102 protein-coding genes and 1 tRNA gene are annotated in these 101,008 nt (G+C 57.7%); 64 read left to right on the plus strand and 39 right to left on the minus strand.

What is annotated here, in order from left to right; translation table 11 throughout:
• Positions 1-78: 78 nt before the first annotated feature.
• The 9 genes from ACRZ96_RS18725 to ACRZ96_RS18765 all read right to left on the minus strand — a co-directional run bounded on the left by ACRZ96_RS18725 (position 79) and on the right by ACRZ96_RS18765 (position 6,238).
• Complete coding sequence (locus tag ACRZ96_RS18725) at positions 79-231, minus strand: hypothetical protein (RefSeq protein ID WP_480814919.1); 153 nt, start codon at positions 229-231, stop codon at positions 79-81.
• 116 nt (positions 232-347) lie between these two features.
• Positions 348-962, minus strand: coding sequence for a hypothetical protein (locus ACRZ96_RS18730; RefSeq protein ID WP_480814920.1), 615 nt, complete (start codon positions 960-962; stop codon positions 348-350).
• Entirely contained in the window at positions 923-1,309 is a 387-nt protein-coding gene (locus ACRZ96_RS18735; protein ID WP_480814921.1) for a hypothetical protein, read from the minus strand. The genes ACRZ96_RS18730 and ACRZ96_RS18735 overlap by 40 nt, the downstream gene beginning before the upstream one ends.
• A gap of 4 nt (positions 1,310-1,313) precedes the next feature.
• Positions 1,314-2,828, minus strand: coding sequence for a YfjI family protein (locus ACRZ96_RS18740; protein WP_480814922.1), 1,515 nt, complete (start codon positions 2,826-2,828; stop codon positions 1,314-1,316).
• Complete coding sequence (locus ACRZ96_RS18745; RefSeq protein ID WP_480814923.1) at positions 2,825-3,682, minus strand: DUF7146 domain-containing protein; 858 nt, start codon at positions 3,680-3,682, stop codon at positions 2,825-2,827. The genes ACRZ96_RS18740 and ACRZ96_RS18745 overlap by 4 nt, the downstream gene beginning before the upstream one ends.
• Positions 3,679-3,897, minus strand: a complete 219-nt coding sequence (locus ACRZ96_RS18750) for a hypothetical protein (protein ID WP_480814924.1) — start codon at positions 3,895-3,897, stop codon at positions 3,679-3,681. The genes ACRZ96_RS18745 and ACRZ96_RS18750 overlap by 4 nt, the downstream gene beginning before the upstream one ends.
• Positions 3,894-4,268: a hypothetical protein gene (locus ACRZ96_RS18755; protein WP_480814925.1), complete on the minus strand. Its 375-nt coding sequence runs from the start codon at positions 4,266-4,268 to the stop codon at positions 3,894-3,896. The genes ACRZ96_RS18750 and ACRZ96_RS18755 overlap by 4 nt, the downstream gene beginning before the upstream one ends.
• A gap of 119 nt (positions 4,269-4,387) precedes the next feature.
• Entirely contained in the window at positions 4,388-4,582 is a 195-nt protein-coding gene (locus tag ACRZ96_RS18760; RefSeq protein WP_480814926.1) for a hypothetical protein, read from the minus strand.
• A gap of 426 nt (positions 4,583-5,008) precedes the next feature.
• Complete coding sequence (locus ACRZ96_RS18765; protein WP_480814927.1) at positions 5,009-6,238, minus strand: tyrosine-type recombinase/integrase; 1,230 nt, start codon at positions 6,236-6,238, stop codon at positions 5,009-5,011.
• 554 nt (positions 6,239-6,792) lie between these two features.
• Here ACRZ96_RS18765 and ACRZ96_RS18770 point away from each other — a divergent pair.
• Positions 6,793-7,035 (plus strand): glycine zipper 2TM domain-containing protein, encoded by a 243-nt coding sequence (locus tag ACRZ96_RS18770; protein ID WP_480771616.1) that lies wholly within the window; start codon positions 6,793-6,795, stop codon positions 7,033-7,035.
• 272 nt (positions 7,036-7,307) lie between these two features.
• Here ACRZ96_RS18770 and ACRZ96_RS18775 read toward each other — a convergent pair whose 3' ends face one another.
• The 6 genes from ACRZ96_RS18775 to pepN form a co-directional block, all read right to left on the minus strand.
• A complete protein-coding gene (locus ACRZ96_RS18775; RefSeq protein WP_170424178.1) occupies positions 7,308-7,754 on the minus strand; it encodes a DUF4177 domain-containing protein in 447 nt (148 codons plus the stop codon).
• A 98-nt stretch (positions 7,755-7,852) separates the two neighbouring features.
• Positions 7,853-9,091 (minus strand): peptidase T, encoded by a 1,239-nt coding sequence (gene pepT, locus ACRZ96_RS18780; RefSeq protein WP_480771615.1) that lies wholly within the window; start codon positions 9,089-9,091, stop codon positions 7,853-7,855.
• Between the two features lie 153 nt (positions 9,092-9,244).
• On the minus strand, positions 9,245-10,756 hold the full coding sequence (gatB, locus tag ACRZ96_RS18785; RefSeq protein WP_170612191.1) for an Asp-tRNA(Asn)/Glu-tRNA(Gln) amidotransferase subunit GatB: 1,512 nt from the start codon (positions 10,754-10,756) through the stop codon (positions 9,245-9,247).
• Positions 10,757-10,833: 77 nt separating this feature from the next.
• On the minus strand, positions 10,834-12,093 hold the full coding sequence (locus ACRZ96_RS18790; protein ID WP_170404131.1) for a hypothetical protein: 1,260 nt from the start codon (positions 12,091-12,093) through the stop codon (positions 10,834-10,836).
• Between the two features lie 126 nt (positions 12,094-12,219).
• On the minus strand, positions 12,220-12,648 hold the full coding sequence (locus ACRZ96_RS18795) for a hypothetical protein (RefSeq protein WP_170397141.1): 429 nt from the start codon (positions 12,646-12,648) through the stop codon (positions 12,220-12,222).
• Entirely contained in the window at positions 12,645-15,200 is a 2,556-nt protein-coding gene (gene pepN, locus ACRZ96_RS18800) for an aminopeptidase N (RefSeq protein ID WP_480814928.1), read from the minus strand. Before pepN ends, ACRZ96_RS18795 begins: the two co-directional genes overlap by 4 nt.
• A gap of 204 nt (positions 15,201-15,404) precedes the next feature.
• Between pepN and ACRZ96_RS18805 the strand changes: the two genes are divergently transcribed.
• The 4 genes from ACRZ96_RS18805 to ACRZ96_RS18820 all read left to right on the plus strand — a co-directional run bounded on the left by ACRZ96_RS18805 (position 15,405) and on the right by ACRZ96_RS18820 (position 20,633).
• Complete coding sequence (locus ACRZ96_RS18805; protein ID WP_480705480.1) at positions 15,405-17,540, plus strand: malate synthase G; 2,136 nt, start codon at positions 15,405-15,407, stop codon at positions 17,538-17,540.
• An 81-nt stretch (positions 17,541-17,621) separates the two neighbouring features.
• The gene (locus ACRZ96_RS18810) at positions 17,622-18,047 is read left to right on the plus strand and encodes a heme-binding protein (RefSeq protein WP_170424166.1); all 426 of its coding nucleotides are present in this window, start codon (positions 17,622-17,624) and stop codon (positions 18,045-18,047) included.
• A 134-nt stretch (positions 18,048-18,181) separates the two neighbouring features.
• Complete coding sequence (locus tag ACRZ96_RS18815) at positions 18,182-18,961, plus strand: gamma-glutamyl-gamma-aminobutyrate hydrolase family protein (RefSeq protein ID WP_170397133.1); 780 nt, start codon at positions 18,182-18,184, stop codon at positions 18,959-18,961.
• Between the two features lie 403 nt (positions 18,962-19,364).
• Positions 19,365-20,633 carry an autotransporter outer membrane beta-barrel domain-containing protein gene (locus tag ACRZ96_RS18820; protein WP_480814929.1) on the plus strand — a complete coding sequence of 423 codons (1,269 nt, stop codon included), beginning with the start codon at positions 19,365-19,367 and terminating at the stop codon, positions 20,631-20,633.
• A gap of 51 nt (positions 20,634-20,684) precedes the next feature.
• Here the strand turns inward: ACRZ96_RS18820 and ACRZ96_RS18825 are convergent, their stop codons facing one another.
• Together ACRZ96_RS18825 and ACRZ96_RS18830 are read right to left on the minus strand one after the other, a co-directional pair.
• Entirely contained in the window at positions 20,685-22,925 is a 2,241-nt protein-coding gene (locus ACRZ96_RS18825) for a xanthine dehydrogenase family protein molybdopterin-binding subunit (protein ID WP_480814930.1), read from the minus strand.
• A 3-nt stretch (positions 22,926-22,928) separates the two neighbouring features.
• Positions 22,929-23,393, minus strand: coding sequence for a (2Fe-2S)-binding protein (locus tag ACRZ96_RS18830; protein ID WP_170585975.1), 465 nt, complete (start codon positions 23,391-23,393; stop codon positions 22,929-22,931).
• Between the two features lie 98 nt (positions 23,394-23,491).
• On the opposite strand from ACRZ96_RS18830, the gene ACRZ96_RS18835 reads away from it, so the two are divergent.
• Positions 23,492-24,070, plus strand: coding sequence for a TetR/AcrR family transcriptional regulator (locus ACRZ96_RS18835; protein ID WP_480814931.1), 579 nt, complete (start codon positions 23,492-23,494; stop codon positions 24,068-24,070).
• Here the strand turns inward: ACRZ96_RS18835 and kynU are convergent.
• Entirely contained in the window at positions 24,063-25,256 is a 1,194-nt protein-coding gene (gene kynU, locus ACRZ96_RS18840) for a kynureninase (protein WP_480814932.1), read from the minus strand. The two genes, ACRZ96_RS18835 and kynU, sit on opposite strands and share 8 nt — an antisense overlap.
• 196 nt (positions 25,257-25,452) lie before the next feature.
• On the opposite strand from kynU, the gene ACRZ96_RS18845 reads away from it, so the two are divergent.
• From ACRZ96_RS18845 to ACRZ96_RS18870, 6 genes are all read left to right on the plus strand, one after another.
• On the plus strand, positions 25,453-25,902 hold the full coding sequence (locus ACRZ96_RS18845; RefSeq protein WP_480705472.1) for a methyltransferase family protein: 450 nt from the start codon (positions 25,453-25,455) through the stop codon (positions 25,900-25,902).
• Positions 25,903-26,034: 132 nt separating this feature from the next.
• Positions 26,035-27,606, plus strand: a complete 1,572-nt coding sequence (locus ACRZ96_RS18850) for a Re/Si-specific NAD(P)(+) transhydrogenase subunit alpha (RefSeq protein ID WP_170424155.1) — start codon at positions 26,035-26,037, stop codon at positions 27,604-27,606.
• Between the two features lie 13 nt (positions 27,607-27,619).
• Positions 27,620-29,074, plus strand: a complete 1,455-nt coding sequence (locus ACRZ96_RS18855; RefSeq protein ID WP_170397117.1) for an NAD(P)(+) transhydrogenase (Re/Si-specific) subunit beta — start codon at positions 27,620-27,622, stop codon at positions 29,072-29,074.
• A gap of 159 nt (positions 29,075-29,233) precedes the next feature.
• Complete coding sequence (locus tag ACRZ96_RS18860; RefSeq protein ID WP_480771611.1) at positions 29,234-29,590, plus strand: VOC family protein; 357 nt, start codon at positions 29,234-29,236, stop codon at positions 29,588-29,590.
• Positions 29,591-29,697: 107 nt separating this feature from the next.
• Positions 29,698-30,975 carry a DUF3422 family protein gene (locus ACRZ96_RS18865; RefSeq protein WP_170404096.1) on the plus strand — a complete coding sequence of 426 codons (1,278 nt, stop codon included), beginning with the start codon at positions 29,698-29,700 and terminating at the stop codon, positions 30,973-30,975.
• 69 nt (positions 30,976-31,044) lie between these two features.
• The gene (locus ACRZ96_RS18870; RefSeq protein WP_170397111.1) at positions 31,045-32,181 is read left to right on the plus strand and encodes an MFS transporter; all 1,137 of its coding nucleotides are present in this window, start codon (positions 31,045-31,047) and stop codon (positions 32,179-32,181) included.
• A gap of 6 nt (positions 32,182-32,187) precedes the next feature.
• Here ACRZ96_RS18870 and ACRZ96_RS18875 read toward each other — a convergent pair whose 3' ends face one another.
• The 3 genes from ACRZ96_RS18875 to ACRZ96_RS18885 all read right to left on the minus strand — a co-directional run bounded on the left by ACRZ96_RS18875 (position 32,188) and on the right by ACRZ96_RS18885 (position 35,969).
• Positions 32,188-33,168 (minus strand): ABC transporter permease, encoded by a 981-nt coding sequence (locus tag ACRZ96_RS18875; RefSeq protein ID WP_170397109.1) that lies wholly within the window; start codon positions 33,166-33,168, stop codon positions 32,188-32,190.
• Positions 33,161-34,168, minus strand: a complete 1,008-nt coding sequence (locus ACRZ96_RS18880) for an ABC transporter permease (RefSeq protein ID WP_170397107.1) — start codon at positions 34,166-34,168, stop codon at positions 33,161-33,163. Before ACRZ96_RS18880 ends, ACRZ96_RS18875 begins: the two co-directional genes overlap by 8 nt.
• A gap of 94 nt (positions 34,169-34,262) precedes the next feature.
• Positions 34,263-35,969: a peptide ABC transporter substrate-binding protein gene (locus ACRZ96_RS18885; protein WP_170397105.1), complete on the minus strand. Its 1,707-nt coding sequence runs from the start codon at positions 35,967-35,969 to the stop codon at positions 34,263-34,265.
• Between the two features lie 285 nt (positions 35,970-36,254).
• Here ACRZ96_RS18885 and ACRZ96_RS18890 point away from each other — a divergent pair, with 285 nt between their 5' ends.
• Genes ACRZ96_RS18890 through ACRZ96_RS18910 form a run of 5 tightly spaced genes read left to right on the plus strand, consistent with a single transcriptional unit; the run spans position 36,255 to position 42,795 of the window.
• Positions 36,255-38,075 (plus strand): ABC transporter ATP-binding protein, encoded by a 1,821-nt coding sequence (locus ACRZ96_RS18890; RefSeq protein WP_170511247.1) that lies wholly within the window; start codon positions 36,255-36,257, stop codon positions 38,073-38,075.
• 5 nt (positions 38,076-38,080) lie between these two features.
• Positions 38,081-39,247 (plus strand): acetylornithine deacetylase, encoded by a 1,167-nt coding sequence (gene argE, locus ACRZ96_RS18895; protein ID WP_480771610.1) that lies wholly within the window; start codon positions 38,081-38,083, stop codon positions 39,245-39,247.
• A gap of 22 nt (positions 39,248-39,269) precedes the next feature.
• Positions 39,270-40,436, plus strand: a complete 1,167-nt coding sequence (locus ACRZ96_RS18900) for a M20 aminoacylase family protein (RefSeq protein WP_480771609.1) — start codon at positions 39,270-39,272, stop codon at positions 40,434-40,436.
• 14 nt (positions 40,437-40,450) lie between these two features.
• A complete protein-coding gene (locus ACRZ96_RS18905) occupies positions 40,451-41,614 on the plus strand; it encodes a M20 aminoacylase family protein (RefSeq protein ID WP_480771608.1) in 1,164 nt (387 codons plus the stop codon).
• A 17-nt stretch (positions 41,615-41,631) separates the two neighbouring features.
• The gene (locus tag ACRZ96_RS18910) at positions 41,632-42,795 is read left to right on the plus strand and encodes a M20 aminoacylase family protein (protein ID WP_480705461.1); all 1,164 of its coding nucleotides are present in this window, start codon (positions 41,632-41,634) and stop codon (positions 42,793-42,795) included.
• 73 nt (positions 42,796-42,868) lie between these two features.
• Here the strand turns inward: ACRZ96_RS18910 and ACRZ96_RS18915 are convergent, their stop codons facing one another.
• Positions 42,869-44,167 (minus strand): 3-deoxy-D-manno-octulosonic acid transferase, encoded by a 1,299-nt coding sequence (locus ACRZ96_RS18915; RefSeq protein WP_480814933.1) that lies wholly within the window; start codon positions 44,165-44,167, stop codon positions 42,869-42,871.
• Position 44,168: 1 nt separating this feature from the next.
• Complete coding sequence (gene moaA, locus ACRZ96_RS18920; RefSeq protein WP_170404063.1) at positions 44,169-45,176, minus strand: GTP 3',8-cyclase MoaA; 1,008 nt, start codon at positions 45,174-45,176, stop codon at positions 44,169-44,171.
• Between the two features lie 91 nt (positions 45,177-45,267).
• Between moaA and ACRZ96_RS18925 the strand changes: the two genes are divergently transcribed.
• The gene (locus ACRZ96_RS18925) at positions 45,268-45,681 is read left to right on the plus strand and encodes a hypothetical protein (RefSeq protein WP_170404060.1); all 414 of its coding nucleotides are present in this window, start codon (positions 45,268-45,270) and stop codon (positions 45,679-45,681) included.
• Here the strand turns inward: ACRZ96_RS18925 and ACRZ96_RS18930 are convergent.
• The 3 genes from ACRZ96_RS18930 to glmU are packed head-to-tail and all read right to left on the minus strand — an operon-like array spanning position 45,669 to position 49,538.
• A complete protein-coding gene (locus ACRZ96_RS18930) occupies positions 45,669-46,352 on the minus strand; it encodes a DNA alkylation repair protein (protein WP_480771606.1) in 684 nt (227 codons plus the stop codon). The genes ACRZ96_RS18925 and ACRZ96_RS18930 overlap by 13 nt on opposite strands.
• Before the next feature lie 6 nt (positions 46,353-46,358).
• Positions 46,359-48,182 carry a glutamine--fructose-6-phosphate transaminase (isomerizing) gene (gene glmS / locus ACRZ96_RS18935; protein ID WP_480705455.1) on the minus strand — a complete coding sequence of 608 codons (1,824 nt, stop codon included), beginning with the start codon at positions 48,180-48,182 and terminating at the stop codon, positions 46,359-46,361.
• 3 nt (positions 48,183-48,185) lie between these two features.
• Positions 48,186-49,538, minus strand: a complete 1,353-nt coding sequence (gene glmU, locus ACRZ96_RS18940; RefSeq protein ID WP_170564911.1) for a bifunctional UDP-N-acetylglucosamine diphosphorylase/glucosamine-1-phosphate N-acetyltransferase GlmU — start codon at positions 49,536-49,538, stop codon at positions 48,186-48,188.
• Between the two features lie 134 nt (positions 49,539-49,672).
• Here glmU and ACRZ96_RS18945 point away from each other — a divergent pair, with 134 nt between their 5' ends.
• From ACRZ96_RS18945 to ACRZ96_RS18955, 3 genes are all read left to right on the plus strand, one after another.
• On the plus strand, positions 49,673-50,344 hold the full coding sequence (locus ACRZ96_RS18945; RefSeq protein ID WP_170404048.1) for an HAD-IA family hydrolase: 672 nt from the start codon (positions 49,673-49,675) through the stop codon (positions 50,342-50,344).
• A gap of 39 nt (positions 50,345-50,383) precedes the next feature.
• Entirely contained in the window at positions 50,384-51,574 is a 1,191-nt protein-coding gene (locus ACRZ96_RS18950) for a DegT/DnrJ/EryC1/StrS family aminotransferase (protein ID WP_480814934.1), read from the plus strand.
• 163 nt (positions 51,575-51,737) lie between these two features.
• A complete protein-coding gene (locus tag ACRZ96_RS18955; protein ID WP_170424129.1) occupies positions 51,738-52,901 on the plus strand; it encodes an isovaleryl-CoA dehydrogenase in 1,164 nt (387 codons plus the stop codon).
• Between the two features lie 47 nt (positions 52,902-52,948).
• Here ACRZ96_RS18955 and ACRZ96_RS18960 read toward each other — a convergent pair whose 3' ends face one another.
• Positions 52,949-53,554 carry an OmpW/AlkL family protein gene (locus tag ACRZ96_RS18960; RefSeq protein ID WP_480763602.1) on the minus strand — a complete coding sequence of 202 codons (606 nt, stop codon included), beginning with the start codon at positions 53,552-53,554 and terminating at the stop codon, positions 52,949-52,951.
• A gap of 136 nt (positions 53,555-53,690) precedes the next feature.
• On the opposite strand from ACRZ96_RS18960, the gene ACRZ96_RS18965 reads away from it, so the two are divergent.
• The 33 genes from ACRZ96_RS18965 (at position 53,691) to ACRZ96_RS19125 (ending at position 82,576) form a co-directional block, all read left to right on the plus strand.
• A complete protein-coding gene (locus ACRZ96_RS18965; protein ID WP_480791093.1) occupies positions 53,691-55,217 on the plus strand; it encodes an AMP-binding protein in 1,527 nt (508 codons plus the stop codon).
• Positions 55,214-55,678: a lysozyme inhibitor LprI family protein gene (locus ACRZ96_RS18970; protein ID WP_480771603.1), complete on the plus strand. Its 465-nt coding sequence runs from the start codon at positions 55,214-55,216 to the stop codon at positions 55,676-55,678. The genes ACRZ96_RS18965 and ACRZ96_RS18970 overlap by 4 nt, the downstream gene beginning before the upstream one ends.
• Positions 55,675-57,282, plus strand: a complete 1,608-nt coding sequence (locus ACRZ96_RS18975) for a carboxyl transferase domain-containing protein (RefSeq protein ID WP_480771602.1) — start codon at positions 55,675-55,677, stop codon at positions 57,280-57,282. The genes ACRZ96_RS18970 and ACRZ96_RS18975 overlap by 4 nt, the downstream gene beginning before the upstream one ends.
• Position 57,283: 1 nt before the next feature.
• Positions 57,284-57,709 carry an ASCH domain-containing protein gene (locus ACRZ96_RS18980; protein WP_170663811.1) on the plus strand — a complete coding sequence of 142 codons (426 nt, stop codon included), beginning with the start codon at positions 57,284-57,286 and terminating at the stop codon, positions 57,707-57,709.
• 3 nt (positions 57,710-57,712) lie between these two features.
• Positions 57,713-59,644, plus strand: a complete 1,932-nt coding sequence (locus ACRZ96_RS18985; RefSeq protein WP_480771601.1) for an acetyl/propionyl/methylcrotonyl-CoA carboxylase subunit alpha — start codon at positions 57,713-57,715, stop codon at positions 59,642-59,644.
• A 79-nt stretch (positions 59,645-59,723) separates the two neighbouring features.
• Positions 59,724-60,578 (plus strand): hydroxymethylglutaryl-CoA lyase, encoded by an 855-nt coding sequence (locus tag ACRZ96_RS18990; protein ID WP_480771600.1) that lies wholly within the window; start codon positions 59,724-59,726, stop codon positions 60,576-60,578.
• Positions 60,579-60,581: 3 nt separating this feature from the next.
• Positions 60,582-61,364 carry a crotonase/enoyl-CoA hydratase family protein gene (locus tag ACRZ96_RS18995; RefSeq protein WP_170424115.1) on the plus strand — a complete coding sequence of 261 codons (783 nt, stop codon included), beginning with the start codon at positions 60,582-60,584 and terminating at the stop codon, positions 61,362-61,364.
• A 182-nt stretch (positions 61,365-61,546) separates the two neighbouring features.
• Complete coding sequence (locus ACRZ96_RS19000) at positions 61,547-61,912, plus strand: NADH-quinone oxidoreductase subunit A (RefSeq protein WP_010442778.1); 366 nt, start codon at positions 61,547-61,549, stop codon at positions 61,910-61,912.
• The gene (locus ACRZ96_RS19005; protein WP_010442777.1) at positions 61,903-62,436 is read left to right on the plus strand and encodes a NuoB/complex I 20 kDa subunit family protein; all 534 of its coding nucleotides are present in this window, start codon (positions 61,903-61,905) and stop codon (positions 62,434-62,436) included. Before ACRZ96_RS19000 ends, ACRZ96_RS19005 begins: the two co-directional genes overlap by 10 nt.
• 12 nt (positions 62,437-62,448) lie before the next feature.
• On the plus strand, positions 62,449-63,051 hold the full coding sequence (locus tag ACRZ96_RS19010; RefSeq protein ID WP_170424113.1) for an NADH-quinone oxidoreductase subunit C: 603 nt from the start codon (positions 62,449-62,451) through the stop codon (positions 63,049-63,051).
• A gap of 3 nt (positions 63,052-63,054) precedes the next feature.
• Positions 63,055-63,228, plus strand: coding sequence for a hypothetical protein (locus ACRZ96_RS19015; protein WP_170397057.1), 174 nt, complete (start codon positions 63,055-63,057; stop codon positions 63,226-63,228).
• Positions 63,228-63,353: a hypothetical protein gene (locus ACRZ96_RS19020; RefSeq protein ID WP_010442774.1), complete on the plus strand. Its 126-nt coding sequence runs from the start codon at positions 63,228-63,230 to the stop codon at positions 63,351-63,353. Before ACRZ96_RS19015 ends, ACRZ96_RS19020 begins: the two co-directional genes overlap by 1 nt.
• Complete coding sequence (locus ACRZ96_RS19025; protein WP_010442773.1) at positions 63,353-64,576, plus strand: NADH-quinone oxidoreductase subunit D; 1,224 nt, start codon at positions 63,353-63,355, stop codon at positions 64,574-64,576. The genes ACRZ96_RS19020 and ACRZ96_RS19025 overlap by 1 nt, the downstream gene beginning before the upstream one ends.
• Positions 64,576-65,676, plus strand: a complete 1,101-nt coding sequence (nuoE, locus tag ACRZ96_RS19030) for an NADH-quinone oxidoreductase subunit NuoE (RefSeq protein ID WP_480814935.1) — start codon at positions 64,576-64,578, stop codon at positions 65,674-65,676. Before ACRZ96_RS19025 ends, nuoE begins: the two co-directional genes overlap by 1 nt.
• Before the next feature lie 30 nt (positions 65,677-65,706).
• On the plus strand, positions 65,707-65,934 hold the full coding sequence (locus tag ACRZ96_RS19035; RefSeq protein ID WP_170404000.1) for a DUF5337 domain-containing protein: 228 nt from the start codon (positions 65,707-65,709) through the stop codon (positions 65,932-65,934).
• A 6-nt stretch (positions 65,935-65,940) separates the two neighbouring features.
• On the plus strand, positions 65,941-67,239 hold the full coding sequence (gene nuoF / locus ACRZ96_RS19040) for an NADH-quinone oxidoreductase subunit NuoF (protein WP_170403997.1): 1,299 nt from the start codon (positions 65,941-65,943) through the stop codon (positions 67,237-67,239).
• Positions 67,240-67,244: 5 nt separating this feature from the next.
• On the plus strand, positions 67,245-67,661 hold the full coding sequence (locus ACRZ96_RS19045) for an MAPEG family protein (protein ID WP_170397051.1): 417 nt from the start codon (positions 67,245-67,247) through the stop codon (positions 67,659-67,661).
• Positions 67,658-68,161, plus strand: a complete 504-nt coding sequence (locus tag ACRZ96_RS19050; protein ID WP_170403991.1) for a DUF3291 domain-containing protein — start codon at positions 67,658-67,660, stop codon at positions 68,159-68,161. Before ACRZ96_RS19045 ends, ACRZ96_RS19050 begins: the two co-directional genes overlap by 4 nt.
• A 79-nt stretch (positions 68,162-68,240) precedes the next feature.
• Positions 68,241-68,597: a hypothetical protein gene (locus ACRZ96_RS19055; RefSeq protein ID WP_255612030.1), complete on the plus strand. Its 357-nt coding sequence runs from the start codon at positions 68,241-68,243 to the stop codon at positions 68,595-68,597.
• A 98-nt stretch (positions 68,598-68,695) separates the two neighbouring features.
• A complete protein-coding gene (locus tag ACRZ96_RS19060; protein WP_255612031.1) occupies positions 68,696-69,100 on the plus strand; it encodes a DUF5333 domain-containing protein in 405 nt (134 codons plus the stop codon).
• 2 nt (positions 69,101-69,102) lie between these two features.
• Complete coding sequence (gene nuoG, locus ACRZ96_RS19065; RefSeq protein WP_480705437.1) at positions 69,103-71,124, plus strand: NADH-quinone oxidoreductase subunit NuoG; 2,022 nt, start codon at positions 69,103-69,105, stop codon at positions 71,122-71,124.
• The gene (locus ACRZ96_RS19070; protein WP_480705435.1) at positions 71,121-71,336 is read left to right on the plus strand and encodes a hypothetical protein; all 216 of its coding nucleotides are present in this window, start codon (positions 71,121-71,123) and stop codon (positions 71,334-71,336) included. The genes nuoG and ACRZ96_RS19070 overlap by 4 nt, the downstream gene beginning before the upstream one ends.
• Positions 71,329-72,366 carry an NADH-quinone oxidoreductase subunit NuoH gene (nuoH, locus tag ACRZ96_RS19075; RefSeq protein WP_039534288.1) on the plus strand — a complete coding sequence of 346 codons (1,038 nt, stop codon included), beginning with the start codon at positions 71,329-71,331 and terminating at the stop codon, positions 72,364-72,366. The genes ACRZ96_RS19070 and nuoH overlap by 8 nt, the downstream gene beginning before the upstream one ends.
• 1 nt (position 72,367) lies before the next feature.
• A complete protein-coding gene (gene nuoI / locus ACRZ96_RS19080) occupies positions 72,368-72,862 on the plus strand; it encodes an NADH-quinone oxidoreductase subunit NuoI (RefSeq protein ID WP_170397042.1) in 495 nt (164 codons plus the stop codon).
• Positions 72,859-73,269 carry a carboxymuconolactone decarboxylase family protein gene (locus ACRZ96_RS19085; protein ID WP_010442761.1) on the plus strand — a complete coding sequence of 137 codons (411 nt, stop codon included), beginning with the start codon at positions 72,859-72,861 and terminating at the stop codon, positions 73,267-73,269. Before nuoI ends, ACRZ96_RS19085 begins: the two co-directional genes overlap by 4 nt.
• Positions 73,266-73,868 carry an NADH-quinone oxidoreductase subunit J gene (locus ACRZ96_RS19090; RefSeq protein WP_170397038.1) on the plus strand — a complete coding sequence of 201 codons (603 nt, stop codon included), beginning with the start codon at positions 73,266-73,268 and terminating at the stop codon, positions 73,866-73,868. The genes ACRZ96_RS19085 and ACRZ96_RS19090 overlap by 4 nt, the downstream gene beginning before the upstream one ends.
• Positions 73,869-73,872: 4 nt before the next feature.
• Positions 73,873-74,178, plus strand: coding sequence for an NADH-quinone oxidoreductase subunit NuoK (gene nuoK, locus ACRZ96_RS19095; protein WP_005984024.1), 306 nt, complete (start codon positions 73,873-73,875; stop codon positions 74,176-74,178).
• Between the two features lie 6 nt (positions 74,179-74,184).
• Positions 74,185-76,314: an NADH-quinone oxidoreductase subunit L gene (nuoL, locus tag ACRZ96_RS19100; RefSeq protein WP_480814936.1), complete on the plus strand. Its 2,130-nt coding sequence runs from the start codon at positions 74,185-74,187 to the stop codon at positions 76,312-76,314.
• Positions 76,314-77,858 carry an NADH-quinone oxidoreductase subunit M gene (locus ACRZ96_RS19105; RefSeq protein ID WP_480814937.1) on the plus strand — a complete coding sequence of 515 codons (1,545 nt, stop codon included), beginning with the start codon at positions 76,314-76,316 and terminating at the stop codon, positions 77,856-77,858. Before nuoL ends, ACRZ96_RS19105 begins: the two co-directional genes overlap by 1 nt.
• Positions 77,859-77,873: 15 nt before the next feature.
• On the plus strand, positions 77,874-79,316 hold the full coding sequence (gene nuoN / locus ACRZ96_RS19110; RefSeq protein ID WP_480705430.1) for an NADH-quinone oxidoreductase subunit NuoN: 1,443 nt from the start codon (positions 77,874-77,876) through the stop codon (positions 79,314-79,316).
• A 54-nt stretch (positions 79,317-79,370) separates the two neighbouring features.
• Entirely contained in the window at positions 79,371-80,120 is a 750-nt protein-coding gene (locus ACRZ96_RS19115) for a biotin--[acetyl-CoA-carboxylase] ligase (RefSeq protein ID WP_170397030.1), read from the plus strand.
• A 12-nt stretch (positions 80,121-80,132) separates the two neighbouring features.
• A complete protein-coding gene (locus tag ACRZ96_RS19120) occupies positions 80,133-80,912 on the plus strand; it encodes a type III pantothenate kinase (protein ID WP_170397028.1) in 780 nt (259 codons plus the stop codon).
• Positions 80,909-82,576, plus strand: a complete 1,668-nt coding sequence (locus ACRZ96_RS19125; RefSeq protein ID WP_480705428.1) for a ribonuclease J — start codon at positions 80,909-80,911, stop codon at positions 82,574-82,576. The genes ACRZ96_RS19120 and ACRZ96_RS19125 overlap by 4 nt, the downstream gene beginning before the upstream one ends.
• On the opposite strand, the gene ACRZ96_RS19130 is transcribed toward ACRZ96_RS19125, so the two are convergent.
• A complete protein-coding gene (locus ACRZ96_RS19130; protein ID WP_480705426.1) occupies positions 82,573-83,274 on the minus strand; it encodes an NUDIX hydrolase in 702 nt (233 codons plus the stop codon). The two genes, ACRZ96_RS19125 and ACRZ96_RS19130, sit on opposite strands and share 4 nt — an antisense overlap.
• A complete protein-coding gene (locus ACRZ96_RS19135) occupies positions 83,271-83,669 on the minus strand; it encodes a DUF983 domain-containing protein (protein WP_480705424.1) in 399 nt (132 codons plus the stop codon). Before ACRZ96_RS19135 ends, ACRZ96_RS19130 begins: the two co-directional genes overlap by 4 nt.
• A 221-nt stretch (positions 83,670-83,890) precedes the next feature.
• On the opposite strand from ACRZ96_RS19135, the gene ACRZ96_RS19140 reads away from it, so the two are divergent.
• From ACRZ96_RS19140 to ACRZ96_RS19155, 4 genes are read left to right on the plus strand one after another with little or no spacing between them, the layout of a single operon-like run.
• Complete coding sequence (locus ACRZ96_RS19140) at positions 83,891-84,346, plus strand: EF-hand domain-containing protein (protein WP_170403961.1); 456 nt, start codon at positions 83,891-83,893, stop codon at positions 84,344-84,346.
• Between the two features lie 6 nt (positions 84,347-84,352).
• On the plus strand, positions 84,353-84,967 hold the full coding sequence (locus tag ACRZ96_RS19145) for an RNA polymerase sigma factor (protein WP_170403958.1): 615 nt from the start codon (positions 84,353-84,355) through the stop codon (positions 84,965-84,967).
• Complete coding sequence (locus ACRZ96_RS19150) at positions 84,960-85,304, plus strand: hypothetical protein (RefSeq protein ID WP_170397018.1); 345 nt, start codon at positions 84,960-84,962, stop codon at positions 85,302-85,304. The genes ACRZ96_RS19145 and ACRZ96_RS19150 overlap by 8 nt, the downstream gene beginning before the upstream one ends.
• Complete coding sequence (locus tag ACRZ96_RS19155) at positions 85,301-85,774, plus strand: periplasmic heavy metal sensor (protein WP_170397015.1); 474 nt, start codon at positions 85,301-85,303, stop codon at positions 85,772-85,774. Before ACRZ96_RS19150 ends, ACRZ96_RS19155 begins: the two co-directional genes overlap by 4 nt.
• 4 nt (positions 85,775-85,778) lie before the next feature.
• Here ACRZ96_RS19155 and ACRZ96_RS19160 read toward each other — a convergent pair whose 3' ends face one another.
• Complete coding sequence (locus ACRZ96_RS19160; protein WP_480705419.1) at positions 85,779-87,185, minus strand: diguanylate cyclase; 1,407 nt, start codon at positions 87,183-87,185, stop codon at positions 85,779-85,781.
• 83 nt (positions 87,186-87,268) lie between these two features.
• On the opposite strand from ACRZ96_RS19160, the gene ACRZ96_RS19165 reads away from it, so the two are divergent.
• The 5 genes from ACRZ96_RS19165 (at position 87,269) to ACRZ96_RS19185 (ending at position 91,647) form a co-directional block, all read left to right on the plus strand.
• Positions 87,269-87,553 (plus strand): DUF3572 domain-containing protein, encoded by a 285-nt coding sequence (locus ACRZ96_RS19165; RefSeq protein WP_170397013.1) that lies wholly within the window; start codon positions 87,269-87,271, stop codon positions 87,551-87,553.
• Between the two features lie 19 nt (positions 87,554-87,572).
• Positions 87,573-88,268, plus strand: a complete 696-nt coding sequence (locus ACRZ96_RS19170; RefSeq protein WP_480705417.1) for an HAD family hydrolase — start codon at positions 87,573-87,575, stop codon at positions 88,266-88,268.
• A gap of 113 nt (positions 88,269-88,381) precedes the next feature.
• Complete coding sequence (locus tag ACRZ96_RS19175; protein WP_170403942.1) at positions 88,382-89,941, plus strand: trimethylamine methyltransferase family protein; 1,560 nt, start codon at positions 88,382-88,384, stop codon at positions 89,939-89,941.
• 123 nt (positions 89,942-90,064) lie between these two features.
• Complete coding sequence (locus tag ACRZ96_RS19180) at positions 90,065-90,652, plus strand: heme NO-binding domain-containing protein (RefSeq protein ID WP_170403939.1); 588 nt, start codon at positions 90,065-90,067, stop codon at positions 90,650-90,652.
• A complete protein-coding gene (locus ACRZ96_RS19185; protein ID WP_170403937.1) occupies positions 90,649-91,647 on the plus strand; it encodes a GGDEF domain-containing protein in 999 nt (332 codons plus the stop codon). The genes ACRZ96_RS19180 and ACRZ96_RS19185 overlap by 4 nt, the downstream gene beginning before the upstream one ends.
• Positions 91,648-91,671: 24 nt before the next feature.
• On the opposite strand, the gene ACRZ96_RS19190 is transcribed toward ACRZ96_RS19185, so the two are convergent.
• The 8 genes from ACRZ96_RS19190 to ACRZ96_RS19225 form a co-directional block, all read right to left on the minus strand.
• On the minus strand, positions 91,672-92,358 hold the full coding sequence (locus ACRZ96_RS19190) for a CbiX/SirB N-terminal domain-containing protein (protein ID WP_480705413.1): 687 nt from the start codon (positions 92,356-92,358) through the stop codon (positions 91,672-91,674).
• Positions 92,359-92,430: 72 nt separating this feature from the next.
• The gene (locus tag ACRZ96_RS19195) at positions 92,431-93,363 is read right to left on the minus strand and encodes an AEC family transporter (RefSeq protein WP_170800016.1); all 933 of its coding nucleotides are present in this window, start codon (positions 93,361-93,363) and stop codon (positions 92,431-92,433) included.
• Between the two features lie 44 nt (positions 93,364-93,407).
• A complete protein-coding gene (locus ACRZ96_RS19200) occupies positions 93,408-94,205 on the minus strand; it encodes an MBL fold metallo-hydrolase (protein ID WP_480771597.1) in 798 nt (265 codons plus the stop codon).
• Positions 94,202-95,008, minus strand: coding sequence for a TatD family hydrolase (locus ACRZ96_RS19205; RefSeq protein ID WP_480705409.1), 807 nt, complete (start codon positions 95,006-95,008; stop codon positions 94,202-94,204). The genes ACRZ96_RS19200 and ACRZ96_RS19205 overlap by 4 nt, the downstream gene beginning before the upstream one ends.
• Complete coding sequence (locus tag ACRZ96_RS19210; protein ID WP_480814938.1) at positions 95,008-96,126, minus strand: DNA polymerase III subunit delta'; 1,119 nt, start codon at positions 96,124-96,126, stop codon at positions 95,008-95,010. Before ACRZ96_RS19210 ends, ACRZ96_RS19205 begins: the two co-directional genes overlap by 1 nt.
• A 1-nt stretch (position 96,127) precedes the next feature.
• A complete protein-coding gene (gene tmk / locus ACRZ96_RS19215) occupies positions 96,128-96,760 on the minus strand; it encodes a dTMP kinase (protein WP_170663793.1) in 633 nt (210 codons plus the stop codon).
• Entirely contained in the window at positions 96,757-97,923 is a 1,167-nt protein-coding gene (locus ACRZ96_RS19220) for a D-alanyl-D-alanine carboxypeptidase family protein (RefSeq protein ID WP_480771595.1), read from the minus strand. The genes tmk and ACRZ96_RS19220 overlap by 4 nt, the downstream gene beginning before the upstream one ends.
• Before the next feature lie 18 nt (positions 97,924-97,941).
• On the minus strand, positions 97,942-99,255 hold the full coding sequence (locus tag ACRZ96_RS19225; protein ID WP_480814939.1) for an SPOR domain-containing protein: 1,314 nt from the start codon (positions 99,253-99,255) through the stop codon (positions 97,942-97,944).
• 204 nt (positions 99,256-99,459) lie between these two features.
• On the opposite strand from ACRZ96_RS19225, the gene ACRZ96_RS19230 reads away from it, so the two are divergent.
• Positions 99,460-99,549: transfer RNA gene (locus ACRZ96_RS19230), tRNA-Ser, on the plus strand.
• 375 nt (positions 99,550-99,924) lie between these two features.
• Here ACRZ96_RS19230 and ACRZ96_RS19235 read toward each other — a convergent pair.
• A partial coding sequence (locus ACRZ96_RS19235) for a recombinase family protein (RefSeq protein ID WP_480814940.1) occupies positions 99,925-101,008 on the minus strand: 1,084 nt, incomplete at its 5' end.

The following is a 101,008-nucleotide window of genomic DNA, read 5'->3' on the forward strand; positions in this document are numbered from 1 at the left end:
GAATAATGATTGCGAATTTCTGCCAAGTGCTTCTGCGAAGTCGCCAACTTTCTGTGTGCACAAATCCCGTGCGTTCTATCAGCGTCCATCTTGCAGTCGATCCAGTTCACGAGCCAGACGCACATGCTCGTTGATGTTTTTCCTCATCTCCTGAGCCTCCCTGCTGCGAATACCGTGTTTGTAGGCCGGATTGGCCTTGCCAGGGCCATGACCGCCGCCGGCACCGTGCATTCGGCAAACTGACCAACCTGTCACCGCAGGGTTTTTGCATGGAAGTCCGGTGCGTTTTGACTTCACTGTGCATCGTGGAGCCGCATGTGCACTTTGCATGGGGTTGGTGTCAACTTTCACTTTTTACTCCCCCCGGTCTCAACGTTCCCGACAATAGCTTGACCACCGTCTTCCACATTCACATGTTGGACAGTCACCGTTTGCTTTCCGCCATTGCGATATTTGCGAAGCGCTTCCAACTGCGCCGCAAATGTTCGGGTCAACTTGTTGAAGCCCGTGTTATGAGCCTGGCATTGCTGAAGGTTTTCGCATGTCGCGAGCCACCGTGCCGACCGGATTGTAGCGACATGGGTTGCCGCCATCTGAACCGCTAGCATTCGTTCAAAGGCGTCACGGGGCTCCACATCTCGCACAATGGACAGCATGAACCCACGCTCGTCGTTAGCGTCACCGTTATCCCCGGCTTCGTTCCTGTTAAGCGCCTTTAGACAGTGTGAAAGAAGTGCTTCGGCCTGGATATTGTCATCTGTGCAGAAAATCTTTCGCAAACTATCTTCGCGAGACATTACAACTTCGTGCCCCTCTGATGCCGACCCTTTCATTTTGACTTCTGTTTCTCGCGCAACTTCGCCTTTTGAAATCTCATTTCTCATGTCCGATTTCTTTCCGTATTCGAGGTTGTCATCACTGCTCATTTCGTCTGCTCCCACTGCTGAGTTTTGCCATTCCACAGTCTGCCGTTCGGTCCGTGGCGCTCCCATTCCGTCAGGTTCCGCCAGTCGTCCAAGCTGACTACTTTGCCCGTCCAAGTGACCGGCCTGCCGCCACAACCCACTTTGCCGGGCACTAGGCCGCGTTCCGGGGGCTGTCGCTGGACAGGGTGGGGTAATTCAGGTGGCTCAACCTGCGCCACCCGATTTTCTGCAATTTCACCGGTTGGGGCTGCTAAATCCGCTAAAGTCGCTAAATGGGGCCGGGGTTCGGCGTCCTGTTTAGCGAGATTAGCAGCTTTAGCAGGGGTGGCCTGCTGATTTTGAATTTTTGCTGCTACAGCTCGAGCATCGAAAAAGAACGTCATTGGCTCACCCTCTCACTATTCCAAACGCTAGATTTCGGTTTGCACCATCAACCACGGTTCCGGCTTCGAGTTGATGCAGCCAACCGTGCTCCACCAGCACATTCAGAAGTTCTTTAGCCTTGCGTGTTTCGCGGAAAGAATTAGGACCATACTGAACAACATCACCGGGTAGGATTGTTTGAGATGAGCGGCCCATGGCGACTGCTCGCTCGGGCCAGCAGTCCAATATCCACCGTCGCAACTGTTCGGCTTGTTCGATCCGCTCTGTTATCGTTGCCGCCTCTGCCAGCCGCTTGGCTTCTCCCAGATAGAACTGCGCCAGTTGTATGGCGTCGGTCATGGCGTCAAGCGACACCTCGGCAGCCTCATGATTGTGCCACAGCGTCAGGACACCGGCGATCCGCGCCGCCTGTTCCGCCGACTTAGAGGCGAATGATTTGACGTGTTCAAAGTCACCACCACGACCCTGCGCAAGCTCTGTCGCGCTGTAGTATTCAAACAGCAGGTCTTTTGCCCCGCCTGACAGGTGTAGCGCCCTTGGCTTGAGTTCTTGTGGCTTATCCTCATCCAGCGGCTTAGGAAGCGTTAAGAGTTGATTCAGGCGTCCGGCCATTGCTATTTTTGCTGATCCCGCTAAATCCGCGTCGGGCCGGTTCAATCTCGCGCCGATATTGCTGGGCGGCTCAGTAATCAGGAACCTGGCTAAGAATCCCTGACCAGAAGCAATTGGATCTGATAGCAGCGGCCTTGCCGCGACCGGCTGAACCATAAGGTGCATTGCCAGCCTGCGCCCATAGAGGCTAACAGCGCCATCACCGGCACGAACCCTGTCAGGAGGTTCACCATCCCAAAGCTTTGATAACCCGGCGACGGTTTTCATGCGGTTGTCTGAGTTCATGGCATGGCCACCCAGAAACCCGCCGCCCTCGTCAGAAAACAGGCCCAGGCTGGGCTGCCCGACAAGGTAGAGCTTCACCAATCCCTCTATTGTTGGTTCTGACGCCGTAAGCTTCGGTGATAGTGGTTGAGCAGGTTCCGGCCCCATGGCCTTCAAATCCGCTTCGGCTGCTGCTGCCTTGTCTGGCTTTGATCCGCTGGCCTCTTTTAACAGCCTGTCGCGCTTGGCAGTCCAGAGCCTTTGGGCAAGTTGCCATTCGGCCATATCCTCTTTGTGTTGGGCCGTTTGGTCACGCTCGAATTCGCGCAAGCCATTCATGACCAGCTTATCGCATCCGCTCTTTCTCTCACCCGATTGTGCAACCGTCAGGCAATATAGAGAAGTTGGGGAATAACCAGCCAGAGTTTCAACATCTGCATGGGCCTGCACCGCCAGAGACGCCACTGACAGGGCCGATTGCGCGGCGATTGCCACTGGGGCCTGAGTTGCCTGTTGAACGGCCTTTACGGCCCCTGCGAGTGGCCCAAGGGCGCTAACTGGATAATCAGCACCACGGGGGATTTCCCGCAGCAATGGTAGGGGGCCTTCTGCCTTATACGGTATGGTTTGTGCTACGTTCATGTCACTGCTCCGTCTCTTAGGACGTCATTCCAATCCTGCCCGTCTGGTGCGGGCATCATCGATACTTTCCAGCCAAGGGCGTGTGCCCTAGATGCGAGGCTGTCGCCCGCTTCCCGTCCGGCTGGGTCTCCGTCTGTTGCGATAATCAACGCCCCCGGATTGTCCGGCAGGCGTAGTGCCTTCATTCCACTGGTGGACAGAGTGGCCCAAACCGTTGCAGGCTCGCTCAGCAAGCCAGACAGCAGCGATAAGCCGGTTTCGATGCCTTCGCACACCACAAGCGGCCCCTGCGCCTCTGACAGCACCACAGCGCCGCCACAGCATGGCGCGAGCATCATCTTTACTGACTTAGTGAGACGGTTGCCTTTCTTATCGAAGAACGTCCGGTGAATGCCGCCAGTTGTGACATCCGCCACCATTGCCATTGCCCACGACGTGGACGGGCTGTGGAAGATATCAGGTGCAAATCGCAGGGAAGCGGGAAGGGGGCAGGTGATACCCCGCCCCCGTAGATAAGCCTCGGCCTTGGTGCGCTCGATGGGCCGCGCTGCTTCCCAGATACCGCGCGCCTGCCGTAGCTTGTTTGCCTCGTATTCCTTGCGCTTCTGATCCGCTTCACGCTGTGCCGCCGGGTCGATCCGTGCCGAATTGGCTGGGACGTTCGCAGCGTCTGCGATTTCTCTGAACCCGCAGCCACCTTTGAAGCAGTACAGCAGCAGTTTGCCGCCAGATTCCGAGATTGACAGGGCTTGCTGATCCCGACGACGTTCGGGTTGGCAGACAGGACAGGGCGCAGAGCCCCGTCCATTGCGCCAGACACCGCCCAGATTGTATGTCAGGTCTGAACCGTTCATGATCCACCTCCGAAATGCTTCTGAAGGCGGGCCATGCCCTTCTGCGTTATCAGCGCCCGTGTGGCCATTTCCCGGCGTCCATCTGGGTAAACCAGCGTTACCGGCCTGATGGTCATCAGCCCCTCAGCGACGGCCTGGGGCGTGGCGGTGAAGTCAAAGCTTTCGCCGGATTCATCGCGGCCATGCTTATCAACGTTAATAAGAGGGCGGCTCATGACCGCACCTCGTTTCCGGTGATCCGCGTCACCTTGTCTTTGAGTACATACACGCCGTAGCGTTCACGCCCGGTTTTCGGGTCGTTACTGTACCACTCGGTCTCAATGTTGAGACCCTGTTCCTCACGCAACAACATGACGTAGTGCGACAACCGGCAGGGGCTGGCGCAGTACATGGGGTTGTCAATCAGCGCTTCGAAAATGCGCCGCTTGTTCTTGCTGACGAGGATGGTGCGCGGATCTGCGCCATCACTCTCGACAAGAAATGCAGCGATTGTGGTTTCGGATTTCAGGCTGTGCCAGCCCGTTACCCAGAGTGTGCCCGGTGATGGGCGTTCAGTCTTGAATTCTGTACCTGTAGTTACAGTCATTTGCTCTGACCTCGCTTGCGCGCGGGGAACGAACATTGTAGACTAAGGGCGTCGTAAGCCGTTACTGATATAACGAAATTGCCCGTGTCCAATGTTGAGCCCATTGGCGCGGGTTTTCATTAAACGGGCTGGGCTTCACCTGTGATAAGCGCATCAATTTGATACGTATCCAAGAATGTAGCGCGGCCAACTTTGTACTTCTTTAACAAGCCTGCGTTGGCTGCGCGGTCGAATGTTGACCGGCTCAGTCCGTACTCTTCAATTGCGCGAGTTTGGCGGATCAGGTTTTTAGGCTTTTCGGCAACTTCTGCCATGTGGATTTCTCCATATTGAGCAGAAGCCTCGGATAGAACATTACACATTTCTGGCGGATCATCCGTAGATGATATGCGGCCCAGCCGTTCGCTAGATGCGAAATATAACTGTTGCGTTTATCACGACAGGTTGCCATATAATGAGGCACACGAGAGGGAGAAACGAACTCAGCATCTTTGCTGAAAATGGCCTTGGCCCTATCTCCAATCGTATGCATTGTTATTCCGAAGCTCCTGCTTTGGGGTTGAAGCAGATGGGTCGCCAATATTGTGAGAAGTGGCGGCGACCCTCTGCGGTGAAGCCCTACGACGCATCGTGGCGTGTCAGGACCTGTCTACAACATACTGTGTGATTCTCCTTAGGGGAAGGGTGCGGCGCGCGGTTGTCCACAAAGAATTTCGTTGCTTGGGGATAATCGGACATTTCTATTGATTTGTTGATCCGTGGAATTGGATTATTTCTGCCTGTTTGCCAGTGACGTGCGCCGCCCAGCGTTCGGCCAGTAATAGACGCTCATCAAAGTAATCGGATCGCTGATAGGCGCGGGAAACGGCGGACCCGACCTTATGGCCAATCGCGGTTTCCTTGATTTCATAGTCTGTACTGGTTGCCTCGTCGGCCCATGTTCGGAAACTGGACCGAAACCCGTGGGGGCGGGCGGCTAGTTCCAGCCGCTCCATATGCCGGGACATGCTGGCGTCACTGATTACGCCCTTGCGGACGCCGGGGAACAGAAAACCATCGCGGGCGGTCTTTTCAGCCAGTTCAACAATTCGTATCGCTTCCGCCGATAAAGGCACCCGGAAATCGTCAGTCTTTCCGCGTGGCCCCTTCACCAGTTCTGCGGGCACTGTCCACACGAATCCGTCAATCTGGTCAGCCCGAGCAAAGCGGATCGGCTTCGACCGCAATCCGGTCAGGATCAGTAATTGCAGAGCGAGTTGAACCGTGCCGCCGCCCTCCAGGCTCTGATAGAATGCTGGAACGTCCCGCCAATCCATTGACGGGATATTCTCTGCCTTGTGGACCTGCTTACCCAGTAGTTCGCGCGCATCGTCTATCGCATGGCGGTCAATCTCGTATTTCTTAGCGCTGGCGTAGCTAAGGCAGGCTTTGAGGCGGGTTAGCGCCTTCCTGGCGACGTCGGTCTTGGTGTGCCATATCGGGCGCAGCGCGTCGGCTATGGCGGTGCCGGTGATATCTTCGACAGGCTTGTCGCCCAGCGCTGGCAGGATGTGCGTTTTGATAGGGCTGTACCAACGGCCAGCTACACCATTGTCTTTCAACTGCGCCTGACGGGCCTTGAACGCCTCAGGGGCGATGTTCTTCAACAACCGCTTTTCTCTGGCCTTCGGATCGTTGGCAATCTGGTCGGCAGCGGCTTGCGCCTTTTCGCTGTTGCGCACCTCGATAGGGTTGCCGCCGTTCTTGGCTATGGCGCGGTACACGTCAGCCTGTTCGCGGGCCTGTGCCAAGGTCACGCCGGGATAACCGCCTAAACCCATTTCCTTGCGCTTGCCCGAGATAGTGAACCGAAACACCCATTGGTCACCAGACGCCAGCCGATACAGATACAGGCCACCACCATCACTATGCTTGCCCGGTCCGGCAGTACGGACCTTTGCGGCGCTCAGCTTGTAGAGGGCTCCTGCCATGCGTTCCTCGGGGGATAGAGTTTCGTATCCCCCATTTTATCCCCTGTTTTTCATGCGGTATCAAGACGCATTATGAGGCATGCAGACGAATAGAGAGATTAATGCCGTTGTTTATATTGAGATAAATTCTTCATCTTGACGCATTGAGGGGCATTGAGATTACGTTGTTCAGTGCCGTGTGGGGGCACCATCTCTTCAGATATCTATGTATATTTGCTCGATCTGGCTCGCGACCTATGTGGTCTTGGGGGCAAATATAGGGGAACAGAAGATTCAGTAGTCGCGCTTTATTGTGCGTCAAATCTTACTGTGATGCTCCGCGCTCATCGCCCGTTTTCTACAATAAAAACGCGGCCGTCCAATGTCGGGGTTTACCAGGAACCCGGCACCCGCAACCATCGGAAACCAGCAAATATCGTATTAAGCGCTCGACCCTTAGTCTTCTTTATTAAGTTTTGATTAATCTCGAATCAAACAGACGCTGATCTCTTGTACGCTAGACGCGCCAGAGCCACTTACTCAGATAACTATTTGGTATTTGAGAGGCAATCGAGATGAACAAAGCACTGACAACCTGTGCGCTTGCGACCTCACTGCTCTTGGCTGCTTGCGGGGCTCCGACGACGCCAACTCAGGCGCAGGTACAGCAAGACGCTCGCTGCGCTGCGGGAATCCTTGGTGGCGCTACCCTTGGGGGAGTGGTTGGAAATCGGTTCGGAGGCGGAACAGGCAAGACACTCGCGACTGCAGCAGGTGCAGGCGCTGGGATGTATGCAGGGCAATCAGCTTGCAATTGACAACCTTGCAATAAACCCTCTTACCCCACGCTCGTTTTTGGCTCCGCAAATATTGGTTTCGCAGGTCATGCAGTTGCCCTGTCTGGCGGTTGCGCGCCTAGCTTCCTGGATGTGCCAAATTCAAGGTCAACTGGCTCAGCAGCAATCCCCTTGCTGCGTCGTTTCTCGCCGATGGGGTTCGCGGGTCGGAACTGACAAAGCATAACCGTTATGGGGCAGGGAATAAGGGCCTTGCCCCTTCACGCGGTATCATTCGATTGATTGTTATCCAATCACGGCTCGGCTGGGCGTGCTTGCTCGGGGCGCACTTCGTCATCCGCCACTTCGTCCGAAGGTTTCAAAGACAAGGGCGGGTCTTCGGGCTCTTCCGAGATTGGGGCAGGGGCGGCAGGAGTTTTGGCCAAAACCTCTTCGGGTCCCGGGACTGCGCGCGCGGTTGGGGCGGTGTCCTCTTCGACGGGTTCGGACTGCTCAGGTTTTTCCAACGCCAGAGCCCGGCGGAAAACCAACACGTTGCGCCAGTTGGTGGTTGACCCGGTCAGACCCGAACGTTCTTCGCTGGGCAGCAACTCGGCGCGCTGATACTCCCAGCCATCCTGTCCCATCTGGTTCAGCAGTTGCTCGATCGAGGTGGCAAACCGGCCCTCGGGCGTTTTCACGCCCTTCGCCTTGGTGCCCTTTTGCGGAGCGGGGACAACTTTGTATTCGTAGCGCTGCATCAACTGGTCCTGATTGCCATGTCGGGGCAAATTAACATTTTGACAGGCGGGCGAAAGCCAAGATCACGCATTGGCGAAATTCAGCCCGCACTGTTGCTTTAGCCTCGCGCTGCCTTGCTGACCAGCGACAGGCACGTTTCGGTTGCGACCGCCATGTCCTGAACCGAAATCCATTCCAACGGGCCGTGTATGCATTGCATGCCTGTGAAGATATTAGGTGTTGGTGTGCCAAATTCGGTCAGGCGCGAGCCGTCGGTGCCACCTCGGATCGGCACCGAGACCGGCTCGATCCCTTGTTCACGGCAGCCCTCGCGGGCCAGATCAACCGGCGTCATGTCCTTTTCTAGCCAATAGCGCATGTTGCGATACTGATGGGAGATGTCGCAGGTGATGGTCGCACGCGGCTCGGTGGCCTGTACGGCGGCGCAGACTTGTCGGACGATCTCGCGCTGGGCTTCCAGCGCATCCATTTCGAAATCGCGCAGGATCAGCTTGATTTCCATCTCGGACGAGCCGCCATTCATATCGGTGACATGGATGAACCCCTGACGCCCGTCCGTGACTTCGGGCGTCATCGTCGCCTGCGGCAGGGTCTGCACGATCTTCGCCGCCAGATGCGCGGCGTTTACCATTTTGTCCTTGGCCAAACCGGGGTGGATCGACACGCCGGTGATCTTGATCACCGCCCGATCGGCCGAGAAGCTTTCGTATTCGATTTCACCCAGTTCCTGCCCGTCCAGCGTATAGGCGAAATCCGCGCCCAGATCTTTGGGCAGCTGTTCGGTAACACCGCGCCCGATCTCTTCATCCGGGGTAAAGGCGATGCGAATCGGACCGTGCGGCACGTCCTTGTTCTCAAGCAGGTGTCGCGCCATCGTCATCAGGATCGAAACGCCCGCTTTGTCATCGGCCCCCAGCAGAGTTGTTCCCGACGCAGTGATCAAATCATGCCCGATCTTTTCGGCCAGATAAGGGTGCTCTTCAGGCGACAGCACTAGCTCGGGATCATCAGGGAAAGTAATCTCGCCGCCATTATACCCTTTGATCACCCGAGGCTTCACGCCGGTTGCATTGAACTGAGGCGCGGTGTCGACATGCGCCAGAAACCCGATGGTCGGTCCTTCGGCCGTACCGGGGATGGTTGCCACCACGACGCTGTCACCAGTCATCTCAACATCCTGCGCACCGATTTCGGTAAGCTCTTGCTTCAGCAGGTTCAGCATGTCGAACTGGATTTCGGTGCTGGGGGTCGATGGCGAGGTCTCATCGCTCTGGCTGTCGATGGCGGCATAGCGCACCAGCCGGGTTTCCAGTTCCTGATCGAAACGATTTTTCATTGATGCTCACCTCTCTGACTTGGCAAGATGAGAATGCGCATTCGGGCAGGGAGTCAAGCCGATGGCTTGCCCGATTTGAGCGCTCTGAAATTAAGTTTTCGTTATGTACAAATCGAACAAACCCCTGTCCGGGGTTTGTACAACTCGGAAGGTTTACGAACCCAGCTTTTTGCTGACCAGTTCGTTAACGGCCTTCGGGTTGGCCTTGCCGCCGGTGGCCTTCATCACCTGACCGACGAACCATCCGGCCAATTTCGGGTTCACCTTGGCCTTCTCAACCTGCGCCGGATTGGCCGAGATGATCTCGTCCAAAGCGGCCTCGATCGCGCCGGTATCTGTCACCTGTTTCATGCCGCGGTCTTCAACGATCTGCGCCGGGTCACCGCCTTCGGTATAGACGATTTCGAACAGATCCTTGGCGATCTTGCCCGAGATGGCATCCGACGAAATCAGATCAATGATACCCGCCAACTGAGCCGGAGACACCGGAGACTCGGTGATGTCGTGGTCTTCTTTTTTTAGGCGTCCAAACAGTTCGTTGATGACCCAGTTCGCGGCCAGCTTGCCGCTGCGCCCCTTGGCGACCTCTTCGAAATAAGCCGCTGATTCCACCTCGGCGGTCAGCACCGATGCGTCATAGTCGGTCAGGCCGAACGCACTGATAAAACGAGCTTTTTTATCGTCTGGCAGCTCGGGCAGATTGGCGGCGATGTCATCCACCCATGCCTGTTCGATCTCCAGCGGCAGCAGATCGGGGTCGGGGAAGTAGCGATAATCATGCGCCTCTTCCTTGGACCGCATCGAGCGTGTCTCGCCCTTGTCCGGGTCGTACAGACGGGTTTCCTGATCGATGGTACCGCCGCCTTCGACGATGGCAATCTGACGGCGGGCTTCGACCTCGATCGCTTGCTGGATAAAGCGCATTGAGTTCATGTTCTTGATCTCGCAGCGCGTGCCCAGATGCGAAAAGTCCTGTGTTTCCTGATACTTCTCGTAAGCACCCGGCAGACAGATCGAAACGTTTACGTCCGCCCGCAGGTTGCCGTTTTGCATGTTGCCGTCGCAGGTGCCTAAGTAACGCATGATCTGACGCAGCTTGGCGATATATGCCGCGGCCTCTTCCGGCCCGCGAATATCGGGGCGCGAAACGATCTCCATCAGGCACACACCGGTCCGGTTCAGGTCGACAAAGGACATATGCGGGTCCATGTCGTGGATCGATTTGCCCGCGTCTTGCTCCATGTGGATGCGTTCGATGCGGACCATGCGCGCGGTACCGTCGCCCATCTCGACCAGAACTTCTCCTTCACCTACAATAGGCTGATAAAGCTGGGAAATCTGGTATCCTTGCGGCAGGTCGGGATAGAAGTAGTTCTTGCGGTCAAAGGCCGATTTCAAGTTGATATCCGCTTTCAGACCCAGCCCGGTGCGCACGGCCTGTTCAACGCAATACTCGTTGATCACCGGCAGCATCCCCGGCATTGCGGCGTCCACAAACGCCACGTTCGAATTCGGCTCGGCCCCGAATTGGGTCGACGCGCCCGAGAATAGTTTGGCGTTGGACGAGACCTGAGCGTGCACCTCCATCCCGATCACCAGTTCCCAATCGTGCTTGGCCCCGGCAATGGTTTTGGGTTTGGGCATTTCGTATGTCAGGTCGAGCATGGCGCGCCTCATTTCCGCAGAAGTCTAAGCCTGCGTATTAGGCCCGGCGCGCCAAAGGGGCAAGGGGCAATGGCGCTTTAGTTCCCCGAGAACTGCAGCCCCGACGGTGTAAAGGTCACACTCTGCCCACTGCGCAACTCATCCCGCAACAGATTGGCGATTGCCTTCAGCGCATCGCGGCGACCACGGGCGGCAAAACGCTCGGCCGAGTTGACGCGAAGGCTGTTATTGAACCCGTTCGCCGCGTGGGCCCAGATCAGCGGATGCAGTTCGGTCATGTGATCGCGGATCAGCCAGTTTGCGGCCTCGCAAATCTGTTTGCGGGCGATATCGGCGCGCGGGTTCTGGCCCATTCTGTTCTGCAATGTGACCGAGCAATAGGCCGCCAGCAGGTTGATTGTCTGCTGATCCGGACGACGTGCAACGATATCGCGCAAACCTTCAAGGAAGTACTCGACATCTACCCGCGCGCAGGCCTCGTCATCCAGCGCGATGGCGTCGAATTGCACCCAGGTATACCCACCCGCACCCCAATTTTTCTGGGTCCGTGCGGCGTTTCGCAAGGCTTGCACCTCAAGCTGTTCATAGCTGCCGAACCAGCGTGGCAGCAGGTGGCTGCCCATCGCGCGCATGTGGCGATGGTTCTGGGGATCCAGCGTGATCAGGGCCTCGTATTTATCAGCAACGCGGGTGCGCGGATCAATGTGTCCTGCCAGCAAAGCGCAATCCGCTGCAGCAATCGCCGGACTGTCGGGCAGCGCAGCGCGGCATTTCGGAAGCAGCGCAGCAGCCCGGTCGAAATGCGCGGCACAACGGGATTGGTGCAGCGCCGGCAGCGTGTCCGGGTGCGCCGTCCCGCGCCAGGCCCACGCCAAATCGATATGGGCCAAGGCAACCACAAGCGTGATCATCGGATCATCGGGATGGTTCTGAATCTCGCCTTCCAATTCCGAGATCCCGCCCAGCAGATCATAGTCTGACAGTGCTTTGCCGTCCGACAGCGCGTGCTCGGCCGCCAAAACCACATCGGACCGGGCCCCAAATGCCAACAGCTCGGAGATCGGCTGCCCGCAAGGCGTAGCCTTGCGCCCCTCATCTGCAGCGCGCATCTCCAGCGACAGTTCTGCCCACATATCCTGCCGCGCCAGATGGCGGCCACGTTCGATCACCTGATGCCCGATCGCATCATTTTCATCTGATTCTGCGATTGGGATGTTCAACTGCCCCGAGGCGACAAGCCATGCAGTAGCATCGGCGACGGACGCAGGCAGAGGTGTAGGGGTGGGATCAGAAGAACCGACAATACGGGCGGCAAAAGCCTTCAAAGACCAAAACATGGCAAAACTCGAACTGGAACAAACTTGTAACCCGTCCAGTTTGCCAAAAAATCTGCCCAAATCAAGACTACGTCGCGGAGAACCCGCGATTCAGGTGCCAATGTGGCCCAAACTCCATGAATCGTTTCAGAAAACTCTAAAATGATGTCGTTCGACCGCGAATCCCGCCTGATTCAGGACCATTTCGAATTGCTTGTGTGGTGGCAGTGATTCATCGGGTAAACGCACGCGTTTGTCGGATTTCAGAACCGCTGAGACGCGCACCGAGAAATCCCACCGCGTGTCAAACCGGAATCGATCCACCTCGGACAGCTTGAGTTGTCCCTGACGTTGGCCGGTGTGCCAACGCAGGGTTTCATCGGTCAGCTCCATACCTGCGCTGGTGTCCTTGATAACATCCCACAGCGCGGGCAGGGTAGTCAGGGCCAGAAGCGCCATCAGCCACCAGACCGCGTTCAGCAGGATCATCAAAGCGATCAACATCGCGTAAACGCCGATCAGGATCAGAACCGTTCGCTGATTTCGGTTCTGTCGAGTGAACGTAAACGCGGTCATGCGCCCAATATGCGCGTGACCATTTCGGTCGTGTCCCGGGACAGGTTCGGCGTGTCGGCAATGCGATTCAGTTGTGCAAGTATTAAGGCCTGACGGTCGGCGTCATAGCGTTTCCAAGTTTGGAACACGCTGCACATCCTGGCGGTGGTCTGCGGGTTTACTGGATCAAGTCGGATCAACCAGTCTGCCAGCAGCGCGTAACCTGCTCCGTTCGCTTGGTGGAAGCCTGCGTGGTTGCCTGCCAGAGATCCCATCAAGGCGCGGAAACGATTTGGGTTTTTCCAATTGAAATCAGCATGCTCGGTCAATCTGTGCGCGGTCTCAACCGATTTTTCCGGTCCGGTCATCAAGACCTGCATGGCGAACCACTTGTCCATGACCAGCCGGTCATGCTGCCATTGATCATAGAAGGCGGCCAGCTCACGTTCGCCTTTGCCCGCGCGTAGCAGACAAGACAACGCGGCCAACTGCAGGGTCATGTTGTCAGCATGTGCATATTGCTCTGCGGCCTTGGCACCTCCATCCAGTCTCGAGGTCAGCGCAAGCGCCGCGCTGCCCAAGGCGCGTTTGCCTGATTGTTCAGCGTCCGGCTGATAAGGCGCGTCCACCAGCGTTTCACTGTTCAGACGAGGGAGCAGGTCTTGGACGTGTTGCGCCGTGGCTTGACGCAAAGTCTCCACCGCTCGCCAGATCGCCATCGGGTCGGGGGTGATGCCCTTGTCAAATAGTGTTGCGGCCAGTTCCGATTGCGTCGGCAGACCCAGCATCAGTGCCCGGTAGGCCGGGTCCAGCGCCTCATTCCTTAGCACTGCCAGCAAGCCGTCAAGATAGTCGGTATCAGGCGTTGCCTCATCGGTGATCATGCGCAGCAGGGTGTCCTCGGCTAGCGATCGCCCTGCCTGCCAGCGGTTGAACGGGTCGGTGTCATGAGCCAGAAGGAAGGCGCGTTCGGCATTGCTGATCTCATGTTCGAGGATCACAGGGGCCGAGAAATCACGCAAGACCGAGGGCACAGGTTTGACCGCGAGACCGGTAAAGGTAAAACTCTGCTCGGCTTCGGTCAGTTCCAGCACTTCGGTCGTACGTATCTCGTCCCCGTTCGGACCAAGCAGACCCACAGCGATAGGGATGACCTGAGGTTGCTTGTCTTCTTGCCCCGGCGTCGGCTCGGTCCGCTGGCGCAGCGTCAGGGTATAGGTGCCATCGGTCCAGTCTTCGGCAACTGAGACACGAGGGGTACCGGATTGGCTGTACCAACGTTTGAACTGGGTCAGGTCGCGGCCCGTAGTGTCTTCGAATACTTTCAGCCAATCTTCGATCGTGCAGGCCTGCCCGTCGTGGCGATCGAAGTACAGGTCCAGTGCTTTGCTGTAGGCCTCATCCCCGACCAGCCGTTTCAGCATCCCGATCACCTCGGCGCCTTTTTCATAGACGGTTGAGGTGTAGAAGTTGTTGATTTCCTGAAAGCTTTCGGGGCGGACCGGGTGCGAGAGTGGCCCGTTATCTTCGGGGAATTGCCGCGCGCGCAGGTCGATGGCATCGTGGATACGTTTTACAGGGGCCGAGCGCATATCCGAAGTGAACTGCGCGTCGCGGAACACGGTCAGCCCCTCTTTCAGGCACAGCTGGAACCAGTCACGGCAAGTGATGCGGTTGCCGGTCCAGTTGTGGAAGTACTCATGTGCGATGATCGCCTCGATCCGTTCGAAATTCATATCGGTCGAGGTTTCAGGGCTGGCTAGAACGGCGGAGGAGTTGAAGATGTTCAGCCCCTTGTTCTCCATAGCGCCCATGTTGAAATCGTCCACGGCCACAATGTTGAACACGTCCAGATCGTATTCGCGGCCATAGACGTCCTCATCCCATTTCATTGACTTTTTAAGGGCTTCCATGCCAAAGGCGCATTTGCCTTCATCGCCGGGGCGGACCCAGAGATTTAGTTCGACGTCGCGACCGGATTTGGTGGTGAAGTTGTCTGACGTGGCCACCAGATTTCCAGCAACGAGTGCAAAGAGATAGGCTGGTTTTGGCCAAGGATCGTGCCATTCCGCGCTGTTCCAATCAGAAATGACCGGGTTGCCATTGGACAGCATAACCGCCGGTGTGTCGGATACAATGCGTACGGTGAATACACTCATCACATCGGGGCGGTCGGGATAATAGGTAATCTTGCGAAACCCTTCGGCCTCGCATTGGGTGCAATACATGCCGTTCGACATATACAGCCCCTCAAGCGCGGTGTTGTTGCCGGGATCGATCTCGACCACGGCCTCCCACACGAAAGGCGCGTCTGGAACCGTTGCGGTGAGGCCTTCGGTGGTCACCTCAGGCGCGATCACGTCGCCATCAATTGCGGCACGGATCAGCTTTAGCTCTTCGCCATGCAGAAAAAACGTGCGGTCGGTCGCCTCGGGGTTCGGGCGGAAGGCGATGCGGGAAGTGACGCGAGTGGCGTGTGCGGCCAGATCGAAGGTCAGATGCACACTGTCCACTAGAAACCCGAACGGAGTGTAGTCTTTCAGATAAATCGTTGTGGGGGCGGCGTCGCGCATCGGGGGCCTCATCGACTGGGAATCTGGCGAGACGTTATGGGCTTCGCGCGGACGCTGCAACCGATGTGCCATTGCCGCTGTTCATTTGAGACGGTTCGCGCTGGGTCAAATGCCCCTCATGTCGGGACAGAAGTTGCCTATCGGAAACGAACGCCCTAATTGAGGAGCGCATACAATGGCACACAATCGTAGGGGATTCGGAATATGAGCAGCAGAGAGACCCGCAACGGGCTGCAGATTGACCCGGTTCTGGTGGATTTCATCGAACAGAAGGCGCTGCCGGGCACGAAAGTTTCGGCAATTGATTTCTGGGCGGGTCTGGCGCGCTTGGCCAATGAACTTGGGCCGAAAAACCGGGCGCTGCTGGACAAGCGGGCTGACATTCAGGGCCGGATCGATGGCTGGCACGCGGCGCGGCGGGGGTTGCCTATTGACGCGGCTGAATATCAGTCTTTTCTGCGTGAGATTGGGTATCTGGTAGAGGAAGGCGACGATTTCGAGATCGAGACAGCCAGTGTCGACCCTGAAATCGCGCTAATCCCCGGACCGCAATTGGTTGTGCCGATCACCAACGCGCGCTTTGCGTTGAATGCCGCAAATGCGCGCTGGGGCAGTTTATATGATGCGCTTTATGGAACAGATGCGTTAGGCGATCTGCCGACAGGCAAGGCTTATGACGCCGGGCGCGGTGCGCGGGTCATCGCCTGGGCGAAGGCGTTCCTGGATGAGGCTGTGCCGCTATCCGAAGGGTCCTGGGCGGAGGTCTCCGGGTTAAGCGTTAAGGACGGTGCGCTGATGCCGAAGCTCGCCGACCCGTCTCAGTTCGCAGGCTACGCTGGCGCAGCTGAAGCACCGGAGTTTGTATTGCTAAGCAACAACGGGTTGCACATTCAAGTCAGGATTGATGCGCATAGCACAATTGGCGCCACCGATCCTGCAGGTATTTCTGATGTCCGTTTGGAATCCGCGCTTTCGACCATCATGGATTGCGAGGATTCTGTTGCTTGTGTCGACGCGACCGACAAGGTGTTGGCCTATGGAAACTGGCTTGGCTTGATGGCCGGCAACCTGACCGAAGAGGTTACGAAAGGCGGCACAACCTTCACGCGCAAGCTTGCCGGGGATTTGGCCTACATGGCTCCGAATGGCACGCCAGCCACTCTGAAAGGTCGGTCGCTGATGCTGGTGCGAAATGTGGGCCATCTAATGACGAACCCCGCAGTGCTGGATGCCGAAGGGCGCGAGATTGGTGAAGGTTTGATGGACGCGCTCTGCACAACGCTGATCGCCATGCATGACCTGAAGCGCGAGGGCGGGAACTCGGTCAAGGGGTCTGTCTATGTGGTCAAACCCAAGATGCACGGGCCCGAGGAGGTGGCGTTTTCGGTCGAGATTTTCGACATGGTCGAGGATATCCTGGGCCTGCCGCGCAATACGGTGAAGCTGGGCATTATGGATGAAGAGCGGCGCACATCGGCCAACCTCAAGGAATGCATCCGGGCCGCAAAATCGCGCGTGGCCTTTATCAATACCGGATTCCTGGATCGGACGGGGGATGAGATTCATACTTCTATGGAAGCAGGCCCGATGCTGCCGAAGGGCGATATCAAGGATACGCCATGGATTGCGTCTTACGAGGATCGCAATGTGGATATCGGACTGGTCTGCGGCCTGAAAGGCAGAGCGCAAATTGGCAAGGGTATGTGGGCCATGCCCGATCGGATGGCGGACATGCTGGCGACCAAGATCGGCCACCCGCAATCCGGTGCAACCTGCGCCTGGGTGCCGTCACCTACTGCGGCAACGCTTCATGCAACCCACTATCACAAGATCGATGTGTTGGCGCGCCAGGATGAATTGGCTGCTGATGGGGCTCGTGGTACGTTGAATGATCTGCTGACCATACCTCTGCTTGGCGGTCGTAATCTCAGCGCTGGTGAGATCACCCGTGAGATCGAAAACAACGCACAAGGAATCTTGGGCTATGTTGTGCGCTGGATTGATCAGGGAGTTGGCTGTTCGAAAGTTCCGGATATCAACGACATAGGTCTGATGGAGGACCGCGCGACCTGCCGGATTTCTTCGCAGGCGCTGGCCAACTGGTTGCACCACGATGTGGTCAGTCAGGAACAGGTGATGGCGGCGATGCAGAAAATGGCCGCGGTAGTGGACCGTCAGAACGAAGGCGATCCGGCCTACAGGCCCATGGCACCGGGTTTTGACGGGGTGGCGTTTCAGGCGGCTTGTGATCTGGTGTTCCGGGGGCGGGTGCAGCCCTCGGGTTATACCGAGCCTGTGCTGCACGCCCGTCGCCTGGAACTGAAGGCAAGTTTGAGCTAGGGGCAAGGGCAGGAACGAGGGGGCTGTCTGCCCCCTCGTGCTCCCCCGAAGGTATTTTTGGCCAGATGAAAAGGATCGGGCATGAACATTTCATTGCGCAAAGCGCGGACCATCATTCGTAAAGCTCTGGAAAAAGGGCGCGAGATGGAGCTGAAACCGCTCTCGGTTGTTGTCCTGGACGCCGGAGGCCACGTGATCGCGTTCGAACGCGAAGACGGTGCCGCGCCGGGGCGTTTTGCTATCGCACATGGTAAGGCCTACGGATCGGTAATGCTGGGTATGGCGGGGACCGCGCAGATGCAGCGGGCCGAAGGGCAGGCCTATTTCATGGCGGCCGTGAACGGGGTTTATGGCGGTCAGGTTGTTCCGGTTCCTGGCGGTGTGCTGCTGCGTGACCGCAAGGGCGCGGTGATCGGTGCCGTGGGTGTAACCGGCGACACTTCGGATAATGACGCAGCGGCCGCGTTGGCAGGTATCGAAGCCGCTGGGTTGACGGGCGAGATCTGACCCCTACGCCGAACTTCATCGGGGATGTGCGTCGCTGAACACGCGCTTGCGCTACCATGCAGGGTCTGTGCCGTTGCGCGCGGCCAAACCTGCCGATAGGTTTTGCAGGAAATGAGCGATACAAGGGACTTGGAATGGCGCGCCCCGTCGTTGGAATAATCGGCAACTCTTATCTGATGAATGATCAGTATCCGACCCATGCGGGCGGAACGATGAATTCCGAGGCGGTCTCGAACGTGTCTGACTGTCTGCCGCTACTGATCCCCGCCGACCCGCGTTATGTAGCGGTTGATGAGTTGCTCGAGGTTTGCGACGGCTTCCTGCTGACCGGCGGCCGTCCGAACGTTCACCCCGAAGAATATGGCGAGCCCGCGACCGAGGCGCATGGTGAGTTTGACCGCGCGCGGGATGCAATCACGCTGCCTTTAATCCGGGCTTGTGCTGAGCGGGGTCAGCCGTTCTTTGGAATTTGTCGCGGGTTTCAAGAAGTAAACGTCGCCTTGGGTGGTACGCTCTACCCTGAGATTCGTGACCTCCCGGGGCGTCAGAACCACCGGATGCCACCCGACGGCACTTTGGAGGAGAAGTTTGCTCTGCGCCATGTCGTGTCGCTAACCGAAGGTGGTGTGTTCCACCGCCTGCTGGGCGCGGCCGAAGTTATGACCAATACGTTACACGGACAAGGGATCAAGACGCTGGGCGAGAATGTGGTGATCGATGGCCACGCGCCTGATGGCACGCCTGAGGCGATCTATGTCGAGGATGCCCCAGGCTTTACCCTTTCGGTCCAATGGCACCCTGAATGGGACGCGGCGAATGACCCGGTCTCGCGGCCATTGTTCAAGGAATTTGGTCGCGCCGTATACGATTGGAAAAACGCGAAAACGGTCGGGGCGATCCGGCAGTCTGCTTAGTCACGCTAATCTGTCGATGGATCGTTCTAAGGTTTGCCGGCAACATTCGAATAAAAAGATAATTGGATATCTTCCCTGAACCGCGAATTTGCGCCGAGATACCCTTGGCAATATTCAAATCTGACTGGGTTCGGAGCAGTTCATGCACAGCTTTTCAGGAAAGTACCCTCGCGGTTTGAGAGAATTCGTTCCTGCGGCACTTTTTTTGGCGGTCCTGGGAACTGCAGGTCATGCGCAACAATGCAGCTCGGCCGGAGACCTGCTTTACATCGGGCGAACACCTGACTCTTCATCCTCATTGTGGTTATCGCAGACGGAAAGCGGTGCTTTTCGTCTGGAAGCTGCACAGGGCAACACGACCGTTGATACCTGGAGCCGATCTCGGCCTGGAGTTCATCTAAGCTTGTCTCCCTTCGTATCTAATGGATCAGGGGGCGTTCATCGTCTGTTCAAACGCGGAGGGGCACCAAATGGGCGCGACTGTCTGATCGATACGCAAAACCAAAAAAGAGATTGGACGCTGCCGGGTTGGGGTGGTGGCAATGGTGGCGGCGGGGGAGGAAACGGAGGCGGCTCGGGTGGATCCGGCGGCGGTTCCGGGGGTGGCTTCGGCGGTGGCGGCGGCTCGGGCGGATCCGGTGGTGGCTCTGGTGGTGGATCCGGTGGCGGATCCGGTGGTGGCTCTGGTGGCGGTTCCGGAGGGTCGGGCGGTGGAATTGGCAACATAGGCGAGACAGGTCGACCCGTTAATCCGCTCTACGTAAGTGGGCGACCATCGGGCGATGACCAAGCCTGCGTGGCGGATGCGACGGGTAAGCTTGACCCTGCCTTGTGCGATCCGGTTGTCGGCCCTCCGCTGACGGAGGGGCGCGAGTTTGGGCCAGAATCTGTTTGGAATGTATGGACCAATTTCACCTACACAGACATTGAAGACACCCGTGGAAACAGCGAACTGGATGTGAACGACAGCTTTTTCGAAATTGGGATCGACCGTCTTGTCCAAGAAAACCTCGTGCTTGGTTTGCAGCTTGAATACGAAAACACTCAGCTGGACGGCTTTCAGGGGCAGTTTTCTCAGGATACTTCGGGATTCGCGATCGGACCCTATTTCGCCTGGCGGATGTCTGAGAGGTGGGTTCTAAACGGTCTCGCCACGATCGGTCGCTTCTCCACGGATGTGGATGTGCTGGAGCTGAGCGGTGATTTTGATCGCACCCGTTGGCGCGCGAATCTCGAGGCAATCGGACAATATGAGGCTGGAGCTTACTTAATTCGTCCGTCGATCTCGTTTGATTACTATAATTACAGTGCCGAGGATTACGATCTCACCGGGACGTATCTGGGAAATCCAGCCGAGTTTATTGGTGAAATCCAAGAAGCAAAATACAGTGCCCTAACGCCCGAGGTCGAAGTAAGTCGTCCGTTCTTCAATGGCAGCTCTGTCATTTCACCTTATGCATCGCTCAGCGCGACCTATTGGTTTGAACGCGAGAACTTAGGGGGTGGAACAGTTGCAAACACTGACAATGATGTTGTTTGGTCAACCCGTTTGGGTGTGAGAGGACGCACAAGCAAGACGGTGTTTCTGGAGGCTTCAATCGGATATCTCGACATGTTCGAAAGTGATTTTGAAGCGACGGAAGCTGCAATCTTTCTCTCTGTCAACTTCTAAGGCCATCAGAAAGAGCGAGCGCCGACCCTTAGCCGGGTCGGCGCAAATTGATCATACGAGCAAGTCGAACTGCTTGTTCAGCGGCAAGCTGCGCGCGCGTTGGCCGGTCAGGTCGAACAGCGCGTTGCCCAAAGCGGGCATCGACGGCGGTGTCCCCGGTTCACCGACACCGCCCAGATGTTTGTTGGTCTCGAGCATCCGGACTTCCGTGATCGGTGTGCTTTGCATCCTTAACGCATCATAATCCGGGAAATTATACTGTTCGACCTCACCATCGGCAAAGGTGATCTCTTCTTGAACGGCGGCAGACAATCCGTAGATCATGCCGCCGATCATCTGCGCCTCGACCGTCGCCGGATCCAAAGCCAAGCCGACATCGCAGGCGATCCAGGCCTTGTTGATGCGGATGGTGCCGTCTTCGTCCACCACTTCGATGACCTGTGCGACAGGGGTGCCAAAGCTGTAGGCCATTGCCACGCCACGTCCGACACCATCGGGGGTTTTGCCGGTCCAGCCTGACATCTCTTTCACGGCCTCCAGGCACCCCGCAGCCGGGGCGAACTCGGACCTTGCCAACTCCAGCCGGAACTCCAGCGGGTCGCGCCCGGCGGCATGGGCCATTTCATCCAGGAAGGTCTCGTGGAAGAAGGCATTGTGGCTGTTGCCGACCGAGCGCCAGAAACCAACCGGTACAGCCAAATCGGCAACGTGACCACTCATTCTGTAGTTCGGCACCGCGTAGGGCTGGTTGAAAAAGCCTTCGACCAGAACCTTGTCGGGGCCGCCGCCAGAGAAACCCGTCACACGTTCGACCGCTTGGTGGGTCGGGGATTGCGAAGCAACCTTACCGTCGATCAGAACGGCCTTGCCATCCTTCACTGCCCCCCGCATGCGCGCCATCGCGCCGGGGCGGTAGAAATCGTGACGCATATCCTCTTCGCGGCTCCACGTCGTTTGCACAGGGGTGCCTGGAATGGCCATGGCGACCTTTGTGGCGATCTCGCCGAAATCCAACTCGCCCCGGCGGCCGAAACCGCCGCCCAGATAGGTGGTGTGAATCTCAACCGCTTCGGTATCTAGACCGGCGGTGTTGGCTGCGCGGATCTGGATCAGGGTCGGGGCCTGATTGCCGCACCACAGGTCCAGCTTGTTACTGGTATAGAGCGCCGTGGCGTTCATCGGTTCCATTGTGGCGTGGGCCAGATAGGGCACGGTATATTCTGCCGTAATCTCGGTGGCACCTTCAGGAAGCGTTTCGACATCGCCTTCATCGCGCATGGTCGAGTTCGGGGCGTCATCAAACGCCTTGGCAATTTGCGCGAATACCGCATCAGTATCGGGCGGATAGGGGGCATCGCCCCAATCCACGTCAATCGCCTCGACCGCCTGCATGGCAAGCCAAGTGTTGTTGGCAATCACCGCGACGCCCGTGCCCAGATCGACGATCTTTTCAACGCCGGGCATGGCTTCTGCAGCACTGGCGTCAAAGCCGTTCATTGCCCCGCCCAGCTTGGGGTTCATGCGGACCGAGGCGAATTTCAGGCCCTCGGGGCGCACGTCGATGCCAAAGGTGGCGGTGCCGGTGGATTTGCCCGGAATGTCGACGCGGGGCAGGGATTTGCCGATCAAACGCCATTCGGACGGATCGCGCAGAGTGACTTCGGGCGGTTCGATCTGGCCTGCGGCCTCGGCCAATTCGCTATAGGGAATGCGCGTGCCATCCGGGGCAACCACAGCACCATTTTCGGTCATGAGTTGATCGCGATCGACCCCCAGTTGGTCCGCGGCAGCCTGCTTCAAGGTTTCTCGCGCAGTAGCGCCGGCCATCCGCATCCGTTCGAACCCGTCTTTCATCGAGGTTGAGCCGCCGGTAACCTGCAGGCTTAACGTTTTGCCCAGAACACCCAGTGCCTCACCCAGATTGTGCTGGAAATCCGAGATGTCATAGCCCTTGCCTGGCAGGCTTTCCCCCATAAGAGCATGGTTGTAATAGGCGGCAGCAGCAGGTCCGTGCAGCACACGGATTTCGTCCAGCTCAACATCCAGCTCCTCGGCGATCAGTGCTGCCCAGGTGGTCATAACGCCCTGACCCATTTCAGCGCGGGGGGCGAACAGGGTCACGCCCTGCTGGTCGATCAGAACAAAGGGGCTAAGCGCGGTTTCCCCGTCACGCGGTTTCAGCGGGTTCGCAGCTGGACGCGTGACGTAGTAGGCACCGAAGGCCACTCCACCTACGATGGCGGCAGATCCGATCAGGAATGTGCGGCGAACGATTTTACCGATACGTCCCATGGCTCAAGCCTCCTTCAGCTTGGATGCGGCGTCGTGGATGGCGGCGCGGATGCGAGGATAGGTGCCGCAGCGGCACAGGTTGCCCTGCATGGCGTCGTCGATATCAGCATCCGTTGGGGCCGGGTTTTCGGCTAGAAGGGCTGCGGCCTGCATAATCTGGCCCGACTGGCAATAGCCGCATTGGGCCACCTGGTGATCAACCCAGGCCTTCTGGATCGTGGCCATGGCGTCTGGCGTGCCAAGCCCCTCGATTGTGGTCACATCGCCCCAAACATCCGAAAGCGCCACCTGACAGGACCGCACGGCTTCGCCATCGATATGAACGGTGCAGGCGCCACAGGCGGCCACGCCGCAACCGAACTTGGTGCCGGTCAGTCCAACCTCATCTCGCAACACCCACAGAAGGGGTACATCATCAGGCAGATCAACCTGATGGGTCTTTCCGTTGATCTTTAGGGCCGTCGCCATGGCGCACCTCTCTTAGCTTTGGTTGGTTTCTGACATATTTAATGGAAAGTGTCAGCTTGTCAATTGACAAAATAAACAAGAAGTGTCAAAGGTGCTTCATGACGAGTGTTAGTGAAGATTCCAAGACTGCGGCCATTCTGAAATCGGCTTTTCAGGCCTTTGCGACCTATGGGTTTCGGAAAACTTCGATGGATGACATTGCCAAAGGGGCGGGGATGTCCCGACCTGCGGTCTATCTTCATTTCAAGAATAAAGAGGCCATCGTTCGCGAACTGACGCAGTTCTATTATGGCGAGAAAGTCACCCTGGTCGCTGAAGCACTGGCCAACGAAGGCGCTTTGCCTGAGATCCTCGCGCAGGCGATCGAGGCGCAATCCAGCGGGATGGCCGAAATCTTGGCATCACCCCATGGGCTTGAAATGCTGGACGCGACCAAATCCATGTCGACGGACATCGTTCAGGAGGGTGAGGCCAAACTGACTCGTCTTTATGCGGATTGGTTGCGGCGCGAGGATGCGGCGGGTCGCGCGCATTTGCCTGTCGGCCCGGATGAGGCCGCGAAGACAATCACCACATCGCTGAAGGGCATCAAAATGACGGCCTCCAGCGCTGAAGAGTTTGAGCAGGGCGTTTCGCAATTGGCCACGCTTTTGGGTGCGGCGCTTGAAATCAGGTAACGCGCTGTCGGATCTTGTATTCCGGCTTGTCCCACAATTTGTTGGTGATGATATCAGCCAGAATTTCGGCGGCCTGTTCTACATCACCTTCATCGACATATAGAGGCGTGAAGCCAAAGCGCATGATATCGGGGGCTCGGAAATCACCGATTACGCCACGCGCGATCAGGGCCTGCATGGCGGCATACCCTTCCTCGAAGTGAAACGAGACCTGACTGCCGCGCTGGGCGGGATTGCGGGGGCTGGCCAGAGTCAATCCGGGGCAGGTGGATTCGACGCGCGCGATGAACAATTCGGTCAATTCGATGGACTTGTCGCGCACATCCACCATGTCAGCCATATCCCAGATATCCATCGCCGCTGACAAAGCCGCCATCTGGATGACCGGAGGTGTGCCGACCCGCATCCGCTCAATCCCTGCGCCGGGACGATAGTCGAGATCGAAGGCAAAGGGGGCTTCATGCCCCAACCAGCCCGAAAGTGCCGGGCGAACGCGATTCGACAGGCGCGGAGCGACATAGACGAACGCGGGCGCGCCTGGACCGCCATTGAGGTACTTATACGTGCAGCCAACGGCGAAATCCGCGTTGCAACCGGACAGATCGACCGGGATTGCCCCCGCAGAATGGGCAAGGTCCCAGACGGTCACGACACCTTTGGCATGCGCCAGTTCGGTCAATGCCTTCATGTCGTGCATACGGCCCGAGCGGTAGTCGACCTCGGTCAGCATTAGAACGGCGACCTCTTCGGTGATATGTGCAGCGACGTTTTCGGGATCGACCACGCGCAGTTCGTAATCCGGCCCCAGCGATCGCAGCAACCCGTCTGCCATGTAAAGATCAGAAGGAAAGTTGCCATTGTCCGACAAGACCACCTTGCGGGTCGGGTTCAGCTCCAGCGCTGAGGCGACCGCCTGATACACCTTGATCGACAGAGTATCGCCCACCACAACGCTGCCGGGTTCGGCCCCGATCAGCCGTCCGATCCGATCCCCCAGGCCGGTCGGCATACCCATCCACCCGGCTTTGTTCCAGCCGGTGATCAGCAACTGACCCCATTCGTCCTTCATCATGCTTCCGACACGGTCACCGGCTGATTTCGGCAACGGGCCCAGAGAGTTACCGTCGAGATAAAGAACACCCTCGGGCAGGTGAAACATGGATTTGGTTTTGGCGAAATCGGTCATGGCGAGGCTTTGTCTTTCTGAAACAGTCAGGTTGTAACTGGCTATCTGATACCGTTGTGTCTGTCTATTGGTGCGGGTTGTCCAGCGCCCTGGGTCGATGCGACACCCTGCGCTTTTGCCAATGCGGTCAGAAAACGATAGGAGAGCGATCAGAAGCGACATCTGCCACCATGTGTCGCCGCGTGAAGGGACAGCCATGCGCCTGATCGACATACCACCTGTTTGGCTTGTGGGCTTTGCCTTGCTCGCCTGGGTCCAGGCCCGCGTGTTGCCGCTGGGGTTGTCTCTGGATGGGGCGGTGACAGATCTGCTCAGCGGCATACTAATCGGTGGCGGTATCATTCTGGCCGTGATGGCGGTAATCGAGTTCCGCCGGCACAAAACCACGGTCTTTCCGCACGAAACACCCTCGACCATGGTGCAGACCGGGATTTATAAGCGCTGCCGCAATCCAATCTATGTGGGTGATGTGTTGATCCTGACCGGGCTGATCCTGCGTTTTGACGCGGTGTTGTCGCTGGTGCTGATCCCGGTTTTTGTCTGGGTGCTGGAACGCCGCTTTATCATACCCGAGGAAGACCGTCTGCGCCGCACATTCCGCGCCGATTTCGCCCGGTATGAACGCAAGACCAGACGATGGATATAAGGGTGTGGTCATCATGACACAGCGTCATAATTGCTGCGCTTGCGAAATAATCTTGCGCAGGATACATGTCTGCTTGTCATTCTATGCTGAACACCCACCTGGCCTGAATCAAAAATTAGGGGGAACCGACTGGTGAAAATTGGGACGCCAAAGGAAACGTACAAGGGCGAGAACCGGGTCGCGATGACTCCGGACTCGGCTGTGCAGTTGCAGAAACTGGGCTATGAGTGCCTGATCGAAAAGGGCGCAGGCGCTGCTGCGGGGTTTTCGGACGCCGCTTATGAAGCCGCAGGCGTTGAGGTCATGAAGACCGCTGCCTCGCTTTGGAAGGCTGCGGATATCATTGCCAAGGTGCGTCAGCCCGATGCCACCGAGCTGAAGCGTCTGACCAAGAACAAGACCCTGATTTCATTCTTTAATCCGGCTGGGAATGAAGACGGGATGGAGGCCGCCAAATCCAAGGGCGCGACCGTGATCGCGATGGAGATGGTCCCGCGTATCTCGCGCGCGCAGAAGATGGACGCGCTGTCTTCGATGGCCAATATCGCCGGGTACCGTGCTGTGATCGAGGCAGGCAACAACTTTGGCCGTTTCTTCACAGGTCAGGTGACGGCGGCTGGTAAGGTGCCACCTGCCAAGGTGCTGATCGTCGGTGCCGGTGTGGCCGGACTGGCCGCGATTGGGACCTCGACCTCGCTGGGTGCGATCACCTATGCGTTCGACGTGCGCCCCGAAGTGGCCGAGCAGGTCGAATCCATGGGGGCTGAGTTCGTCTATCTGGATTTTGAGGAAGAACAGCAGGACGGTGCATCGACTGGTGGCTACGCATCGGTCCAGTCGGAAGAATTCCGCAACGCCCAGCTTGCCAAGTTCCGGGAACTGGCACCCGAGATGGACATCGTCATCACCACGGCGCTGATCCCCAACCGTGAGGCACCTGAGCTTTGGACCAAAGATATGGTCGAAAGCATGAAGCCGGGTTCGGTCATCGTTGACCTTGCAGCGGAAAAGGGCGGTAACTGTAAACTGACGGTGCCGGATGAGAAGATCGTGACCGACAATGGCGTGACCATTATCGGCTATACCGACTTCCCCAGCCGGATGGCGGCGCAGTCATCGTCTCTGTACGCGACCAATATCCGTCACATGATGGCTGACCTGACACCCGAGAAGGACGGCAAGGTCAATCACGACATGGAAGATGACGTGATCCGTGGCGCGACCGTGACCCATGAGGGCGAGATCACCTTCCCGCCACCTCCGCCCAAGGTGCAGGCGATTGCGGCACAGCCTAAGGCCGAGGTCAAGGAACTGACACCGGAAGAGAAAAGGGCGCAGGAAATCGCGGCCTTCAAAGCGCAGACCAAGCAACAGTTCACGTTGCTGGGCGTCGGCGGTGCGTTGATGTTGCTGGTGGGGTTGATCGCTCCGGCCAGCTTCATGCAGCATTTCATCGTCTTTGTGCTGGCGATCTTTGTGGGCTTCCAGGTGATCTGGAATGTCAGCCATAGCTTGCACACACCACTGATGGCGATCACCAACGCGATCTCTTCGATCATTATCGTTGGAGCCTTGATGCAGATCGGATCGGGGTCGTTCCTGGTCATTCTGCTGGCGGCGCTGTCAGTCTTCATGGCCGGAATCAACATCTTCGGCGGCTTCCTCGTAACCCGGCGCATGCTCGCCATGTTCCAGAAATCTTAAGGAGGCCGGGCACATGGAATTTGGCTTCACTACTGCCGCCTATGTCGTTGCGGCTGTCCTTTTCATCCTGTCTCTGGGTGGATTGTCGAACCAGGAAAGCGCCAAGAGGGCGGTCTGGTATGGCATTGTTGGTATGGCGCTCGCGGTTTTTGCGACGCTGGTTGGTCCGGGTTCAGGCCTGTGGCTGCTGTCGTTGCTGCTGATCGCGGGCGGTGGTCTGATCGGTCAGTACGTGGCGCAGCGCGTCCAGATGACCGAGATGCCACAGCTTGTGGCCGCGATGCATTCGCTGGTGGGTCTCGCGGCTGTGTTCGTGGGATTCAATGCCCATTTCGAGATCGGCAATGTGGCGCAAGTCATGGCGATTGCTGACAGCGCGTCTCAGGCGGACCTGTCCGATCTGGGGGCGTTCGCCAAGCTGATCGCCAAGAAGACCGCGGCCGAACTGGCGATCCTGCATGTTGAGCTGTTCCTCGGTATCTTCATCGGTGCGATCACCTTTACTGGATCGGTCGTGGCTTATGGCAAGTTGGCGGGCAAGGTGACCTCGGCAGCGACCAAGCTTCCGGGCGGTCATGCTCTGAACGCGGGTGCGGCTGCTTTGTCGTTCATCTGCCTGATCTGGTACACCAATTCGGGCGGTTTCTTCCCGCTGTTCCTGATGACGCTGGCAGCGCTGTTCATCGGCTATCACCTGATCATGGGCATCGGCGGGGCCGACATGCCGGTGGTTGTGTCGATGCTGAACAGCTATTCGGGTTGGGCGGCTGCGGCCATCGGCTTCTCGCTAGGCAACGACCTGCTGATCGTGGTTGGTGCATTGGTGGGCTCGTCTGGTGCGATCCTGTCCTACATCATGTGTAAGGCGATGAACCGTCACTTTGTCAGCGTAATTCTAGGCGGCTTTGGTGGCCCGCAGGGCGAACAGATGGCTGTTGAGGGTGAACAGATCGCCATCGAGGCAGATGGTGTCGCGGCGGCGCTGAATGATGCAGATAGTATCGTCATCATTCCCGGCTATGGCATGGCCGTGGCGCAGGCGCAGCAATCGGTGTCCGAGCTGGTTCGCAAGCTGCGCGCCAAGGGCAAGAACGTGCGCTTTGCGATCCACCCCGTTGCCGGTCGTCTGCCGGGCCACATGAACGTGCTGCTGGCCGAGGCGAAGGTGCCGTATGACATTGTTCTTGAGATGGACGAGATCAACGACGACTTCCCGGATACGGATGTGGCCATCGTGATTGGCTCGAACGATATCGTGAACCCTGCGGCGCAGGAAGACCCGAACAGCCCCATCGCCGGGATGCCGGTGTTGGAATGCTGGAAAGCCAAGCAGGTGTTTGTGTCCAAGCGTGGTCAGGGCACCGGCTATTCGGGCATCGAGAACCCGCTGTTCTTCAAGGAGAACACCCGCATGTTCTATGGCGACGCCAAGGCTTCGCTCGACAAGCTGTTGCCCATGATCGATTGATCAGAAGGGACAATCTGATTGCAAAGGGCGCCTGAGGGCGCCCTTTTCTTTTGTGATGAGATGGGGGCTTGCCTCCAACCCCCTCAAGGTTTTTTAGCCATATGAAGCAAGCGGGCTGTGTTAAACTTGGCGAGTGTTCGGGATAGTCGGAGGCAGACCATGCAGAAGGTAAATGGAATTGGCGGGATATTCTTTCGGGCCCGTGATCCGCAGGCGTTGAGTGCCTGGTATGAGAAGCATTTGGGCGTCAATCACTACGATCCTGTGCCCTGGAAGCAGCGGGAAGGATATACGGTGTTCGCACCCTTTGCGCAGGACACCGAGTATTTCGGCCGCTCCGAGCAGCAATGGATGATCAATTTTCGTGTCGATGACCTGAGCGCGTTGATCGTCCAATTAAAGATCGCCGGAATCACCGTCGAGACGAACCCGGAGTGGGACAGCGAGGTCGGGAAATTCGCCCGCATCCACGATCCTGAAGGCAATCCCATCGAGCTATGGGAGCCGAATCAATAAGATAGCGGGATTGTATACCGTTGTATCCTTGTAAGTAATTGAAATAAATAAACAATTGATGCTGTGTCGGTCTGCCTTATAGTGCCGGTGATACACCGGAGCCTTACATGACGCCCATAGACAATCATCCGCTTCGCTATACGCTGGCCAATGAACTGCATGCACGCCCATTTCCGGTTGCACCCTTGCCCAGCACGGTTGTGTTTCTGGCGATCAAGAAGCCCAAAGAAGCGGTTACGCGCGATCGTGGCGAGGATATGGCCCACCTGATCAATCTGCTGGATCGCCACGGCGCGCAGCACCCTCAGCCAGAAGCCACTCACTACGCGGGTCAAATCGGGCGTCATTGGCTGAAATGGGAACAACATACCGAGTTTGTGACCTATACCGCGATCACTCCGAACGTCAGTGAACGTGCATTCAATCCGGCAGACTTTGAGGTGTTTCCGCCAGATTGGTTGATGGCGAGCCCGGGGCAGCGCGTGACATCGGCCTTAATTCGCGTCGTCGAGTACGAGGGAGATGAGGCGGCAAAGGCTTCGCTGGCTCAGTGGTTCGAGCCGGAAAGCCTAGCAGTGGCGCGGGTGCTGGATGATGCCGCTATCTGCGCTTGTGATTTCCGAATTGATCCGGCAGGCCATATGCGCCTTGCGATGTTTGTCAAGAAAGGCACCGGGCGGCGTCGGACCGGGCGGATCGTTCAGCGACTGTGCGAGATTGAGACCTACAAGGCAATGTCGATGCTGGGATTTGCGAGGGTCAAGCAATTGATGCCGCGCATCGGCGAACTGGATGGTCAATTGACCCGCCTGATGGGGCAGATGTCCGACGAAACAGCCCACCCGGACGAATTGTTGCCGGATCTTCTGTCTACCTCGATCGAGCTTGAGACACTTTCGGCACGGTGTTCTTTTCGGTTCGGCGCCACGGGTGCCTATGAGGCGATTGTCAATCAGCGCATCGAGGTGTTGCGTGAACAAAGATTCAATGGACGTCAGAGTTTTGCCGATTTCATGATGCGTCGTTATGACCCCGCGATGCGGACGGTGAAATCAACCGAGCGCCGTTTGCAGGCCTTGTCCGACAGAGCTATTCGCGCCGGCGACCTGTTGCGTACCCGTGTCGATGTCGAACGCAGCGCTCAAAATCAGGCTCTGCTGGAAAGCATGGACCGGCGTGCTGATCTGGCCCTTAGATTGCAGCACACAGTCGAGGGATTATCTGTGGTGGCGATCAGCTACTATGCGGTGTCTCTGGTCAGCTACTTGCTCTACCCACTGACGCAGGCCGGGATTAGCAAAGGGATGCTGACGGCAATTGTGACCGTGCCTGTCATCCTTGCCGTTTGGTTCGGGGTGCGCCAGATCCGGAAGCGAATTGAATAAGCGGTCTATGCCGGGCGACGAATGATCTGTAGAACGGGTGGCGTTTGGCAGATTTTATGAGGATTCCCTGTGATCGGTATTGTTGCGGCGTGGCGGGCTGTGGCCGCCATGTTTATCCTGAACGGTGCGCTGTTCGGCATCTGGGCATCGCGCATACCTGCGGTTCGGGACAGGCTGGATCTGACGCACGAGGCGCTAGGGCTTGGTTTGCTGTTCATGGCTGCAGGGGCCGTGTGTTCGTTTCCGATCACAGGCCGTTTGACCGACAAGTTTGGGGCAGTGGCGATCACGCGGGTTATCGCGGTTCTCTATACCTTTTCCCTGATTCTTTTGGCTCTCGCCGGCGGGTTCTGGTCGCTTGCGGCGTTTCTGTTTGTGTTCGGAGCTTTCCATGGCTCGATGGATGTTGCGATGAACGCCTGGGCGGCAGAGGTCGAACAGGCCTATGACAAACCGGTCATGTCGTCCTTTCACGCGATGTGGAGCCTTGGAGCCGGGCTGGGGGCGCTCAGCGGATACGGTGCCGTACAGATGGGGCTGTCGGTGTTGCAACATTTTCTGCTAGCGGGTGGCGTTGTCGTCGCGCTTGCGCTTGTTTTGTCTTGGGTACGCTGGACTTCGAAACGATCGGCTTCGAAACCTGGATCGGTGTTCGCTTTGCCGTCGGGCGCCCTAATCCTTGTGGGTTTCACAGCGCTGTGCGGCGCTTTGGGCGAGGGGGCTGTTGCGGATTGGAGCGCGATTTTCCTGCGTGACGTTACCGGTGCGGCTGAGAGTATCGCGGCGTTAGGCTATGCGGTCTTCTCGGTCACGATGGTTGCGTTCCGGCTTGCGGGCGGGGTGGTGATCGCGCGTTTCGGGCCTGTTGCAACAGCACGATTTGGCGGCGTTTGCGCCGCGCTGGGCGTGTTTGGCGTGGTATCGGCGGGAGGGGCAGGATTGGCTTTGGCAGGTTTTGCTCTGATGGGAGTGGGCTATGCGGTAATCATGCCTCTGGCCTTTAGCCGCGCGGCCAACGACCCGCATGTCCCGCCCGGACAGGCGATCGCAAGCGTCGCGACTTTGGGATACGGAGGTTTATTGATTGGGCCGCCTCTGATCGGATTTCTGGCCGAGTTGATGACGCTGAGATTTGCCTTTGCAGTTCTTTTACCGCTGGCCGTTCTGATCATCGTATTGGCCGGCGCGCTGAAGCGCGCCGACTAAGTTCGCTTAACGTCCGCGAATACGTGGATCCAGCGCATCGCGCAGGCCGTCACCCAGATAATTTACACTGAGGACGGTAAGTGAGATCGCCAGTCCGGGCCAGAACACGCGCTCGGGGTATTGCTGCAGATAGTCGACGCCATCGAAGAGCAGCCGACCCCATGTCGGGAAGTCCGGCGGAAATCCGAGGCCGAGGAAGGAAAGCGCGCTTTCGGTGATGATCGCAGTTGCAATCCCCAGCGTGGCCGACACCATGATCGGAGACAGAACATTCGGCAGGATGTGCCGGGTGATGATCTGGCCATTGCTGGTGCCGATGGACCGGGCGGCCAGAACGAACTCACGCTCTTTGATCGCCAGCACATCGCCGCGCACGATCCGCGCTGTGGGCATCCATGAGGTGATGCCGATGGCGCAGACGATCAGGATGAAGATTCCACGCTCTAACCCGAAGGCGGCAGATAGCGGCTCGCGGAAGAGCAGCATCATGACCAGCAGCAGCGGTAGCAACGGCAAGGCCAAGAACAGATCCGTCAGGCGCATCAGTGGGCCATCCAGCCGTTTGAAGAACCCGGCCAGAACACCGATGAACGAGCCCAGAAACAGCGCCAACAGCATCGCGGTGATGCCGACTGACACCGATGTCTGACCGCCTGACATCATGCGAGCTAGGATGTCGCGGCCCAACTGGTCGGTGCCAAAGGGATGCGCCCAACTGGGGCCCTGATTGCGCGAACGGATGTCGATCTGAGTGGGGTCGATGCTCCATAAGTATGGGCCCAGATAGACGCCTGCGACGATGAAGATGAACAGAATCGCTCCGATCATCGCGCCTTTGTGGGTCTTGAACTGATCCCAGACATCGCGCCATTGGCTCCGCGGTGGGGTGGCCAGTTCTTCCATCACATCGGTGGTTGGCAGCGCTGTCGAGGCGGGCGCAAGCCCTTCGTCCGGGACCAGTGTATCGGTACGATCATGATCAGTCATAACGAATCCTCGGGTCCAGAATGCCATAGAGAACGTCGGCGATCAGATTGAACAGGACGATCAGCACGGCAAAGATGAAGGTCAGGGTTTGGACCATCGGCAAGTCATTGGCCTGAATAGCCCCGATCAGCAACTGGCCAATGCCGTTCACTTTGAACACCTGCTCGGTAATGATCGCTCCGCCGAAGATGGCCGGAATACCCAGCGCGATAACGGTGACCACAGGGATCATCGAGTTGCGCAGGACGTGGACCATGACGACCGTGTATTCGCTGAGGCCCTTGGCGCGGGCGGTGCGGACATAATCCTGATTAAGGTTGTCCAGCATCGAGGCGCGCATGAATCGGCTGAGCTGTGCGGTGATCTGCAGAGCCAGAACCATGACCGGCATGATCATCTGTTTCAGCTGTACAACAAAGCTGTCCCAGCTATTGACCACATGGGTAGTGTCATAGATCGACGGGAACCACCCAAGCTGGACTGAGAAGATCACGATCACCAATACGCCCGAGAAGAACGGCGGTACCGAGAAGCCGACCATCGACACGAATGTGCCCATTTGGTCGAACCAGGAATACTGCCGGTAAGCCGAATAGATACCGATGGGCAGAGCGATCAGGATGGCGACCACATAAGCGGTGCCAACAACCCACAGGGTCTGCGGGATGCGCTGAACGACGATGTCCATGACGGGTGAGCGGGTCTGCCACGAAATCACGCGCAGGTCACCTTCGGAGAAGGTTGTACCAAAGATCGAGTCGACCAGAACCTGCGGTTCGATCCAGAAGAACTGCACGATCCATTTCCAGAACCGGATATGCATCGGCTGACCGAGGCCCAGTGCTTCGCGCATCTTCTCTTTGACTTCGGGGGGGACGGTAAGTGGAACCTGCGCCATCGGATCGCCGGGTGCGAGTTCGAGGAGCAGGAAGATGACGAGGCTGATGAACAGTAGCGTGGGAACGGCCAGCACCAGTCGTCTGATGGTAAAGTTGAGCATTAAGAGGCGCCTTTATATGCGTCTTCTTGTTGGAGTGGTCTGCAAATGACCGCGCCCCGATATGGGTCGGGGCGCGGTTTTGCAAGATTAACGCTTAGGAACCGGTCTTGCGGTACCAGTCCGCAATGTTCCACAGCTCGCTGTCCCAAACGTTCAGGACAACGCCACCCAGCGTGTTGGCGTGTGCCGACAGACGACCACGGTGCACCAGCGGGATCATTCCGCCATTTTCAACCATGATGTCGTTCAGCTGACGCGCGATCTGCGCGCGCTCATCCGCACCTGCGGTTTCGGCCAGTTTGCCATGCAGCTTGTCGAACTCTTCGTTGCAGAAACGGCTGATGTTCTCGCCCTGCCACTGGCTTTCAGGCTTGGGTGCCTTGTCGCACAGGCCGTTGCCCAGATAGGACTGCGGGTCAGTGCCGTTGAAGGTGTTGGCATACATTTCAACGTCGGCATAGAACTTCTGGAAGGTGTCAGGCGAACCCGGATCACCACCAAAGAAGACCGAAGCATTGATGTTGCGCAGCTCAGTTTCGATACCGATTTGGCTCCACCATTCTTTGATCAGCGCCTGGAAGTCCTGGCGAACTGCGTTGGTCGATGTCTGATAGACAATCTTCAGCGGTACACCGTCTTTTTCACGGATGCCATCGCCATCGGAATCTACGATACCCGCGTCATCCAGAAGCTTCTTGGCACCTTCGATATCTTGAGTATCGCAGCTGAATGTGTCGGAATTCACCGCGGCAGGCGCAGGTACCCAGTTGCAGGTAACCTTACCGGCCTGACCGTAGCCGATTTCAACCAGCAGCGGCCGGTCGATGGCCAGCGACATGGCCTTGTAAACAGCAGGGTCCTGCAGGAACGGGTGCGGATGCGTTGCAGTCGAACGCTCGCCCTCCGGCAGATCTGGCGACGGGTTGGTCTGGTTCAGCATGATGCGTTCCACCAGCGGGCCGAAGCCTGCGACCGGAGTACCTTTGCCGCCTTCCTGCATCTGCGCGATCACTTCAGGCGCAAGCTGCAAGTTCCAGGCATAGTCAAATTCGCCGGTTTCCATGACCGCACGACCAGCAGCAGTTGCATCGCCACCGCCTTTGAATGTTACCGTTGCGAACGCAGGCTTTGCCGGGTCACGGTAGTTATCATTGGCCTTGAAAGTGATCACGTCATTCGGCTTGAATTCGGTGACAACAAATGGGCCTGTGCCGATCGGGTTAAAGTTCTGCTCGGTGCATTCGGGCGCTTTGGCTCCCATGCAATCCGCGAACTGTGCCGCCTGGATGATCGGGCTCTCACCACCCACGAACGGGCCGTAAGGGAACGGGGTCGGCGCATCGAATGTGACTTTGACGGTCAGATCATCGACAGCCTCGACATTGGTGACACCTTCAAATTTGGTCACCTGAGCACAACCGCCTTCTGGGTCCATGCAATAGTTTGCAGTGAACACAACATCAGCGGAGGTGAATGGCGTGCCGTCTGACCAGGTGATTCCCGGCGCGATTTTCCAAGTGATCGAGGTCAGGTCTTCGCTGACGCCACCATTTGCAACTGTCGGAATTTCGGATGCCAGGAACGGAACCATTTCGCCATCTTGATTGTACCGGGCGAGCGGCTCAATCACTAGCGACGCGGATTCCACATCCTTGGTGCCACCCGAAAGGAACGGGTTCAGGATCGATGGGGCTTGCCAGTAAATGATGCTGACATTGCCGTCCGATCCACGCTCGGCCATGGCCATCGGGGCCATTGCCGTGCTTGCAATCGCACCAAGCAAAAGGGTTTTGATTTTCATCATACACTCCATGTTGGACACATACGTGTCTCGATTATCTCCGCGATGCCCGCGGGTTAGGCGTGGCCGTCAAAAGGGATAAGGATTTGGAATCAAACGGAAACGATTGTATCGCCTTCGTGTATTCAGACCTCTCCCCAGAACGGTTACGCGGCGTATCGAAACAGAGTTTTGGAAAATTGCAAGCCTTGCCTTGCGAAATTTGACCTATCGGTTTGACTTTTCACATCTGCCCGCCTTAGCGTTTGGCACCCAATCCGAAAAGCCGCCAAGGGGAGAGCGCGCGTGCTGGATCAGCCAATTGCCCAGATCAAAAAACTGCGGGTCGAATTTCAAACTAAAGATGGCCCGGTGGTGGGCGTCGAGGACGTCTCGTTCGAGGTTAACCCAGGCGAAACCGTCTGTATCGTGGGCGAATCGGGGTCGGGCAAATCAGTCTCATCTCTATCGCTGATGCGCTTGGTCGAGTTCGGCGGCGGTGAAATTGCTGGCGGACAACTGCTTTTCGATCGCCGCGGCGGCGAGGAAATGGATCTGTCCCACGCCGATCAAGATCTGATGAAGCAGATTCGCGGAAATGAGATCGGAATGATCTTTCAGGAGCCGATGACGGCCTTGAACCCGGTTTTCACCGTCGGACGGCAGCTCACCGAAGGATTGCGAATCCACAAGGACATGAACAAAGCGCAGGCCGAAGAGCGCGCGCTGGAACTATTGCGTCAGGTGCGCATCCCCGAGCCCGAGCGACGTTTAAAGCAATATCCGCATGAACTGTCCGGTGGCATGCGCCAGCGTGTGGTGATCGCCATGGCCATGGCGTGTGAGCCTCGCCTGCTGATTGCGGACGAGCCCACCACCGCGCTGGATGTGACCATCCAGGCCGAGATTCTGGCGCTGATGGACCGCCTCAAGCGCGAGACCGGAACGGCAGTAATGTTTATCACCCATGACATGGCTGTGGTCGCGCAGATGGCGGACCGCGTGGTGGTTATGTTCCGCGGCAACAAGGTCGAGGAAGGCACCGTCAAAGAAATCTTCGAAAACCCGCAGCACGATTACACCAAGGCGTTGCTGGCGGCGGTTCCGAAATTGGGCGAGATGCAGGGCAAAGCCGCGCCCGAGCCAATGAAACTGCTGGGTGAGGAAGGCCAGAAGATCGCTCCGATCCCGGGTACGAACGAAGTGTTGCTGACGGTCAAGAACCTGACCACGCGATTTGCGGTGAAAGGCGGATTGCTGCGCCGGACCATCTCGAACGTGCATGCAGTCGAAGATGTCTCGTTCACGCTGAACCGGGGGCAAACACTCAGCCTCGTTGGCGAATCTGGGTGTGGCAAGTCGTCGGCAGGGCGCTCGATCCTGCGGTTGGTGGAGCCGATGGCGGGTGAGGTTGATCTGGACGGTGTCGACATCATGAAGCTGGACCAGGCCGGCCTGCGCAAAGCGCGGCTGGACATGCAGATGATCTTTCAGGATCCGTTCGCCTCGCTGAACCCTCAGATGCAGTTGGTTGATCAGGTCGCTGAACCGATGCGGAACTATGGGGTTGCCTCGGGGTCAGAACTGCAGGACCGGGTAGCGCAACTGTTCGACAAGGTGCAACTGCCGCGCAGCTTCATGCGCCGCTTCCCGCATGAGATGTCGGGTGGTCAGCGGCAACGGATTGCGATTGCGCGAGCACTGGCGCTGAATCCCAAGCTAATCATCGCGGATGAGGCCGTTTCGGCGCTGGACGTCTCGGTTCAGGCGCAGGTGCTGAACCTGATGATGGAGCTGCAATCGGAACTTGGCCTAAGCTATCTGTTCATCAGCCATGACATGGCGGTGGTCGAAAGGGTCAGTCACCATGTCGGTGTGATGTATCTGGGCCGCATTGTCGAACTGGGTCCGCGTGCTCGGGTGTTTGAGAACCCACAGCACCCTTATACGCAGGCGCTGATGAAGGCGGTACCAATTGCCGACCCGAACAAGCGCAAGTCGGAAAAAGACCTGAACTTCAAACCTATTCCGTCCCCGATTCATCCCATCGGCTACAAGCCAGAACCATCTGAATACAATGAGGTCGAGCCGGGTCATTTCATTCTGACCACTGACAGCGGATATTGACCCTCATGGTTGAACGCTTGACGCCGTTAGAAATCATGACCCGGCTGATTTCGTTCCCGACAGTCAGCCGCGACACGAACCTGCCTCTGGTGGATTGGGTCGAAGACTATCTAACAAGTCATGGGATCGAACCACATCGCTGGCCTGATCCGGATCAGCCTCACAAGGCGGCACTATTTGCGCATGTCGGTCCGTGGGAAGAAGGTGCAATCGTCTTGTCGGGGCATACGGATGTCGTGCCCATCGATGGTCAGCCCTGGGATACCGATCCTTTCGTTGTGACCGAGAAAGACGGCAAATACTTCGGTCGCGGTACTTGCGACATGAAGGGCTTCGACGCTCTGGCGATTTGGGCTTTGGTCGAGGCACATCATTCAGGTATCAAACGTCCGCTTCAACTGGCGCTGAGCTTTGATGAAGAGGTCGGATGCACCGGCGCGCCGCCGATGATCGCCCACATGCAGGAGGATCTGCCCAAAGGATCAGCCGTGATTGTGGGCGAGCCGTCGATGATGCAGGCCGTCACCGGCCATAAAGGCGGGTTTGGCTTTGACACGCATGTGGTGGGGTTCGAAGTTCACAGCTCAATCATGCACACAGGCGTCAATGCGATCATGGAGGCCGCGCCGCTGATCAATTGGGCCAATGATCGGAACGCCGAGAATATGGCGACGCAACCTTCAGACATTGCGTCAGTGTTCGATCCGCCTTGGACTACCTGCCATGTTGGTATGATCGAAGGCGGGACCGCGCATAACATCACCGCCAAGGATTGCCGGTTCATGATGGATTTTCGCACCGTTCCGGATGATGAAAAGGCGGTCTGGCAGAAAGCCTATTTTGATAAGGTTCGAGAAGTCGAGGCCCAAATGCAAGCGGTACATCCGGAAGCCCGGATCGAGCTATCCGAGCATTTCTCGATCCCCGGTCTTGTGCCTGAAGAAGATGGCGAGGCCGAGACGCTGGTGCGCGCGCTCACCGGTGACAATGCGACACATGTGGTAAGCTATGGCACTGAGGCGGGGCAGTTTCAGGAAGCCGGTTATTCCGCTGTTATCTGCGGCCCCGGTGATATCGCGCAGGCCCATCAGCCGAATGAGTTCATTACGATTTCTCAATTCAACGCAGGTCAAAAATTTATGGAGCGTCTGGTAAAGAGGCTCTGCGAATAACATCTCAAAGGAGAGGTTAGAGATGCCCGTCAAGAACCGGCTCGCCGAAATGCATGGCGAGATCACCAAATGGCGCCGTCACCTGCATATGTATCCCGAGCTGATGTATGATGTGGAGGAAACGGCAGGGTTTGTGGTCGACCGCCTGAAAGACTTCGGTGTGGATGAGATCACGCCCGGCATCGGCAAGACTGGCGTGGTTGCCGTGATCAAGGGACGTCAGGATACGCTAGGCCGTGTTATCGGGCTGCGTGCCGACATGGATGCGCTGCCCATAGAAGAGGCGACGGGGCTGGACTATGCTTCGACGGTTTCTGGTAAGATGCATGCCTGTGGTCATGACGGTCATACCTCGATGCTGTTGGGCGCGGCGCAGTATCTGGCCGAGACGAGGAATTTTGACGGTACCGTTGTGTTGATTTTCCAGCCTGCCGAAGAAGGCGGGGCGGGTGGTCTGGCCATGTGTCAGGACGGGCTGATGGAGCGCTGGGGTATTCAGGAAGTCTATGGCATGCACAACATGCCGGGAATGCCGGTTGGTGAGTTTGCCATTCGACCAGGCGCATTGCTGGCTTCTTCGGATGAATTCGAAATTGTTGTAACGGGTAAAGGCGGTCATGCTGCCGCCCCGCATGAGGCGGTAGATACAACGCTGATTGCGTCGCACATTGTTGTAGCTTTGCAATCAGTGGTGTCGCGTACCGTGGACCCTATCAAAAGGGTGGTGCTGACCGTCGGGACTTTTGAAACCGATAGTGTGGCTTCGAATGTGATTGCCCATACGGTGCGGTTGCGGGGAACTGTTCGTACACTTGACCCAGAATATCGAAAGGTCGCTGAAGAACGCGTGCGCCGGATCGCCGAAGACACTGCCTCGGCCTTTGGAGCTTCGGCTAAGATGACGTGGACACCGGGCTATCCGGTGACGGTGAATTCGGACGATGAAACCATCTATGCTGCTGAGGCCGCGCAGGCCGTAGCAGGCAAGGTCAATGACAGCACCGATCCAATCATGCCGTCAGAAGATTTTGCTTACATGCTTGAAGAACGGCCCGGAGCCTACATCTTTATCGGAAACGGGGACACGGCCATGTGCCATCACCCGGAATACAACTTCGACGACGACGCCATTCCCGCCGGTTGCAGCTGGTTTGCCGAGCTGGTGGAACGACGATTACCCGTCGCCTGATTTGGGAGGATCAGATGCCAATCAAGAACCGACTTGCCGAAATGCACGAAGAAATCACCGGTTGGCGGCGGGATATTCATCAACACCCTGAGATCCTCTATGACACCCACCGCACCAGCGCCTTGGTGGCTGAAAAGCTGAAAGAGTTCGGTTGCGATGAGGTTGTGACGGGCATTGGCCGCACCGGTGTCGTTGGCGTCATCAAGGGCAAGACCGACACGCAGGGTCGTGTGATCGGCCTGCGTGCCGATATGGACGCGCTGCCGATGCAGGAGCAGACGGGCCTTGATTATGCCTCGAAAACCGATGGCGCCATGCATGCCTGTGGCCATGATGGCCATACGGCGATGGTGTTGGGCGCGGCGAAATACTTGTCTGAGACGCGGAACTTCGACGGCACAGCCATTGTGATTTTCCAACCAGCGGAAGAAGGCGGCAATGGGGCCGAGGCGATGTGCAAAGACGGTCTGATGGATCGGTTCGGCATTCAGGAAGTCTATGCCATGCACAATGTGCCAGGTGTGCCGACGGGGCGGTTTGCGATCCGGTCTGGCCCGCTGCTGGCGGCTGCGGATGAGTTCGACATTCATCTGGAAGGTCGAGGCGGCCACGCGGCGAAACCGCATGAAACAATTGATACTACAGTGATGTTGTCGCAACTGATCGTGGCACTTCAGACCATCGTGTCGCGTAACGCGGACCCTATTTTACAGGCGGTTCTGTCTGTGACTTCGGTCGAGACCTCATCCAAAGCGTTCAATGTGATCCCTCAATCGGCGCAGGTGCGCGGTACTGTACGAACGCATTCGAATGAAATGCGCGACCTGATCGAGACGCGGCTAAGCGAGGTGGCTGAGGGTATTGCTGAAACCTTCGGTGGCACTGTCAAAGTCTCATACACGCGTGGAGTTCCGGTGACGATCAACGCCGAAGAACAGACGGAATTTGCCGCTGAGGCCGCCATTTCCGTAGGTGGCAGCTGTGATGAGGCGCCGATGGTGATGGGGGGCGAGGATTTCTCGTTCATGCTGGAAGAACGCCCCGGGGCCTTCATCGTGCTGGGCAATGGCGACAGCGCCGGGCTGCACCACCCTGAATACAATTTCAACGATGAGATCATCCCGATGGGATGCTCATGGTTTGCCGAAATGGTCGAGCGCCGGATGCCGGCGGCTTGAATTAGGAGAGAGAAGACATGCCAGTTAAGAACCGCTTTGCCGAATTGCAGGCCGAAATCACCGAATGGCGACGGGATATTCATGAAAACCCCGAGATTCTGTTTGAAACCCACCGCACCAGTGCTTTGGTCGCGGACAAACTGAAAGAGTTCGGCTGCGACGAGGTCGTTACCGGGATCGGTCGCACCGGGGTTGTCGGTGTGATCAAGGGCAAATCAGACTCGAGTGGCAAAGTCATCGGTCTGCGTGCTGATATGGATGCGCTGCCGATTCACGAGGCGACGGGGTTGGATTACGCCTCGAAAACCGATGGGGCGATGCATGCTTGTGGCCATGATGGACATACGGCGATGCTGCTCGGGGCGGCGAAATACCTTTCGGAAACGCGTAATTTTGACGGTACTGTAGTGGTGATCTTCCAGCCCGCTGAAGAAGGTGGCGGCGGTGGTCGCGAAATGTGCGAAGACGGCATGATGGCGCGCTGGAACATTCAGGAAGTCTACGGCATGCACAACTGGCCGGGCCGTCCGGTCGGCAGTTTCTCTATCCGTCCGGGTTCGTTCTTTGCCGCGACCGATCAGTTCGACATCACCTTTGAAGGTCGCGGTGGCCACGCCGCGAAACCGCAGGAGACCGTGGATACGACCGTGATGACCGCGCAGGCCGTGTTGGCGTTGCAGACGATTGCCTCGCGCAATGCCGACCCGATCGATCAGGTCGTGGTGTCTGTGACATCGTTCGAGACATCCTCGAAGGCGTTCAATGTCATTCCTCAAACAGCGCAGATCAAAGGCACCGTACGCACCATGAGCAAAGAGATGCGCGATCTTGCCGAGAAACGGATCAACGAGATTTGCGCAGGAGTTGCAGCGACCTTTGGTGGCACGGCGGATGTGACCTATATTCGTGGCTATCCGGTGATGGTGAACAGTGACGAGCAGACCGATTTCGCGGCCGAGGTGGCGAAATCGGTCTCGGGCAGCTGTGACGAGGCGCCCCTTGTCATGGGGGGTGAGGATTTTGCCTTTATGCTCGAAGAGCGTCCGGGGGCTTATATTCTGGTGGGCAATGGAGATACGGCCATGGTTCATCATCCCGAGTATAATTTCAACGACGAGGCCATTCCTGCCGGGTGTAGTTGGTGGGCCGAGATTGTTGAGCAGCGGATGCCTGCTGCTTGATGGGAAGGGTGGGGGCTCTGCCCCACCCCCCCGAGGTATTTTTAGCCAGATGAAGAGGGATCGGTGCGTTTTGTCAGCCGAGAGACAGGCGGGAGCAGAGCGTTTCGATCACCGCATCCAAAGCCGAACTCTGTGTTTTCACGCAGGCATCGGCTGCCATTCGAGCGGTGTGCAGTTCGGCTTTGTCCGACAGCCAGAGGGTGACAGCATCTGACAATGCGTTGGCCGAGTTGATCCGGACGGCGCCGCCCGTTTTGATGAGCGGCTCAAATGTCTCGGCAAAATTGAAATAACCAGGGCCGGTGATCACCGCAGCCCCCGCCTGAACCGGTTCAAACGGGTTATGGCCGCCGATCTCTTTCAGCGATCCCCCTAGGAAAACGATGGGGCAGAGGGCGTACCAGGTTCCGGTTTCACCCAATGTATCCGCGACATAGACCTGTATGTCTGATGCTATCTGTTGGTCAGCGCTGCGTCGTGCATGCGAAAGACCAGCATCACTCACCAATTTAGCAACGTCGTCTCCACGCTCCGGATGGCGAGGGATCAGCAGCAATAGCAGGTCGGGCCAGCGCTGTAGCAACGCTTTGTGGGCTGCCAGAACCGTTTCTTCTTCCCCTGCATGGGTCGAACTGGCAATCCATATCGGGCGACCATCTATCTGCGCTTGGGTTTCGGTCAGGACATCCTGATTTACGGGCAGCGGGTCAGACATGGCCTTGAGGTTGGTGCCGGGCTGTACGCGATTCGCGTCGGCACCAATTGCGATCAGATTAGCGGCGGTTTTGTCGTTCTGGGTCAGAAATACCTTGAAATGATCCAGAATGAAGCGCGCCGTGTTCGGGCGCTTGTTCCAACTATCCACTGATTTGTCAGATAGCCGGGCATTCAAGAGCGCCAGTGGCGTGCCGCGATTTGCGGCCTCTACGATCAGCCGGGGCCAGATTTCACTTTCTACAAAGATGCCTGCATCGGGTTTCCAGTGGTCCAGAAACTCGCGCACCGGAGCGGCGCTGTCCAATGGCGGATACTGGTGGCGCGTCCGGGCAGGCAAGCGCTTAGCAATCAACGTCGCCGAGGTCGGGGTGCCTGAGGTGATGAGAAACTCAGCATTCGGCAGGCGCTGCCCCAGACGGTTGATCAGGCTTAGAACCGATAGGCTTTCACCCACACTGGCCGCGTGAAACCAGATCAGCTGCCCATCTGGGCGCGGCAAACTGGCATGGCCAAGCCGTTCTTGCTGGCGGCTTTCGGGAACACCCGCAGCGTGCAGTTTGTTGCGTACTTTCCGCCAAATCAGGGGTTCGGCAATTGAAATGAGGCCGCAGTACAGTTTGTACAGCAGCGTTGGCTGCGCGGGTGTGCCGGGCATCTCAGCCGCCCGTATGACTCATGTGGCGGCTCATCTGACCGTCGACGGCTTGCCGGGAATAGTCGAAATCATGGCCCTTGGGCTTGAGGTTGATGGCTGCGCGGATCGCGTCTTCCAACGGTTTCTCGGTATCGGGATGATCGCGCAGGGGTGCGCGCAGATCAGCCATATCTTCCTGGCCAAGGCACATGTAGATCTCACCAGTGCAGGTCAGGCGCACGCGGTTGCAGCTTTCGCAGAAGTTATGGCTGAGTGGCGTTATGAAACCGATCTTTTGTCCGGTCTCCTCAAGCCTGACATACCGCGCCGGACCACCTGTCCGTTCGGCCAGATCAGTGACCGTATAGTGGTTCTGGTATTCCTTGCGGACGTCCTTGAGCGACCAATACTGATCCAGCCGGTCTTCGTTGCCTATGTCGCCCATGGGCATCACCTCGATCCAGGTCAGATCCATATCACGTTCGGCACACCATTCGGTGATCTTGGGTAGCTCGGGCTCGTTGAACCCTTTCAGAGCGACAGCGTTGATCTTGATCCGCAGGCCAGCCTTCTGCGCTGCGTCAATGCCGTTCAGCACCTGTTTCAGGCGGCCCCATCGGGTGACCTTGGCAAATTTGTCTTCATCCAGCGTATCGAGCGATACATTCACGCGCCGCACGCCCGCTGCGTAAAGATCATCCGCAAATCGGTGCAATTGTGATCCGTTGGTTGTCAGCGTCAGCTCCTTCAGGGCGCCGCTGTCCAGATGTCGGGTCATGCTGTTGAAGAATGACATGATGTTTCGCCTAACCAGTGGTTCGCCCCCGGTGATGCGCAATTTCTCGACGCCCAAATTGACGAAAGTCGTGCACATACGATCCAACTCTTCCAGAGTCAGAAGGTCTTTCTTGGGAAGAAACTTCATATCTTCGGACATGCAGTAGACGCAGCGGAAATCGCAGCGATCCGTAACGGAGACGCGAAGATAGGTGATGGCGCGGGCAAACGGGTCTATAAGCGGAGCTGTCATGGCTCATAGGTAAAGCGGAGGCATGTTCGCGGCAAGTGCCATCTGCGTTTTGGACTGGTACAGTTAGGCGCAGCGCTCTAGGTTTTGTGTTATGAAATATGCTTTGGTTTTAGCTTTTAGCCTCGTTGCCGGTTGCGATGCCGTTCGGTCCACGACGGATCGGGTGTTCGGAAGTTCATCCAACGAGACGGCGGCTGAACCCGTTACAGCAGAGGCGACGGAGGTAACTCCTGAGCCTGTGGCTGCCGCAGGGTGGTCTGGCGCCAAAACGACCGTTGCCGGGCTGGGCGATCCCAACACACCGGGGCGCTGGTTGCAGACGCCTCTGGTACAAACTGAAATCAACGGCCGCGTGGTTGTGCCGCGCACGGGTGCGCAGGCCTATGTCACGCTTGTTCCCGCACCAGGCCCCGAAGGCGGTGGCGGACGGCTGTCGCTTGAAGCCATGCGCGCGTTGTTGGTGCCATATGACGAGTTGGTGGAACTGGAAGTCTATTCCGACTGAGCGCGCAGGTATTTCCCAGCCTCTTTGCGGGCAAAGGGTTTCATGTTTGCGCCGTGCGTTTCCAGAAACGCGACTACGCGCCCTGGATCATGCTTTGACAATTCGCGCAGCCACCATGCGATGGCCTTCTGGATGAACCATTCCCGATCGGAGACATACGTGGCAGCCCAGCCGAGTATACGGTCGCGGCATGCCAGGTCTTTCGGTTTGGGATGGTTCTGTTTGGTCCAGGGCAAGGTGGCGACCAGCGCGGCGCGTTTGGTCCACATGTGGCCCGACGTGGTCCAACGTTCGACCTGGTCCAGCCGGATTGGATCAGCCGAAAGACGCTTTTGCATCGCCATACAGGCATGATCGGCCACGGCCCAGGCGTCAAAATCCGGTAGCCAGCTTTGCAGCAGGTCCCACACCGCGTCATCCGGTCGGATACGGGCTTGGGTCAGCAGCTTTGCTGCCGCGACCCGCGCTTCATGAATGTTGGTCTGCCATAAGCCATCGGCGACAGCGATGCGGTCGATGACTTCAAGTTCGCGCCGCCAAGCCTTGGTCAGATCGTTCAGAACCGGGTTCGGAACACCCAGATAGGCGCGGTCTACCTTGTGATAGGCCGCCACCTGTTCTGCGCGTTCGGGATCGGCATGGGCTTTGATCTGATCAAGATAGGCTTGCATGCCTGATCACTCAACCGTGACGGATTTTGCCAGATTACGGGGCTGATCAACATCTGTGCCTTTGGCCACCGCCGTGTGGTAGGCTAGCAATTGCGCGGGCACCGAATAGAGAATCGGGGCAAGGCTGGTGTGCACATGTGGCATACGGATCGTGCTCCAAACTCCATCTTCTGCCTCAGCGATACCGTCATCATCCGAGACAAGGATTACCTTGCCCTTGCGCGCCATCACCTCCTGCATGTTCGAAACTGTCTTGTCGAAAACTGCGTCGCGCGGTGCCATGACAACAACCGGCATATGCTTGTCGATCAAGGCGATGGGGCCGTGCTTCAACTCACCCGAGGCATAGCCTTCGGCGTGAATATAGCTGATTTCCTTGAGTTTCAGCGCGCCTTCCATCGCCAGCGGGTACATGAGGCCACGGCCCAGGAACAGCACGTCGCGCGCTTCGGACAGGCGTTGGGCGGATTGGCGAATAGCGTCGTTCTGATCCAGCGCAGCATTCAGCACAGTCGGCAATCCGCGAAGGGCGGCCGCGTGATCCGCGATCTCTTCATCGCTAAGCGTGCCTCGATCTGCAGCGGCCTTAAGGGCAAGCATGAGCAACACGCTAAGCTGGCAGGTGAACGCCTTGGTCGAGGCAACACCGATCTCAACACCCGCATGGATCGGCAACGCCACATCGCTTTCGCGCGCAATCGAGCTTTCCGCGACATTCACGACCGAGACAATCTTGTCCGCCTTGCCTTCGCAATAGCGCTGGGCAGCAAGCGTGTCGGCGGTTTCGCCCGACTGGCTTACAAACAGCGCCAACGTCCGGTCCGAGATCGGAGGTTCGCGATAGCGGAACTCGCTGGCGATATCGACTTCAACCGGCATCTTGGCCAGCTGTTCGAACCAGTATTTTGCCGTCAGGCAAGCGTAGAATGCCGTGCCGCAAGCCACCATGGTCAGACGGTCCAGCTTGGTGAAATCCAGACCGTCACCGGGCAATACAACCTGATCGCCTCCGGTCGGAAGATACGAGCGGATGGCTTCGGCCACCACAACAGGCTGCTCGGCAATTTCCTTGGCCATATAATGCTTGTGGCCGCCTTTGTCGGCACGGGTCTGATCGATTTGAATTTGCCGAATTTCGCGGTTGGCAAGCTCTCCCGATTCGGTTCGAATCTCAAGCGAAGTGCGGGTCAGAACCGCCCGATCGCCTTCCTCAAGATAGGTGATGCGATCCGTCAGGGGGGCCAGCGCGATCGCATCAGACCCAACAAACATCTCACCGTCGCCGTGACCAATTGCCAGGGGCGAACCCTTGCGCGCTGCGACAATCAGGTCTTCTTGACCGTCGAACAGAAAGGCGAGCGCAAATGCACCCTTGAGCCGATCAATGGTTTTAAACGCGGCGTCGACCGGAGACAGCCCTTCGGACATGTAGCGTTCCGTCATCAGGGCGACGGTTTCAGTGTCGGTATCCGTCACGAAACCGACCCCATTATCGGCCAGTTCGGCCCGCAGTTCACGATAGTTTTCAACGATGCCGTTGTGCACTACGGCGACAGGCCCGGCCTTGTGCGGATGTGCATTGTTAACCGATGGGGCACCATGGGTGGCCCAGCGGGTATGACCGATACCGGATTTACCCGGAAGGGGGTTGTGAACCAGAAGGTCGCTTAGGTTCACCAACTTGCCGACGGCCCGTCGGCGGCCCAAAGCGCCATCGTTCACGGTCGCAATACCGGCGCTGTCATAACCGCGATATTCAAGCCGCTTCAGTGCTTCGACCAGGATAGGGGCAGCTTCGTGACTGCCCAGAACACCAACAATTCCACACATAACTCAGGCTCCTTTGTCGCGGCGAGCCTTCTTCGCCTTCAACATTTCAAACAATTTACGCGCATAGCCGGGTTTGTTTTCCTGCTTGGAACGCGCTACGGCCAATGCGTCTGGCTCAATATCCTTGGTCACTACGGTCCCCGTGGCGGTCATTGCGCCATCACCCAGAGTGACCGGGGCCACCAGCATCGTGTTCGATCCGATGAACACGTTTTCCCCGATGGTCGTTTTATGCTTCATCACGCCGTCATAGTTGCAGGTGATGGTTCCCGCACCAATATTTGTCGCCGCCCCGACTGAGGCATCGCCAATATAGCTGAGGTGATTCACCTTAGCGCCTTCGGCGATTTCGGCGTTCTTGATCTCGACAAAGTTGCCAATTTTGGCGTTTTCAGACAGCTCTGTACCCAGACGCAGCCGGGCATAGGGTCCGACCACCGAACCTCGGCTGACATGGCAGCCTTCGAGATGTGAAAACGCCCGGATCGTTGCGCCGCTCTCCACGGTCACTCCGGGGCCGAAAACCACATTGGGTTCAATGACAGTGTCGCGGCCAATGACGGTATCTGCGGCCAGATAAACCGTTTCAGGGGCCATCAGAGTGACCCCCAGATCCAGCAATGCAGACCGTGCTTGCACCTGAAACACCGCATCCGCCGCCGCCAGATCAGCGCGCGAATTGATGCCCAGCGTCTGAGCTTCGTCGCAGGCAACTGCAGTTACGGTCAGCCCTTGGCTGCGGGCGATCTCGACTACGTCAGTCAGATAGTATTCACCCGAGGCGTTGTCATTGCCAACGGCATCGATCAGCGAGAACAAGGTTTCGGAATCGCATGCCAAAAGTCCTGAGTTACAGAAGGTTATAGTGCGCTCTTCATCTGTGGCATCCTTGAATTCGACGATCCGCTCCAAGGCGTCCCCGTTCATCACAAGGCGGCCATAACGGGCGGGGTCTGCAGCTTCGAATCCAAGAATGACCAGATCGTTTTTTGCGCGCGCTTCGATCATCCGCTGCAGGGTGTCGGGCTGTAGAAACGGGGTATCACCATAGAGGACGACCACATCCCCCTGAAAGCCCTCCAGCGCTGCACGCGCCTGCGCAACCGCGTGGGCAGTGCCAAGCTGTTCTTCCTGCACCGCAATGCTGGTGTTTTCATCTTCGGCTTCAGCCACACGCGCGACAGCTTCCGCGCCGTGGCCGGTAACAATCACCGTGCGCTCGGGCGACAGGACAGCACCGGCTCGCATGGCGTGAACCAGCATTGGGGCCTGAGCGATCGGATGCAGGACTTTGGGAATATCAGAGTTCATCCTTGTGCCTTTTCCGGCGGCAAGAATGACAAGGGCAGTGCTCATGAAATCGTTTTCTCTTTTGTTTTGTCGCCGCCCGTTTTATCCGCTGTGGGCAAAGGCGCAAGCGGTTCAGCCATCAAAGAAGATTGCCGTTTGCAACACGACATGGCGGAATCCCGCCGGTTCAGGAGGTGAGCATGCGAACGGTAATCTTTGATCTGGATGGAACTTTGGCGGATACATCTGGTGATTTGCTGGCCGCTGCAAACCATTGTTTTCGCGAGATGGGTCATGGGGATGTTCTGTCGCCCGAGCTTGATGCTGCGGTATCGGTACGCGGTGCACGCTTGATGTTGTCCCATGGATTGAAGCGGGTCGGCGCCTATGATGCGGATGTTGTCGAAGCCTATTATCCGGTCTTTTTGGACGTCTATGGGCAGGCGATCGATACGCATACCTATTTCTATCCCGGTGCGCTTGAAGCCGTCGAAACACTGAAAGATGCAGGTTATGGCGTGGGGATTTGCACCAACAAGCCCGAAGGCCTGGCTGATTTGCTGCTGACCCGGATGGGTGTCCGTGATCACTTTGCTTCACTGATCGGTGCAGACACATTACCGGTGCGGAAACCCGACCCTGAACCGTTACGCGAAGCAGCGCGTCGCGCCGGAGGGCACCCTGACCACTGCGTATTGATCGGCGACTCAGATACCGACCGAAATACGGCGCGGGCTGCGGGAGTGCCGTCGGTACTGGTGACATTCGGCCCGTCGGGCGATGAGATGGCTGCGCTGGAGCCCGAGGCGTTGTTGCATCATTTTGATGATTTACCGAAACTGGTCTCCGATTTGATCGGAGCGGCAGCCTGATCCCTTGACCCGCTTAACACTCAGCATAAAAACGGATTCATGACTGAGACATTCACAGGTAATTTCACCCAGCAAGAACCCATTCCCGAAGAGGCGATCGAGGCCGCCATGGCCGTTTTGCGCCATGGTCGTTTGCACCGCTACAATGTTGCCCCTGGCGAATTGAGCGAGACGGCTTTGTTGGAGCAGGAATTCGCCGCCCAAATGGGTGCGAAATACTGTCTGGCAGTCTCATCTGGGGGGTATGCTTTGGCCACAGCTCTGCGGGCGGTGGGGGTTAAGCCGGGCGATCCGGTTTTGACCAACGCGTTCACTCTGGCCCCGGTGCCAGGGGCGATCGCGTCGGTTGGGGCAAAGCCGGTCTTTGTTGGTGTGACCGAAGCCCTGACCATCGATCTGGATGATCTTGAGGCCAAGCTGGATCAGGCGAAAGTACTAATGCTTAGCCACATGCGAGGGCATCTGTGCGATATGGATCGGCTGATGCAGATGTGCGACGCCGCCGGCGTGATCGTGATCGAGGATTGCGCGCATACCATGGGTGCGTTGTGGCGCGGACAACTGTCTGGGCGGCAGGGGGCCATTGGATGTTACTCGTGCCAGACCTATAAACATGTCAATTCGGGCGAGGGCGGGTTGCTGATCACGGATGATCCGGAACTGGCCGCCAAGGCTACGATGTTGTCCGGGTCTTATATGCTTTATGAACGCCATCTGGCCGCGCCTGGGCCGGAGGTGTTCGAGCAGATCAAATACACCACCCCCAATGTCTCGGGCCGGATGGATAATCTGCGTGCGGCGATCCTGCGCCCGCAGTTGCGCGATCTGGACCGGCAGGTGCAGCGCTGGAACGAACGCTATGTTGAGATTGAGCGTGGCCTGCGTGAAACGCCGGGTTTGACGATGGTGGAGCGGCCTGATGCTGAGACCTATGTCGGTTCATCGATACAATTCCTGTTGCTGGACTGGACACCCGAGCGCATTGCCGAGGTAATCCAGCGTTGCGCCGCGCGCGGGGTCGAACTGAAGTGGTTCGGGGGGACTGAACCGTCGGGCTTTACCTCACGCTATGACAGTTGGCGTTATGCCGACAGCGCCCCGATGCCGGTCAGTGATCGGATATTGGCAGGGATCATGGATATGCGCGTTCCACTGACCTTTTCGCTGGAAGATTGTGCCCAAATTGCACGCATTATCCGGGCTGAAGTCAGCGCTGTCTATCAGTCGTAGTCCAGCGGAGTGCGCTTTCAGCGCACGCTCGATTTATCTGAAAACGCCGCCCCTTGCCGGGCGGCGTTTTGCGTTGGCCTGCGTGTCGTCATTGACCCGAGGAGGAAACGCTGCTATCTGATTATTGAACGCTTGTTCATTAATGCAATCGGAGGAGCCCTGCATGTTTATGGCCACAATGCAATTCGATCTGGGCGAGGACGTGAACGCCTTGCGTGAGATGGTGCACCGCTGGGCTCAGGAACGGGTCAAGCCGATGGCGGCCGAGATCGACGCGTCCAATGCCTTTCCGAATGAGCTGTGGAAAGAGATGGGTGAGCTTGGTTTGTTGGGCGTCACAGTCCCTGAAGAATATGGCGGGGCCGGTATGTCCTATCTGGCGCATACGGTGGCAGTTGAGGAAGTGGCGCGCGCCTCGGCCTCGGTATCTTTGTCCTATGGCGCGCATTCGAACTTGTGCGTGAACCAGATCAAGTTGAACGGAACAGAAGAGCAGAAGAAAAAATATCTGCCCCGTCTGATTTCGGGTGAGCATGTCGGGGCGTTGGCTATGTCCGAGTCCTCGGCTGGGTCGGATGTGGTTTCCATGAAGCTACGTGCAGAAAAGCGAAACGATCACTATCGGCTGAATGGCAACAAATACTGGATCACCAACGGGCCGGATGCAGACACTCTGGTCGTCTATGCCAAGACCGATCCGGACGCCGGGTCAAAGGGGATCACGGCCTTTCTGATCGAGAAAGAGATGATCGGGTTTTCGACTTCGCCTCATTTCGACAAGCTTGGCATGCGCGGCTCGAACACCGCTGAGTTGATCTTTGAAGATGTTGAAGTGCCGTTCGAGAATGTTCTGGGCGAAGAAGGGCGGGGTGTAGCCGTTCTGATGTCCGGTCTGGACTATGAGCGTGTGGTTCTTGCGGGTATTGGAACCGGGATCATGGCCGCCTGCTTGGATGAAGTGATGCCCTATCTGGCCGAGCGTAAGCAGTTCGGAAAACCGATCGGGAGCTTCCAGCTCATGCAGGGCAAGATCGCGGATATGTACACAGCAATGAATTCGGCGCGGGCCTATGTCTACGAAGTTGCCAAGGCATGCGACCGCGGGGATGTAACCCGTCAGGATGCTGCAGCGTGCTGCCTATATGCCTCGGAACAGGCGATGGTGCAGGCGCATCAGGCCGTTCAGGCGTTGGGTGGTGCCGGATTCCTGTCGGATTCGCCGGTCAGCCGGATTTTCCGAGATGCAAAGCTGATGGAGATCGGCGCGGGCACCAGCGAAATCCGCCGCATGCTGATTGGGCGCGAAATGATGAACGAGATGTTGTGACGGAAAACCCCGCAGTTCATTGAACCACGGGGCTTCTTACGATTGGATCAGAAACGATGAACGTAGGACAGGCCAATCAGGAACGGGTCGATTTCGGCGGTGCCGATGTCGTTGCCGTCAAGTTTGACGTCCGAGTCGATGTCGAACCAGCGCACGTTCAGACGCACCGCGCCTTTTTCCGTGACCATGTAATCCAGACCGGCCTGCAGAGAAACGCCGAAGGAGTTGTCCAGATCGAGATCGCCCAAAGGCGAGTCTTCCTCGAAGAAGATGGTGTAGTTCAGACCAGCGCCGACATAGGGCTTCCACGCGCTATTGGTCGGGAAGTGATAGTTCAGCGACAGAGTAGGCGGAAGATGCTTGACGCTGCCCGCGTCAACGCTGCCACTGAGAGTGACGTCATGCTTGTAGGGGGTCGAGGCCAAGAGCTCGATCCCGAGATTGTCCTGAACGAAGTATTCGACGGTGAAAATCGGACGGGTGTCCGAGTCGATTTCGGCGTCGAACCCGGCCAGAGTACCGTTGTCGGATTTGGGGTCCAGATAGCCGACACCAACACCGACAGTCCAATCGCCCTGGGATTGGGCGAAGGCTGGGGCAGCCAGAGCGACAAGTGCGGTAGAAAGGGTCAAAGCGGCGAGTTTCTTTGTCATATTCGTGCCTTTGCTTGCGTTGATGTCGATGTTTTGGATGCCGCGGCGCAGAAACGCTCTGATCTGCATCAAACTCCGGAAATTGCTGAAGCGGGGAGGCTAGCTGCAACCGCTAATGAAATAAGGGAAAATCAGCATGCATCCCGCTGAGCGCATACCGGGTTTGCGCGGCGACCAAAGCTGGGCGATCCCTGATCGGCTGAACATGGCGCAGCAATGCCTGTCGCAACAATCCGATCGGGTTGCTTTGCTGGATCTGACCCAGGGCGATCCGAGCGTGGTAACATTTGGCGAACTGGAGCTTATGGTTGATGGCATCGCTCGCGCGTTGATAGCTCGGGTCCAGCCAGGAGACCGGGTTGGCGTCTTGCTCAGCCAGTCGCCGTGGTGTGCCGCCGCGCATCTGGCGATCTGGAAGATCGGTGCGATTTCGGTGCCGTTGTTCAAGCTGTTCAAACACGATGCGCTGGCATCGCGCGTCAGAGATGCAGGTGCGCGGATCGTTTTGACGGATACAGAAGGGGCCGCGTTGCTGGGGGATCTGGCCCAGCCACTTTTGGTTGACGAGATCGGGCAGGAGGGGGAACCGGTGCCCTTTGCCGATACCGGCCCCGAAGATCCGGCGGTCCTGATCTACACGTCCGGCACCACTGGCAGTCCCAAGGGTGCGCTGCATGGTCATCGTGTGCTGCTGGGCCACCTGCCGGGCGTCTCGATCAGCCACAACCACCTGCGTGATGGGGATTGCCTGTGGACTCCAGCAGACTGGGCGTGGATCGGCGGTTTGTTCGACGTTCTGATGCCCGGGCTTGCGCTGGGTGTTCCGGTGGTTGCCACGCGTTTGGACAAATTCACCCCAAAGGCCTGCGCCGATGTGGTCGCGCGGGCGGGGGTGCGGAACGTCTTCTTTCCGCCGACGGCTTTACGGATGCTCAAAGCTGCGGATCAGTCGATACCGGGATTGCGGTCGGTGGCGTCTGGGGGCGAGCCTTTGGGCGCTGAGATGTTGGCTTGGGGCCAGCAGGCGTTTGGTCTGACGATCAACGAGTTTTATGGCCAGACCGAGTGTAACATGGTCGTATCCTCCTGCGCCGAGGACTTCCCCGTTCGCCCCGGCTGTATCGGTAAACCGGTGCCGGGTCATGAGGTGGCGGTAATTGACGATCATGGCCAACCGACGACGGAGGAAGGCGATGTTGCCATCCGGCGCGGTTCGGCCTCAATGCTGCTGGAATACTGGAATAATCCGCAAGCAACGGCTGAGAAATTCCGAGGTGATTGGCTGATCACCGGTGACCGTGGCGTGTGGGAAGGGGACTATCTGCGCTTTGTCGGTCGCGATGATGACGTGATCACCTCGGCAGGATACCGCATCGGTCCGGCGGAGATCGAGGATTGCTTGCTGACCCACCCGTCAGTGGCAACGGTGGGCGTGGTCGGCAAGCCCGATGAGCTGCGGACCGAGATCGTGAAGGCCTATGTGGTATTGAAGCCGGGGGCTGAGGCGTCGGGCGCTGAGTTGCAGAATTGGGTTAAGGACCGTTTGGCGCAGTATTCCTATCCGCGTGAGGTGTCGTTTCTGGAAGAGTTGCCGATGACGGTGACGGGAAAGGTGATCCGGAAGGAATTGAAGGCGCGGGCTGCAGGGGAGGCAATTACATGATGCGAATTGCACTTGCTGCGATGCTAGTACCATCGCTTGTTTCCGCTCAGAGCGCTTGGGTAGACCAGTCGTATATTCAACAATGTTTTTCTCAGACGCAGCATGGCGATAGCTTGTCATCATGTCTCGGTACAGCTGCCAATGCCTGCCAAACTATACCGGGAAATGAAACAACCCTTGGCATCACCGAGTGTATTCAAGCCGAAACCCAAATTTGGGATTCATTTCTAAACGAACAGTATAAACTGCGTCGAGCAGAACTGGCTGAACAAAGTCCCGAACTTTCGGACCAGTTGCGAGATGCTCAACGCGCATGGATCGGATTTCGGGATGCTGAATGTGCTCTGGCCTACGGCATATGGTCTGATGGAACGATACGCTCGATTGTTGCCGCAAATTGCCTGCTGACCGAAACCGCTGAACGCGCTGTGGAATTGCGCGACTTGGGGAAGATGGAATGAAACTAAAATCCAAAGCCATACCAACCTCTGAGGGGTTTAAGGCGAACCGAGCCGCACATCTGGATGCGCTGGCACATATTGCAGATGCCGCCGAAGCGGCCCGCATGGGTGGCGGTGAAAAATCGCGGGCGCGGCATGAATCGCGGGGCAAGATGCTGCCGCGTCGTCGGGTGGCGAACCTGCTCGATCCGGGTTCTCCGTTCTTGGAAATCGGCGCGACGGCGGCACATGGGATGTATGGAGATGCCGCGCCCTGTGCCGGGGTGATCGCGGGGATTGGCCGGGTGCAGGGGCGCGAGGTCATGGTGGTGTGCAACGATGCCACTGTGAAAGGCGGCACATATTATCCGCTGACGGTCAAGAAACACCTCCGCGCGCAGGAGATTGCCGAGGAAAACCATCTGCCCTGCATCTATTTGGTCGATAGCGGCGGTGCGAACCTGCCCAATCAGGATGAGGTTTTCCCCGACCGCGATCACTTTGGCCGCATCTTCTATAATCAGGCGCGGATGAGCGCGAAGGGGATTGCTCAGATCGCCGTTGTAATGGGGTCGTGTACGGCGGGCGGGGCTTACGTTCCGGCGATGTCCGACGTGACGATCATCGTGAAAGAGCAGGGCACGATCTTTCTGGCCGGACCACCTTTGGTCAAGGCCGCGACGGGGGAGGTTGTGACAGCCGAAGATCTGGGTGGCGGCGATGTGCATACGCGCCTGTCCGGCGTGGCGGATTATCTGGCCGAGGATGATGCGCATGCGTTGGCCTTGGCTCGGCGGGCCGTCGGGTCGTTGGGGGGTGCCGGGCTGAAGCCTGGCCTACAGTTCGAAACACCGGAAGAGCCTGCCTATGATCCCGAGGAAATTTTGGGCGTAGTTCCGGCCGATCTGCGGACGCCCTATGACATCCGCGAGGTGATTGCGCGGCTGGTCGATGGCTCTCGGTTCGACGAGTTCAAACCGCGATTTGGTGAGACGCTGGTGACCGGTTTTACCCATGTCAAAGGCTGCCCGGTCGGGATCATTGCCAACAACGGTGTGTTGTTTTCTGAGGCCGCGCAGAAGGGTGCGCATTTTGTCGAGCTGTGTTCGCAGCGCAAAACACCACTGGTATTCCTGCAGAACATCACAGGCTTCATGGTTGGTCGGAAATATGAAAACGAAGGCATCGCGCGGCACGGGGCCAAGATGGTGACGGCGGTGGCGACGACGAGCGTTCCAAAGATCACAATGCTTGTCGGAGGGTCCTTCGGAGCTGGAAACTACGGCATGGCAGGACGCGCCTATCAGCCTCGGTTCCTGTGGACTTGGCCGAATTCGCGTATCTCAGTGATGGGGGGCGAGCAAGCTGCAGGTGTCCTAGCGACTGTCAAACGCGACGGGATCGAACGACAGGGCGGCACATGGTCGGCTGAGGAAGAAGCTGAATTCAAGCGCCCGACGCTGGACATGTTCGAAGAACAATCCCACCCGCTCTACGCGTCGGCGCGGTTGTGGGATGACGGCATCATCGACCCGCGCAAATCGCGCGATGTGTTGGCATTGTCGCTAAGTGCCGCACTGAACGCCCCGATTGAGGAGACACGTTTCGGCGTGTTCAGGATGTAAGATGAGCGTTTCATTGAATGAAGTAATGGCCCGCTACCCGGGCGCGCAGACCTTCAAGTTTGGAGACAGCGCATCGCTAAGTGCCGAGCTGCTGGCGTTGGTAAGATTAGGCCGAAAAACGGCGACATGTGGTGCTTTGCGAGACTACCCCGTAGGCAGTGCAGATACTCCGGTCGTTGGGCGTCAGGATATTGCGCTGGAATGGGATGATCGCCCCGCTTTGGTGATCGAAACGGTCGAGGTTTCGACCTGCCGATATTGCGATGTGACCGAAGACTTTGCGTTGGCCGAGGGTGAGAATGAAACGCTTGAGGGATGGCGCGAGGATCATCGCCGGTATTTCGAACGCAATGGCGGGTTCGATCCCAAGATGGAATTGCTGTGCGAACGCTTCCGCCTTGTCGAAGATCTGGCGGTTAAGGGGTAAGCTATGTTTAACAAAATCCTGATTGCCAACCGCGGCGAGATCGCCTGCCGGGTCATGGAAACTGCTCAGAAGATGGGCGTATCATGTGTGGCTGTGTATTCGGATGCTGATGCATCGGCCAAGCATGCGCAAATGGCGGATGAAGCGGTGCATATTGGTGGCGCGGCCCCAGCCGAAAGTTATCTGAAGGGTGATGTGATCATTCAGGCGGCGCTGGATACAGGAGCGCAGGCGATCCATCCTGGTTATGGATTCTTGTCCGAAAACCCGGATTTTGTGGATGCAGTCGAGGCTGCAGGTCTGACCTTCATCGGGCCATCGGCGGACGCGATCCGCAAGATGGGCCTTAAGGATGCAGCCAAGGAATTGATGGAGGACGCAGGAGTTCCCGTCGTCCCCGGCTATCATGGCAACAATCAGGACCCCGAACATCTGGCTGGCGCGGCAGATACCATCGGGTATCCCGTTTTGATCAAGGCCGTTGCAGGTGGTGGTGGCAAGGGGATGCGGCTGGTCGAGGCGCCCGAGGAGTTCTCGGCTGCATTGGACAGCGCGCGCGGTGAGGCAAAGACGGCGTTCGGTAACGATGCTGTACTTGTCGAGAAATTCGTCGCCAAGCCCCGCCATATCGAGGTGCAGGTGTTCGGCGATGGCACCCATGCGGTGCATCTGTTTGAACGCGACTGCTCGTTGCAGCGGCGACATCAGAAAGTGATCGAAGAGGCCCCAGCCCCTGGAATGACTGCCGAGATGCGTGAGGCGATGGGGCAGGCGGGCGTGCGTGCGGCTGAGGCGATTGGATACAAGGGCGCAGGGACGGTTGAGTTCATCGTCGATGCCTCGGACGGGCTCTGCCCGGATCGGTTCTGGTTCATGGAGATGAACACGCGCCTGCAAGTCGAGCACCCGGTGACCGAGGCCATTACCGGCGTTGATCTGGTCGAATGGCAGTTGCGCGTAGCAGCGGGTGAAAGCCTGCCGAAGCGGCAGGGCGATTTGTCGATCCGCGGGCATTCCTTTGAGGCGAGGCTTTATGCCGAAGATGTGCCCAAAGGCTTTCTGCCTGCGACGGGTACGCTGACTCATCTACAGTTCCCGGAAGGCTGCCGTGCCGATAGTGGCGTGCGCGCCGGGGATACGATCAGCCCATGGTACGACCCTATGATCGCCAAGGTCGTGGTGCATGGCCCGACACGCGCGGTCGCTTTGGAAAATCTCCACCGGACCTTGCGCCAGACCGAGGTCGCCGGGACTGTCACAAATCTCGCCTTCCTCGGTGCTCTGACGCGTCACAGCGGGTTTGCGTCCGGCGATGTGGACACCGGGCTGATCGGGCGCGATCTTGAGGCTCTGGTAGAGGTCGCTGATACAGGTCATGCGTCAACGGTGGCTGCGGCGATGACGGCGCTGGGCCTGATAGAGACTGCCTCTGAGACAGGCTTCACCCTTTGGGGGGCATTGCACCGGGCCGTGCAGCTAATGCGCGACGGAGAGGTTGTTGATCTGGATGTCCAGGTCGAAGGCCCGGATCGGCAGATTTGGGAGATCGAAGGTGCGCAGCTTGTTGCGCGGCGGCGTGGCGCTGGCTGGACCATCGATGGGACACCCATGCCCAATGTTGTCATGGCCGGGTCACAGGTCACTGTATTCGACGACTATGGGCAGGTATTTGAGGTCATTGACCCTCTGGACCGCGATGCCAGTGCTGCAGGTGACACCAACGTGATCGAGGCGCCGATGCCCGGGCTGGTCAAGGCCGTCTTCGCCTCGGCGGGACAGGAGGTGAAAGAGGGCGACCGGCTGGCCATTCTGGAAGCGATGAAGATGGAGCATTCTTTGTTGGCCGCCCGAGATGGGGTGGTCGCGGAAGTGTTGGCCGAGGCAGGTGCACAGGTCGAGGCCGGTGCAGCGTTGGTTCGGTTGGCCGAGGATTGATCTGTTCGGCCCGCGGATTGCGTGGCACAGTCGGGCCATCCGCAATTGAAACGATAAGAAACCGGGAAGGGATGCGCTGATGAAAGAACGGGTCGAAATATTCGAGGTCGGGCCACGCGACGGCCTGCAGAACGAACAGCGCGAGATCCCGGTGGCCGAGAAGGTCGCCTTGGTCGATTGCCTCAGCCGGGCCGGTTTCAACCGGATCGAAGTTGCCAGTTTTGTCTCACCGAAATGGGTCCCGCAAATGGCGGGCAGCGGTGAAGTTATGGCTGGAATCACACGGACCGAAGGCGTGCGGTACGCTGCGCTGACGCCGAATATGCGCGGATATGAGGACGCGTTGGCAGCCAAGGCAGATGAGATCGCGGTGTTTGCTTCGGCGTCCGAGGGGTTCTCGAAAGCGAACATAAACGCAACGATTGCCGAATCCATCGAACGGTTTGTGCCCATTCTCGAAGCAGCACGACATATTGATCTGCCCGTCCGGGGCTATGTCTCGTGCGTGACCGACTGTCCCTATGACGGCCCGACCCCGCCCGAGAAGGTGGCCGAGGTGGCGGACGCGCTGTTTGCCCATGGCTGCTATGAGATTTCGCTGGGGGACACAATTGGGCAGGGAACGCCGGACAAGATTGCTCATATGCTGCTGGCCGTGCGCGAACGAGTGCCGGTTACCCGGCTTGCAGGACATTTTCATGATACCAACGGGCGGGCAATCGACAACATAGACGCTTCGCTTGCCTTGGGTGTGCGGGTATTTGATACCGCCGTGGGCGGGCTGGGTGGTTGCCCTTATGCGCCGGGTGCGGCCGGTAATGCCGCAACCGAAGCCGTGACCGCACATCTGGAACGGTTGGGATATGAGACCGGTCTGGATGTGCCGGTTCTGGAACAGGCGGCGCGCATGGCGCGGGCAATGCGGGCGGAATAAGATATGTTCGAGACCATTACGCTGAACACAGACGCGCGTGGCGTGGCTACTCTGACGCTGGATCGACCCGAGAAGCACAACGCACTGTCGGCGCAGATGATTGCAGAGCTAACCCAGGCCGCTGGGCAATTGGCAAATGATGATGCGGTGCGGGTGGTGGTTCTGGCCGCCGCGGGCAAGAGCTTTTGCGCCGGGGGAGATCTGGGTTGGATGCAGGCGCAGATGGCTGCCGATCCCGAGACGCGTTTTGCCGAAGCGCGCAAGCTGGCTGAGATGCTGAATGCCTTAAATACGCTGCCCAAACCCTTGATCGGCGCGTTGCAGGGAAACGCGTTTGGTGGAGGTGTCGGGATGGCTTCGGTCTGCGATGTGGCGATCGGTGTGGAAAGCCTGAAGATGGGTCTGACCGAAACGCGGCTTGGCCTGATCCCGGCGACGATTGGACCCTATGTCATTGCCCGAATGGGCGAAGCACGGTCGCGGCGCGTCTTTATGTCTGCCCGCCTATTCGAAGCGGCGGAAGCGGTCGAACTGGGCCTGTTGACCCGCGCGGTGCCCGCTGTGGCGTTGGCCGAGGCGGTCGAAGCTGAAGTGCTTCCCTATCTGTCCTGTGCACCCGGTGCGGTGTCTTCGGCCAAGCAGCTGATCCAGTCACTTGGGCCGCGAATTGATGACGCGGTGATTGACCACACCATTCGACAGCTTGTCGCGCGTTGGGAAACTGATGAGGCGCAAGAGGGAATCGGCGCCTTTTTCGACAAACGAAAACCTGCATGGATTAGTTAGGTTTAGCCGATCACTTTGTTCCAGAAGTGTTCTCCGCAATAGCCCGCTGGATGATTGTAACAATGCCGACCTGCGCGTTTCTGTTCGGTTGACCCTCTGACCCCACAGGGATAGAGAATGTCCAGTCAAATCGCCAATTGACGGCGCACCCTTTCGGGACTTGCGCAGGAAAGGAGCTATACGTGGAAGACCTGCTGCGGGAGTACCTCCCGATTCTGGTGTTTCTGGCCGTTGCCGTAGGCCTTGGAATCGTACTGATTCTGGCTGCTGTGGTCCTGGCTGTTCGCAATCCCGACCCCGAAAAGGTCAGCGCCTATGAATGTGGTTTCAACGCCTTCGACGATGCGCGAATGAAGTTTGATGTCCGATTCTATCTGGTCGCGATTCTCTTCATCATCTTTGATCTGGAAATCGCCTTCCTGTTCCCCTGGGCCGTTGGCTTCAAAGACATCAGCGATGTTGGGTTCTGGTCGATGATGGTGTTCCTGGCGGTGCTGACCATCGGCTTTGCCTATGAATGGAAGAAAGGGGCCCTGGAATGGGAGTGATGACGGGCGCAAACACCGCCGGCGTCGACAAGGAAGTCGCCACCCAGGCCCTGAACGCAGAACTGCAGGACAAGGGATTTCTGCTGACCTCGACCGAGGACATCATCAACTGGGCGCGGACCGGATCCTTGCACTGGATGACCTTTGGTCTGGCCTGCTGCGCGGTAGAGATGATGCACACGTCGATGCCACGGTATGACGCGGAACGGTTCGGCATCGCGCCTCGTGCGTCTCCGCGCCAGTCTGATGTGATGATCGTCGCTGGAACGCTGACCAACAAGATGGCCCCGGCGCTGCGCAAGGTTTATGACCAGATGCCCGAGCCGCGCTATGTGATCTCGATGGGGTCCTGCGCGAATGGCGGTGGGTATTACCACTATTCCTATTCCGTTGTGCGTGGCTGTGACCGGGTTGTTCCGGTGGATATCTACGTGCCCGGCTGCCCTCCAACCGCTGAGGCGTTGTTGTATGGACTGATGCAGCTGCAACGCAAAATCCGCCGAACCGGCACCATCGTACGCTGAGGGAGAGGATAGATGAGCGAAGCACTCAAAGAACTCGGCACTCAGTTGGAGCTGAAACGTGCAGATTGCGTTCTGGCCTGGGATGTGACCCATGGCGAGCTGAACGTCGATGTGGCTCCTTCGAATCTGGTGGAATTCATTGAGTTTCTCAAAAGTGAGCGGACCTGCCAGTTCTCGACCCTGGTTGACATCACCGGCGTCGACTACCCCGAACGGGCCAAGCGGTTCGATGTGGTCTACCACTTCCTGTCAATGTATCAGAACCAGCGCATTCGCTTGCGAGTCTCGATCCGAGAAGATGACATGGTGCCTTCAATCGTGGACGTGCACCCCTCTGCCAATTGGTTCGAGCGCGAGGTGTTCGACATGTTCGGCATCCTGTTCTCGGGTCATCCAGACTTGCGACGCATCCTTACGGATTATGGTTTCCGCGGCTATCCACTGCGCAAGGATTTCCCGACCACTGGCTATACTGAAGTCCGCTATGACGAAGCGCAAAAGCGCGTGGTCTACGAACCGGTCTCATTGGTTCAGGAATACCGTCAATTTGATTTCATGTCCCCGTGGGAAGGTGCGAACTACATTCTTCCGGGGGATGAAAAACAGGAGTCGTAAGTCATGGAGTTCCTGATCTGGATTGCCGTCACGGTTGCCACGATTATCCCGATGCTGAAGCTGCTACCGCATTTCGGGATCGAGAAATACTGGGTCGTAGCCTGCGTCATCCCGATTGGAACGCTGATCCTGATTTGGATCATGGCCATGAAACTGCAAGAGATGGAGCGCCGCTGATGGGTCTGGGGGAACTGATTGCGTTGGGGGCGCTTGGGGTTCTGCTGGCTGGGGCCGCTGCCAAGGCAGCTGAGGCGGAAAAGGTCCGGGTACGGGCCGAAGCGAAGAAGAAACGAGGGCGTTGATGGACGGCTCAAGATACGATGACGGCAGCACGGACGCGCTGAGCGGAGAACAGAAGATCCGCAACTTCAACATTAACTTCGGCCCGCAACACCCTGCGGCGCATGGAGTTCTGCGACTTGTGCTTGAGCTGGACGGCGAGATCGTCGAACGTTGCGACCCGCATATCGGCCTATTGCACCGTGGTACCGAAAAGCTGATGGAAAGCCGGACGTATCTGCAGAATCTGCCGTATTTCGACCGTCTTGATTACGTGGCACCGATGAACCAGGAACATGCCTGGTGTCTGGCCATCGAAAAACTGACCGGTGTTGAAGTGCCGCGTCGCGGCTCGCTAATCCGCGTTTTGTATTCCGAGATCGGGCGTATTCTTAACCACCTGCTGAACGTGACTACTCAGGCCATGGACGTTGGCGCGCTGACCCCGCCTCTGTGGGGTTTTGAAGAGCGTGAAAAGCTGATGGTGTTCTACGAGCGTGCCTGTGGTGCCCGCCTGCACGCCGCCTATTTCCGCCCCGGTGGCGTTCATCAGGACCTGCCGCCGGAATTGCTGGATGATATCGAGGCTTGGAGCCACGAGTTTCCCGCCGTTCTCGATGACATTGACGGCCTGTTGACCGAAAACCGCATATTCAAACAGCGCAACGCCGATATCGGCGTCGTGACCGAGGATGACATTCAAAAATACGGCTTCTCGGGCGTGATGGTCCGTGGCTCGGGGCTGGCATGGGACCTGCGTCGCGCGCAACCCTATGAATGCTATGACGAGTTCGAGTTTCAGATCCCCGTCGGCAAGAACGGCGACTGCTATGACCGATATCTTGTCCGCATGGAAGAAATGCGCCAGTCACTGCTGATCATCCGTCAGGCCATCGCCAAAATCCGCGACTGTCCCGGAGATGTTCTGGCGCGCGGCAAGATCACCCCGCCGAAACGGTCGGACATGAAGACTTCGATGGAAAGCCTGATCCATCACTTCAAGCTGTATACCGAAGGCTTCCACGTCCCCGCGGGCGAAGTCTATGCCGCCGTTGAGGCTCCTAAGGGCGAGTTCGGCGTCTATCTGGTCGCCGACGGCACCAATAAGCCCTACCGCGCCAAACTCCGCGCGCCGGGGTTCCTGCACTTGCAAGCCATGGACCACGTTGCCGGAGGGCACCAACTGGCCGACGTCGCCGCGATTATCGGCACCATGGACGTCGTATTTGGAGAGATTGACCGCTAATGCTCCGCCGTCTTCACGCCGAACAACCCGAAAGCTTCGCCTTCACCGCTGCTAACCAGCAATGGGCCGAAGCGCAAATAACCAAATATCCCGAGGGGCGTCAGGCCAGTGCGGTCATCCCGCTGCTGTGGCGCGCGCAGGAGCAGGAGGGATGGCTGAGCCGTCCGGCGATCGAATCCGTCGCCGACATGCTTGGTATGGCCTATATCCGCGTTCTTGAGGTTGCCTCGTTCTACTTCATGTTCCAACTGCAGCCGGTTGGTTCGGTTGCGCATATTCAGGTCTGTGGCACTACGTCCTGCATGATTTGCGGGGCCGAGGACCTGATTGCGGTTTGCAAGGAAAAGATCGCTGCAAAGCCGCATGAACTGTCTGCTGATGGCAAGCTGAGCTGGGAAGAGGTGGAATGCCTCGGATCTTGCACCAATGCCCCGATGGCGCAGATCGGTAAGGATTACTACGAAGATCTGACGACCGAGAGCTTTGGCAAGATTCTCGATGATCTGGTGGCGGGCAAAGTGCCGACTCCGGGTCCTCAGAACGGGCGCTATGCGGCGGAACCTCTGAAGGGGCTGTCCAGCCTGACGGAGTATGAAAGCGGCAGAACGCAGTATAACGCAAGTGTTCAGCTTGCGAGCGATCTGGGTGATACCGTCAAGCGCATCGACGGGACCGAGGTTCCGATCCTGACCCCGTGGCTGGGCAAGGATGGCAAAGCAGCAGCGACCAAAGCCGCGCCGAAGCCACCCAAAGCGCCGACCCCCGCGAAACCTGCTGTGAAACAGGCCGCAGAAGCGAAAGCAGCGAAAGAGGATCAGCCGGAAACGCTGAAAGAAGCGCGGGGTGGCAAGCCGGATGATCTCAAGATGCTCAAGGGCGTTGGTCCGAAGCTGGAAGAAACCCTGAACGGGCTGGGCTTTTATCATTATGACCAGATCGCTGCATGGACGCCTGAGCAGGTGGCCTGGGTCGATGCACGGCTGAAATTCAAAGGCCGGATCGAGCGGGACGGGTGGATCGAACAAGCCGCGAAACTGGCTGCAGGTGAAGAAACCGAGTTTGCCAAACGTGCCAAAGAAGACGGCACTTACGAAGATTAAACGAGTGCCCGCCTAGGGCATCAGGACAAGATGGATACGGACAAGGAACTGGCCATAGCCCGCAAGGGCCGACATATCGGCATCGTCATTGCGGTGACGATGGTGATTTGGCTTGGAATGACCTTGTTCATTGGCCCTGCAATCGGATTGCCGGGGCGTTATGCGCTGCTGTTTGATTTTGCCGCTTTGGCAGGATTCATCTATGCGGGCGTCAACATATTTCAACTCTGGCGCATGCGTCAGGACAGCCAAAGGTAACACGCGATGCTGAAGGATCAGGACAGGATCTTTACCAACATCTACGGGATGCATGAGCGCACGTTGAAAGGCGCGCAGGCCCGCGGGCATTGGGACGGCACCGCTGGCCTGATCGAGAAAGGCCGCGACTGGATCATCCAGACAATGAAAGACTCAGGTCTGCGCGGCCGTGGTGGTGCGGGTTTCCCGACCGGTCTGAAATGGTCTTTCATGCCCAAGGAAAGCGATGGTCGCCCGGCTTATCTGGTGGTGAACGCGGATGAATCCGAACCCGGGACGTGCAAAGACCGCGAGATTATGCGTCATGATCCGCACACGCTGATCGAGGGGTGCCTGATCGCGTCTTTCGCAATGAACGCGCATACTTGCTACATCTACCTGCGCGGCGAATACATCCGCGAGCGTGAGGCTCTGCAGGCCGCGATTGACGAAGCCTATGACGCGGGTCTGCTCGGGAAGAATGCTGCTGGTTCCGGCTGGGATTTCGACCTGTTCCTGCATCACGGCGCTGGGGCTTATATCTGCGGCGAGGAAACTGCTCTGATCGAAAGCCTTGAGGGCAAGAAGGGTATGCCGCGCATGAAGCCTCCGTTTCCGGCGGGAGCGGGTCTTTATGGCTGCCCGACCACGGTGAACAATGTGGAATCGATTGCCGTTGTGCCCACGATTCTGCGGCGTGGTGCCGACTGGTTCGCAGGCTTTGGCCGTCAGAACAACGCGGGCACCAAGCTGTTTGCGATCTCGGGCCATGTGAACAACCCCTGTGTCGTCGAAGAGGCGATGTCGATCTCCTTCGAAGAGCTGATTGAAACCCATTGCGGCGGCATTCGTGGCGGCTGGGACAATCTGCTGGCGGTAATACCCGGCGGGTCTTCGGTGCCATGCGTGCGCGGTGAGAACATGCGCGACGCGATCATGGATTTTGACTATCTGCGCGGAGAACTGGGTTCGGGTCTGGGCACGGCAGCGGTCATCGTGATGGACAGGTCCACCGACATCATCAAGGCAATCTGGCGGTTGTCGAAGTTCTACAAGCACGAAAGTTGCGGCCAGTGTACGCCATGTCGTGAAGGCACTGGTTGGATGATGCGCGTGATGGACCGTCTTGTACGTGGTGAAGCCGAACTGGAAGAGATCGACATGCTGTTTGACGTCACCAAACAGGTTGAAGGCCACACAATCTGCGCCCTTGGCGATGCCGCCGCTTGGCCGATCCAAGGTCTGATCCGCAATTTCCGAGAAGAAATAGAGGACCGCATCAAGGCCCAGAAATCGGGCCGCATGGGTGCGATGGCAGCGGAGTAAAATCGATGGAAGTCTATGCCGAATATTCCCACGCGATCGCCGCTTTGGTGATCTTTACCCTGATCGTTCTGTTCATGTCGCCGTTCTCGGCGCTTGCAAAAGCGGGCAAGGGGCTGGCACCGGGGGCCACTCCGGATCAGGATTATTCGGACAGGGCCTATCGTTTGAACCGCGCTTATCTGAACGGCACTGAAACTCTGCCTGCCTTTTTGACTGTTACAGTCGCGGCGATCCTGTTGGGGGCCAGCCCGTTCTGGGTGAACCTGCTGGCCTCAATAGCGCTGCTGGCGCGGGTTGTTATGTTGGTGATTCACCTGCGCGGGATCGGCAAGCCGCATAGCGGGGTCCGGTCTGTTGCTTATGTGGTTGGATGGGCCTGCATGTTCATTCTTGGCCTTATTGCGTTGGTGGCCGCGTTTTGATCCAGCCCGAAGGATATCATCTGGCCGAGTTGAATGTCGGCCGTTTGTTGGCGCCAACAGACGATCCGCGCGTGGCTGAATTCATGGCCAACCTGGATCGCGTCAACGGGCTTGGCAAGCGGATGTCCGGCTTTGTCTGGATGATGGAAGGGTCCGGAGAACCGGGAACAGGCAACACCGAAAACAGCATCGGGGATGATCCGCAATTCGTCGCGAACCTGACGGTTTGGGAAGACGTCGCCAGCCTTGAGAAATTTGTTTGGGGGACTATCCACAAACAGTTCTACGAGCGTCGGCAAGAGTGGTTCGAAATCCTTGGCGAACAACATTTTGTCATGTGGTGGGTGCGGGAAGGGCATTGCCCCAGTTTGGCCGAAGCGCTGGATCGTCTGGAAAAGCTGCGCTCGGAAGGACCCAGCGAGCATGCCTTTGGGTGGGCAGAATTGAAACAGGCCAGCAAGTGGCGCGACAATCGTTGCGTACAGGTCGCGGCGGAGTGAACGGGATGTTGATTCATACGCTTTCTCCTGCGCATCAGCGGATGCCACAAGCGCCAGCCACGAAACAGGAGTGGTCATGATGGCGAAACGCGTATTCGTAATGACAATGGTATTGGTGGGAAGCTTACTTGTATCTGCCTGCGGTACAGCGAAATCGAGGGCGACCCGCGTGGCGTTTGACGGCATTTTCTTCAACGCCAACGCTAAACACGTGGATAAGAAGACGACACCTACCGATTTCACTGTGACTGTGAATGGCGTTTCGCAGTCATTGGAAGGCGCACGCGAAGCAGGCCGTTATGAGGGCACAAAATTCTGCATTCAGAATTTTGGATCGTCCAGAATTGTATGGAAGGTTGGGCCGGAGACCGAGCCGCAAAATCTACGGATCGAAAACGATAAGCTCACATATGCCGGAAGCTGTCAGCGACCATGAGCCACCGTATCGCATATCACGGCAAAACCCATGGGCTGTTATTGCATAGCAGCCCGGCTGACCGCCGTCTTGGGAATCCCAAGACGAAAGGAAATGTCATGACCGTTGTACGACTTCTGGCCGCGATTTGCGCGATTTCGATGCCTGTAATGGCCGAAGCCAAACCACCCTTGAGGGATGTCAAAGAGATCGACAACGAACTCTACTACATCGCGATCGCAAATGAGATTTCGGAGTACTGTCCGTCGATCAGCGGGCGTCGACTTAAGGCGATTGGGGTGATGTGGGATCTGCGGTCCAAGGCGAACAAATTGGGATATTCGGACAAGGAAATCCGCGCCTATGTGGACTCGGATGCCGAAAAAGACAGGATGCGCGCCAAGGGTGAGGCGTATCTGATCCAAAACGGCGTGTCTTATGAAAATCCCAATTCTTTCTGCACGTTAGGGCGGAAAGAGATTGAAAGAAACAGCGCCATAGGCGTGTATTTGAGGGCGAACTAGCGATGTCTGACCTCCGCAAAGTCAATATCGACGGGCAGGAAATCGAAGTCGATGGCGCGATGACACTGATCCAGGCCTGCGAGCAGGCCGGGGTCGAGGTGCCGCGCTTTTGCTATCACGAGCGTCTGTCGATTGCCGGGAACTGCCGGATGTGTCTGGTCGAGGTCGTGGGCGGCCCGCCGAAACCGGCGGCCTCCTGCGCGATGCAGGTGCGCGATCTGCGTCCGGGTCCGGAAGGGCAGGCACCGGTGGTCAAGACGAACTCGCCCATGGTCAAGAAGGCCCGCGAAGGGGTGATGGAGTTTCTGCTGATCAACCACCCGCTGGATTGCCCGATCTGCGATCAGGGCGGTGAGTGTGACCTGCAGGATCAGGCCATGGCCTATGGTCTGTCAGGGACGCGCTTCAAAGAAGCCAAGCGTGCCGTGGATGATCTGGACCTTGGTCCGCTGGTTGGCACCGCGATGACTCGCTGCATCAGTTGTACTCGTTGCGTGCGCTTCACCACAGAGGTCGCCGGGATCACCCAGATGGGTCAGACCGGACGCGGCGAAGATGCCGAGATCACCTCGTACCTGAACCAGACGCTGGATTCGAACCTGCAGGGCAACATCATCGATCTGTGCCCGGTAGGGGCGTTGACCTCGAAGCCATATGCCTTCACCGCTCGCCCTTGGGAACTGACCAAAACCGAGAGTATCGACGTGATGGACGCTTTGGGCTCAAGCATCCGTGTAGATACCAAAGGGCGTGAAGTGATGCGCTTTCTGCCGCGCAACCATGACGGTGTGAACGAGGAATGGATCAGCGACAAGACCCGCTTTGTCTGGGACGGCTTACGGCGTCAGCGACTGGACAGGCCTTATGTGCGCGAAAACGGCAAGCTGCGTCCTGCCACATGGCCAGAAGCACTGAACAAAGCTGCTGAGGTTCTTAAGGGGGCCGAGAAACTGGCTGGGATCGTAGGTGATCTGGCTCCGGTAGAGGCCATCTATGCGCTGAAACAGATGATCGAAGGGCAAGGCGGTATCGTTGAGTGCCGCACCGACGGCGCCAAACTGCCTGCGGGTAACCGAGCAGCCTATGCCGGGACCGCGGCAATCGAAGATATTGATGCGGCTGAACGTATCCTGTTGATTGGGACCAACCCGCGTGACGAGGCTCCGGTTTTGAATGCTCGTATCCGCAAGGCCTGGGCACACGGCGCCGAGGTGACCCTGGTCGGGCCTGCCGTCGATCTGACCTATGAGTATCACCATGTAGGCAGCGACCGTGCCGCGCTGCAGACCATCGTTGATATGGGTGGTGATGATGAGATCAAGGGCAAGCGCTCTCTTGTCATCGTCGGGCAGGGCGCGCTGCAGGAGGCCGATGGCTCTGCCATTCTGGCCGCCGCGCAAGCCATTGCAAGCAATACCGAAAGTGGGCTGATCGTTCTGCACACCGCGGCATCGCGCGTAGGTGCGATGGATGTGGATGCGACCAACGAAGGTGGCATGGAGGCGGTCAACGCGGCCGATGTGATCTATAACCTCGGTGCTGACGAAGTTGAGATCGGCGAGGGTGCCTTTGTGATCTATCAGGGCAGTCACGGCGATCGTGGCGCGCACCGCGCAGATGTGATCCTGCCGGGGGCGGCTTACACAGAAGAAAACGGTCTGTTCGTGAACACCGAAGGGCGTCCTCAACTCGCCATGCGCGCAGGCTTTGCACCGGGAGAGGCCAAGGAAAACTGGGCAATCCTAAGGGCGTTGTCTGCCGAGCTGGGGGCTACGCTGCCCTACGATACATTGGCTCAATTGCGAACCTCCTTGCTCGAATCTGTTCCGCATCTGGCGCGCATTGATGAGGTGATTGAGAATGAAGCAGCGGCGCTACAAGCCGGAAAATTGGGTGAAGCCAGCTTCCGCAATGCAATCAAGGATTTCTACCTGACCAACCCGATTGCCCGCGCCTCGCAATTGATGGCCGAACTATCGGCACAGGCGCAGACCCGCAAGACTGAGAAGATTGCGGCTGAATGAACCAGAAACGTTTCATATTGCAGACGTACGCGGTGCCCGGGTGGCAGATAGCCGCGCCGGATTTGCGTGTGAAATTGAAGATTAAGGGTGGCGTACAGACGGCAGATGCTGTTTACACCAACGCGCCGACCCAGCCGCAGATTGCGCAGGCATCTGGCCTTTGCATCGCACGCGGAAACCAAAATACCCACGGTGTGAGGACCAATGGCTGACTTCTTTAACACCCCAGGCGGAATAGCCATCATCATTCTGGCGCAAGTGCTTGCTGTTGTTGCGTTCGTGATGATCTCGCTGTTGTTCCTCGTTTACGGCGACCGCAAGATCTGGGCCGCCGTCCAGATGCGTCGCGGCCCCAACGTTGTCGGCGTATACGGCCTGCTGCAATCGGTGGCGGACGCACTGAAATATGTGGTGAAAGAGGTCGTCATTCCCGCCGGTGCCGACCGTACAGTGTTTATCCTCGCACCATTGACCAGTTTTGTCCTCGCGATGATCGCCTGGGCGGTGATCCCGTTCAACGATGGCTGGGTCCTGTCGGACATCAACGTCGCCATCCTCTATGTCTTCGCAGTCTCATCGCTTGAGGTTTATGGCGTGATTATGGGTGGTTGGGCGTCGAACTCAAAGTATCCATTCCTTGGGTCGCTGCGCTCTGCCGCGCAGATGATTTCATACGAGGTATCCATCGGTCTGATCATCATCGGCATCATCATCTCGACCGGTTCGATGAACTTTGGTGATATCGTCCGCGCACAGGATGGCTCGTTCGGGTTCTTCAGCTGGTACTGGCTGCCGCATTTCCCGATGGTGTTCCTGTTTTTCATCTCGGCATTGGCTGAAACCAACCGTCCACCCTTCGATCTGCCCGAGGCGGAATCGGAACTGGTTGCAGGCTATCAGGTCGAATACTCGGCCACGCCTTTCCTGCTTTTCATGGCTGGTGAATACATCGCCATCTTCCTGATGTGTGCTCTGACCACACTGCTGTTCTTTGGCGGCTGGCTGTCCCCGATCCCAGGCCTGCCTGACGGCGTATTGTGGATGGTTGCCAAGATGGCGTTCTTCTTCTTCATCTTCGCGATGGTCAAGGCGATCACACCCCGCTACCGCTATGACCAGTTGATGCGCCTGGGTTGGAAAGTGTTCTTGCCGTTCAGCCTCGTCTGGGTCGTTTTCGTGGCCTTCGCGGCGAAATTCGACTGGTTCTGGGGCGCGTTTGCCCGTTGGAGCGTAGGAGGCTGATATGACTCAAATCGACTACACCCGCGCCGCCAAGTATTTCCTGCTGCAGGACTTCTGGGTCGGAATGAAATTGGGCTTGAAGTATTTCTTCGCCCCAAAAGCCACCGTGAACTACCCGCATGAAAAGGGGCCCTTGTCCCCGCGGTTCCGGGGCGAACATGCCCTGCGCCGTTATCCGAACGGTGAGGAACGCTGCATCGCCTGCAAACTGTGCGAAGCGATCTGTCCTGCACAAGCCATCACCATCGATGCCGAGCCGCGCGAAGACGGAAGCCGCCGCACCACGCGCTATGACATCGACATGACCAAATGCATCTATTGCGGTTTCTGCCAGGAGGCATGTCCGGTTGATGCCATCGTCGAGGGCCCGAATTTCGAATTCGCCACCGAAACCCGGGAAGAGTTGTTCTACGACAAGCAGAAACTGCTGGATAACGGCGAACGCTGGGAAGCCGAAATCGCTCGCAATCTGGAAATGGACGCGCCGTACAGATGAGTGACAGTCCGACAAATCCGTTCGAGCTGATGATGAAGCAAGCTCAGGACATGGCAAAGGCGATGAACCCGGCGATGGAGAATTTCTCGCCCAAAGGGTTCGAGGCGCTGTGGCCAACCATGCCCAAAGAGGTCATGGAGATGATGTTCGGCAATACCGTCAACAAGGACGGGCTGGACGCCAAAACTCGCCTTCTGCTGACGCTGGCCGGGCTGACCTGTCAGGGCGCTCAGGCGGACTCGGCGGTGCGTCAGACCGTGCGCCATGCGCTTGAGGCTGGCGCCAAGAAACAAGAGATCGTGGAAACGATCGGTCAGATGTCGGTCTTTGCCGGCATCCCGGCCATGACCCGCGCGCTGGATCTGGCGCAAGAGGTCATGGGCGACAACGAGGATGAGGATCAATGACCGTCTTTGCCTTCTATCTGTTTGCCATCAGCGCCATCACCGGCGGGCTGTTCACGGTGATCAGCCGCCAGCCGGTGCATTCGGTGCTGTGGCTGATCCTGTCCTTTCTGTCCTCGGCGGGCCTGTTCGTGCTGCTGGGGGCTGAGTTCGTGGCGATGCTGCTGATTATCGTTTATGTCGGCGCGGTTGCGGTTCTGTTCCTCTTCGTGGTGATGATGCTGGATGTGGACTTTGCCGAGCTGAAGGCCGAGATGGCGCGCTACATGCCGCTAGCGCTGTTGATCGGATTGGTGATCCTGATGCAGTTCGTCATGGCCATCGGAGCATGGGACAGCGCGCAGGGTGCCGCCGCCAATCTGGCGCAGCCGGTACCGAGCGACCGCCACAACACTGAGGCGCTAGGCGTCATTCTATACGATCAATACTTCCTTCTGTTCCAACTGGCGGGCCTGATCCTGCTGGTGGCCATGATCGGTGCCATTGTGCTGACACTGCGCCACCGTCAGGACATCAAGCGTCAGGACATCATCGGCCAGATGATGCGCGACCCGGCCAAAGCGATGGAGTTGAAGGACGTGAAACCGGGGCAGGGACTTTGAGACGATGATCGGACTTGAACACTATCTTACGGTCGCGGCGACGCTATTCGTCATCGGCATCTTCGGTCTCTTCCTGAACCGCAAGAACGTCATCATCCTGCTGATGAGCATCGAGTTGATGCTGCTGGCGGTGAATATCAACCTCGTGGCGTTCTCTAGTTTCCTCGGCGATCTGGTCGGGCAGGTCTTTACGCTGTTCGTGTTGACAGTTGCGGCGGCTGAGGCGGCGATTGGTCTTGCCATTCTGGTCTGCTTCTTCCGCAACCGTGGCACCATCGCGGTTGAAGACGTCAATATGATGAAGGGGTAAGAGAATATGGAAACCACCATCCTCTTTGCCCCGCTCGTGGGTGCGTTGATCTGCGGTTTTGGCTGGCGCTTCATTGGTGAGAAAGCCGCCATGTGGACTGCCACGGGCCTGCTGTTTCTGGCCTGCCTGCTCAGCTGGATCGTCTTCCTTTCATTTGATGGCCACACCCAGCAGATCGAGATCATGCGCTGGATCGAAAGTGGTTCGCTGTCGACAAGCTGGGCCATTCGTCTGGACCGTCTGACGGCGATCATGCTGATCGTGGTGACGACCGTTTCGGCGCTGGTTCACTTGTATTCGTTCGGCTACATGGATCACGACCCGCAATGGCGTGAAGGCGAAAGCTATAAGCCGCGTTTCTTTGCCTATCTGTCGTTCTTCACCTTCGCCATGCTGATGCTGGTGACGGCGGACAATCTGGTTCAGATGTTCTTTGGCTGGGAAGGCGTGGGTGTCGCCTCGTACCTGCTGATCGGGTTTTATTATCGCAAGCCCAGCGCCAATGCAGCGGCGATGAAAGCGTTCATCGTGAACCGAGTGGGCGATTTCGGCTTTGCGCTGGGGATCTTCGCGCTGTTCTTCCTGACCGACAGCATCAATTTCTCAGACATATTCGCGTCGGCCCCGGCATTGGCGGAGGAAAAACTGAGCTTCCTCTGGGGTGAGTGGACTGCGATCGAGGTGATCTGTGTTCTGCTGTTCATTGGCGCGATGGGTAAATCGGCGCAGTTGATACTACACACCTGGCTGCCGGATGCGATGGAAGGTCCGACCCCTGTGTCCGCGCTGATCCACGCTGCGACCATGGTTACCGCAGGTGTGTTCCTGGTCTGCCGTATGTCGCCGCTGATGGAGTTCGCACCGGGGGCCACCGGGTTCATAGCCTTCCTTGGCGCTTCGACTGCGTTTTTCGCAGCAACCGTGGGCTTGGTGCAGACCGATATCAAGCGGGTCATTGCGTATTCGACCTGTTCGCAATTGGGTTACATGTTTGTCGCCGCCGGCGTTGGCATGTACTCAGCCGCGATGTTCCATCTGCTGACGCACGCATTCTTCAAGGCGCTGCTGTTCCTTGGTGCCGGTTCAGTGATCCATGCGATGCATCATGAGCAAGAGATGACCGAGTACGGCGGTCTGCGGAAGAAAATCCCCTATACGTTCTGGGCGATGATGATCGGCACGCTGGCCATTACCGGTGTGGGCATCCCGCTGACCACGTTTGGCTTCGCCGGGTTCCTGTCGAAGGATGCCATAATCGAAAGCGCCTTTGTAGGTGGCACAGGTTATGCCTTCTGGATGTTGGTAATCGCAGCGGTGTTCACCTCATTCTACAGCTGGCGTCTGATATTCCTGACCTTCTATGGCGAGCCGCGTGGCGACAAGCATACGCATGAGCACGCACATGAAAGTCCAATGGTCATGCTGGTCCCACTGGGCGTGCTGTCGCTGGGCGCGGTGTTCTCGGGGATGCTGTGGTACAACCAGTTCTTCGGCTACACCGATAAAGTGGCCAAGTTCTACGGTATTCCGCTGGCGGAAGAGACTGGCGGTCATGGCGAAGTTGCCGCAGACGCATCTCATGGTGAGGCCAAGGCAGATGACGCCCAAGGCGACGCGAAGGCTGATAAAGGCGAGGGTGGCTACAAGGCGGACAAAAAGCATGCCAGCTTTGGCGGTGAGCCGGGCGAAGGCGCGCTGTATATGGCACCTGACAACAATGTCCTGAACGATGCGCATGAGGCTCCGAAATGGGTCAAAGTATCGCCTTTTGTTGCCATGCTGCTGGGTTTTGTCGTCGCCTATTGGTTCTACATCGTGAACACGTCGCTGCCCGCTCGTCTGGCGGCGAACCAGCGGCCGCTGTACCTGTTTCTCAAGAATAAGTGGTACTTTGACGAGATCTACGACGCGATCTTTGTCAAACCTACCATTGCGCTGAGTCGGTTCCTGTGGAAACGCGGTGACGGCAACACGATTGATGGCTTCCTGAACGGGATTTCGATGGGCGTCGTGCCCTTCTTTACTCGCCTCGCAGGCAAAGCTCAGACGGGTTACATCTTTACTTACGCCTTCTGGATGGTTTTGGGCATCGCCGCTCTTGTCACCTGGATGTCGATCGGCGGAGGCGCAAACTAATGGACAATATCCTATCTATTGTCACCTTCATCCCCGCCATCGCGGCAGGCATTCTGGCCCTGTTTCTGCATGGCGAGGACGTAGCCGCGCAGCGCAACGCCAAATGGGTTGCGCTGGTTGCCACAACCGTGACCTTTCTGGTCTCAATCGGCATCTATACCGGCTTTGATGCGTCCAACACCGGCTTCCAGATGGTGGAAGAGGGCGAGTGGCTGCTGGGCCTGAAGTACAAGATGGGTGTCGATGGTATCAGCGTTCTTTTCGTGCTGCTGACCACCTTCATCATGCCGCTGACCATTCTGGCCAGCTGGCAGGTCACGGACCGGGTCAAGGAATACATGATCGCATTCCTGCTGCTGGAAACGCTGATGCTGGGCGTGTTCATGGCGCTGGATCTCGTGCTGTTTTACCTGTTCTTCGAGGCGGGCCTGATCCCGATGTTCCTGATCATCGGTATCTGGGGTGGCAAGGACCGCATCTATGCCAGCTTCAAGTTTTTCCTATACACCTTCCTCGGCTCGGTGCTGATGCTGGTGGCGATGGTTGCGATGTATGCGGATGCGGGCACCACGGATATCGAGGCGCTGATGAGCCATCAGTTCTCGTCCGAAGGGTTCAGCGTACTGGGCATCTATATCGTCGGCGGCATGCAGACGCTGATGTTCCTGGCCTTCTTCGCGTCGTTCGCGGTGAAGATGCCGATGTGGCCGGTGCATACCTGGCTGCCGGATGCGCACGTTCAGGCGCCGACGGCAGGTTCGGTCGTGCTGGCGGCGATCCTGTTGAAGATGGGCGGCTATGGCTTCCTGCGCTTCAGCCTGCCGATGTTCCCGGTGGGGTCTGCGGTGATGACCGATGTGGTGCTGTGGATGTCGGCGATTGCTGTTGTCTACACCTCTCTGGTCGCGCTGGTGCAGGAGGATATGAAGAAGCTGATCGCCTATTCCTCGGTCGCGCATATGGGCTTTGTGACCATGGGTATCTTTGCAGCGAACCAACAGGGCATTGATGGCGCGATCTTCCAGATGCTCAGTCATGGGTTCATTTCCGCAGCGCTCTTCCTGTGTGTTGGCGTGATCTATGACCGGATGCACACCCGCGATATCGAGGCGTATGGCGGTTTGGTCATCCGGATGCCGGCTTACGCTCTGGTCTTCATGCTGTTCACCATGGCCAATGTCGGCTTGCCTGGTACATCGGGCTTCATCGGGGAATTCCTGACCCTGATGGGCGCTTTCCAGGTCAACACCTGGGTGACGGCTGTGGCTGCAACCGGTGTGATCTTCTCAGCGGGCTATGCGCTGTGGCTCTATCGCCGGGTAGTCTTTGGAGATCTGATCAAGGAAAGCCTCAAGGCCATCACAGACATGAGTTCGCGCGAGCGGCTGATCTTCGCGCCGCTGATCGTGATGACCATTCTGCTTGGGGTTTATCCCTCGCTGGTGACCGATGTGATCGGGCAATCCACCGCAGCGCTAATCTCGAACTATGACACGGCTCTGGCCGCGGCTGAAGCCGCAACCCAGACAGCCGCTTCGCATTAAGGGGGCTTTGGAGACATGATCCAGGCTGATCTGACAATCATCCTGCCGGAAATTGTTCTGGCAATTTATGCGATGGCGGCGCTGATCGGGGCTGTCTACACCACCAAGGATGCTCTGGCTCCCATACTGGTCTGGGCCACTTCAGGTCTGATGGCGGTGTTGGCAATCTGGATTGCGATGAATGGCGAAGGTACCAACGTGGCCTTCAACGGCATGTTTGTGGATGACGGCTTTGCCCGATTTGCAAAGGTTGCGATTCTGCTGTCTGCCGCTGCGGTATTGCTGATGAGCCAGGAATATATGGCGCGCCGCGATCTGCTGCGCTTTGAATATCCTCTGCTGGTCGCACTTGCGGCTGTCGGCATGATGATGATGGTTAGCGCAGGCGATCTGATGTCGCTTTATATGGGGCTTGAGCTGCAGTCGCTGTCGCTTTACGTCGTGGCCGCCTTGCGGCGCGACAGTGCCAAATCCACCGAAGCCGGTCTGAAATACTTCGTGCTGGGCGCGTTGAGTTCTGGCTTGCTGCTCTATGGTGCGTCGCTGGTTTACGGCTTCACCGGCACCACGCTGTTCTCGGGCATCATCCAAACGGTGCATCATGGAGATGTCTCGATTGGCCTCCTGTTTGGCCTAGTGTTCATGATCTCGGGTCTGGCGTTTAAGGTCTCGGCCGTGCCGTTCCATATGTGGACGCCGGATGTGTATGAAGGGTCTCCGACCCCGATTACTGCGTTCTTCGCTACCGCTCCGAAAGTGGCTGCGATGGCCCTGTTCGCGCGCCTGATGCATGATGCCTTCGGAGGCGTGATCAAGGATTGGCAGCAAGTGATCGTGCTGCTTTCGGTCCTGTCGATGCTGCTGGGCGCGGTTGCGGCCATCGGGCAGCGGGACATCAAGCGGCTGATGGCGTTTTCGTCGATTGCCCATATGGGATATGCTCTGATCGGACTGGCCGCCGGGACCGAGATGGGCATCAAGGCAATGCTAATGTATCTGGCCATCTATGTGACGATGAATATCGGAACCTTCGCATTCATCCTGATGATGGAGCGTGATGGCAAACCGGTCACTGATATTGATGCGCTACGTCAGTTCTCGAAGCGCGATCCGGGTAAAGCTCTGGCGGTCCTGATCCTGATGTTCAGTCTGGCGGGCGTGCCACCGATGCTGGGCTTCTTCGCCAAGTTCGGCGTCTGGCAAGCGGGTATCGATGCCGACCTGTTCGGGCTGGTGATCGTCTCGGCCATCGCCTCGGTCATCGGTGCGTTCTACTATCTGCGGATCGTGTTCTACATGTATTTCGGGGCGGAGAATGAAGACCCGATCGAGATCCGCTCGACCCCGGTTTTGTGGGCAGCGCTGATGGGCTCTGCGGCTCTGATGTTGATTGGCGTATTTTATCAGTTCGGTGTGGAAGGGGCAGCTGCAGCTGCTGCGGCGACGCTTGTCAACTGATACTGCCGCGTTTCGATCAACCGAGGCTCGGTCGCGCGACCGGGCCTTTTTGACATGAGCGAATGGCCGCAGGGATATGGCCTGCATATACTGAAAGAAGTCGACAGTACTCTGAATGAGGCGGTGCGGCTTGCGCCAACAGCGACCGGTCCGGTCTGGATCATGGCACATCATCAGACCGCCGCGCGTGGTCGGCGCGGGCGAGCTTGGGCCAACCCAAAAGGTAATCTGGCAGCGACTTTGCTGATGCGCCCGCCGGGTGATCCGGAACAGGCGGCCCTTCGAAGTTTTGTCGCAGCGCTCGCCCTGTATGATGCCTGTGTGGCGGTAACGGGGCGCGCAGTAGGTTTGGCACTGAAATGGCCCAATGACGTGCTGCTCAACGGCGGAAAACTAGCGGGTATCCTGCTAGAAAGCACGGGGCAGGGCCGGGGGGTGTCACATCTGGCGATAGGTATTGGGGTGAACCTGTCCGAGGCACCGGGCACTGATCGCGTCGAAGCCGGAGCGGTGCGACCTGTTTCTCTGCTCTCGGAAACCGGCGCGCTCACCACCCCCGAGGATTTTCTGACCGAACTGGCGGTAGCTTATGCGCATTATGAGACCCAGTTCATGACCTACGGGTTCGAACCGATCCGCACCGCCTGGCTATCCCGAGCAGCGCGGTTGGGCGAAGTCATAACCGCTCGTACAGCCACGTCCGAAACGGTTGGAACCTTCGAAACGGTAGACGTGGGTGGCAGCCTTGTCCTAAACACCGCCAAGGGCCGGGTCAGCATTCCGGCTGCGGATGTGTACTTCTGAAAGGGGCGCGGGATGCTTCTGGCGATTGATTGCGGCAATACCAACACCGTTTTCTCGATCTGGGATGGCGAAAAGTTCCTGTGCACTCTGCGCACCTCAACCCACCATGCCCGCACAGCGGATGCCTATTTCACCTGGTATTCAACCTTGGTGAAACACTACGGTATCGAAGCTGATATCTCGGATGTGATCATCGCCTCAACCGTGCCACGCGTGGTGTTCAACCTGCGGGTCTTTGCTGATCGCTTTTTTGGATGCCGGCCGATTGTTGTTGGCAAGCCAGATTGCCTGCTGCCGGTCAATCCGCGCGTGGACGAAGGCACCGTGCCCGGTCCGGACCGGTTGGCCAACGCGGCGGCGGCGTTCGACCGCCATGGCGGCAATGTGGTTGTGGTTGACTTTGGGACCGCCACGAATTTCGACGTGGTCGCAGCCGACGGCGCCTACGTCGGTGGTATCATCGCCCCTGGCGTGAACCTGAGCCTTGAGGCACTGCATCAAGGTGCCGCGGCGTTGCCGCATATCGACATCACGAGACCCGAAAAAGTGATTGGAACAAACACGGTTGGCTGTATCCAGTCCGGCGTGTATTGGGGATATTCCGGCCTGATTGAAGGGCTGATCTCGCGCGTGAAAGCTGAATACGGAATGGCGATGAAAGTCGTCGGTACCGGGGGCCTGGCGCCTCTGTTTGATCAGGCTGACGTGGGTTTTGACGCTATCGAGGATGATCTGACGATGCACGGGTTGACCGTGATACATCGCTATAACAAGGAAAATGGCTCAACATGAGCAGTGAACGACTGATCTATCTGCCGCTGGGCGGTGCAGGCGAAATCGGCATGAATGCCTATGTCTATGGTTACGGCAAGCCGGGGCAAGAGCGGTTGATCCTTGTGGATCTTGGCGTTGCCTTCCCGGACATGGACACCTCGCCCGGCGTGGATCTGATCTTTGCAGACATCACCTGGCTTAAAGAGCGTGCCGATCAGCTGGAAGCAGTTTTTGTCACCCACGCGCACGAAGATCATGTCGGGGCGGTGGCCCACTGTTATGAGGCTTTGGGCGCGCCGGTCTACGCGCGCGCTTTTACCGCCAATATCGCGCGTCGCAAGATGGAAGAACGCGGCCACCCGACCGAGGCGGTGCAAACTGCGTCTCCATGGCCCGAACAGATCAAGGCTGGCCCGTTTACCGTTGGTTTCCTGCCGGTTTCGCATTCCATCCCTGAAAGTGCAGGGCTCGTTATCGACTCGCCTTCCGGGCGCGTGGTGCATACGGGGGATTTCAAGCTCGATTCCAACCCGGTCGTGGGCGAACCATTCGATCCCGATCTGTGGGCCGAGGTGGCAAAGCCCGGCGTCAAAGCGTTGGTCTGTGACAGTACCAATGTGTTCTCAAGCCATCCCGGGCGTTCGGAATCCGAAGTCGGACCCGAGATCACCCGTCTGGTTCAAGAGGCCAGCGGCATGGTCATCGCAACCACGTTTGCCTCGAACGTGGCACGCGTGAAAACGCTGGCAGAGGCGGGACAGAAAGCCGGCCGTTCGGTCGTACTGCTGGGTCGTGCGATGCGGCGTATGATCGAGGCGGCGACCGAGACCGGCATCCTGACCGATTTTCCAAAGGTTATCAGCGCCGAAGAGGCCGTCGATGTGCCACGCGCGAACCTGATGTTGATTGTGACTGGCAGCCAAGGCGAACGCCGCGCAGCCAGCGCCCAACTGGCGCGCGGTAAGTATCGCGGACTAGAAGCGAAAGAGGGCGATCTGTTTCTGTTCTCGTCCAAGACTATTCCCGGCAATGAACGTGGCGTGATCCGCATCATGAACCAGCTCAGTGAGAAGGGAGTGGATGTAGTCGATGACAGCTCTGGTCTGTATCACGTCTCGGGTCACGCCAACCGGCCTGATCTTGAGAAGGTTCACGCTCTGATCGATCCGCAGATGGTCATCCCGATGCATGGCGAACACCGCCACTTGCGTGAGCATGCCAAACTGGCCGAAACGGGCGGACGTACTGGGATTCTCGCTGTTAACGGCACTATGCTGGATCTGACTGGGAATGCGCCCAAAGTGGCGGATTATATCGAGACTGGCCGGACCTATCTGGATGGTACAGTCAAAATCGGCGCCTTGGACGGCGTGGTGCGCGACCGGATTCGCATGGCGCTGAACGGCCATATCACCATCACGGTGATATTGGACGAAGAAGACGAACCGCTGGGTGAGCCGTGGTGCGATACGATGGGCCTGCCCGAAATGGGATCATCCCGCGCGGGGCTGATTGAGGTGCTGGAAGAGGACCTGAACCAGTTCCTGATGCGTGCGGGCGCAAAGACGCTGCGTGATGACGACAAACTGGAAGAAGGGTTGCGCCGGATCGCACGTCAGACCGCGCAGGCCGAGATCGGCAAGAAACCCGAGGTAACAGTGGTTGTTAGCCGAATGCGTTAATCTGCATAGGGCATCGGATAGCCCCGAAGCTGCAGGAAAAGGCTGGCCTCTTCGTTGTTGAGAAAGAAGGGAACGGTTTCAGGCGGGTTCGGGTCCTCTGCACGGGCAGCGACTTCGGCCAGAACAACTTCGGTGATGAAGGGCAGGTCGAACTCTCGTGCTTGGCTGATCTTGACCCATTGCAAATGCGATAGCTCGTCCGAGGCATGCGTGAAGTCGTCAAGATCCCCCTGAATCGCGTCCGCATCGACCAGAAAGAACCTGGCGTCGAACCGGCGGGGTCGCCCCGGCGGTGTGACTGCGCGAAAGACAAATTGCAGTGCTTCTGCAGACGGCAGGTAGCCCATCGCCGCAAAGCTTTGCCAATCGGCCGGGATCGCGCCTTGCCAATCCCCTTGTTGCCCCAGAACAAGCCCGGTTTCTTCCCACAACTCTCGGATCGCCGCGACAGCCAGAGAGGTCTGCAAGTTTGGCGCTGATTGTTGTGACAGGCGATCGGTGCATAGATCGGGCAATGGCGTACTGAGCGGGATGCCTGCATCGGAAGCATCAACCGCGCCGCCCGGGAATACGAATTTGTTCGGCATGAACGCAGCCTTGGCGCCGCGTTGGCCCATCAGGATCGACGGGTCTCTGAACCGATCACGCAATACGATTACGGTAGCAGCATCCCGGATTGCGGTTTTATCCGTCGTCATCCGGCCTTGCCAAACCCGTGCATCCGCCGCGCCCATTGATAGGCGACAACGGCCCCTTTGAGACGGGGCAGAAGGAACAGGGATAGCGCGACGCAGCCGATCGAGAATGCAATCGCCATGGTCCATGGATCGGGACGCCACTGCACGTAAGAGACATGAAGGGCGGGTGCCAGAAGGTGCCCCACCAGCAGGATCGTCAGGTAGGCCGGGCCGTCATCAGCGCGATGATGGAACAATTCCTGCCCGCATTCCGAACAGGTGTGATTCACCTTGAGATAGCTGTGCAACAGCGCACCCTCACCGCAATTCGGGCATTTGCACCGGAACCCTCGGATCAATGCGGGTTTTGTTGGGCGGTCTTCTTCGAGCGAACTGTCAATAGTTTGGTCAATCATATGTATCTCGCGCATCTTTCCTGAAGGCATTTAGGCAGGATCAGACCCAACGGAAAAGGGGGGTGCGTCGCTTTGTGGCGCTGCTGCTTAGCGTATCATTTTCTATTGGCGTTTCAAATAAACCAAAAAAAGTTGTGCCGGAAGCGACGGAAACCCGCCCAAGCCGCGTTTGAATAGGTATCAACAGCGGCAAATGGCCGCCAAATTCAGGGAACTATGTAATGAAAACCAAAAGCTTCATTTCGGCAATCGTCGTAGCTGCAGTTACTGTGACCGGCACTTCCGCTTTGGCCAAGGGCCCGCGTGCGACATTTCAGGAACTGGATGCCGACGGGGACGGGCAGGTGACTCAGGCCGAGATCGAGACACATCGCAACCAGAAATTCACCGCTGCCGATACGGATGGCGACGGCCAACTGAGCGTCGAAGAAATGCAGGCTGCGGCGCAGACCAAGGCCAACGAGCGTGTTACCAAGATGTTCGAAAAGCACGACGCAAATGCGGATGGTTTCCTTAGCGAAGATGAATTGCCGAAACCGCGCCGCGCCTCCAAGATGTTCGAGCGCATCGATGCCGACGGCAACGGTTCGATCTCAGAACAGGAATACGCGGATGCAAAAGATAAAATGGGCCGGAAACACAAGCGGCATCAGAAGTCGGACACCGACAACAACTGATACGGGATGGAGGATCTGACCTCTTATCCCGACATCGAGCATGGCGGAACACCTGCCATGCCCGAGCCCAGCGACGAAGAGTTGCTGGGCCGGTTTTCTGATGGCGATGCTACGGCGGCCCGCCTGCTGACCGGGCGGTTGGGGCCGCGAAGTTATTCCGTGGCTTTGCGAATGCTGGGAAACCCAGCAGAAGCAGAGGACGTGACGCAAGAAGCGATGATGCGCCTTTGGAAGATGGCACCTGACTGGGTGCCGGGGCAGGCGCAGTTATCGACCTGGCTCTATCGCGTAACACTGAATCTATGTGTGGACTTGCGCCGGAAAAAGCGGCCTCAAGCGTTGGACAATGTGGCCGAACCCGAAGATGAGACTGCCAGTGTGGTCGACCAGATGCAGGAGAGTGCCCGCAAGGACGCGTTGCAGGCTGCATTGGAGCATTTGCCGGACCGGCAGCGGCAGGCTGTGGTTCTGCGGCACATCGAAGAATTGTCCAATCCCGAAATCGCGGGGATCATGGATATTTCGGTCGAGGCGGTTGAAAGCCTGACCGCGCGTGGCAAACGATCTCTGACCGCGATACTGGCGGGGCGTCGGGATGAACTGGGGTACGAACATGGCTGATCAAGATAACGAACTCGACCATCTGTTTGCACGGGCGCGTGCGGCGCGGGATACGTTTCCTGACGATCTTGCGGTTCGCATCGAAACGGATGCCGAAGCCATACGTCTGGCCCGGACTGCAAGACCGCAGCGGCGGACATGGCGGCAAAAGATAGGCGTTATCGGGGGGTGGCAAGGGTTGAGCGGTCTTGTGGCCGCAAGCGCAGCTGGCGTCTGGATCGGGTTCTCCGCTCCGGCCTTCTTGCCGGACCCTGTTGATTATTTCATCTCACAAGAGACGACCTATCTGATGGCCGATCTGAATTTAGACGAAAACTATCTGGAGGACGCAGAATGAGCGATCATCCCGCACCCAAACGCAAATGGATGCCGATATTGCTGGTTGTCTCTCTTGCTTTGAATCTGCTGATTGTCGGAGTCATTTTGGGTGCGGCATTGCGCTTTAAAGGAAGCGCTCATGCCGATGCGCCTCCGGGATTTGGCCCGGCGCTGTATTATGCGCTGCCAAAGTCGGATCGAAAGGCTCTGAGGGGTGAGTTGTCGGACCTGCGCGGAAAAGGATCACATCGTCGCAAGCAGGATTTTACTGCTCTCAGTCAAGTGCTGAGGGCCGTGCCTTTCGATCCCGCAGCGGTTGCGAGTCTTTTGGCACAGCAGTCGAAGGCAACTGCTGATCTGCAGACTGCGCTTCATCAGCAATGGCTGGCCCAGATCTCGGCCATGAATGATGACCAACGTGCCGCTTACGCGGACCGGCTGGAGGACGTGGTTAAACGCGGCCCGCGTAAACACAAAAAACGGGACTGACTAGTCACGCTGCGCTTTGCCGAATCTGTACCTGGTTGCGGCCCGCTTTTTTGGCGGCATAAAGTGCTTTGTCCGCCGAGCTGATCAATCGACCAACCGGGTCTGTTTCGCCTGGATGAGAGAGTTCGGGCGGGGTACATAATTTCACCCCCACGCTGATCGTTACGGGTACTGGGGCCGGACGATCCGGCAGCTGAAAAGGTTTTTCGCAAATTGTTTCACAAATCTGTTTCGCTTGCTTCAGCGCTTGGTCGGTTGAGGTATTCGGTAGCCCGATCATGAACTCTTCGCCGCCGATACGTGCGACAAAACCGGTTTTTCCTATCACGACTCGCAGCCTTTTCGCGGTTTCGGTCAGAACTAAATCCCCCGCAGCGTGACCGTAACGGTCATTGATTGCCTTGAAGTGGTCCAGATCGGCCAGCATCACAGCGAATCCGTGTTCCGTTTCTGGGGCCTGAAGCGCGATCTGGTCCAGCGCGCGCATCGCATAGCGGCGATTGAACAGTCCGGTCAGCGGATCGATCAGGGATTCGGCCAAATCCCTGCGCAATGTCGCTCGCAATCTGTCGTCTCGGGTCTTGCGGGCGATCAGAGTTTCAAGCCGCAAGCATATCTCATCTGTCTGAAACCCGCCCATGCAGACCGCATCAGCGCCTCGGTCCAGCGCCTCGGCCGCAAGTGCGGGATTATCATCCGGCAACACACCGATCAGCACCGTATTTCGTGTCGCACCGCGCGACCGAAGATCTGCCAGTAGGTTCCGCCCCGAGCTATTCGGTGCAAGCTCAACAATAATCGCGTCCGGGATCGTTCCGGACAGGATGCCTTTGAGATCAGGCATAGTATGGCCGGTCACACGATGCCGGGTTTGATGGGTCAGAGCATTACTCCACAACGCGCTGGTTCGAACTGTTTGCGTCAGGATCGCGATCTCTGCCATCGATGGCGGGGCGATCAGCACCTGTGGCGCCTCGCCAAAGCCAATGGTTTGGGCCGAACCTTCGATGTTTAATTCCTGCCGTTCGGCGCGCGTACGTAACAAGCTGCGCACGCGGGCCAATAGAAGTGTATCCTTGAACGGATAGCCAAGCACATCATCCAGCCCGTCAGACAGTGCCTTCAAACGCGCTGCTTTGTCGTTTTGCGGTGCAATCGCAACAATCGGCACATCGATCAGAGCAGGATCTGCCGCCATCACTTTCTTAACATCCGCAGCGCTTCCGTCGGGCAGAGTTTGCGCTGTAAGAACCAGATCAGGCCGTGTCCGCCGCAGCAATGCACCAAGCCCGGCCAGTTTCTCTCCCTGCACGACATGGTACCAGGCGGCCGTCAACTGAACCTTGAGCATTATGCGATTGGTCGAAACACCGTCGAGGACGAGTATGGTGCCTTGTACAGACATAGCCATTCACCGTTTGATTGCATGCGTTGCTAAAGTGTTTATGAGTCTGGTTAACAAACCCTTTCCAACACAGTGTCCGAGGCCAGTTTATGCCGATCTCCGCCAATTCCGCTGAAACTCTGGCCCTGAATGTGCTGGGCTGGCTGGTGGGAAATGATGAGTTGCTGCCCGTTTTCCTGGGGGCGACAGGTGCCTCGGAACAAGATTTGCGCGACCGTGCGGGTGAGGCTGAATTTCTTGGGTCTGTGTTGGACTTTCTGCTGCTTGACGATTCATGGGTGATCGCTTTTTGTGACGCCAATTCCGTGCCCTACGAAGAGCCGGGTCAAGCCCGTGCCGCGTTGTCCGGAATTTCGGATATGCACTGGACCTAACCCAAAGGAAATTTGTTTCATGGCAATCGACGCCCTCGTGTTCGACAAGGACGGTACTCTTTTTGATTTTGCAGCCACTTGGGGTGCGTTCGGGCGTATCGCGATGCTGCAGCTCTCTGATGGAGATGTGCAGCGCGCGACAGAGTTGGGGAAGGCCATCGGATTTGATTTTGAACAAGAGAGCTACGACCCGAATAGCGTAGTCATCGCCGGAACGGTCGATGAAGTTGCTGCAGCCCTGACACCGCATTTGCCTGAGGTATCTCTGGGGCACCTGATCGAAACACTCAACCGGGCGTCAGCGAACGCAGAGCAGATCCAAGCCGTTCCCTTGGCACCATTCCTTGCCGAGCTGCGGCGCGCCGGGCTGAAACTGGGCGTTGCGACGAACGATGCTGAAATGCCGGCCCTGCGGCACCTGCAGTCCGTTGGTGTGCGGGACCATTTTGATTTTGTAGCCGGATATGACAGCGGACATGGTTACAAGCCAGGTCCGGGGCAGCTATTGGCCTTTGCTCAGCATGTCGAGGTCGCGCCATCTCGTGTTGCGATGGTTGGTGACAGTCTTCACGATCTAGAGGCGGGACGCGCCGCAGGGATGGTCACCATCGGGGTTCTGACCGGCATGGCGACGGCCAAAACACTCGAACCGCTGGCGGATGTCGTCTTGCCCAACATCGGGCACATTCCCGGCTGGTTGTCGAAAACCGAATAACCTCGGTTCCAAATCGCCGGGTTGGATAATAAAACCGACAACTCTTGTCGCAGACAGAACGGCGATACTGAATCTTCGGGGCTTTCATAGGAGTGAAAGCGCGGAGGATGGTGATGGCTGAGAGCAAGACACGCAAACGTCGCGGTGGTGGACGCGCGGGCGCAGCCGCGAGGCGCGGCGCGGCGGTGATCGAGCAGATGCCCTGGAACCCGCCCACAAACATCGACAAGCCAATCGAGCCGTTGGGACCCGAGGGAATCGAAGCGGTTCACGAAGGTGCCATGCGGATTCTCGAAGAGATCGGCATCGAGTTCTACAATCAAGAAGCCATCGGGATCCTGCGCAAGGCGGGCTGTACAATTTCCGGCGACAACGTCCGTATGGACCGGGATTTCGTGATGGAAATGGTGGGCAAGGCGCCCAGCAAATTTACCATCACGCCGCGCAACCCGGAGCATCAGATCGAGATTGGTGGCAGGACCATTCTGTTCGGCAATGTTTCATCCCCACCAAATTATTGGGACATGGAAATCGGAAAAAAAGTGCCCGGCACCCGGCGGATGTGTCAGGACCTGCTGAAGCTGACGCAATACTTCAACTGTATCCACTTTGCAGGTGGATATCCGGTTGAGCCGGTCGATATCCACGCCAGCATACGGCACCTTGATGTGCTTTATGACAAGCTGACCCTGACCGACAAGGCAATGCATGCCTATTCGCTGGGGAAAGAGCGCGTCGAAGACGTGATGGAGATGGTGCGTATCGCGGGTGGCCTGAGCCACGAGGAATTCGAGGCCACGCCCCGCATGTACACTAACATCAACTCGACCTCACCGTTGAAACACGACCATCCAATGATCGATGGCTGCCTGCGGCTTGCGCGGCGTGGGCAGGCAATTGTCGTGACGCCTTTCACTCTGGCCGGGGCGATGGCCCCTGTAACGATGGCTGGCGCAGTGGCACAATCGCTTGCCGAAGCGCTGTGCGCGATTGCGTTGTTTCAGTATGTTCGCCCGGGTATTCCATGCGTGATCGGGACCTTTACTTCGAATGTCGATATGAAATCCGGTGCGCCTGCATTCGGGACACCGGAATACATGCGCTCGACCCAGATGACTGGGCAGATGGCACGGTATTATGGCTTGCCTATGCGGTCCTCGGGCGTTTGCGCGGCAAATGTGCCCGATGGGCAGTCGGTTTGGGAAACCTCGAATTCCCTTTGGGCGGCGGTGCAGTCAGGCACCAACATGGTATATCATGCGGCAGGCTGGCTTGAAGGAGGCCTTATCGCAAGCCCCGAGAAGTTCATCATGGATTGCGAAATCCTGCAGCAGATTCAGCGGTATATGCAGCCGGAACTGACAGCAACGGGCCCGGATGACATCGCCCTTGAAGCGATCCGGTCTGTTGGAAACGACGGGCATTTCTTTGGCATCCAACATACGCAAGATCGCTATACCACCGCATTTTATCAGCCGTTCCTGAGTGACTGGAAAAACTTCGAAGCCTGGGAAGCAGCTGGTGGTATCTGGACTGCGGAACGTGCCCATCGGATGTTCAAGGAGATCGTGAACAATTTCGAAGCCCCGAAGATGGATGAGGCGATCCGCGAGGAGCTGGCCGAGTTTGTTGAGCGCCGCAAGGCCGAAGGCGGTGCGCCGACCGATTTCTGATCGCTGCCCAATCCGCCCCTCAGTTTGGGATTAGATCGGATTCTCATAATCCCGTATCGGATTTTGGGTTTTTGTTAAGTTTTCTGCGATCACTTGAGAGTGTCTTTCAATCTGAGGCGACTCATGCACGGGCTGATCAACAGGGCGATCCAATCCTTTGTTTGCGCCACCTACGGGCGTCAATGCTGGTTGCGCGCGACTCATACGGCCGGGCTGGGATTTGACGAGTTCGAGGCGATGTTGATCTATGACGCGGAGATATCGACCCGAGTGCTCGACGCTTTGTGCGCTGACTTGAACCGCCCAAAATCCGAATTTCTTGAGGATTTGGGCACTTATCTGGTCTCACACTCGAACATGGAAGATCTACGCAGGCTATTGCGTTTTGGCGGGGTCACCTATTTGGAGTTTCTGCATTCGCTTGATGATCTGTCGGATCGCGTCCGCCTCGCTGTGTCCGATCTGAGATTGCCGGATTTGGAACTGCAGGAACACTCGCCCGGGGAATATCACCTGCACTGTACTCCTGATTTGCCGGGGTATTCCAGCGTCATGACAGGTGTACTACGAGCCATGGCGGATGACTATGGGGCGTTGGTGATCCTGTCCAATGAAGGGTGCCAAAACGGGGCTGAGTTGATTTCTATCACATTGATCGAAAGCGCGTTTGCCGAAGGGCGTCACTTTGATCTTGGGGCACGTAAATCATGATCAAGACCGCAGATCTTGGACAGTTGCTGGACACCTTATGTCCGATGTTCGTCCTTGTAGATGACATGGGGCGGATCGGGCAGGTTGGACCAACTCTGCAGAAGCTACGTCCGGATCGGCCTATGGTCGGCCGAAGCTTTCTGGATGTCTTTGAACTGGTGCGCCCTCGCTCAATCACGACAGTAGCTGCGCTGATGATGGTGCCGGACCGAAAGCTACACCTCAGGTTTCAAGACCGGCCGCAGACTGCGTTCAAAGGTCTGATTGCGCCGTTTCCTGGCGGAAGCGGGGCGGTCATCAACCTGTCGTTTGGAATTTCGATACTGGATGCGGTACGCGACTATTCTCTGACCAGCACCGATTTCCCGGGCACTGATCTGGCCATAGAATTGTTGTATCTGGTCGAGGCAAATTCTGCCGCGATGGAAGCGTCACGCTCACTGAACTTGCGTCTGCAAGGTGCGATGCTGGCGGCAGAAGAACAAGCCTATACGGACACGTTGACCGGGCTGAAAAATCGACGTGCGATGGATCATATTCTGGGGCATTTGATTTCGTCGAAATCGAGTTTTGCAATGATGCATCTGGATCTGGATTTCTTCAAATCGGTCAATGATCGATTGGGGCATGCTGCAGGGGACTATGTTCTGCAGCAAGCCGCAAAGATCATGCTGGACGTCACACGCAGCGACGACACGGTTGCCCGAGTCGGGGGTGATGAGTTTGTCTTGATTTTTAAGGGCATGAACGATCGTACAAAGCTTGATGGTATTGCAGGGCGCCTGATTTCACGCCTGTGCAAGCCGATGCAGTTCGATGGGGCAACCTGCCGTATATCGGCAAGTATTGGTACAGCACTCTCGACACAATTCGAAGTGCCCAAGGCCGAGGATATTCTTCATGCCGCCGATCTGGCTTTATACGCCGCGAAACGAAGCGGGCGATCCTGCCACCGTTTCTATTGCGAGCTATCGGATGCGCAGCATTCCGGTTGACGCAGGTGGCCCCCCTTTGCTTCGCTACAGTGTATCCAACGTCGCCGCGATGTGTCGCTTGACCTGAGGAAGCTCTGAAATCACGGGCATTACGTGTCCGTGAAAGCTGGCGCGGGCAAGTTCCTCGGGTACATCTTCCAAAACATGGCCTCCGGTGCAGGCAAAAAACGGCAGGCACAGCGCCTTGCCACCGCACCCGGTGGCGGCGTCCGCAATTGATGGGGTTTGCTCAACGAACCCGGTGCGAATGCTATTGAACGCGGTAAGCCGACCCAGATTCTCGGCGAAACCCTTTGCGACAATGGCCGGATTGGCGCTGCGGCCCGAGCCATGTGCAGCGATCACAAGATCTGTGTCCGCCGCGCTCCAAACCCTGTTCGTCAGTTCCTGATGTATGGCCGCTGTAATCAGGGCAGGCAGTTCGGGATCGATACCCATGGGGTCCAGAATCGTGACAGAACGCTGGCCAATCCGCTTTGGCAGAGCGCTGGTGACAAACCAGCCGCGCGCCATGAATAAGGGGTAGATAACCGTGTCGCTGGTCAATCCATCAAGGCAATTTTCCAACGCCTGCGGGGCTGCCAATGTGGCCGACGATACCGAAACCCGTTGACATAACTCATCTACCTCTCGCGCAAAGGCTGCTAGCGCAGCTTCTGCAGGTGCAGGGTCCGAGGGTTGGCCATGGGCGACGATAACGGCGTGTGTCATGCAGGGCTCCGGATAGGTTCTGCGATAGATGTATTGCTGGTGGGCAGAGTCAATGCGGTGTTGGCAATTTCGTCATCCCAGCAGAGTCAGCCACAACCAGACCGTCAATATCGACGCGGTCGTTCCGATCAGAACCGACGATGCGGCGACGCGTTTGGCATGGCCATACATGTTAGCGAAAATATACGAATTGATCCCCGGCGCCATGGCCGCCGTCAGTACGCCCGAGCGGAACAGGTCTTGCGGCAGCGCCAGAGATGATCCGAAGAACCAAACCAGGCTTGGGTGCAGCATCAACGAGATACAGCAAACGAAGATAATGGTGCGCAGATCGCCCTCGGGCCGGTACTTGACCAGCACGCCCCCCAGCGCGAACAGGGCACCGGGCAAGGCCGCGCGGGTGATCAGGTTCAAGGCTTCGTCCACAACTCCGGGTATGGCCAGTCCAGTGAGGTTTACGACAAACCCCAACGAGATCCCAAGAATGAGTGCATTCTTGAACATGGCCGACAGCACGGATTTCAACATCCGCACTCCGCCGTTGCCGCGGTTTCGAAGCACCTCCATCACCGTGATGCCGAGACAATAGCAAAAGGGTGAGTGGAACGCGATGATTGTGAAGTTGCCCACTAGATTTTCGACCCCATAGGCGCGCTCGGTAATAGGCAACCCCAAGAGGACCGAGTTTGAAAACAGACAGCAAAATCCAATAGCAACCGAATCCTCCCACGCGCGTCCGAAGATCAGGCGCGCACCGATCATACCAGCGACAAAACACAGACCAGCTGCTGAATAGAAACTGACCAAAAGCCGAGGATCGAAGCTGGTGCCGAGATCGAGATTGGCAATGGCGAGAAACAGTAGGCAGGGAATGGCAAAGTTCTGCGTGAAACTCATTAACCCATCGATATGGGTTTCGCGAAAATAGCCGAACTTCGTCGCCGTGTATCCGGCACCGATGACCAGAAACACCGGCAGGATGACATCAATCAGGCTTTGTAACATGGCGGAGCCATACGGGGTATCGTAAGCGCGTGTAGCAGCATGCCTTACAGGGCGTGCCGGATCACCATGCCATCATAGGCAGGCGTGATATGATCCGGTGTTTCCGCATCGACCGTCGCATAATCCAGATCGATATGCATGTTGGTCAAAACGGCGCGTTTAGGTTTCAACTGGTCAATCCAGCCCAGCGTCTTTTCCAGATGGGCATGTGTCGGATGCGGGGAACGACGCAGAGCGTCAATAATCAGGCAGTCCAGATTCGCCAGTTCAGTCATGCTCTCATCATAAAGCTCTGCTACATCAGGCAGATAAACGACGTTTCCCATCCTGAAGCCAAGCGCATCGATTGATCCGTGGTTTACGCGAAATGGTCGAAGCGGGATCAGGCCGCCAGGGCCGGAAATTTCGAACGGCCCATTGATTGTCTTGAGATCGAGTATCGGCGGATACGGCGATCCCTCGGGCTGAACGAAGGCATAGCCAAACCGGCTGAGCAGATCGTTCTGCGTGTCACCATCGGCCCAGACAGGGACGCGGGTTTTCATGTTGAAGACGATCATCCGCAGATCGTCGATCCCATTCATGTGATCCGCATGGGAATGCGTGTAGACGACACCGTCCAATCGCCCCGTCCCGGTGTCCAGCAATTGGCTGCGCATATCCGGTGATGTGTCGATCAGAACCGAAGTTGTCCCATCCGGCCCGTCACGTTCGACCAGTAACGAGCATCGCCGCCGCTGGTTTTTCGGGTTTTCCGGATCACAATCACCCCAATGCCCCCCAAGACGGGGGACGCCACCGGATGACCCGCAGCCCAGAATTGTCAGGCGCAGCTCGCTCATGCAGCCGCCTTGTATGTGGCGGCTTTAGTGAAGAGCCGATCAAAATTGGCCTGCGTTTTTGCGGCGAAATCTGCGTAATCCAATCCGAAGACCTCAGCTCCTTTACGGGCGGTGTGTGCCGTATAGGCGGGCTCATTCCGTTTACCGCGATATGGTGGGGGGGCAAGATAGGGCGCATCGGTTTCGACCAGAATTCGGTCAACAGGTGCCGAAGCGAAGATATCGCGTAGTTCTTGGCTTCTTGGGAAGGCCGCGATGCCGGACATGGACAGGTAAAAGCCCAGATCAAGCGCGGCCCGGGCCAGTTCTGCCGACGAAGAAAAGCAATGCATGACGCAGGAATAGGGCGCATTGCGATGCTCTTCGGTCAGAATGCGGGCCATGTCGTCATCAGCAGCGCGCGCGTGGATGATCAATGGCAGGCCGGTGCGCTGGGCGGCCTCGATATGGATGCGCAGTGATTGTTTCTGCACATCCGCCGACTCGGCCGTGTAGTGATAATCAAGCCCGCTTTCCCCAATGCCCACGAACTTGGGATGCTTAGCCAATGCGACCAGCTCATCGACCGTGGCCATCGGCTCATCAGCGGCGCTCATCGGGTGGGTGCCTGCAGCGTAGAAGACTGGGGAGTGAGCCTCGGCGATGGCGCGCACAGCGGGTTCGTTGCGCAGCCGGGTGCAGATGGTCACCATGCGGGTCACGCCAGCCTCGGCAGCGCGGGCGACGATATCATCCAACTGACCGTCGAAATCAGGGAAATCCAGATGGCAGTGGCTGTCGGTAATTTCGGGGGTGAGGCTCATCAGCTGTGACCGGCGGTTTCCTGTATCTTGAACACCGTATCTAGGACAAGCGAGGCAGGGTCAAGGTTCACCGCCTGCCCATGCCGCGCGCGCGTCGTGATGAGCGCGGCGACCTCCGCCCATTGGCGGGCCTTGTGCTGCGAGTTAGAGAGGCGCGACAGAGTTTCAGCCTCATTCGGGGCGGCCTCGGGTATGGGGGCGGCACCTTTTGCACCTGTCAGCGCCAAACGCGAGAGCGCAACGTCGATCAGCGAAAGCAGCAGATCAAACCGTTCCGCAGCACCTCGCGGAGCAGCCGCTTCTGCCAGTTTTAGGGTGCGCTGGCGGTCGAGCCGGGGAAGGGAGCCCAGAATTGCAATCAGCTCGGCATAAAGCTCTAGCCCGCCGAGATTGATCAAGCGGACGGCATCACCCACTGACCCGGCGGCGAGGGCTGCCAAATGTTCAGCCCGACTAGGGATTTCTGTGCCGGTCTGCACTAGCGCGGCCTTCATGTCATCTGCGTCAAGGGGTGAAAGCCGCAGCGTGCGGCAACGCGAACGGATGGTCGGCAGCAGGCGCGAAGGTTGGTGTGAAATCAGCAGCAGCGTCGTGCGCGCTGGCGGCTCTTCGAGCATCTTCAGCAGCGCATTGGCAGCACTGACATTCATTTCATCCGCTGAATCGACGATAACAACCCGGCGACCACCATCGGCAGAGGACAGGCCGAAGAACTTGCCCAATTTGCGGATGTCATCGACAACGATTTCGTTGCGCAGCCGTCCCTGATCGTTGACGGACCGGGTGATTGCGGCAAGGCCGGGCTCGGCCCCCGCCTGGATTCGGTGAGCGACGGGGTGGTCCGGGTCGATGTCCAACGTCTCAGGCGCAGGAGGGGCGCCAAACAACCCGCCTTCATCTGCCGGAGGTGTGGCCAACAAAAACTGTGCAATGCGCCAGGCAAGGGTAGCCTTGCCCACACCCCGCGACCCCGTCAGCAACCAGCCGTGGTGCAGCCGGCCCGAGTTATACGCGGTTAAAAACGCCTCTTGGGCCGCATCCTGTCCGAACAGCTTGAGAGTTTCGCGCGGATGCGGGGCACCAGGGGCCTGATCCGGTGTTTGGATATCGTCGCTCATGTCAGCTCAATTGCAGGGACGTCATGACAATATCTGTCACATCCCGCGCAACGCTGTCCATGTCCCGATTGCCGTCGACCACGTGGAAACGGTCAGAGAATTCATGGGCCAGACCCAGAAAACCTGCCCGCATCTGTTGTTGAAGCTCCAAACCGAAATCTTCGAACCGTTCTTCGGTGCCCTGTCGACCTTTGGCGCGCAACAGGCCGGTTTCCGGGTCCATATCGATCAGCAAGGTCATATCTGGCTCTCGCCGGATCATCAAGCTGTGCAACTGATCCACCAAACCCCGCAGATCGCCGCGCGACAGACCTTGATACATCCGGGTACTGTCGGCAAAGCGATCGCAGATCACAACCTTGCCCTCTGCCAACGCGGGTTCAATCGTGCGCTCAAGATGATCGCGCCGGGCAGCGGTGAACAGCAGGATCTCGGTCTCGGCCGACCAGCGGTCCGGATCACCCTGCAGCACAAGGCTGCGAATTTCTTCTGCCCCGTCCGATCCGCCGGGCTCGCGCGTCAGAACGACGTCGCGGCCTTGATGCCGCAAGTGCTCGGCCAGCAGGCGCGCCTGCGTGGACTTGCCTGATCCGTCAATGCCTTCGAAGGTCAGAAACGTTCCGCGCGCTGTCACATTTGCTCCAGCGGAGTGTTGATCACTTCTTTCAGAACGATGCCACCCACGGTCAACATACGCACGACAAACCCGCCCAAGGGAACATCCTTTTCCGCAACCAGCGGGCGGCGGATTTCGGGCAATCCCTCGGGTTGGATCACAAGCTCGGCCAATTGCTGGCCTTTGCTGACGGGTGCGTTGATAGGGCCGTCATAGACAACCTCGGCCTTGATGTCCTTGTCGCCCAAAACGGGGAACAGCAAGGTCAGATCACCCTCGGGCACCAATCCCACAGTCTTTTCCGCCCCCATCCAAAGCTTGGCCTGGGCTACCGGTTCTTCTGATTTGGCAACTGTCCTCTCGACAAAATTTCGAAACGACCAGTTAACCACGGCCTCAGCCTCCTCTGCGCGCTTGGCGGTGCTGTCGAGCCCTGAAAGAACAAAGACAACCCGTCGGTCGCCTTGTTTGGCAGAACCGACCAAACCATATCCTGCCTCTTGGGTATGGCCAGTCTTGAGGCCATCGGCACCGATATCCAGCTTCAGCAGCGGATTGCGGTTCCGCGCGTTCGAGGGCGCGCGGCCATCGAATTCGAACTCTTCTTCGGCGAACAGGGGATAGTACTCGGGGAAATCGGTGATCAGCCGGTCGGCCAGAACTGCCAGATCGTGCACTGACATCATGTGCCCAGCAGCAGGCCAGCCGTTGGAATTGGCAAAGTTCGAGTTGTTCATGCCCATCTGCTGCGCCCGCTGAGTCATGAAACGGGCGAATCCGGCTTCGCTTCCGTCGGGGCTGAGCGCTTCGGCGATCACGACACAGGCGTCATTGCCCGAAAGCACGATGATCCCACGCAAAAGATCCTCGACCCGGACACGATCCTGCGTGTTCAGGAACATGGTCGAGCCGCCATAGCTCATTGCATGTTCCGAGACGGGCAAAGTTTCGTCCAGCGTCAAACGACCATCGCGCAAGGCTTCAAACGCCACATAAAGCGTCATGAGCTTCGACATGGACGCTGGGGGCAGAGGCTGATCGGCGTCTTTAGACAACAGCACAGTGCCGGTTTTCTGGTCCATCACATAAGCCGCACGCGCGGTGGTGTCGAAGGCATGGGCAGGCAGTGTCAACAGCGCCAACCCGAGGGACAGTGTGGTGGATCGCAAAGCGGAAAGCATCATGGGCCTCCTGTTTGATCAGTTCTTTGCCGTGAAAGCATCGGTAAACCCAAGGTCTTTCACATCGTTCAACATCGCACGACGTTCCGCGCGGGTTGCAACGGGTCCAACCAAAACGCGCCAGACCGACTTGTCCTCGCTTTTCAGTTCCATGACTTCGGCAGCCATGCCATTGCGCCGGATCTTGTCCGCCGCGCTCTTGGCGTTGGATTCTACGCTGAAGGTGCCCGCCTGAACAAAAGGTTTTGCCAACCCACTTGTCGCCGCAGCACTCGCCGTCGCTGGTGCCGCCGCCGTTGGTTCAGAGGCCTCGATGGCCGCTGCCGCTCCGGCAATCGGGTCCAGAGGCGTTTCGGTGATTGCGTTAGGGTCTTTCTTTTGCCACCACTTGCGCTTGGCCGGTTTTTCAGCCGGTGCCGTCAGTTCGGGATCCGACAATGCTGCCGTCTGTGTTTCTGACGAAGGGGATTCGGTCCCGGCAGCCGCTGCGGTTGCTGCGCCAGCTGCAGCGACTGCAGTCTCGTCGCTTGGCTTTTTCTGCCACCATTTGCGTTTGGCCGGTTTCTCTGGGGCTGGGGCCTCATTCGCGGCCAATTCACTGGTCGGGGCTTCTGCATTGGTCGGGGCTTCTGCACTGGGCGCATCTTCATTCGACGATGCAGCAACGGCAGCCCCAGCAACGACTGCAGCTCCGGTCGCTGCTTCGGTGCTTGGCTTTTTCTGCCACCATTTCCGCTTTTGAGGCTTTTCAGCAGCGCCCGCTTCCGACGCTTCTGCGGTGTCGGTTGTTTCCGAACTCTCTGCACTATCTGTCTCTTCGGCAGGTTCCGCGGCGACAGGTGCAGGGGGTTCTTCAATAGCCTCACGTCGCAACGCGACAACCTGCACCCTGGTTGGAGCACCAGCCAGCATTCCCAATTGCTCGGCAGCGGATGACGAGACCTGCAGCGCGGGTCCCGGCAAATTCCGCTCACGGCGGAACAGGGCACCCGTTACCGATTTGTTGTTGGCTGTATTCTTGATCAGCACCCGCTCGGGTTGAGTCACATCGGGATGCGCCACCCAGATACCACCCAGCGATGGCCGCCCGTCCCACAATCCTGCTTCGGTGACCTGAAAAACCTCGGGGGCCTCAACATCGCGCTGATTGGTCGCGGCAGCCTCGGGGAACAGTTCGAACCGGTTTGTGTTGTCCGCATCTTCGGCGGCCGTATCCTCAGGCGGGTCCTCTGCAGTAAGTAGCCCTTCTTCGCATCCAGCCAATGCTGCCATGGTCACGACCAAAATTGCCAGCCGTTGTGGCCCAAAGCGTGTGCCCGTAGCTCGCTCCATTTTCTCAATCCCTTGCCTGACAAGGCCATTCCGGCCGCGCCCCACCGCGTCATTGCTGGTTCTTGTTGCCAGTCTTGTGCGGTCTTTCCCGCAGATCATAGCGCGGGCATCGGGCCATGGAAAGACTGCTACATTCGCTTCGGCAAGATTTCCCGCTTTATGGCTTGCCACCGCGCTCAACTCGTCATAGACCCAGCCTCACGCGGGGAGGTGGCAGAGTGGTCGAATGCGGCGGTCTTGAAAACCGTTGAACGTGAGAGCGTTCCCAGGGTTCGAATCCCTGTCTCCCCGCCACTCATACCCGTCTCACTTCAGTTGTGTTTTCTGACCCGGAATTGTGTCGCAATTCCCGCGAGTAAGCGCATGCGCTTTCAATCAGAGACGAAGCAGACCGTACACTCAGAGTGCAATTCAGGCCCAAGTCTCAGTGACGCATTTTGGCGGGGTCGCTTTGGACTGGGTTTCCCTGATAACCTGCAATTTACAGGGAATTTTCGCAAAACAGGTCTGGAACCCGGCATTTCAGATGTCACAACTCTATTTTTTCCAATGGCTTAAGTTGCAAATTCCCTAAAACGTGAAACAGGGAATTTTTTTGTGGAAACAGGGAAATGTTTATTCGGATCAGGGAGGCCGAACCCTGTATCAGGGACGCCGGATCTGGAGGTGTCAGAAGCCGAATAGGCGCTCCTGTTCAGCCCAATCAAGTGGATGGGTCACGCTGACAAGACGCTTGAGTGTGAGTTCGGGCGGCTGGGTGCCGTCGAGAATCGCGGCCTGAATCTTTGGTGAGAGAAAGGCGAGCTGGGCGCGTGTGCGGATGAAGGCGCCGGGGAGGTTTTCCTGCCGCGCAATTTCCATCAGTTGCATCCCGGCTTTCAGATCACGGGCCCAGCCATGGGCACGGATCAGCATGGACCGGAGGTGAGGATCGGGTTGGGGTGCCATGTCTCCGGCGATGACCTTGGCCTCGACGCCGCGGCGGCGCAGATCGAAGGGTGCGGTGATGTGTGTGAGATCCGGGTGCAGTTGGTCAGCAGTGATGCCAAGTGCGCTTGCCAGAGTCTCGGGATTCAGTTCGAGGTCGATCTGTCCTCGCGCAATTATACCGTTGGCCAGGATATCTGCGCCAAACAGATCGCCCTGGCCTTGACGCCGGATCACTAAGTCCGCAACTAAAGTCTGCACTGCCTCGGCTGATCCGGCCTCCGGCTGCGCCAGTACCCGGTGCGCGACGGCGGCGTCTTGCAGATGTCTGACGATGACATCAATGACCGCGTTTTCCAGCGCCGGTCCGGGCAGTCGCCAGCCGCAAGTATCCTTGCCGCCCGAGGTCAATCTATTGGAGACATAGTAGCGCAACCGTCTGCCTTTGCGCGTGGTGTGGGTTGGCGTCAACCGATCACCTGTCTCATCCCTCAGACGACCCGTGAGCCAGGCGTCGGGGTCATTGGTACGTTGGCGCTCATTGGGTGTAGGGTCTGCACGGGATCGCCGCGAGGCTTGGCGCATTTTCTCCTGCACCCGGTCCCAGATGTCCTGGTCGATGATCGCCGGATGTTGTCCGTTCCAGATCTTATCCTTGTGGCGGATTTTACCGAGATAGACCGGGTTGCGCAGCAGATAGTAGATCTGGCCGCGTGACAGCGTACAATCTCCCTTTGTGAATCGGCATGCAAAATTGACCCACTTAGGTGGGTTATGAGCGAATAAAATTGACCCACCTGTTTTCGTTAAGATCCGCACAAAAGTG

Source organism: Ruegeria sp. CF1 (assembly GCF_056537445.1).

Bases quoted from the DNA above. Each gene is read 5' to 3' on its own strand.
- ACRZ96_RS18725 (WP_480814919.1), bottom strand. From the start codon at position 231: ATGCACGGTGCCGGCGGCGGTCATGGCCCTGGCAAGGCCAATCCGGCC.
- ACRZ96_RS18735 (WP_480814921.1), bottom strand. From the start codon at position 1,309: ATGACGTTCTTTTTCGATGCTCGAGCTGTAGCAGCAAAAATTCAAAAT.
- ACRZ96_RS18740 (WP_480814922.1), bottom strand. From the start codon at position 2,828: ATGAACGTAGCACAAACCATACCGTATAAGGCAGAAGGCCCCCTACCA.
- ACRZ96_RS18745 (WP_480814923.1), bottom strand. From the start codon at position 3,682: ATGAACGGTTCAGACCTGACATACAATCTGGGCGGTGTCTGGCGCAAT.
- ACRZ96_RS18750 (WP_480814924.1), bottom strand. From the start codon at position 3,897: ATGAGCCGCCCTCTTATTAACGTTGATAAGCATGGCCGCGATGAATCC.
- ACRZ96_RS18755 (WP_480814925.1), bottom strand. From the start codon at position 4,268: ATGACTGTAACTACAGGTACAGAATTCAAGACTGAACGCCCATCACCG.
- ACRZ96_RS18760 (WP_480814926.1), bottom strand. From the start codon at position 4,582: ATGGCAGAAGTTGCCGAAAAGCCTAAAAACCTGATCCGCCAAACTCGC.
- ACRZ96_RS18765 (WP_480814927.1), bottom strand. From the start codon at position 6,238: ATGGCAGGAGCCCTCTACAAGCTGAGCGCCGCAAAGGTCCGTACTGCC.
- ACRZ96_RS18770 (WP_480771616.1), top strand. From the start codon at position 6,793: ATGAACAAAGCACTGACAACCTGTGCGCTTGCGACCTCACTGCTCTTG.
- ACRZ96_RS18775 (WP_170424178.1), bottom strand. From the start codon at position 7,754: ATGCAGCGCTACGAATACAAAGTTGTCCCCGCTCCGCAAAAGGGCACC.
- pepT (WP_480771615.1), bottom strand. From the start codon at position 9,091: ATGAAAAATCGTTTCGATCAGGAACTGGAAACCCGGCTGGTGCGCTAT.
- gatB (WP_170612191.1), bottom strand. From the start codon at position 10,756: ATGCTCGACCTGACATACGAAATGCCCAAACCCAAAACCATTGCCGGG.
- ACRZ96_RS18790 (WP_170404131.1), bottom strand. From the start codon at position 12,093: ATGTTTTGGTCTTTGAAGGCTTTTGCCGCCCGTATTGTCGGTTCTTCT.
- ACRZ96_RS18795 (WP_170397141.1), bottom strand. From the start codon at position 12,648: ATGACCGCGTTTACGTTCACTCGACAGAACCGAAATCAGCGAACGGTT.
- pepN (WP_480814928.1), bottom strand. From the start codon at position 15,200: ATGCGCGACGCCGCCCCCACAACGATTTATCTGAAAGACTACACTCCG.
- ACRZ96_RS18805 (WP_480705480.1), top strand. From the start codon at position 15,405: ATGAGCAGCAGAGAGACCCGCAACGGGCTGCAGATTGACCCGGTTCTG.
- ACRZ96_RS18810 (WP_170424166.1), top strand. From the start codon at position 17,622: ATGAACATTTCATTGCGCAAAGCGCGGACCATCATTCGTAAAGCTCTG.
- ACRZ96_RS18815 (WP_170397133.1), top strand. From the start codon at position 18,182: ATGGCGCGCCCCGTCGTTGGAATAATCGGCAACTCTTATCTGATGAAT.
- ACRZ96_RS18825 (WP_480814930.1), bottom strand. From the start codon at position 22,925: ATGGGACGTATCGGTAAAATCGTTCGCCGCACATTCCTGATCGGATCT.
- ACRZ96_RS18830 (WP_170585975.1), bottom strand. From the start codon at position 23,393: ATGGCGACGGCCCTAAAGATCAACGGAAAGACCCATCAGGTTGATCTG.
- ACRZ96_RS18835 (WP_480814931.1), top strand. From the start codon at position 23,492: ATGACGAGTGTTAGTGAAGATTCCAAGACTGCGGCCATTCTGAAATCG.
- kynU (WP_480814932.1), bottom strand. From the start codon at position 25,256: ATGACCGATTTCGCCAAAACCAAATCCATGTTTCACCTGCCCGAGGGT.
- ACRZ96_RS18845 (WP_480705472.1), top strand. From the start codon at position 25,453: ATGCGCCTGATCGACATACCACCTGTTTGGCTTGTGGGCTTTGCCTTG.
- ACRZ96_RS18855 (WP_170397117.1), top strand. From the start codon at position 27,620: ATGGAATTTGGCTTCACTACTGCCGCCTATGTCGTTGCGGCTGTCCTT.
- ACRZ96_RS18860 (WP_480771611.1), top strand. From the start codon at position 29,234: ATGCAGAAGGTAAATGGAATTGGCGGGATATTCTTTCGGGCCCGTGAT.
- ACRZ96_RS18865 (WP_170404096.1), top strand. From the start codon at position 29,698: ATGACGCCCATAGACAATCATCCGCTTCGCTATACGCTGGCCAATGAA.
- ACRZ96_RS18875 (WP_170397109.1), bottom strand. From the start codon at position 33,168: ATGACTGATCATGATCGTACCGATACACTGGTCCCGGACGAAGGGCTT.
- ACRZ96_RS18880 (WP_170397107.1), bottom strand. From the start codon at position 34,168: ATGCTCAACTTTACCATCAGACGACTGGTGCTGGCCGTTCCCACGCTA.
- ACRZ96_RS18885 (WP_170397105.1), bottom strand. From the start codon at position 35,969: ATGAAAATCAAAACCCTTTTGCTTGGTGCGATTGCAAGCACGGCAATG.
- argE (WP_480771610.1), top strand. From the start codon at position 38,081: ATGGTTGAACGCTTGACGCCGTTAGAAATCATGACCCGGCTGATTTCG.
- ACRZ96_RS18900 (WP_480771609.1), top strand. From the start codon at position 39,270: ATGCCCGTCAAGAACCGGCTCGCCGAAATGCATGGCGAGATCACCAAA.
- ACRZ96_RS18905 (WP_480771608.1), top strand. From the start codon at position 40,451: ATGCCAATCAAGAACCGACTTGCCGAAATGCACGAAGAAATCACCGGT.
- ACRZ96_RS18910 (WP_480705461.1), top strand. From the start codon at position 41,632: ATGCCAGTTAAGAACCGCTTTGCCGAATTGCAGGCCGAAATCACCGAA.
- ACRZ96_RS18915 (WP_480814933.1), bottom strand. From the start codon at position 44,167: ATGCCCGGCACACCCGCGCAGCCAACGCTGCTGTACAAACTGTACTGC.
- moaA (WP_170404063.1), bottom strand. From the start codon at position 45,176: ATGACAGCTCCGCTTATAGACCCGTTTGCCCGCGCCATCACCTATCTT.
- ACRZ96_RS18925 (WP_170404060.1), top strand. From the start codon at position 45,268: ATGAAATATGCTTTGGTTTTAGCTTTTAGCCTCGTTGCCGGTTGCGAT.
- ACRZ96_RS18930 (WP_480771606.1), bottom strand. From the start codon at position 46,352: ATGCAAGCCTATCTTGATCAGATCAAAGCCCATGCCGATCCCGAACGC.
- glmS (WP_480705455.1), bottom strand. From the start codon at position 48,182: ATGTGTGGAATTGTTGGTGTTCTGGGCAGTCACGAAGCTGCCCCTATC.
- glmU (WP_170564911.1), bottom strand. From the start codon at position 49,538: ATGAGCACTGCCCTTGTCATTCTTGCCGCCGGAAAAGGCACAAGGATG.
- ACRZ96_RS18945 (WP_170404048.1), top strand. From the start codon at position 49,673: ATGCGAACGGTAATCTTTGATCTGGATGGAACTTTGGCGGATACATCT.
- ACRZ96_RS18950 (WP_480814934.1), top strand. From the start codon at position 50,384: ATGACTGAGACATTCACAGGTAATTTCACCCAGCAAGAACCCATTCCC.
- ACRZ96_RS18955 (WP_170424129.1), top strand. From the start codon at position 51,738: ATGTTTATGGCCACAATGCAATTCGATCTGGGCGAGGACGTGAACGCC.
- ACRZ96_RS18960 (WP_480763602.1), bottom strand. From the start codon at position 53,554: ATGACAAAGAAACTCGCCGCTTTGACCCTTTCTACCGCACTTGTCGCT.
- ACRZ96_RS18965 (WP_480791093.1), top strand. From the start codon at position 53,691: ATGCATCCCGCTGAGCGCATACCGGGTTTGCGCGGCGACCAAAGCTGG.
- ACRZ96_RS18970 (WP_480771603.1), top strand. From the start codon at position 55,214: ATGATGCGAATTGCACTTGCTGCGATGCTAGTACCATCGCTTGTTTCC.
- ACRZ96_RS18975 (WP_480771602.1), top strand. From the start codon at position 55,675: ATGAAACTAAAATCCAAAGCCATACCAACCTCTGAGGGGTTTAAGGCG.
- ACRZ96_RS18980 (WP_170663811.1), top strand. From the start codon at position 57,284: ATGAGCGTTTCATTGAATGAAGTAATGGCCCGCTACCCGGGCGCGCAG.
- ACRZ96_RS18985 (WP_480771601.1), top strand. From the start codon at position 57,713: ATGTTTAACAAAATCCTGATTGCCAACCGCGGCGAGATCGCCTGCCGG.
- ACRZ96_RS18990 (WP_480771600.1), top strand. From the start codon at position 59,724: ATGAAAGAACGGGTCGAAATATTCGAGGTCGGGCCACGCGACGGCCTG.
- ACRZ96_RS18995 (WP_170424115.1), top strand. From the start codon at position 60,582: ATGTTCGAGACCATTACGCTGAACACAGACGCGCGTGGCGTGGCTACT.
- ACRZ96_RS19005 (WP_010442777.1), top strand. From the start codon at position 61,903: ATGGGAGTGATGACGGGCGCAAACACCGCCGGCGTCGACAAGGAAGTC.
- ACRZ96_RS19010 (WP_170424113.1), top strand. From the start codon at position 62,449: ATGAGCGAAGCACTCAAAGAACTCGGCACTCAGTTGGAGCTGAAACGT.
- ACRZ96_RS19015 (WP_170397057.1), top strand. From the start codon at position 63,055: ATGGAGTTCCTGATCTGGATTGCCGTCACGGTTGCCACGATTATCCCG.
- ACRZ96_RS19020 (WP_010442774.1), top strand. From the start codon at position 63,228: ATGGGTCTGGGGGAACTGATTGCGTTGGGGGCGCTTGGGGTTCTGCTG.
- ACRZ96_RS19025 (WP_010442773.1), top strand. From the start codon at position 63,353: ATGGACGGCTCAAGATACGATGACGGCAGCACGGACGCGCTGAGCGGA.
- nuoE (WP_480814935.1), top strand. From the start codon at position 64,576: ATGCTCCGCCGTCTTCACGCCGAACAACCCGAAAGCTTCGCCTTCACC.
- ACRZ96_RS19035 (WP_170404000.1), top strand. From the start codon at position 65,707: ATGGATACGGACAAGGAACTGGCCATAGCCCGCAAGGGCCGACATATC.
- nuoF (WP_170403997.1), top strand. From the start codon at position 65,941: ATGCTGAAGGATCAGGACAGGATCTTTACCAACATCTACGGGATGCAT.
- ACRZ96_RS19045 (WP_170397051.1), top strand. From the start codon at position 67,245: ATGGAAGTCTATGCCGAATATTCCCACGCGATCGCCGCTTTGGTGATC.
- ACRZ96_RS19055 (WP_255612030.1), top strand. From the start codon at position 68,241: ATGGCGAAACGCGTATTCGTAATGACAATGGTATTGGTGGGAAGCTTA.
- ACRZ96_RS19060 (WP_255612031.1), top strand. From the start codon at position 68,696: ATGACCGTTGTACGACTTCTGGCCGCGATTTGCGCGATTTCGATGCCT.
- nuoG (WP_480705437.1), top strand. From the start codon at position 69,103: ATGTCTGACCTCCGCAAAGTCAATATCGACGGGCAGGAAATCGAAGTC.
- ACRZ96_RS19070 (WP_480705435.1), top strand. From the start codon at position 71,121: ATGAACCAGAAACGTTTCATATTGCAGACGTACGCGGTGCCCGGGTGG.
- nuoH (WP_039534288.1), top strand. From the start codon at position 71,329: ATGGCTGACTTCTTTAACACCCCAGGCGGAATAGCCATCATCATTCTG.
- nuoI (WP_170397042.1), top strand. From the start codon at position 72,368: ATGACTCAAATCGACTACACCCGCGCCGCCAAGTATTTCCTGCTGCAG.
- ACRZ96_RS19085 (WP_010442761.1), top strand. From the start codon at position 72,859: ATGAGTGACAGTCCGACAAATCCGTTCGAGCTGATGATGAAGCAAGCT.
- ACRZ96_RS19090 (WP_170397038.1), top strand. From the start codon at position 73,266: ATGACCGTCTTTGCCTTCTATCTGTTTGCCATCAGCGCCATCACCGGC.
- nuoK (WP_005984024.1), top strand. From the start codon at position 73,873: ATGATCGGACTTGAACACTATCTTACGGTCGCGGCGACGCTATTCGTC.
- nuoL (WP_480814936.1), top strand. From the start codon at position 74,185: ATGGAAACCACCATCCTCTTTGCCCCGCTCGTGGGTGCGTTGATCTGC.
- ACRZ96_RS19105 (WP_480814937.1), top strand. From the start codon at position 76,314: ATGGACAATATCCTATCTATTGTCACCTTCATCCCCGCCATCGCGGCA.
- nuoN (WP_480705430.1), top strand. From the start codon at position 77,874: ATGATCCAGGCTGATCTGACAATCATCCTGCCGGAAATTGTTCTGGCA.
- ACRZ96_RS19115 (WP_170397030.1), top strand. From the start codon at position 79,371: ATGAGCGAATGGCCGCAGGGATATGGCCTGCATATACTGAAAGAAGTC.
- ACRZ96_RS19120 (WP_170397028.1), top strand. From the start codon at position 80,133: ATGCTTCTGGCGATTGATTGCGGCAATACCAACACCGTTTTCTCGATC.
- ACRZ96_RS19125 (WP_480705428.1), top strand. From the start codon at position 80,909: ATGAGCAGTGAACGACTGATCTATCTGCCGCTGGGCGGTGCAGGCGAA.
- ACRZ96_RS19130 (WP_480705426.1), bottom strand. From the start codon at position 83,274: ATGACGACGGATAAAACCGCAATCCGGGATGCTGCTACCGTAATCGTA.
- ACRZ96_RS19135 (WP_480705424.1), bottom strand. From the start codon at position 83,669: ATGATTGACCAAACTATTGACAGTTCGCTCGAAGAAGACCGCCCAACA.
- ACRZ96_RS19140 (WP_170403961.1), top strand. From the start codon at position 83,891: ATGAAAACCAAAAGCTTCATTTCGGCAATCGTCGTAGCTGCAGTTACT.
- ACRZ96_RS19145 (WP_170403958.1), top strand. From the start codon at position 84,353: ATGGAGGATCTGACCTCTTATCCCGACATCGAGCATGGCGGAACACCT.
- ACRZ96_RS19150 (WP_170397018.1), top strand. From the start codon at position 84,960: ATGGCTGATCAAGATAACGAACTCGACCATCTGTTTGCACGGGCGCGT.
- ACRZ96_RS19155 (WP_170397015.1), top strand. From the start codon at position 85,301: ATGAGCGATCATCCCGCACCCAAACGCAAATGGATGCCGATATTGCTG.
- ACRZ96_RS19160 (WP_480705419.1), bottom strand. From the start codon at position 87,185: ATGGCTATGTCTGTACAAGGCACCATACTCGTCCTCGACGGTGTTTCG.
- ACRZ96_RS19165 (WP_170397013.1), top strand. From the start codon at position 87,269: ATGCCGATCTCCGCCAATTCCGCTGAAACTCTGGCCCTGAATGTGCTG.
- ACRZ96_RS19170 (WP_480705417.1), top strand. From the start codon at position 87,573: ATGGCAATCGACGCCCTCGTGTTCGACAAGGACGGTACTCTTTTTGAT.
- ACRZ96_RS19175 (WP_170403942.1), top strand. From the start codon at position 88,382: ATGGCTGAGAGCAAGACACGCAAACGTCGCGGTGGTGGACGCGCGGGC.
- ACRZ96_RS19180 (WP_170403939.1), top strand. From the start codon at position 90,065: ATGCACGGGCTGATCAACAGGGCGATCCAATCCTTTGTTTGCGCCACC.
- ACRZ96_RS19185 (WP_170403937.1), top strand. From the start codon at position 90,649: ATGATCAAGACCGCAGATCTTGGACAGTTGCTGGACACCTTATGTCCG.
- ACRZ96_RS19190 (WP_480705413.1), bottom strand. From the start codon at position 92,358: ATGACACACGCCGTTATCGTCGCCCATGGCCAACCCTCGGACCCTGCA.
- ACRZ96_RS19195 (WP_170800016.1), bottom strand. From the start codon at position 93,363: ATGTTACAAAGCCTGATTGATGTCATCCTGCCGGTGTTTCTGGTCATC.
- ACRZ96_RS19200 (WP_480771597.1), bottom strand. From the start codon at position 94,205: ATGAGCGAGCTGCGCCTGACAATTCTGGGCTGCGGGTCATCCGGTGGC.
- ACRZ96_RS19205 (WP_480705409.1), bottom strand. From the start codon at position 95,008: ATGAGCCTCACCCCCGAAATTACCGACAGCCACTGCCATCTGGATTTC.
- ACRZ96_RS19210 (WP_480814938.1), bottom strand. From the start codon at position 96,126: ATGAGCGACGATATCCAAACACCGGATCAGGCCCCTGGTGCCCCGCAT.
- ACRZ96_RS19220 (WP_480771595.1), bottom strand. From the start codon at position 97,923: ATGCTTTCCGCTTTGCGATCCACCACACTGTCCCTCGGGTTGGCGCTG.
- ACRZ96_RS19225 (WP_480814939.1), bottom strand. From the start codon at position 99,255: ATGGAGCGAGCTACGGGCACACGCTTTGGGCCACAACGGCTGGCAATT.